The organism is uncultured Sphingomonas sp., assembly GCF_913774285.1.
Lineage (GTDB): Bacteria > Pseudomonadota > Alphaproteobacteria > Sphingomonadales > Sphingomonadaceae > Sphingomonas.
Map to the genome: position 1 here is coordinate 1 of NZ_CAJYHX010000003.1, position 102036 is coordinate 102036.

Genomic DNA, 102036 nt, shown 5'->3' on the forward strand with positions numbered 1-102036 from the left:
GATCTGGTGGGGCAGGTGTTCGCGATGTTCGTGCTGACGGTGGCCGCGGGCGAATCCGCGATCGGCCTGGCCATCATCGTCATCTTCTTCCGCGGCCGCGGCTCGATCTCGGTCGACGATCCCAGCCGGATGAAGGGGTAAATTCCGGTGCCTTCGATCCTCTTCATCGTCTTCGTGCCGCTCGTCGCGGCGATCGTCGCCGGCTTCGCCAACAAGTCGTTCGGCGCGACGCTGCCCAAGGTGGTGACCACCGGCGCGCTGTTCGTGTCGTGCGCGCTGTCGTGGCCGGTGTTCATCGGCTTCCTGGCGGGCAGCAGCGAAGCGACCGTCACGCCGGTGCTGCACTTCATGACCTCCGGCACGTTCGACGTGTCGTGGGCGCTGCGCGTCGATGCGCTGACCGCGGTCATGCTGGTGGTCATCACCAGCGTCTCCGCGCTGGTCCACCTCTATAGCTGGGGCTATATGAGCGAGGAGCCGGACCAGCCGCGCTTCTTCGCGTACCTGTCGTTGTTCACCTTCGCGATGCTGATGCTCGTGACCGCGAACAACCTGGTGCAGATGTTCTTCGGCTGGGAAGGCGTGGGTCTCGCGTCGTACCTGCTGATCGGCTTCTGGTTCCGCAAGCCCAGCGCCAATGCCGCCGCGATCAAGGCCTTCGTGGTCAACCGCGTCGGCGACCTCGGCTTCATGCTCGGCATCTTCGGGGTGTTCCTGGTGTTCGGCACCGTCGACATTCCGACGATCCTGGCGGCGGCGCCGAGCCATGCCGGCTCGACGATCGGCTTCCTCGGCCACCGCTTCGACACGATCACCGTGCTCTGCCTGCTGCTGTTCGTCGGCGCGATGGGCAAGTCGGCGCAGCTCGGCCTGCACACCTGGTTGCCGGACGCGATGGAAGGCCCGACCCCGGTGTCGGCGCTGATCCACGCGGCCACCATGGTGACCGCGGGCGTGTTCATGGTCTGCCGCATGTCGCCGCTGTTCGAACAGAGCGCAGTCGCGATGCATGTCGTGATGGTGATCGGCGCGGCGACCTGCTTCTTCGCCGCCACCGTCGGCACGACGCAGACCGACATCAAGCGCGTGATCGCCTATTCGACCTGTTCGCAGCTCGGCTACATGTTCTTCGCAGCGGGCGTCGGCGCGTACGGCGCGGCGATGTTCCACCTGTTCACGCATGCCTTCTTCAAGGCGCTGCTGTTCCTCGGCGCCGGCTCGGTGATCCATGCGATGCACCACGAGCAGGACATGCGTTACTATGGCGGCCTCTGGAAGAAGATCCCGCTGACCTACACGGCGATGATGGCGGGCACGCTTGCGATCACCGGCGTCGGCATCCCCGCGCTGTTCGGCAATCCCGTCGCGTTCGGCTTCGCCGGCTTCCACTCGAAGGACGCGATCATCGAGGCGGCCTTCGCTTCGGGCAACACCGGCGTGTTCTGGGTCGGCGTGGTCGTCGCGCTGCTGACGAGCTTCTACTCGTGGCGCGTGGTGTTCCTGACCTTCCACGGCAAGCCGCGGTGGGCCGCTTCCGAGCACATCCAGCACGCGGTGCACGACGCGCACGGCCATGGCCATCATGACGAGCATGCGCACGACACGCACGGCCATGGCAGCGAGCATGCCAATGCGCCGGCGCAGGAAGATGCGGGCCACACCCCGCACGGCACCCATGCGCTCCACGCGCACGAGGCCGAGGGCACGGCGGGCTATCACCCGCACGAGAGCCCGCTGGTCATGCTGATCCCGCTGATCCTGCTGTCGATCGGCGCAGTGCTGGCCGGCTTCGTCTTCCACGGCGCGTTCATCGAGCCGAGCGCGGGCGAGACCTATTGGCACGGCGCGCTCGCCTTCAACGAGCACCTGATGCACGCGATGCATGAAGTGCCGGTGTGGGTGAAGCTCTCGGCCACGGTGGCGATGCTGCTGGGCCTGGGCACCGCGGTGTTCGCGTATATCGTTTCGCCGGGCTTCCCGGCGGCCTTCGCCGAGCAGGTGCGTCCGCTGTATCTGTTCCTGCTCAACAAGTGGTATTTCGACGAGCTCTACAACCTGCTCTTCGTGCGTCCCGCATTCGCCATCGGGCGGCTGTTCTGGAAGCGCGGCGACGAGCAGACGATCGACCGTTTCGGCCCCAATGGCGCGGCGCGCCTGGTGCAGTTCGGAAGCTTCGGGGCCGTCAAGCTGCAATCGGGGTATCTCTACACCTATGCCTTCGTCATGCTGATCGGGCTCACGGCCGCGCTCACCTGGGTCATTGCGAGGTGATGGAATAATGACCGGCTTTCCGATCCTTTCCGTCCTGCTCGCGGTGCCTGCGGTTGCCGCAGTGCTCTGCCTGTTCGTGGGCGCCCAAGGCGCCCGCTGGACGGCGCTCCTCGCGACGCTCGTCAACCTGGCGCTCGGTGCCTGGCTCTGGACGCAGTTCCAGCATGGCGACGGTGCCCCGCAATGGCAGTTCGTCGAGCATGTCACGCTGTTCAAGATGGGCGGCGTCGAGTTCTCCTGGGCGCTCGGCATCGACGGCTTCGCCTTCCTGCTGATCGAGCTCTCGCTGTTCCTGATGCCGATCTGCATCGGCGCCAGCTGGCTCTCGGTCACCAAGCGCGTGCCCGAATATATGGCGGCGTTCCTCGCCACCGAAGTGCTGATGATCGGCACCTTCGCCGCGCAGGACCTGTTCCTGTTCTACGTCTTCTTCGAAGGCGGCCTGATCCCGATGTACCTGATCATCGGCATCTGGGGCGGCGTGAACCGCATCTACGCGTCGTACAAGTTCTTCCTGTACACGCTGCTCGGCTCGCTGCTGATGCTGATCGCGATGATCGCGATGGTGCTGAGCACCGGCACCACCTCGATCCCGGTACTGATGGCGCACGACTTCCCGGCAAGCTGGCAGACCTGGCTGTGGCTGGCCTTCTTCGCCTCGTTCGCGGTGAAGATGCCGATGTGGCCGGTCCACACCTGGCTTCCCGACGCGCACGTCCAGGCGCCGACCGCAGGCTCGGTCATCCTGGCGGGCGTGCTGCTGAAGCTCGGCGGCTATGGCTTCCTGCGCTTCTCGCTGCCGATGTTCCCGGTTGCGTCGGTGCAGTTCATGGGGCTGGTCTTCGCGCTGTCCTGCGTGGCGGTGGTCTACACCTCGCTCGTGGCACTGGTGCAGAGCGACATGAAGAAGCTGATCGCCTATTCGTCGGTCGCGCACATGGCGATCGTCACCATGGGTCTGTTCGCCTTCAACGCGAACGGCATCGACGGTGCGATGATGGTGATGCTGGGCCACGGCGTGGTCTCGGGCGCGCTCTTCCTGTGCGTCGGCATCATCTATGATCGCCTGCACACCCGCGAGATCGACCGCTACGGCGGCCTGGCGATCAACATGCCGCGCTACGCCGTGCTGTTCCTGCTGTTCACCATGGCCTCGATCGGCCTTCCGGGCACCAGCAACTTCGTCGGCGAATTCTTCAGCCTCGCCGGCGTGTACCAGGTCTCGACCGCAACCGCGCTGATTGGCACGACCGGCATCATCCTTGGCGCCGCCTATATGCTCTACCTGTTCCGTCGGGTGGTGTGGGGCGACCTGACCAAGGACGATGTGAAGGCGATGCCGGATCTCGACGGTCGCGAAGTCGCGATGCTCGTCGCGCTGGCTGCCGTGGTGCTGTGGATGGGTGTGTACCCGACCAGCTTCACCGCACCGATGCGCGCCGACGTCGCGCGGCTGACGCAGCGCCTCGACAGCGCCGCGCACACCGCCTCGATCAGCGACTCCAAGCCCACGCCGGGTTCGCCGCAGGCGGCACCCGCCCATGAAGCCTCCGCGCACGAGGGGGCGCACTGATGTCCTATTCCACGCAACTCCTCATGACGCTGCCCGAGCTGGTGCTCGCGGCTGGTTCGATCGTCCTGATGCTGGTCGCTGCCTTTGGCGGCCAGGCCTCGACCAAGCTGGTGAGCTGGGCCTCGGTGGCGCTGCTCGCCGGTGCCGGCATCGCGCTGGCCGGCCCCGCCTCGACCGGCGGCGTCGCATTCGGTGGCCTGTTCCGCGCGGATGCCTTCGCGACCTTCGCCAAGGTGGTGATCTATGTCGCCGCCGCGGTGTCGATCCTGATCGCGCCGAACTTCTTCCAGCGGACCTCGGGGGAGGATCTGCGTCCGGAATATCCGGTGCTGATCCTGCTCTCCACGGTGGGCATGGGCATGATGGTATCGGCGGGCGATCTGCTGACCCTCTATGTCGGCCTCGAGCTGCAGAGCCTCTCGGCCTATATCCTCGCCAGCTTCATGCGGCGGGACACGCGCTCGGCGGAAGCGGGCCTGAAGTATTTCGTGCTCGGCGCGCTGGCCTCGGGCATCCTGCTCTACGGCATCAGCCTGGTCTATGGCTTCGCCGGCACGACGCTGTTCGGCGGCATCGCCGACGCCTACAGCGCCGGCGCGACGGGCAGCCAGCATACCGGCCTGCTGTTTGGCCTGGTGTTCGTGTTCGCGGGTCTCGCCTTCAAGATCTCGGCAGTGCCGTTCCACATGTGGACGCCGGACGTGTACGAAGGCGCGCCGACCCCGGTCACCGCATACTTCGCCTCGGCGCCCAAGGTGGCGGCGGTGGCGATGGCGGTGCGGGTCGCGGTCGATGCGATGGGCCCGGCGATCCTCGAATGGCGCCAGATCGTGATCTTTGCCTCGCTCGCTTCGATCATCTTCGGTGCGGTGGCGGCGATCGGCCAGACCAACATCAAGCGCCTGCTTGCATATTCGTCGATCAACAATGTCGGCTTCGCGCTGATCGGCCTTGCTGCCGGCGGTGAGGAAGGCGTGGCGAGCGTGCTCGTCTACATGGCGATCTACGTCGTCATGACGATCGGCAGCTTCCTGGTGGTACTGCAGATGCGGGACGAGCAGGGCGAGCAGGTTGAGACCATCGCCAGCCTGTCCGGCATGTCGCGCACGCGGCCGGGCCTGGCGCTGGCGCTGGCGATCTTCATGTTCAGCCTTGCCGGTATCCCGCCGCTGCTCGGCTTCTTCGCCAAGCTGGGCGTGTTCATCGCCGCGATGCACTCGGGCCTGATCGCGTTCGCCACCGTGGGTGCCGCAGCCTCGACCATCGGTGCCTATTACTACCTCAAGATCGTCAAGACGATGTACTTCGACGAGCCGGCGCCGGCCTTTGCCGGTAAGACCAACCTGGTCGAGGGCGGCCTGATCGCGATCAGCGCGGTCGTGATCTCGCCGATCGGCTGGCTGGTGTTCGGTGCACTCGGCACCTGGTCGCTGGTTGCTGCGAAGGCGCTGTTCTGACACCGACGATCCGAACCGTCGCCGAGACGGGATCGACGAACGCCGACATCCTTTCCCTGGCGCTTACGGGCGCCGGGGAAGGGCTGTGGCTACGGGCCGAACGCCAGACCGCCGGCAAGGGCCGGCAGGGGCGCGCCTGGGTTTCGCCTGCGGGCAATCTCTACATTTCGACGTTGGTCCGGGTGCGCCCGACCGATCCCTCGCCGGCGACACTGGCGCTGCTGTCGGCCGTTGCGCTCGAAGAAGCGGTGCGGGCGTTCGGCGTTGCGCCGATGCTCAAATGGCCCAACGATCTGCTGGTGGACGGCGCCAAGCTCTCCGGCATCCTGCTCGAGCGGGCAGGGGATGCGATCGCGGTCGGCATCGGCGTCAACCTCGCCGCGGCGCCCGAGGGGCTCGATCGCGCGGCGACGAGCTTGGCAGCGCTCGGTGTGACCGTTGACCCCGAGATCTTCGCCGAAGTGCTCGCCGAGAGCTTCGGCCGCTGGCTGGAACGCTGGCGGGGCGAGGGTATGTGGCCGGTGCACGAGCGCTGGCTCGCCAAGGCGCATCCCGAGGGCACCGCGCTCACCGCACGGCTCGCCGACGGGTCGAGCTTCGACGGGCTGTTCGGCGGGCTGGATTCGAGCGGCGCGCTGATCCTGCGCTTGGCCGACGGCACGACCCGTGCCATTCACGCGGGCGACGTGTTCCTGCTGTAACGAGGAAGAGGGAAGGGCGATGCTGCTCGCGATCGACGCCGGCAATACCAATGTCGTGTTCGCGCTGGTGGACGGCGGCGAGATCCGCGCCCGCTGGCGCATCGCCACCGATCCGCGCCGCACCGCCGACGAATATGCCGTGTGGCTCAGCCAGTTACTGGCGCTGGAGGGGTTCGATCGTAGCGCGGTGAGCGGGGTGATCGTCGGCACCGTGGTCCCGCGTGCGCTCCACAACCTCCAAGTGCTCGCCAGCAAATATTTCAGGACCGAGGCGGTGATCGCCGGCAAGGGCAGCGCCGAATGGGGCTTCGCGCTCGATGTCGACGAGCCGCAGAATCTCGGCGCCGACCGTGCGCTCAACGTGCTCGCCGGCCATGCGCGGCACGCCGGCGACCTGATCATCATCGACTTCGGCACCGCGACCACCTTCGACGTGGTCGATTATCGCGGCGCCTATAAGGGCGGGATCATCGCGCCGGGCATCAACCTCTCGCTCGACGCGCTGGTGACCGCCGCCGCCAAGCTGCCGCGGATCGCCATCTCGGCGCCCGAGACCGCCAGCGTGGTCGGCCGCAACACGGTCGATCAGATGCATATCGGCATCTACTGGGGCTATGTCGCGATGATCGAGGGGCTGGTCGCGCGGCTGAAGGCCGAAGTGGGCAGGCCGCTCAAGGTTATTGCGACGGGTGGGCTGGCGATTCTCTTTGAAACGCATACATCTGTCTTCGATACGATCGAGCCCGATCTGACCATTCAGGGCTTGGCGATGCTGTGGGAACGCAGCCAGCAAGGAAATTAAGTGACCCCAAGAAACGAACTGCTCTTCCTCGCCCTCGGCGGCTCGGGCGAGATTGGCATGAACGTCAATCTCTATGGCTGCGACGGCAAATGGCTGATGGTCGATTGCGGCATCACCTTCGGCGACGCCAGCTATCCGGGCATCGACGTGATCCTGCCCGACCTCCAGTTCATCGAGGACCGGGTGGACGATCTGCTCGGCATCGTGCTGACCCACGGGCATGAGGACCATATCGGCGCGCTGCCCTATCTCGCCGCCGATCTCGGCGTGCCGCTCTATGCGACGCCGTTCACCGCGGGCCTGATCCACGGCAAGCTGGCCGAAGAAGGCATCGAGGACCGCGTCGAACTCAACGTGGTCAAGGAAGAGGGGCCGTTCGACATCGGCCCGTTCACGATCACCTATACGCCACTCGCCCACTCGATCCCCGAGGGCAATGCGGTGCTGATCGAGACGCCCTATGGCAAGGTGTTCCACACCGGCGACTGGAAGCTCGACGAAGCGCCCTCGCTGGGTGGTTCGGCGACGGCCGAGGAGCTGACCGCGATCGGCGACAAGGGCGTGCTAGCGCTGGTGTGCGACTCGACCAACGTGTTCAACCCCGAAGCCTCGGGCTCGGAAGCGGATGTGCGCAAGGGCCTGGATGAGGTGGTTGCCGGGGCCAAGGGCCGCGTGCTCGTCACCACCTTTGCGTCGAACGCGGCGCGGCTGCAGACGCTAGGCGAGGTCGCCCGCGACACCGGCCGAGAGCTATGCGTCGCCGGGCGCTCGCTCGACCGCATCATCCGCGTCGCCAAGGCGACCGGCTATCTGCGCGACTTCCCCGAGCTGATCGACTTCGAAAAGGCGATGACTCTGCCCGCCTCGCGCGTGCTGATCGTGGCGACCGGCGGCCAGGGCGAGCCGCGCGCCGCGCTCAATCGTATCGCCGAGGGCAGCCATGTGCTCAAGCTCCATCAGGGCGACCTGGTGGTGTTCTCCTCGCGCCAGATCCCGGGCAACGAGATCGCGATCGGCAAGATCATGAACACGCTCGCCGACAAGGGCGTCGACATCATCACCGACCGCCAGGCCTTTGTGCACGTGTCCGGCCATCCGGGCCGCCCCGAGCTGGCCGAGATGTACAAGTGGATCCGGCCGGAGATCATCGTGCCGGTGCACGGCGAGATCCGGCACATGCACGAACAGGCCCGCTTCGCGCTGGAGCAGGGCGTGCCCAAGGCGGTGAAGCAGCAGAATGGCGAGATCATCCGCCTCGCGCCGAACGGCCCGGCCAAGATCGGTCATGCGCATGTCGGCCGCCTGGTGCTCGACGGCGACGTGATCCTGCCCGCCGACGGCGCGACGATGGGCGAACGGCGGCGGATCGCGCTCTACGGCCAGATGTCGGTCGCGGTGGCGATCGATCGCAAGGGCAAGCTGCTCGGTGCGCCGCAGATCCGCGTCCAGGGCGTACCGGTGGAAGAGGACCGCGAGGACCTGATCGAAGCCGCCGCCGATGCCGCCGCCGAGGCGGTGAAGAAGGACTGGCGCGATCGCGAGAAGCTGCGCGAGTCGCTGCGGCTGGCGGTGCGGCGGGTCGCGGTGCGCTTCACCGGCAAGAAGCCGGTGGTGGACGTGCTGCTGATCGAGGCGTAACCTTGCACCCATGAAGTGGCAGTCGGCGCTCGCGATCTATACGCTCTTCTGGGCGATGTCGGTGTTCTTCGTGCTGCCCTTCGGGGTGCGGACCAGCGAGGAGGCGGGCGTGCCGCTCGTCCCCGGCCAGGCGCCGAGCGCGCCGCACAGCTTCAACCCGACGAAGATCGTGGTGCGCACCACGATCCTCTCGGCCGTGCTGTTCGGCGCCTTCTATCTCAACTATGTCTATGGCTGGGTGACCGCGGACATGCTCGACTGGACGCGGTAAGCATTAGCAAAACAAGCTTTTGTTGGCTTAATTGGCGATCCGGCCGCCTATAAGAACCGGATGGAAGACCTGCGCCGCCACCACGCCCAGATGCTCGCCGCGCTCGACGAACTCGAGCAGTTGACCCAAGCGCCTGATTGCGACGAGAAGGTCGTAACGGCGGTCCGCTATCGCCTGACCCGCGCCAGCAGCGCGCGGCGGCGTGAGGTGGTCGCGCTGTGCGAGCGGTTGATCGCGGCGGGGGCGGGCGATCCCGCGCTGAAGGCCCTGCGCGACGCGACCAATGCGTCGCGGGGCACCTCCAGCAGTCATATCGGTACCTGGACACTGCGCCAGGTGGTCGCCGATTGGCCCGGCTATGTCCGCGCGTCAAACGCGATGCGCGCGGCGCTCCGCCGGGAAGTCGAGCGCGAAGTTGCGGTGCTCGCTTCGCATTTTACGCCTGCTATGTGAACGTTCACATTTTTGTCATCTTCGCTTGCCATGCGCTGCGGATGAAGCTTGCATCTCCCCGCTGAGGCGGTGGCCGGGTGCCTGCCGCACCGCGCTAGGGAGACGAAGGATGCACACTACACGACGCGAGCTGTTGCTGGGCGCCGCTGGATCGCTGCTGGTGCTGGGTGCGCCGGGTATCGTCCGCGCACAGCAGGCGTTCCGCGCCTATCCCTTCACGCTCGGCATCGCGGCGGGTGACGCCTCTTCCGACGGCTTCGTGCTGTGGACGCGACTCGCCCCCGAACCGCTCGAGCCGCATGGCGGCATGCCGATGGTGCCGATCGCGGTGCAATGGGAAGTCGCCGCCGACCCGGCGTTCAAGACGATCGCCGCCAAGGGCGAGGCGCTGGCCCGGCCCGAGCTCGGCCATTCGGTGCATGTCGAGGTCGCCGGGCTGCAGCCCGATCGGCCCTATTGGTATCGCTTCACCTGCGGCCGCGAGCGCTCGATGCGGGGGCGGGTCAAGACGCTGCCCGCTGCGGGGGCTTCGGTGGAAAAGGCGCGCTTCCTGGTCGCCGGCTGCCAGCACTACGAGCAGGGGCTCTACACCGCCTATGCCCATGCCGCGCGGGAGGATGCGGACTTCCTCTTCCATTACGGCGATTACATCTACGAGGGCCGCGGCAATCCGGTGGCGTTCGACTATGGCGGCAACCCGAAGAAGTTCATTCGCGCGCACGCCGGCGAGGAGCCGTTCAGTCTCGACGACTATCGCCGCCGCTATGCCCAGTACAAGACCGACACCGATCTCCAGGCCGCGCACGCCGCGACAGGCTGGTACGCCACCTTCGACGATCATGAGATCCAGAACAACTGGGTTAGCGATCGCGACCAGAACGGCACCCCGCCCGAGGCCTTCCTGCTCCGCCGCGCCGCGGCCTTCCAGGCCTGGTACGAGCATATGCCGGTGCGCAGCACGTCGATCCCCAAGGGCGACAGCATCCAGGCCTATCGCCGCGCCCGCATCGGCGACTTGATCGACCTGCACCTGCTCGACACCCGCCAGTTCCGCACCGACCAGCCCTGCGACGACGGGTTCAAGCCGAAGTGCGCCGGCTGGGACGCGGCCGATGCGCAGGTACTCGGCACCGCCCAGGAGGCGTGGTTGGCCCGAAACCTCGCCGAGGGCAAGGCGCGGTGGAATGCCATCGCCCAGCAGGTGATGATGATGCCGCTCGATCGCCGCATGGGGGACGAGCCCGCGCCGATCCGCAACATGGACAGCTGGGGCGGCTATGACCTGCCGCGAGAGCGGCTGTTCTCGAAGTTCGCAGGGCACGGCAATGTCGTGGTGCTGACCGGGGACGAGCACCAGAATTACGCCGGCGAGCTGCGCACCCGCGCCGGCCAGGGCGAGGCGGTGGCGGTGGAGTTCGTCTCCACCTCGATCAGCTCGGGCGGCGACGGGGCGGATGTCCGCGCGGGGAGCGACAAGATCCTCGGCCGCAATCCGTATCTGAAGTACATGAACGATCGCCGCGGCTATCTGCTGTGCGACGTCACTCGCGACCAGTGGCAGGCGCAGTTCCGCACCGTCGACACGGTCAGCGAGCCCGGCGCGCCGGTGAAGACCGCGCGCACCGCGATCGTCTCCCATGGCCGGGCCCAGCTCGATTTCGCCTGACGGGGACAGCGATTGGACGAAGGCAAGGGGGGCTGCCTGCCCGATGCAGGCCGGCGCACGGCGATCCGTCGCGCTGGCGATGCCGGGCTGGCGGCGATGGCAGTGGTCGCGGGGGCGCCGCTGCCGGTTCGCGCGGGGGAAGCGATGGCGCCGGAAACCACGCCCGATTTCGGGCCGAACGTGCTGGTGGTCGATCCGGCAATGCCCGGCGGCGAAATCCAGGCGCGGATCGATGCGATCTTCGCGCAGCAGGAAGCGGCGCATTTCACCGATCGCCGCTTCGCCATTCTGTTCAAGCCGGGTCGCTACACCACCGACGTGCGGGTGGGCTTCTTCACCCAGGTGCTGGGGCTCGGCACGATGCCGGGCGCGGTGACGATCGACGGGCATGTCCGCGTCAATGCCGATTGGCTCAAGGGCGACGCGCTCGCCAATTTCTGGCGCGGGGCCGAGAACCTCACCGCCCGCCCGCCCGAGGGGTGGGACCGCTGGGCGGTCTCGCAGGCGGCGCCCTATCGGCGTATCCACATGTTCGGCGATCTGGTGCTCGACGACGGCGGCTCCTCGAGCGGCGGCTTCCTCGCCGATTGCCGGATCGAAGGCACGATCCGCGCGGGGAGCCAGCAGCAATGGTATAGCCGCAGCAGCCGCGTCGGCGGCTGGCAGGGCGTCAACTGGAACATGATGTTCCAGGGGGTCCAGGGCGCGCCCGCCACCAGCTTCCCGCAGCCGGCGGTGACGACGCTGCTCCGCGTGCCGCTGCTCCGCGAGAAGCCGTTCCTCCAGGTCGACGCCGCCGGCAGCTGGTCCGTGTTCGTGCCCGCGTTGCGACGGGACGCGGAGGGGACGAGCTGGGCCGACGGACCGACGCCGGGCAGCGCGCTGCCGCTCGCGCATTTCTTTCTCGCGCGGCCCGAAATGGACGCCGCCACGCTCAACGCCGCGCTCACCCGCGGCCAGCATCTGCTGTTCACCCCGGGCGTCTACCGGCTCGATGCGCCGCTGCGAGTGGCTGCGGCCAATCGCGTGCTGCTGGGCATCGGCCTTGCGACGCTGCAGGCGGTGCAGGGCAATGCGGTGCTGGAGATCGACGATGTCCCCGGCGTCACCATCGCCGGGCTGATGATCGATGCGGGTGTCGTCCGTTCGCCGGTGCTCGTGCAGGTGGGGCCACGGGGCTGCAGCGGCGACCATCGCCACAACCCGGTGCTGCTCGCCGACCTGTTCTTCCGCGTCGGCGGAGTGGAGGTCGGGAAGGTGGAGACCTGCCTCGAGATCAACAGCCACCATGTCCTTGCCGACCATCTGTGGATCTGGCGGGCCGACCACGGTGATGTCGACGGCACGCGCGTCCATGTCGGCTGGGAGGAGAGCACCGGCGACCAGGGGCTGGTCGTCAACGGCGACGACGTGACCGTGCATGCGCTGTTCGTCGAGCATTTCCAGCGCTACCAGACCTGGTGGCGCGGCGAGCGCGGGCGGACGTATTTCTACCAGAACGAGCTGCCCTATGATCCGCCGACCCAGACGGCCTGGATGGCGGGCCCCACCCGTGGCTGGGCAGCCTACAAGGTCGATGACCGGGTGCGCGCGCACGAGGCGGTGGCGCTGGGGGTCTATGTCTATTTCCGGACCAATCCGCAGGTCGTGCTCGAAAGCGCGATCGAGGCGCCGGGGCGGCCGGGCGTGCGCTTCCGCCATGTGACGACGATGTCGCTGGGGGGCGGGGTCGGCACCATTGCGCATCTGGTGAACGATACCGGCGCGGCGGCGCGCCCGGGCGCGGTGCTGCAGCGGCTGCTCGCTTACCCTTGAGCGGGCTCGCGCACCGCGAGCATCACCAGCCCGCCCGCCAGGGTGAGGCCGGAGAGCAGGAACAGCAGCGGCGCGAAGCTGCCCGGCGTCGCCGCCACCCAGGCGATCGCGGTGCCGACCAGTGCGGGCAGCGTGTTGGTGAGGTTGAGGATGCCCAGGTCGCGGCCGCGATGGCGCTCGCTCGGCAGCTCCTGCATCCAGAACGCGCCGTGGAGCGCCATGAACAGCTGTGCGCCGACGCCGTAGACGAGGAACCCCGCCACCGCGACGCTGCGCGTGCCCGCCAGGCCCATCACCAGCAGCCCGCCTGCCGTCACCGCGGCGGACGCGAGCAGGAAGGGCTTGCGGCGTCCGATCCGGTCCGAGAGGCGGCCGAGCAGCAGGGTGCAGGGCAGGGGCAGGAGCGTGGCGAGCACCAGCGTCCGCCCGACGAAGTCCGCAGCTTCGGCAGCGGTCTGGCGCGGGGGCAAGTCGGCGAAATAATAATAGAGGTAGAGCGTCAGCCCGTTGCCCGCCGACTGGAGCAGCAGCCGCGCGACCCATGCGGCGGCGAGGTTGCGGCGCGCCTGGACGCGGGGCAGGGGAGCAGGCTGCGGCGGCAGGCGACGCGCGGCGGAAAAGGCAAGCGGTGCTACCAGCAGCGCGATGCCGAGCGAGAGCAGCCCCAGCCGCAGGGTCTCGCTGGCGCCGGGCAGCTGGACCAGCCCCCAGGCCGTTGCTGCGCCGATCGGGTTGGCGAGCGCGAGCAAGCCGCCGGTGAAGCCCTTCTGCGCATCGGGAATCTCGTCTGCCATCAGCGCGAGCAGCGGCGCCAAGACCGCATTGGCGGCGCATTGCACCGCGACCACCGCGAAGGTCACGCCGACGGGCGACTCGGCGCGGGCGAACAGCGCATAGGCGAGCGCTAGGCCGAGCGTGCCGAGCAGCAGCCAGCCGCGACGTCCGCGCCCGCGCGCCAGCGAGCGATCGCTCAGCCAGCCGAAGCCGAGATTGGCGGCGATCGCGGCGACCGTGCCGATCGCGGCAACCAGCGTGAACAGGTTGAGCCGGTCGGCGCCGGCGATCGCCTCCACCTTGATCGGCAGGAACACCGTGAACAGCGGCAGATAGCCGATCGTCCCGCCCGCATTGGCCAGCGCGAACAGCAGCAGGAAGCGCCAGTGCCGCGCGGCGCCTTGGGCGGATACGGGGGGCGTCGGCGCGTGCATGCAGCGGTTCGAATAGAGGTTGGCGCCCCATGTGCCAACGTTGTTCCTGCCGCTTTTGGTGCGGCGGTCAGCGACTGCCGATGCTGCAACTTGACCGCGTGAAGATGACAGTCCTGAGAACGATCCCCCGCAAAAAACTACAAAAATGTGACTTGTTGACCGCGTAACGGATCTTTGTATGTGAACGTTCACATCATGGCGGACCATGATTCATCCAACATGCGGGGAGCCAATATGACAGGGGTACATGCAGGCAGGTCGATGCTGTGGCGCGCGGGCGTGTCCGCGCTCGCGCTGCTCGCGCTGCCGGGGATCGCAGCGGCGCAGGACGCGAATGGCGGAAGCGAAACCGAAGCCAATGGCGACATCGTCGTCACCGGCATCCGCGCTTCGCTGCGCGAATCGCTAGAACTGAAGCGCGACGCGCAGGGCGTGGTCGACGGCATCACCGCCGAGGACATGGGCAAGTTCCCGGACACCAACCTCGCCGAATCGCTCCAGCGCATCACCGGCGTGTCGATCGATCGCTCGATCGGCGAGGGCTCGACCGTCACCGTCCGCGGCTTCGGCCCGAACTACAATCTGGTAACGCTCAACGGCCGCCAGATGCCGACCTCGACGCTCGACGGCGGCGCCACCGCGCCGACCTCGCGCCTGTTCGACTTCGCCAACCTCTCCTCCGACGGTATCGCCGCGGTGGAAGTCTACAAGACCGGCCGGGCCGACATCGAATCGGGCGGCATCGGCTCGACGATCAACATCCGCACGCCGCGCCCGCTCGACAAGCCGGGCCTGCACGGCAGCCTGGCGGTCTCGGGCATGTACGACAGCTCGAGCAACGCCAAGAACACGCCGATCACCCCGGAAGCGTCGGGCATCGTCAGCGACAGCTTCCTCGACGATCGCATCGGCATCCTGATCGCCGGCACCTACCAGAAGCGCAAGGCGGGCAACAACGAAGCCTATGTCGGCTGGAAGAACGGCCGCACCGGTTCGGACAAGACCGGCGAGCTCGCCCAACCCGGCGATCCGCGCTACGCCAACATCACCAACCGCCCGACCGGCGACCAGATCTACACCGTGCCGCAGAATGCCGGCATTGGCATCAACGACATCGAGCGCGAGCGGATCAACGGCCAAGCGGTGCTGCAGTTCAAGCCGTCCGACACGCTGACCGGCACGATCGACTATACCTATTCGCGCAACCGCGTGACGATGCGCAGCAACAGCATCGGCGTCTATTTCAACAACAACGACACCGTCAGCAGCTGGACCGGCGGCGCGGTGGCGAGCCCGATCTTCTACACCGAGCGGTTCAAGGCGAGCGAAGGCAAAGACGTTTCCTACGTCAGCAACCTCAGCGCCAACCAGAGCGAGAACAACTCGATCGGCGCGAACCTGCAGTGGAAGCCCGAGGGGGCCTTTTCCTTCGAGCTCGACGGCCATCATTCGACCGCCAAGTCGGGCCCGACCAACAAATACGGCACCAGCACCTCGGTGAGCACCGCGATCTTCGGCGCGGCGAGCCAGACGATCGACTTCACCCACTACATGCCGGTGCTCTCGATCAAGATGCAGCCGGGCATCGACCTGACCGACGCCTCGCGCATCCAGGCGACCGGCAATTCCTTCCGCAACGGCCTGTTCCGCGACGAGATCAACCAGGTCCAGTTCAAGGGCCGCTACGATCATGGCGGGCTGCTCGACAGCGTCGACTTCGGCATCTCCTATGTCGATAACAAGGTCCGCTCGGCCTATGGCTATCTCCAGAACAACACCTGGGGCGGCGCCGGTCCTGCCTCGGACCTGCCCGACAGCCTGTTTACCCTGGCGACCATTCCGGACAAATATCCCGGCCTGAAGACCGACGGCAGCCTGCTGATCCAGCAGATCTACACCAAGAATTTCGAGACGCTGGTCGGCAATCTCGAGCGCCTCTACAAGATGTGCTCGAAGCCGCAGAGCGGCACGCCGCTGGGCCCGGACACCTGCCTGGCGCAGTACACCGTCGATCGTCACATCTCGGAAAAGACGCTCGCGCCGTTCCTCCAGGCGAACGTGAAGTTCGACGCCTTCGGCCGCCCGGCGCACCTCTATGCCGGCGTCCGCTACGAGAAGACCTGGATCGACAGCGCGGCGCTGGTGCCCGTCGCCACCGGCACCAAGTGGGTCTCGGCGAACGAACTCAACGTCGTCTATTCGGGCAAGAGCGACTTCACCACCCTCAGCGGCGCGTACCAGAACTGGCTGCCGTCGTTCGACTTCGACATCTCGCCGCTGAAGAACGTCAAGCTGCGTGCGTCCTATGGCCACACCATCGCGCGGGCGGACTATGGCAGCCTGCAAGGCGGCCAGACGATCGACTCGCTGTTCCGCGTCGACGGCGGCACCGGCAGCCAGGGCAATCCGGGGCTGCTGCCGTACAAGTCGAAGAACCTCGATTTCTCGGCCGAGTGGTATTACCGGCCGGACAGCTACATCTCGGTCGGCTATTTCCACAAGTCGGTGGTCAACTTCATCGGCACCGGCCAGGTGAAGAAGCCGGTGTTCGGCCTGACCAACCCCGCCGACGGCCCGCGCTACAAGGCGGCGCTGGCGGCCCTCGGCGCAGGCGCGACCTCGAACGACATTCGCCAGTATATCTTCGCCAACTATCCGGGTTCAGTGAAGATCACCGGCGGCACGCCGGGCGCCTATACCGGCGACATCCTGGGGCTGCCCGAGGACGCCCCGGTGGTGTTCACCGTCAACACGCCGGTCAACAACAACCAGACCGCCAACGTCCATGGCTGGGAATTTGCCGTCCAGCACAGCTTCTGGGAGACCGGGCTGGGGATGATCCTCAACTACACGATCGTCGACGGCGACGTGCACTATCGCAACGACCAGCCCGCCACGGTCAACCAGTTCGCGCTGGTCGGCCTGAGCGATACGGCCAATGTGATCGGCTATTACGACAAGAACGGCATCCAGGCGCGCGTCGCCTATAACTGGCGTGCCGAGTTCCTGTCGGGCGCGGGGTCGAACCCGAGCTATACCGAGCCCTATGGCCAGATCGATGCTAGCGCGAGCTGGGAGGCGCTGCCACGCACGACCCTGTTCTTCGAAGGTATCAACCTGACCGGCGAAGGCCGCCGCGCGCACCAGCGGACCGATCGGTACGTGACCGTCACCGCGCCGGGCTATGCTCGCTACACGGTGGGCGTCCGCTACCGCTTCTGACGATGGGGCCTTGGGGAGCCTATACCCCAAGGCCCCTCCGGCCCGCCGCGCGACGTGCCAACGCCGCGGGCGGGGAACGGGGATTGCCACACATGAACGACCAACAGCTCGTGACCATCGACGATCACCGTGCGGTCCGCATCGACCGGCGACGCGGCGCCGCGCTCGGCGATGCCCTCCAGCTCTGCCTCGTCGTGCCGGGCGAGTTCCGCCAGGTGCAGAACGCCTATCCGATCCTGTTCCAGCGCACCGCCGCGCGCGACGGGTTCCAGGCGGTCGCGTTGTTCGGCTTCGCGCCCGAGGAGAATCTCTATCTGGAGGGCGATTGCTGGGACGCGCCCTATCTGCCGCTGGCGATGGCGACGCGTCCGTTCCTGATCGGTCCGCCGCCGGCGGGTGGCGACGTGCCGCAGCTCCATCTCTCGGCGGCGAGCCCGCGCGTGCTAGCGCCGGGCGATCCCGGCTATGCCGAGGCGTCGCCGCTGTTCGAGGACGACGGTACGCCGAGCACCTATCTCTCCGCCGTACTCGATGGGCTCGCCCAGCTCGATCACGGCTACCGCGCCGCGCCCGATTTCTTCGACGCGCTGGAGCGGCATGACCTGCTGGAACCCGTCTCGATTCGCTTCGACGATGCCGAGGGCAATGCCCGGCAGATCGTCGACTTCCACGGCATCCATGAGGAGCGGTTCGCCGCGCTCGACGGCGAGGCGCTGGGCGAGCTGCACCGCGACGGCCATCTGCTGCCGATCACCATGGCGCTGGCCTCGCTCGCCAATCTGCCGCTGCTGATCGGGCGACTCCAGCGCCGGGGTGCCGATGCCTGATCCCGCCGACCTGTTTGACGGACTGCGACCCGTGCCCGAGATTCCGGCGGCCGATTGCTGGGCGCTCGACCATGCGCTCGCCGCCTCGGCCGAGCCGTTCGTCGTGCGCGGGCTGGTCGCCGACTGGCCGCTGGTCGCCGAGGGCGGGAAGGGTGCGGCGGCCACCCGCGCCTATCTCGCCGGCTTCGCGCGTGATACCGACCTCACCTATGCCGAGGGCACGCGCGGTGCCGGCGCGCGGATCTTCTACGACGACACGATGGCGATGAACCACCGCACCCGCCGCGCGCGGATCGGCCAGATCTTCGCCGCGATGGAAGCCGACGAGGGGCAGGCGGACGCGCCGCTCCGCTACATCGCTTCCACCGACGTGCCGCGCTTCTTCCCCGGCCTGGCCGAGGCCAATCCGATGCCGCTGGGCCCGCGCGACGGCCTCGCCGCGACGATCTGGATCGGCACCGCCACGCGCGTCGCCGCGCATTGCGACGAGCCCGACAATCTCGTCTGCACCGCGGTCGGCCATCGCCGCTTCACGCTGTTCCCGCCGGACCAGTTCGCCAACCTCTATCCCGGCCCGCTCGACAACACGCCGGGCGGCCGTGCGATCAGCATGGTAGAATTCCACGCACCCGATTTCGCGCGTTTCCCCAGGTTCCGCGAGGCGCTGCGCCATGCCCGCACCGTAGTGCTGGCACCTGGCGACGCGCTGCGCGTCCCCAGCCTCTGGTGGCACCATGTCGAGGCGCTCGACGGCTTCAACGTGATGATCAACTATTGGTGGCGGACGCGGCCGTCATGGCTCGCCGAGCCGGGCGACGCGCTGCTGGCGGCGCTGCTCGCGATCCGCGACCTGCCGGCGGCGGAGCGGGCGCATTGGCGGCAGGTGTTCGATCATTATGTCTTTGCCCCCGGCGCGGCGGTAACCGCGCATATCCCTGAGGGCGGCCGCGGCATTCTGGATCCGCTCACCCCCGAAACGGCGGGGCAGCTGCGCGCCTATCTGTTGCGCCAGCTCAGCCGCTAGGCAAAAACGATGCAGGAGAGGAAGTTGCATGTCTCGTAGGCGCCAGTCCGTGACGATCCGCCATGTCGCGGCCGATGCCGGCGTCTCGCTGCAGACGGTGAGCCGCGTCATCAACAAGGAGCCCGGCGTGCGGCCGGAGATGCTCCACCGTGTGCAGGCGTCGATCGCCAAGCTCGGCTATGTGCCCTCGCTCGCGGCGCAGCGGATGAGCGGGTCGCGCTCCTATCTGATCCTCGCGCTCAACGATCGCGAGCGGACCATCGCCGACTGGCGCGCGCGCGAGGGGCGCGACTGGGTCGACCAGATGCTGCTCGGCGGCATGCTCGCCTGCGCGGCGCACGGCTATCGGATGATCGTCGAGCTGGTCGACACCCAGAGCGACCAGATCGAGCGCGAAATCTCCGCCGCGATCGCCGCGCTCCAGCCCGACGGCGCCATCCTCACCCCGCCGCATTCGCAGAACCCGGTGATCCTCAAGCTACTTGCCGAAAAGGGGATCGAGATCGCCCGGATCGGCTCGGTCGCCGAGGGGCCGGGGCATATGCTGGTGCAGGACGATCGCGGCAGCGCGCGGCTGGCGACCGAGCATCTGCTGGCGCTGGGGCACCGGCGCGTCGGGTTCATCGCGGGGCCGGCGGAATATGAGCTGAGCGCGTGGCGCGTCGAGGGCTGGCGTGCGGCGATGGCGGCGGCGGGGCTGTCGTCGGACGGGCTGCTCGAGACCGGCGACTTCTCCTATGAGGCGGGGCTGATCGCGGCGCGCACGCTGCTCGACCGGGCGGACGTGACCGCGGTGATCGCCGCCAACGACCAGACCGCGCTGGCGACCATGGCGGCGGTGCGGGGGCGGGGGCTGAGAGTGCCCGAGGACGTGTCGCTGGTCAGCTTCGACGACACGCCGATCGTGCGGTTCGCCAGCCCGGCGCTGACCGCGGTGTCGCAGCCGATCGCCGATATCACCGCCAAGGCGGTCGAGCGGATCATCGATGCGTGCGCCGGCCGTGCGCCTGCCTCGGCCGAGCCGGTGGTGCTGCCGTCGACGCTAATCGTCCGCGACTCCACCCGCCGCCCGCCGGCGCGGTAGGGGCCACCACCAGTCCCGTCATTCCGGCGAAAGCCGGAATCCATTGGGGTCACCGTTGCGGCTCCTGCCGATAGCGAGAGGCGTCTGGATCCCGGCCTTCGCCGGGATGACGGCTCTTGGGGGGGCGTTGCAGCCCCCCGACCCTCAGTTGCGCAGCCGCTCGATCGCCTGGGCGAGCGCGACGTAGAGCTTGCCCGCGTCGGACGAGAGAAGGGTCACCGCCAGCGGATTTCCGTCGCGCAGGCTCAGCACTTGGCGCAGCATCGTCTCGAAATCATGGACATAGCGATGGACGTTCTCGCGGAACGTTCCGTCATGCTCGTACAGCCGGTGGATCTCGCGCGCCTCGTGGGGGGCGAGCAGGCGCACCGCGCGGCGGGTGAACACGCCGCGATCGCCCTTGAGATAGGCGCCCCAGGCACCGTCGGTCACTTCGGTCGAGAAGGTCTTGGCGATGTCGATCGAGGTCGAGTGGAGCGCGTCGATCAGCAGCGCCATGCGATGGGCGAAGCCGTCGCTGTCGGCGCGTTCCTGCGCGTCCTGCGCCTCGGTGATGCGCGTTTCGGCGAGCTGGTTGGCTTCTTCCAGCACGGACATCTGCGCGCGGAGATGCTCGGCGGCGCGGGCGGCGGCACCGATCGCGGCGTCGGCGGCCTTGGTCAGCGTCTCGACCTGACGGCGGACCGACAGCTCCACGGCATGCTCGATCACCTGGTCGGTGGCCTCCTGCAGCACGCGGTTGACCGCGGGCACGATGCCGTCGATCGCCTCGCGGGCATGGTCGGCGGCCTTGTTGGCGCTGTCGCGGACGCGGAGCAGCGTCTCGATCAGCTCGGGCGCGGCGTCGCTGGTGAAGCTCCTGGCGTGGAGGATCGCGCCGTCGACCGCACGGCTGAGCGTTTCGGCCTGGTCGGCGGCGGTCGCCAGCGTCTCGGCGAGCGCGGCGCGGCCGCGTTCGAGCGCAGTCTGCTGGTGGGTGACCGAGGCAGCGATCCCCGCCACCGCATCGTGCGTGGTCTCGGCGGCGGTGACGAGGCCGAGCAGCTCGGGCTTGGAGGCGGCGATGCGCTTGCGGGTGGCGTCGATCCGCTCATCGAGGCGACCGAGCGCGGCAGGCATGGTCTCGTCGAGTTCGCGCGCGGCGGCGTCAAGCGCGGTCAGCAAATTCTCGGCGGTGGCGATCACCTCGCGCGCGGTACCTTCGCCGGTGCGCATAGACTGGGTCATGCCGTCCATCGACTGGTGTAGCCCATGGATCGCGGCGGCCAGCGCCTCGGTGCGGCGGGTGCCGGCGGCGTGGAGGACCTCCAGCTCGGAGTCGAAATTGGCGGCGCCTTCGGAGAGGCGGGCGAACAGCGCGTCGCCGCGCCGCTGCTCCTCGCTGAGCCGCGACGAGATGCGGATGATCGCATCCTCGATCAGCGCCATGCGCTGCGCCATCGCGGCGCTGCTGTCCTCGGTGGCGCGTTCGAGCGCGGCCTGGTTGGCACCGAGCATCGCCAGCATCGCGTCGCCCTGCGCGGCGATGCCCTGGCGCGACTGGTCGATGGCGGCGGCGGCGCGATCGAGTACCGCATCGACCTGCGCCGACATCTGGTCGGTCACCTGTTCGAGCCGGCTGCTGGCGGCCTCGCTGGTCGCCTCCATCCGGGCGATATGCGCGGCGAGCCGCTCGGCGGCGCCCCCGGCGATGCGATCAGCCTCGCGGCCGCGCTCGGCGAGCACGGTGAGCTGGATGTCGAGTGCGGCGGCGGTCTGGCCCGCCTGGAGCCCGGCCTGGTCGACGCGGTCCGCCAATCCGCGCATCTCCTCGTGCGCCTTGGGCAACGAGGCGAGGATGACGGAGACGCTGTGTTCGGCGGCGCTGGTCACGGCGCTCAGCTGCTGGGTGCTCGCGGCGACCGTCTCCGCCTGGCGCTGCGCGCTGGCGGCGGCATGGGCGAGGCGCTCGGCAGCGGCTTCGCTCAGTATCGAGAGGTTGGTTTCCTGTTCGGCGAGGGCATTGTGCTGAGCGAGGAGGCGATCGGTGAGCGTGGCGGTGCGCGCTTCGAGTTCCTCGGCCGCCACGCGCATCGCCTGGGCAGTATAGGCATGGCGGCGCGCCTCGGCGGTGCTGGTGCGCACCGCGATCAGGTAGAGCAGCGCGACCACTGCGGCGGGCACGCAGAGCGAGGCGAGCAGCTGGACGCGCTGGAAGTTGCTCAGCGGCTCGTCCCAGGCGGGCAGCGCGAGGCTCGCCATGCCATAGGTCGCGCCGACCCCGGCCGCGACCGCGAGCAGGGTGAGGATCCAGCCGAGGCGCGGCGCCTCGATCGGCGCGTCGGGTGCAACGGGCGCGGGGTCGTCGATCACCAGGCTTTCCGCCAGCACGGGCGGCTCGGCGGCGTGGGTGTCGAACGATACGGCGGATTCAGCGGTGGAGCCCCCAGTCATCGGGCCACTGTACCAGCTTTGCCGCGCGGACCAAGACCGGGTTGGCAACGAACGGTTAACGATCGCGTACTAGGGTTCCTGCATGGCCTATGATCCCGGTGCAATCGATACGAGCCTTGCCGCCGCCGTGGGCGACGACCCCGCGCTGATCGCCGAACTGCGCGACGCATTTCTCGAAAGCGTCAACCGTTCGGTCGACATGATGAAGACCTCCAAGGGCGCCGAGCAATGGGCCGGCGCAGCACTGCGCCTACAGAGCCTGGCCGGCAGCTTCGGCGCGACCAGCCTCATGGGCCTGGCCGAAGAGGCGGTGCGCCGCAGCGCCCAGGACGGCGCGTTGCTGCGCCGGATCGATAAGGCGGTGGAGAAGCTTTGAGCCGCTGGGGTCTCAGGCGGTACGTTCCGGCGGATCGTCGAACGGTTCAAACTGGGTGGAAAGGGGGCTCTCCGCAGTTAGCGCAGCACTCCAACGAACGCGCTGAGCGAAAGAGCAATCAGAACCCCGTACAGAGCGGCTAGAATCCAGAACTCCCGAGGGTTGTCGACTCGATCAGTGCTCGAGCCCCCCAACACGGGGAACGGCATAGTGCCTGTCCCGAATCCAAAGCATAGCAATCCACCACAGATTGCGGCGATGACGAGAGCCGGCCAGTTCATCCGAGTAGGTTATCAGTGCAAGACTATGTCCGCTACTAGGTGTAGCGGACACCTTCCGATCACCGCGCCTCAATCCGCCGCGGCAGACTCCGGCTCGAACACATCCTTCTCCCAGTTCCGCACATAGGCCGAGCCGGTGGGCGCATCGATCAGGTGGACCCAGCTGTCGTCGATGTTGAGCACCCGGCCAAGCGCCACGCATTCGATCGCGCGGGCGCCGATCGCCTCGTCTTCCAGCCCGCGATAGTCGCCGCGAATGCGCCAGCCGCTGTCGGGCGCATCGCCGACGCTCGGGGGCAGCGGCAGCTCGCGGTAGAGATAATGGACCGCCGCGCCCTGTTCGAGCACGCAGCTGTCGACCAGGCAGCGCGCGTCATAGTGGCGCCGCGCCGGGGCCGAGGGCGGGCGGACCGGGCGGTCCTCGCCCCAGCGCAGGTCGATCACGTCGCCGCGGCGGAACGCCACCTCGCGGCCGGGGCGGAGCTGGGGGATGTCGAGCGGCACATTGTCGAGCCGGCCCCACAGCTTCTCGCCCTCGGCGCGGGTGATCTCCACCCACATCCGCTCGGCGGCATAGTCGCGCGAGGGCGGGGCGGACTGGAAGATCAGCTTGGCGAGGTCGCCCGGGCGCAGCGCCAGCACCTCGTTCTCGCTGGGCAGGAAGAAGGTATAGGGCGCGGCCTCGGCCATCGGCCGGGGATCGGCGATCGTGTAGCTGCCGAACAGGCGCCGGCGCCAACGGTGGAGCATGTCGCGGATCGTAGTCATCGCTTTTTACTCAACTCGCGCATCGCCGCATCGATCCCTGCGATCGTGAGGGGATACATGCGATCGCGCATCAGTTCGCGGATCATCGTTATCGAGTGCGAATAGCCCCATTGCGCCTCGGGCAGCACGTTGAGCCAGACGGTGGCCGGCCAGGTGTCGGTCACGCGCTGGAGCCAGGTGGCACCGGGCTCGTCGTTCAGATGCTCGACCGAGCCGCCGACCTGGGTGATCTCATAGGGGCTCATCGACGCGTCGCCGACGAAGATCACTTTGTAATCCTGGCCATATTTGTGGAGCAGGTCGGCGGTGCGGGTGCGCTCGGTGAAGCGGCGGCGATTGTCCTTCCACACGCCTTCGTAGAGGCAGTTGTGGAAGTAGAAGAATTCGAGGTTCTTGAACTCGCTGGTCGCCGCCGAGAAAAGCTCCTCGCAGAGCTTGACGAAGGGGTCCATCGACCCGCCGACGTCGAGGAAGAGCAGCAGCTTGACCGCATTGTGCCGCTCGGGCCGCATCTTCACGTCGAGCCAGCCCTGCCGCGCGGTGCCGGCAATGGTGCCGTCGATGTCAAGCTCTTCCGCCGCGCCTTCGCGGGCGAAGCGGCGGAGGCGGCGCAGCGCCACCTTGATGTTGCGGGTGCCGAGCTCGCGGGTGGAATCGAGGTTGCGATAGTCGCGCGCCTCCCACACCTTCACCGCGCGCTGATGCTTGCCTTCGCCGCCGATCCGCACGCCCTCGGGATTGTAGCCGCCATTGCCGAAGGGCGAGGTGCCGCCGGTGCCGATCCACTTGCTGCCGCCCTGGTGGCGCTCATGCTGCTCGTTCAGCCGCTGCTGGAGCGTCTCCATCAGCTTCTCCCACGAGCCGATCGCCTCGATCTGCGCCTTTTCCTCGTCGGTCAAATATTTCTCGGCGATCGCGCGGAGCCATTCCTCGGGGATCTCGGCTGGCGCGACGCCGTAATTGCTGGTGATCCCCTGAAAGACCTTGGCGAAGACCTGGTCGAAGCGGTCGAGCAGCCCCTCGTCCTTCACATAGGTGGCGCGGGCGAGGAAGTAGAAGGCTTCGGGGGTGGGCTCGATCACCTGCGCGTCGAGCGCTTCGAGCAGCAGCAGATGTTCCTTGAGGCTGGCAGGGATGCCCGCGGCGCGCAGTTCGTCGAGAAAGGCGAGGAACATGGCGCTAACCTACGCCCAGGGGGTGGAGCCCGTCCATTACGTTAGGCGCCGGAGGGCGTCGGCCGGGCGCATCGTCAGCGCTGCCGCCGCGCCATGAAGGCGAGCCGTTCGAACAGCATCACGTCCTGCTCGTTCTTGAGCAGCGCGCCGTGGAGCGGCGGGATCGCCTTGCTGGGATCGCGCGACTGGAGCACTTCCAGCGGCATTTCCTCATGGAGCAGCAGCTTGAGCCAGTCGAGCAGCTCGCTGGTCGAGGGCTTCTTCTTGAGGCCGGGCACTTCGCGGATCTCGTAGAACAGGTCCATCGCGCGGGAGACGAGCAGCTTCTGGATGCCGGGGAAATGGACGTCGACGATCGCCTGCATCGTGTCGCGATTGGGGAACTTGATGTAATGGAAGAAGCAGCGGCGCAGGAAGGCGTCGGGCAGCTCCTTCTCGTTGTTCGAGGTGATGACGACGATCGGGCGCTCGGCGGCGCGGACATTCTCGCCGGTCTCGTAGACATGGAATTCCATGCGATCGAGCTCCTGGAGCAGGTCGTTCGGGAACTCGATATCGGCCTTGTCGATCTCGTCGATCAGCAGCACGGGCAGGGTGGGGCTGGTGAACGCCTCCCACAGCTTGCCCTTGCGGATATAGTTGGCGATGTCGTGGACGCGGGGGTCGCCGAGCTGGCCGTCGCGCAGCCGCGCCACCGCGTCATATTCGTAGAGGCCCTGCTGCGCCTTGGTGGTCGACTTGACGTTCCACTCGATCAGCGGGGCGTTCACCGCCTTGGCGATCTCGGTGGCGAGCACGGTCTTGCCGGTGCCGGGCTCGCCCTTGACCAGCAGCGGGCGCCGCAGCGTGACGGCGGCATTGACCGCGACCTTCAGGTCCGCGGTGGCGACATAGCTCTGGGTACCTTCGAAGCGCATGGGCATGAAGGTGGGCCGAACGGTGGCGGGATGCAACCCATCCCGAGGGGCAGGGGGAGGGCATTGGTTCCCCCCTTTTTGCCGTCATTCCCGCGAAGGCGGGAATCCATTTGCCAGGGCGCTGGGGGAGAGAGCCGCGGCTTCAGCGCCAATGGATCCCCGCCTTCGCGGGGATGACGATGGTGATGTGGCGGGGGTCAGCCCCGGCTGCGGGCGCCGGCACGGGCTTCGAGCAGGTCCCACAGCCCGCGATGCTGGGCGAAGACCTGTTGTGCGCCGAACAGCATCGCGCGCTCATGCGCCGCCTCGCGGGCGAGGGCGTCGACCACGCTCACCGTTTCCTCGGGGATCGGCAGGCTTGCGGGCCTGGGGTCGACCCCGAAGCTGGTCGCGGCTCGGTCGAGCACCGCACGGATCGCCACCCATTCGATCGCCAGCGCGATCGCCGCGCCGGTCGCGCAGCCGGCGCGATCGGACTGGGCGAGCATGTCGAGCGCGTGGCGCTGCGCTGCGGCGGCGGCTTCGCTCTCGGCATGGCCCGGCGTACTGGGTAGGGGACCGACAGCGGCGACAAGGCGGACGAGATAGGCGCGCTCGGCGACGAAGGCATCGGCGGCGGCCTCGAGCCACTCGCATTCGATCGGGTGACGTCCATGGCCGGCGGCATAGTCGACCAGCCCCGGATGGCGGCCATGGAGGCGCGCAATGTGGTGGACCGCGTCCGCCAGATCGCGGCGGGGCAGGGCGTCGGCGCGCAGCGCACGCAGATGGAGGTGGCGGGCACTGCCGTCGGTCCCTGCCAGTGCGCCCATCGGGCCCCAAGCGCCCGACAAATGCTCCATCGGTGCGGTATCCACGAGCATGACCTTCCTCATCTGGACAGTGCCGCCCGCCATCGGCCGGTCCGGAGGGGATCGCACAGCGACCATACCGAAGCGCATAGAAAGATGGTTACGCCAAAATTAATCTTGAAAGACAGGATTTCGGCTCCCCACGCATCCTTGTCCCAAAAGAAAACGGCCCCGGGGGATGCCCGGAGCCGTTGTTCCTGTTCGTGGCCGATGCGCTTACTGGTCGAGGAAGCTGCGCATCTTGCGGCTGCGGCTCGGGTGCTTGAGCTTGCGGAGCGCCTTGGCCTCGATCTGGCGGATGCGCTCGCGCGTCACCGAGAATTGCTGGCCGACTTCTTCCAGCGTGTGATCGGTGTTCATGCCAATGCCGAAGCGCATACGCAGCACGCGCTCCTCGCGCGGGGTGAGGCTCGCCAGGACGCGGGTGACCGTTTCCTTGAGGTTCGCCTGGATCGCCGCGTCGACCGGGATGATCGCGTTCTTGTCCTCGATGAAATCGCCGAGATGGCTGTCTTCCTCGTCGCCGATCGGCGTTTCGAGGCTGATCGGCTCCTTGGCGATCTTCATCACCTTGCGCACCTTTTCGAGCGGCATGCTCAGGCGCTCCGCCATTTCCTCGGGCGTGGGCTCGCGGCCCTGCTCGTGGAGGAACTGGCGGCTGGTGCGGACCAGCTTGTTGATCGTCTCGATCATGTGCACCGGAATGCGGATGGTGCGCGCCTGATCGGCGATGCTGCGGGTGATCGCCTGGCGGATCCACCAGGTTGCATAGGTGCTGAACTTGTAGCCGCGCCGATATTCGAACTTATCCACCGCCTTCATCAGGCCGATATTGCCCTCCTGGATGAGGTCCAGGAACTGCAGGCCGCGATTGGTGTACTTCTTGGCGATCGAGATCACGAGGCGGAGATTGGCCTCGACCATCTCCTTCTTCGCGATGCGTGCCTCGCGCTCGCCCTTCTGCACCATGTTGACGATGCGGCGGAACTCGGTGAGCGTCATGCCCGTCTGCTGGGCGATCTCGCTCATCTCGGTGCGGATGCGATCGACCGAGCTGCCCTCGTTCTCGACGAACGCCTTCCACTTCTTGTCGAGACCGACCACCGTGGGCAGCCAGTTCTCGTCGAGCTCGTGGTCGACATAGCGATCGAGGAAGTCCTTGCGGCTGACCTTGTGGCGCTCGGCGAGACGCAGCATCTGGCCGCCCAGTGCCGTCAGGCGCCGGTTGAAGCTGTAGAGCTGGTCGACGAGATACTCGATCTTCGCCTGGTGGAACTGGACGCTCTCCACCTCGGCGGTCAGCTCCTCGCGGAGCTTGTTGTACTTCTTCTCTTCTGCCGCCGGGAAATCCTCGCCGGCCGACATGGTGTCGAGCCGCTGCTGCTGGACCTTGCCGAACTTCTTGTAGATCGCGGTGATGTTGGCGAACTTCTCGAGCGCCTGGGGCTTCAGCTGCTCTTCCATCTGGGCGAGCGAGAGGGTGTTGTCCTCCTCCTCGTCATCGGACGGACGGCGGGCGCGGCGCTCGGTCAGCTCGTCATCGTCGTCCGAGGCGACCTCCTCCGGCTCTTCCTCTTCCTTGAAGCTCGGGCCGGTGCTCGATTCGCTGATCTCGCCATTGTCGTCCTCGGCACCCTCGACCTGCTCGGCCGACGGACCCTTGGAGAGCATGGCGTCGAGATCGAGGATCTCGCGCAGCTGCATCGTGCCTTCGTTGAGGGCGGTCGACCAGCCGATGATCGCATTGAACGTGATCGGCGACTCGCAGAGCCCCAGGATCATCGTGTCGCGGCCGGCCTCGATGCGCTTGGCGATGGCGATTTCGCCCTCGCGGCTGAGCAACTCGACGGCGCCCATCTCGCGCAGGTACATGCGCACCGGATCGTCGGTGCGATCGACGGTTTCCTTCTTCTTCGCGATCTCGAAGGCGGGTGCGGAATCGTCGTTGCTGTCCGCGGTCTCGGCGTCGTCCGCCGAGTCGTCCTCGGTCTCGGCATCCTCGCCCGCGTCCTCGTTCTCGACGACGTTGATGCCCATGTCGTTGAGCGCGGCCATCACGTCCTCGATCTGCTCCGAGGACATCTGGTCCTGGGGCAGCATCTCGTTGAGCTGGTCGACGGTGATGTAGCCGCGCTTTTTCGCACGCGCGACCAGCTTCTTGATCGAACCTTCGTTCAGATCGATCAGCGGCGCGTCACTCGTGTCGGTCGTGTCGGTGACGTCTGCCATGTTCGCCTTCGCCATCAAATCCCTCGAAACTCAGATGGCGGCAATTTTACACCGCCTCTATTCCTCAAAAACGCCGTCTTCCGCAAGCATCAGATTGGCAAGCCGATCCTGAAGCTCCTGCCGTTGCCGTGAAAGCGCCACCTGGCGGGCGAACGCTTCCTCGGTGCCGTCGCGCATCAGGGCAGCGGTCGCCTCGGCGAGCGCCACGTCGACGGCGGGCTGCGCCGCCATCACCGCGATCGCCTCGCCCAGATCCTCGCGCGCCTTCGCCACGTCGGCCGCGGGCCGCGTGAAGGAGAAGGGGAGCGTGTCTGCGCGGAGCAACTCGCTTGCCACTGAATCGAAACCGGACGATGCTAATATGGTGAGGAAATCCTCGCTATCAAGCTGACGCGACGCCGGATTGGTGAGCGCCACCTCGACAACGGCTTCGAATAGCCGGCCGAGTGCCCCCGACGCACTACGCAGACTCCCCAGGATCTCCATGTGCCGGGCGATTTCGACCGGGTGGCGGATGAGCCCGGCGAGGACCGCGCGTGCCAAGATGGGATCGAGCCCGCTCGCCTGCACGCCCTTGATCAAGTGTGACGGCGGGGCCTCGGGCGGCTGCCAGCCGCCGCGGGCGTTGCGGCTGCCGCGCTGCTGCGGACGGGCAGGGGCGGGGCCGCGCTGGTCCTTGCGGAACTCGCGCGGGCCGCGGCCGAACTGCTGGTCGGCGCGGGTGCGGAATTCCGCGATATATTCGTGCTTTACGTTCGGGTCTTGAATTTGCTCAGCAAGTTCGGTGAGGCGGCGCTTGAGGCCGGCGCGCTGCTCGGGCGTATCGAGCGGACCGGCGGCGACTTCGCTTGCCCAGAGGCGATCGACCAGCGGCTCGGGGCGGGCAAGCAGCGCCTCGAACGCGGCGGGGCCCTGCGCGCGGACGAGGTCGTCCGGGTCCAGGCCCTGGGGCAGGGTGACGAAGGCGAGGCTGCGGCCCGGCGCGAGCATGGGCAGTGCGCGATGGGCGGCACGCAGCGCGGCCTTCTGCCCGGCGCTGTCGCCGTCGAAGCAGAGCAGGGGGACTTCGGACAGCCGCCAAAGCCGCTCGAGCTGGTGTTCGGTCAGCGCGGTGCCGAGCGGGGCGACCACCTCGCCGAACCCGGCCTGGGCGAGCGCGATCACGTCCATATAGCCCTCGACCGCGATCACCCGGTCGGCCTTGCGCGCGGCGGCCTGGGCGCGATCGAGATTGTAGAGCGTGCGGCCCTTGTCGAAGAGCGGGGTCTCGGGGGAGTTGAGGTATTTGGGTTCGCCGTCGCCGATGATGCGGCCGCCGAACGCGATCGTCCGGCCGCGCACGTCGCGGATCGGGATCATCAGCCGGCCGCGGAACCGGTCGTACGGCTCCTTGCCCTCGACGGCGATCAGCATGCCGGATTCGACCAGCATCGGATCGCCGTAGGATTTGAGCGCTTCCTTGAGCTTGCCGCGCGAATCGGGTGCGAAGCCCAGGCCGAAGCTGCGGGCGGTCTCCGGCGTGATGCCGCGGCGCTGGAGCACCGCGCGGGCCTCGGCGCCTTCGATGCCGTTGAGGCGCTCGGTGAACCAGGTGGCGGCCTCGCCCATGAGCTCGTGCAGGCCCTTGGCCCGCTCGGCCTTTTCGGCGGCGCGGCGGTCCTGTTCGGGCATGTCGAGCCCGGCGGCCTGCGCCAGCTCCTTCACCGCATCGATGAAGGGCAGGCCGCGCTGGTCGGTCATCCAGCGGATCGCATCGCCATGCGCCCCGCAGCCGAAGCAATGGTAGAAACCCTTGTCGTCGTTGACGTAGAAGCTGGGGGTCTTCTCGTTGTGGAACGGACAGCAGGCGCGAAACTCCTTGCCCGCGCGCTGCAGCTTCACCGACTTGGCGATGAGGGTGGAGAGCGTGGTGCGGGCGCGGAGCTCGTCGAGGAAGGCGGGGGTGAGGGACATTACCTGTTACCCCGGGGGCGCTTGCTCAGCCCCTCCCCCGACCCCTCCCGCAAGCGGAAGGGGTGCGCAGGCTGCGACGCTTCGGCTCCATCGCTCCCCTCCCGCTTGCGGGAGGGGTTGGGGGAGGGGACGGCGTCGCTTGGTACTGGCTGTCGCGATGGCCGCGCCTGCGCCATCGTCGCGATCACCCGCTCTATCTCGGCGACCACGCCGCCCAAATTGCCGAGCACGTCGTTGTTCCAGAACCGCACCACGCGATACCCCTTCGCTTCCAGATATCGCGTCCGTCGCGCGTCCTCTGCGGCGTTCACTGCATGCTGCCCGCCATCAACCTCGACGACCAGCTTCAAACTCCGCGCCACGAAATCACATACATAGGGCGGGACCTTCACCTGCCGGTTGAACCGCACTCCGCCAACTTTCCGCGCGCTCAACGCTTGCCACAGCGCCAGTTCGGCATCCGTGGGGTTGTTTCGCATGTGGCGGGCGTGGGTGCCTGGTTCCATTCCCTCCCCCGACCCAGTTTCAGGTAAACGATGCCCCGCATCGTTTAGATCATGCCGGGGGCATGATCGCACCTGAAACTCGCAAGCGGAAGGGGAGCGCAGGTTGTGATCGTCAGGAAAGCGCCGCCTTCACCAGCGCGCTCGCCTTGCTCATGTCGAGCTGCGCCGCATGCCGCGCCTTCAGCTCGGCCATCACCCGGCCCATGTCCTTCATGCCCGACGCGCCCAACTCGGCCTTGATCGCCTCGATCGCCGCGGTCGTCTCCGCCTCGCTCATCTGCGTGGGCAGGAAGCGTTCGATCACCACCACTTCGGCGGCCTCGGCGTCGGCGAGTTCCTGCCGTCCCCCCTTCTCATACATCTCGATCGATTCGCGGCGCTGCTTGACCATCTTCTGCAGCACCTCGACGACCAGCACGTCGTCGTCCTCGGGTGCCTTGCCGGTACGGGCCTCGATGTCGCGATTCTTGATCGCGCTCTGGATCAGGCGGATCGTGGCGGTCGACGCCTTGTCGCCGCCCTTCATGGCGGTCACCAGCGCAGCCTTGATGTCGTCGCGAATCATTCGTGGTCTCTCGATCTTGTCCGGGAAAGCGCGGAGACATAGCCGAATGCCACAAAACTTAACAGATTGACGCACCCGCCCATGGGGTCTAGCGGGCGGCCCTTAGCAACATCGCAAAACCCAAAGCAGGAGTGCCCGCCCCAAATGGCCGACGCCAAACCCTTGTCCATGCCCGTTGGAGCCACGGGCGTTCTGGTTCTGGCGAGCGGCGAGATATTGTGGGGTCGAGGATTCGGTGCCGAAGGCGATGCCGTCGGCGAGGTGTGCTTCCACACCGCGATGACCGGCTATCAGGAGATCATGACCGACCCGAGCTTCGCCGGTCAGATCATCAACTTCACCTTCCCGCACATCGGCAATGTCGGCGCCAACCCCGACGACATCGAGGCCGACGATCCCCATGCGCTGGGCATGATCGTCCGCCAGGACGTGACCGAGCCGTCGAACTTCCGCAGCACCGAGCATCTCGATGCCTGGATGGTGAAGCACAAGCGGATCGGCCTGTCGGGCATCGACACCCGCGCGCTCACCCGCCGCATCCGGCTGGGCGGCGCGCCGAACGGCGTGATCGCGCACTCGAAGGAGGGCAAGTTCGACCTCGACGCGCTGCTGGAGAAGGCGCGCGGCTGGCCGGGGCTGGAGGGCATGGACCTCGCCATCACCGTGTCGTGCGAGACGCATTTCGGCTGGGAAGGCGGCGTGTGGAAGCTCGGCGCCGGCTATGACACCAGCCGCCCGCAGACCAAGCGCCCGCAGGTCGTCGCGATCGACTATGGTTCCAAGCGCAACATCTTCCGCAATCTGGTGCAGGCCGGCGCGGACGTGACCGTGCTGCCCGCCACCGCGACCTTCGAGCAGGTGATGGCGTTCAACCCGGACGGCTTCTTCCTCTCCAACGGCCCGGGCGATCCGGCGGCGACCGGCGAATATGCCGTGCCGGTGATCCGCCAGCTGCTCGAGACCGGCAAGCCGCTGTTCGGCATCTGCCTCGGCCACCAGCTGCTCGGCCTCGCGGTGGGGGCGCAGACCACCAAGATGTTCCAGGGCCATCGCGGCGCCAACCATCCGGTCAAGCGGCTGGAAGACGGCGCGGTGGAGATCACCAGCATGAACCACGGCTTCGCCGTCGAGCGCGAGAGCCTGCCCGCCAATGCCCGCGAGACGCATGTGTCGCTGTTCGACGGCTCCAACGCCGGCATCGAGCTCACCGACCGTCCGGCGTTCAGCGTGCAATACCACCCGGAGGCCAGCCCGGGCCCGCAGGACAGCCTCTATCTGTTCGAGCGGTTCGTGTGGATGATGGCGTGAACCTGCCGCCGTTCGATCCCGCCCGCTTCGAGGAAGAATGGGCGCAGGATCAGGACGTGCTGCAGAGTCTCGCTGCCAACGGCGACAACCCGGCGATTTCCCGCCCCGTGGACGTCAGCTTCCACGGCTCGGGCAAGGCGCTTGCCGCGCTCGAAGAGGCTGCGGAAGAGCTGGGTTTCACCGTGCTGGGTGACGAGCGAAGCGAAGACGGAGGCCTCTGGCTCTTCCTTGAACGAGAACAACGCACCGACGAAGCATCGATACGCGCTCTAACCGAGCTTTGCCTGCGGATAGAGGCGTATTTCGGCCTGGAATATGACGGCTGGGGCTGCGTCGCAGAAACTGGAATGAAACACTGATGCCCAAGCGCACCGACATCTCCTCCATCCTCGTCATCGGCGCCGGCCCGATCGTCATCGGTCAGGCGTGCGAGTTCGATTATTCGGGCACGCAGGCGATCAAGGCCCTGAAGGAAGAGGGTTATCGCATCGTCCTGGTCAATTCGAACCCGGCGACGATCATGACCGATCCCGAGCTGGCCGACGCGACCTATATCGAGCCGATCACCCCCGCGGTCGTCGCCAAGATCATCGAGAAGGAGCGGCCCGACGCCGTCCTGCCGACGATGGGCGGCCAGACCGCGCTCAACACAGCGCTCGCCCTGTTCCGCGACGGCACGCTGGAGAAGTTCGGCGTGACGATGATCGGCGCCGATGCCGATGCGATCGACAAGGCCGAGGACCGGCTGAAGTTCAAGGACGCGATGACCAAGATCGGGCTCGAAAGCGCCCGCTCGGCGATCGCGCATACCGAGGCCGAGGCGCTGACCGCACTCGACTATGTCGGGCTGCCGGCGATCATCCGCCCCAGCTTCACCATGGGCGGCTCGGGCGGCGGCATCGCCTATAATCGCGAGGAATTCATCGCGATCGTGCGCTCAGGCCTCGACCTGTCGCCGACCACCGAGGTGCTGATCGAGGAATCGCTGCTCGGCTGGAAGGAATATGAGATGGAGGTCGTCCGGGATCGGAACGACAATGCCATCATCGTCTGCTCGATCGAGAATATCGATCCGATGGGGACGCACACCGGCGATTCGATCACCGTCGCGCCGGCGCTGACGCTGACCGACAAGGAATACCAGATCATGCGCAACGCATCGATCGCGTGTCTCCGGGAGATCGGCGTCGAGACCGGCGGTTCCAACGTGCAGTTCGCGGTCAATCCGAAGGACGGCCGCCTGATCGTGATCGAGATGAACCCGCGCGTCAGCCGCTCCTCGGCGCTCGCCTCCAAGGCGACCGGCTTCCCGATCGCCAAGGTCGCCGCCAAGCTGGCGGTGGGCTATACGCTCGATGAGATCGACAACGATATCACCGGCGCCACGCCGGCGAGCTTCGAGCCGACGATCGATTACGTCGTCACCAAGATCCCGCGCTTCGCCTTCGAGAAGTTCAAGGGCGCCGAGGCGGTGCTGGGCACGGCGATGAAGTCGGTCGGCGAAGTGATGGCGATCGGCCGCTCGATTCACGAATCGCTCCAGAAGGCGCTGCGCGGTCTCGAGACCGGCCTCAGCGGCTTCAACGATGTCGACCGGCTGGTCGGCGCGCCGCGCGACGTGATCGAGGCGGCGCTGACCGTCCGCTCGCCCGACCGGCTGCTGATCGCCGCCCAGGCGATGCGCGAGGGCTTCAGCCTGAAGGACGTCCAGCGCTTCACCAGCTACGACCCCTGGTTCCTCGAGCGGATCGCCGAGATCCTCGACGCCGAGAAGGACGTCGCCACCAACGGCCTGCCGCAGGACGCGGCCGGCATGCGCCGCCTCAAGGCGATGGGCTTCAGCGACAAGCGGCTGGCCTATCTGGCGCTCAAGTCGGTCAACCTCCGCGCGGGCAGCGAAGTCATGGCGCGCAGCTCGGGGCTGATCGGCGAGGTGGCCAACGCCATCTCCGGCGGGGTGACCGAGGCCGAGGTGCGCAAGCTGCGCCACCGGCTGGGCGTGCGGCCCGTGTTCAAGCGGATCGACACCTGCGCGGCCGAGTTCGAGGCGAAGACGCCCTATATGTACTCGACCTATGAGGCGCCGAGCTTCGGCGAGCCCGAGAACGAGGCCGAGCCGAGCTCCGCCCGCAAGGTGGTGATCCTCGGCGGCGGTCCGAACCGGATCGGGCAGGGGATCGAGTTCGACTATTGTTGCTGCCACGCTTGCTTCGCGCTGGCCGATGCGGGCTATGAGACGATCATGGTCAACTGCAACCCGGAGACGGTGAGCACCGACTATGACACCTCGGACCGGCTCTATTTCGAGCCGCTGACCGCCGAGGACGTGCTCGAGATCCTCGAGGTCGAGAAGTCGAAGGGCGAGCTGGTCGGCGTGATCGTCCAGTTCGGCGGCCAGACCCCGCTCAACCTCGCCAAGGCGCTGGAGGATGCGGGCATCCCGATCCTCGGCACCAGCCCCGACGCGATCGACCTGGCCGAGGACCGCGAGCGCTTCGCCGATCTCGTCGCCAAGCTGGGTCTCAAGCAGCCTGCGAACGGCATTGCGCGCAGCCGCGACGAGGCGGTGCGGGTGGCCGAGCGGATCGGCTATCCGGTGCTGATGCGGCCGAGCTATGTGCTGGGCGGCCGGGCGATGGAGATCGTCGACAGCCTCCAGCAGCTCGACGACTATATCCAGACCGCGGTGCAGGTCTCGGGCGACTCGCCGGTGCTGATCGACCAGTATCTGCGCGACGCGATCGAGGTGGACGTGGACGCGATCGCCGACGGCACCGATGTGGTCGTGGCGGGCGTGCTCCAGCATATCGAGGAAGCCGGCGTCCATTCGGGCGACAGCGCCTGCTCGATCCCGCCTTACAGCCTGCCTGCCGAGATCATCGCCGAGATCGAGCGCCAGACCGTGGCACTGGCGCGCGCGCTCAAGGTCAAGGGGCTGATGAACATCCAGTTCGCGGTCAAGGACGGCGAGGTCTATCTGATCGAGGTTAACCCGCGCGCCAGCCGCACGGTGCCGTTCGTCGCCAAGGCGATCGGCGCGCCGATCGCCAAGATCGCCAGCCGCGTGATGGCGGGCGAGAAGCTGGCGAACCTGCCGGTCATCGACCGCGACATCGATTATATCGCGGTCAAGGAAGCGGTGTTCCCCTGGGCGCGCTTCCCGGGGGTCGACCCGGTGCTCTCGCCCGAGATGAAGTCGACCGGCGAGGTGATGGGCATCGATCGCGACTTCGCGACGGCGTTCGCCAAGTCGCAGCTCGGCGCGGGCACGGTGCTGCCCGACGGCGGCACGGTATTCGTCAGCGTCAAGCAGGGCGACAAGGCGGTGGTGCTGCCGGGGGTGAAGATCCTCGCCGATCTCGGCTTCAAGATCATCGCGACCAGCGGCACGGCAGAGTTCCTGGCGGCCGAGGGCATCGCGGTGGAGACGGTGAACAAGGTGGCGCAGGGCCGCCCGCACATCGTCGACCGTATCCAGGACGGCGACGTCGCGCTGATCTTCAACACTACCGAAGGCTGGCAGTCGCTCAAGGACTCGATGAGCATCCGCGCCTCGGCGCTGGCGCAGAAGGTGCCGTACTTTACCACGGCCCCGGGCAGCGTCGCGGCGGCGCGGGCGATCGCGGCGATGCGGAGCAACCCGATCGAGGTGCAGCCGATCCAGGCGTATTTCGCCTCGCGGGGGTGAGTTTGCCGCGTGGGGGAGGGGGCTGCGTTCCCCTCCCGCTTGCGGGAGGGGCTAGGGGAGGGGCTGAGACGGTTCAGCGTTTCTTCCACGTCGATCCCTCCCCCCACCCCTCCCGCAAGCGGGAGGGGGGCGAAAGCTTTGGGTGTACGGCAATTTATTGCATTTCTGCCCCCCGCCTTGATGTTTTTCGTGCCGCGACTTACTATTCGCGTTCGCACAATGGATTTCCCCAACCGATGTAAGTGTGCGGACGTCGTTTTCGGGCGACGGTCGGTACCGGGGGCGTATTGAAGGACAAGGGCGTTATGGCGACCGTCGAGAAGATGCCGATGCTGGCGGAAGGCTATCAGAAGCTCAGCGAGGAGCTGAAGCGGCTGAAGGCCGAGCGGCCGTTGATCGTGGACGCGATCGAGGAAGCGCGCGCCCATGGCGATCTCTCCGAAAACGCCGAATACCACGCCGCCAAGGAGCGCCAGGGCCAGGTGGAGGCGACCATCGCCGACATCGAGGACAAGCTGAGCCGCGCCCAAATCATCGATCCCAAGGAGCTTTCGGGCGACAAGATCGTGTTCGGCGCGACCGTGACGCTGCTCGACGAGGACGACAAGCCGGTGAAGTATCAGATCGTCGGCCAGACCGAGGCGGATGCCAGCAAGGGCCGCATTTCGTACAACTCGCCGATCGGCCGGGCGCTGATCGGGCGCAAGGTCGACGAAGAGGTCGAGGTGTCGGTGCCGGCGGGCGACCGCTATTATCTGGTTTCGAAGGTCGAATTCATCTGAGGCCTGCGATGCGGACGTTCAGCGCCACGACGGTGATCGTCGCCGTCACGGTGGCGGTGAGCCTGATCGCCAATTTCGCGCCCAATGCGGCGCAGATCCAGTATGCGGCGGGGTTCATCCCGGCGCGGCTTTCCGGCGGGCTGATCCTGCCGGGGCCGGTGGTGCCGGTATGGGTGACCCCGCTCAGCTCGGCGCTGATCCATGGCGGCCTCGCCCATCTCGGCATGAACATGCTGATGCTCGGCTTCACCGGGCGTGAGGCCGAGCGGGCGATCGGCGCCAAGGGGCTGGTGACGCTCTACCTGATCGGCGCCTATGCCGCGTGCGGCGCGCAGTGGCTGGCAGGACCGATGTCGACCGCGCCGATGATCGGGGCGAGCGGGGCGAGTTCGGCGGTGGTCGGTGCCTATTCGCTGCTCTACGGCCGCCAGCGCGCCAAGGCGATCGGGCCGATCCCGGCGCAGGTGGTGCACATCGCCTGGCTCGCTGCGGCCTGGGTGGGCGTCAACCTGCTGATGGGCTTTGCCTTCCTCCAGGGCGGCGTGACCGTCGCGATCTGGGCGCATATCGGCGGCTTCCTGCTAGGCCTGGCGCTCGCCCGGCCGATGCTGCTCTGGCGCTGGCGCCACGCGTAGGCGCGTCGAGCGCCAGCCTTTTCAGCCGTCATCCCGGCGAAAGCCGGGATCTAGTCGCCCTCTTCCTATCAGCAAGAGCCGCAGCGGTGACCCCAATGGGTCCCGGCTTTCGCCGGGATGACCAATGGAGGGGAGGGCTTTACGCTTTCCGTTGCGCGATGTGCCGGTCGATCACATGGCCGAGCACCGTCATCGGCACGTTGCCGCCGAGCAGCAGCGCGTCGTTGAAGGCGCGGAAGTCGAACCTGTCGCCGAGCGCGGTCTTGGCGTGCGTGCGCAGCCGGTTGATCGCGGTGTGGCCCACCTTGTAGCCGCAGGCCTGGCCCGGCCAGGAGCAGTAGCGATCGACCTCGCCCTGCACCTCGTCCTCGGACGAGCCGTTGGCCTCGACGAACCAGCGGATCGCCTGTTCGCGCGTCCAGCGCTTGGCATGGAGCCCGCTGTCGACCACCAGCCGGCAAGCGCGGAAGCCCAGCGACTGGAGGTAGCCCAGCTTCGCCGCCGGGTTCGCGGCATAGACGCCCAGCTCGTCCGCCAGCTGCTCGGCATAGAGCGCCCAGCCTTCGGAATAGGCGTTGAACTGCAGCAGCGAGCGGATCAGCGGCATCTTGAACGTGTATTCGCCCTGCCAGGCATGGCCGGGGATCGCCTCGTGATAGGCGAGGTCGGGCAGGCTGAACCGCGTCCAGATGCCGGTCGAGCGCAGATTGACCCAGAGGCGGCCGGGCACCTTGCCGTCGATCGTGCCGGGGCCGCCATAGGCACCCGCCGCGCCTTCCTCCTCGACGATGGGAATGCGCTTCACCTCGACATTGCCGGGGACCAGCGTGTGGAAGGCCTGCGGCATGCGGGTGCGCATGTCGTCGATGCTCTTCTGCAGGATCTGAATGATCTCGGCGCGGCCCGCGTCGTTCTCGGGGAAGGCGAAGCGCTTGTCGGTGGCCAGCCCGCGCATCCGCGCACCGACCGAACCCTGGGTGTAGCCAAGCGTCTTGAGGATCGTGTCCATCTCGGCCTGCAGCTCGGCGAGCTGCGCCTTGCCCATCGCATGGACCTCGTCCGGCGACATGGTCGTGGTGGTGCCGGCGCTCAGTGCCCAGGCATAATAGGCGTCGCCGTCCTTGAACTTCCACACGCCCGCGTCGGAGGTCGCTCGGGCGCGCTGCTTCTCCAGCTCGGCGATCTGGCGGTCGAGCGCGGGGGCGATCTGCTCGGCGGCGATCCTGGTCGCACGGGCCTCGTACCCGCCCGGCATCTTGGTGGTGCGCTTGGCGAGCGAGGTCACCACGTCCCATTTGGCCGGATCGCCGCTGCGGGCAAGCCGGATCTGCTTGAGGCATTTGTCGAGCAGGAAATCCGGCGCGATCACGCCGACGCTTGCGGCTTGCTGCAGCCGCACGGTCTCGCCGTCGAGCGCACCGGCATAGGCCTGGAGCCGGTCGCAATAGGCATCGGCATCGTCGCGCGTGGCGATCTGATGATCGCTGTCGAGCATCTTCGGCACGTCGATATAGGCGCCGACATTCTGGATCACGACGTACGGCGTGTTGCGCCAGCTCCCCACCGCGACATCGCCATAGGGGAAGGCCATGCCCTTGAGGCCGTTTTCGTAAGCCGTCTGGATTACGTCGAGATGGACGCGCATCTCGGGGCTGACCGCGTTCACGTCGATCCGTTCGATTTCGGCGAGCGTTGCCTTGAGGTGTGCCGCCATCTTGGCGACGCCGGCCGGGGTGCGGTCGCCGAGCTTGTGCTTGAGCGCGGCCCGCGCACCCTTGTCGATGCCGAGACCGGTCGCGCCTTCCGGGTTGAGCACGAGCAGCGCCTCGGCGGTGCGGTCGATCAGCGCCTGGGCCTGCGCTTCGGCGGCGGGCGCGGCGGCAAGCGCGGGGCGCGCCGCCGCGGAGGTGGCGAGCAGGGCGCTCGATCCGAGCAGCACGTCGCGACGGGTAGGTTGCATCAATTCGACCTCGATCTTTTTCATTTCTGGGGAAGGGTGGGAAGCGGCTCGACCCGCAGCGTCGCGCCGGTGGCGCCGGTGATCCGAACGCGGGCGCCGATGGGGGCATCGGGTCCGCGCGCCGGCCACTCGCCGTCGCCGACCCGCACCCGGCCGCCATGGTCGCTCACCGGCTCGACGACGGTGACGACCTCGCCGACCAGCCGCGCGATCCGATCGTTGAGCAGCGGATCGGCGCTCTGCACGGGAAAGTCGTGATACCAGCGTTTGCCGATCAGCACCGCAACGGCCGACCAGCCGGCAAAGCCGAGTAGCTGCCCGGCAAGCGGTAGGTCCGGGAACAGCAGGGCCAGCGCGCCCATGATCGCGGCTGCCACCGCGAGGAACACCAGGAACACGCCCGGCACCACCAGTTCGGCAATCCCCAGCGTCACCGCGGCGATCAACCAGAGCAGGGGCGGGTGCTGCAGCCAGTCCAACGCTGCGATCAATCCTGCTGGTCGAACGGGCCCGGACGGCGGGCCGGGGGCGCTGGCGGAGCAGGGGGCTTGGGTGCGCCGCCGGACAGCGCGTCCCTGGCGAGTTCGCCGATACCGCCCAGCGTGCCGATCAGCTGGGTCGCCTCGACCGGGAACAGGATCGTCTTGGCATTGGGCGAGGTGGCGAACTTGCCGACCGCCTCGACATATTTCTGCGCGATGAAATAGTTGAGCGACTGGGCGCTGCCGGACTCGATCGCGTCGGAGACCAGCCGGGTCGCCTCCGCCTCGGCCTGGGCGGCGCGCTCGCGAGCCTCGGCGTCGCGGAAGGCGGATTCGCGGCGCCCCTCGGCCTCCAGGATCCGCGCCTGCTTCTGCCCCTCGGCGCGCAGGATCTCCGACTGGCGGCTGCCCTCGGCCTCGAGGATGTTGGCGCGCTTCTCGCGCTCGGCCTTCATCTGGCGGCCCATCGCGTTGACGATGTCGGCGGGCGGGCGGATGTCCTTGATCTCGACGCGGGTGATCTTCACCCCCCAGGGCGTCGTTGCATGGTCGACCACCGAGAGCAGCCGCGCGTTGATCTCGTCGCGCTTGGACAGCGTCTCGTCCAGGTCCATCGACCCCATCACGGTGCGCAGGTTCGTCGTGGTCAGCTGGAGCAGCGCGACATAGAGGTCCGACACCTCATAGGCGGCCTTGGCGGCATCCAGCACCTGGAAGAACACCACCCCGTCGGTGGAGATCATCGCATTGTCCTTGGTGATGATCTCCTGTCCCGGAATGTCGATCACCTGTTCCATCATGTTCACCTTGCGGCCGACACGGTAGAAAAAGGCGGGGTAGAAGTTGAAGCCGGGCGCGGCGACGGTGGTGAAGCGGCCGAAATGCTCGATCGTGTACTGATAGCCCTGGGTCACGATCTTCACGCTGACCAGCAGGTAGAACAGCACCAGTGCCACCAGACCGGCCAGAAACACGAAAAGCACGTCCATACGCCCCGACTCCCCTCGCAATGGGGCCTAGTGCTAGCATAGAGAGGCGCGATGACCAGCATGGCTCTCGCTCCCCGTACCGCCCTGTTCCTGCCCGCATCGAATGCGCGTGCGATCGCCAAGGCGCGGACGCTCGATTGCGACATGGTGATCCTCGACCTGGAGGATGCCGTGAAGCCCGAGGACAAGGATGCCGCGCGTCAGGCCGCGGTCGCGGCAATGGCGGAGGGCTTTGGCGAGCGGATCGCTGCCATCCGCATCAACGGGGTCGACACGCCAGAACACGAGGCCGATCTTGCCGCTGCCGCCCGTTCGGCGGCGGATCTGATCGTCGTACCCAAGGTGGAGGATGCCGCTTGCGCCGTGAGGGTCGCCGAGGCAGTCGGCAAGCCGATCCTGGCAATGATCGAGACGCCGGCCGGGGTCCTCGCCGCCGTGGCCATCGCCGCCCAGCCGGGCGTCACCGGGCTGATCGCCGGCACGAACGACCTGAAGTCCAGCCTCGGCATCCCTTCCGCGGCAGGGCGGGGCGGGCTATCGCTGGCGCTGCAGACGGTAGTGCTGGCTGCGCGTGCCGGAAACGCCTGGGCGCTTGACGGCGTGTTCAACGCGCTTGCCGATGCAGAGGGGCTTGCCGCCGAATGCCGCGAAGGCCGCGCGCTTGGCTTTGACGGCAAGACGCTGATCCACCCAGGGCAGATCGCGATCGCTGCCAAAGCCTTTGGCGCGACCGCCGACGAGATCGCCGACGCGCGCGCCTTGCTTGCCGCGGCCCAGGGTGGTGCGGAGCGGTTCCGCGACCGGATGATCGAGGCGATGCACGTGGCGCAAGCCCGCGTTCTTCTGCAACGTGCTGGGGACGCCGAATAAATCCTACTTCCCGCAACCGCCGCGTCTGCGGTTCTTCTATGTCTATTGTATGGGGAATCTGCACGAGCTCGACAGCACGCTGCTCCAGGCCATCGGCGCGATCGAGGCGCTGCTCGCCTTGCCCTGCTGCGACGTCGCCGCGCTTTCCCGCATCCGCTACCAGACAGCCCGTGCCGTGGCGGCCCGCCGCCGCGCGATGGATCTGCTGTTCAATGGCGCAATGGCGGAAGGCGGTGCCCGTGCGGTGGCAGTGCAGTCGATCCGCGCCGGCAACCTCGAGATGCGGATGTTCTACACCGATCACACCATCGCCTGGCCCACGGCGCGTGCCGTCGCGGAGTGGCCGGCCTATGTCGCGGCGTCGCGCAGGCTCGCCGCGGTGATCCGGCGGCAGGTGGAGGTGGAGCGCGCGCTCCTCTACCCGGCACTGCCGCGCATCGACGCCTGACGCTCCCCCCTAGCGCATCCGCACCCTTGCGGTTACATGGGCCGCCAACATTCGACTCAAGGATTTGGCGCACCCCCATGGAAATCCCTCTCGGCCTCACGTTCGACGACGTCCTCCTCTATCCGGGCGAATCCGAAATCGTGCCGAGCATGGCGGATACGCGCACCCAGGTGACCAAGGGCCTCGCGCTCAACATCCCGATCCTGTCCTCGGCGATGGACACCGTCACTGAAACCGACATGGCGATCGTGATGGCGCAGCTCGGCGGCATCGGGGTGCTCCACCGCAACATGGAAGTGGAAGAGCAGGTCGAGGCGGTCCGCCTGGTCAAGCGGTTCGAGAGCGGCATGGTCGTCAACCCGATCACCATGGCGCCGACCGGCACGCTCGCCGAGGCGCAGGCGCTGATGGCGCGGCACCGGATCAGCGGCATCCCGATCGTGGAAGCCGATGGCAAGCTGGTCGGCATCCTGACCAACCGTGACGTCCGCTTCGCCGAGAACCCCAACCAGCTCGTCTCCGAGCTGATGACGCACCAGAACCTCGCCACGGTGAAGCAGGGTGTCGCGCAGGAAGAAGCGCGTCGGCTGCTCCACCAGCGCCGGATCGAAAAGCTGCTGGTTGTTGACGACGCCTATCGCTGCGTCGGCCTGATCACGGTGAAGGACATCGAGAAGGCCGTCACCTATCCGCACGCCACCAAGGACGCCGGCGGCCGCCTCTGCGTCGCCGCGGCGACGACCGTGGGCGACAAGGGCTTCGCGCGTACCGAGGCGCTGGTCGATGCCGAGGTCGACCTCATCGTGATCGACACCGCGCACGGCCATAACAAGGACGTCAGCCGCGCGGTCGAGCGGGTGAAGAAGCTCTCCAACCGCGTCCAGGTGATCGCCGGCAACATCGCGACCGCCGAGGCCGCGCGCGCGCTGATCGGCGCGGGCGCGGACGGCCTCAAGGTCGGCATCGGCCCAGGCTCGATCTGCACCACCCGCGTCGTCGCCGGCGTCGGCGTGCCGCAGCTTACCGCGGTGATGGATGCGGCCAACGAAGCCGCCAAGTCGGGCATTCCGGTGATCGCCGATGGCGGCATCCGCACCTCGGGGGACATCGCCAAGGCGCTCGCCGCCGGCGCGAGCGCCGCGATGATCGGCTCGCTGCTCGCAGGCACCGAGGAAGCGCCGGGCGAGACCTTCCTGTACCAGGGCCGCGCCTACAAGTCTTACCGCGGCATGGGCTCGGTCGGCGCGATGGCGAAGGGCTCGGCCGACCGCTACTTCCAGCAGGACATCAAGGACCAGCTCAAGCTGGTGCCCGAAGGCATAGAGGGCCAGGTGCCGTACAAGGGCCCGGCGCGCGACGTGATCCACCAGCTGGTCGGCGGCGTGAAGGCGTCGATGGGCTATGTCGGCGCGGCGACGCTGCCGGAATTCCAGAAGAAGGCGCGCTTCGTGCGCATCACCAATGCGGGCCTCAAGGAAAGCCACGTCCATGACGTGACGATCACCCGCGAGGCGCCCAACTACCCGACGCGCTGAGCGCGTTAGCCGGTCGCGGCGGGCCTTTGCTCGCTCGCGACCGGCGCCGGCACCTTGTCGGCATGACGAACCTGGTTGCGACCGCCGCGCTTGGCCGCATACAGCGCACGGTCCGCGTTGCGATACAGCTCCGCGAGGTCGACCCGGGGGCGTCCTTCGGCAACGCCGATGCTAATCGTCACCCGCTGGTCGCCGATGGTCGCGCGATGATCGCAGGCGGCGATCTCCGCGCGCACCTGCTCCGCGAAATCGAGAGCGGGCAGGTCGGGGGAAATGGTCAACAGCGCGAACTCCTCGCCACCCAGCCGGGCGACGGTGCAGTGCGCACTTTCCCACCGCGCCAGCCGCGCGGCGATCGTGCACAGCACGATATCCCCCGCGTCATGACCATGGTCGTCGTTGATCGCCTTAAAACGGTCTATGTCCAACAGCAGCAACGCCACGGACGCCTGAGTCCGCGCCGCCGTCGCGATCAGCGCGTCGGCAGCATCCAGGAAGCCACGGCGGTTGCGGATCGCCGTCAGCGGATCGTGCTCCGCGAGCCGGCTGGCACGCGCCTCGGCCGCGCGCGCGAGGTCACGCTCGGTGCGCAGACGGGCAAGCCGGCGGCTGGCGGCGAAGGACAGCCACAGCGTCTGCCAGGCCGAGGCGAACAGCACCAGGATCTGTGGCCCTCCGCCCCAGAACAGCGTGCCGAGATCGACCAGCTGCGTGAGCCCGAGCGCGGCCATCGGTACCGACCAGGCCGCGATCAGGTCGCGTGCCTCCTCGCTGCCGCGGCGGGCGCCCACGATCAGACATGCCAGCACCGCCAGCAGATTGCCCAGCACCGCAGCGGCAAGCGGGGGCCCGATGGTTTCGATCAAGGCGCCCCGCGCCAGCGTCGCGGGGACCCCGAGCACTGCAACGGCGACGCCTAGCGCGAGCGCCGTGGCTCGTAGCGACCCGGGGATTCTTCCTTTCTCCAGCGCGCTCGTCGCGCTCAGCGCGGCAAGCAGAACGGAGAGGGCGGACAGACCGGTGCTGGTCTGCGCGGCCAGCGTTCCGGCCATGCCGGGCGCGACCAGAAGGCCGAACTGCGACCAGATCGCGCCCCACAGGAACACGGTGGCGGCCCAGGCGCCTTGCCAGCCGAGATAGGCGCGGCGCGTACCGATGGCGAGCGAAAGGTTGTATGCCGCACCGGCCAGCAACAGCGTGAGCGCAGCGCCGATTAGCGCGCCGAGCACCGCCGTTTCGATGCCGGCTTCGCCTGCGGGCACCAGGCGCAGCCGCAGCAACGGGTAGCTGGCGAGGCGATCGACGCGCAGCGTGACCGATCGCAGGCGGGTCTTCTGGTCGCTCGGCGTGAAGGTGATCTGGGCGCCGGGGCGCCAATGGTCCCCGAAGGCACCGGCGCGGACCTCCTGCCACTCGGTGCTGCCATCGGTATAGTGGAACGCAACCGCGAGCCGGTCGAACCGTGTCTGGTGGACGAGCAGCGTTGGGGCCACGCCACGGATGCCGTAGCGCTGCGGCTCCAATTGCAGCCACAACCGGGCAGCTTGATAGCCGGCGGGCTTGTCCCCGCAGCGGGAGCGCATCGCGGGTGGCTCGGCACTTGGCCCATCGATCGGCGTTACGGCGTGACATACACGCGAATCGAGCGGGATCGGAACCGCATGGGCCGCAACCGGCCCAAGCATCCACGCGAGCAGCAGCACGTGCCACCCGCGAAGAAACACCCACGCCGCCACGCCACGCACCGAACGCTTCCCCACAATCCCCACATCGCACCCCATGCGAAACTCCGCATGTACAAAGGATTGCCCTTTCTGGCTATCCGCCGCGAAACGCAGCTGCTTTGCATTCCGCAGGCGTTGGGCCTAGCGCTGCTGCCATGACTCCTGCCGCACGTGTTCAAATGGCGATTGACCTGCTCGATCAGGTGATCGCGGCCGCCCGCAATCGCGGCGCTGCCGCCGATGTAGTACTCTCACGCTGGTTTGCCGAGCGGCGCTTCGCCGGGTCGATGGATCGCCGGGCGATCCGCGCACTCGTCTACGAGGCGATCCGGCGCTGCGGCGAGGTGCCGGTTTCCGGCCGCGCCGCGATGCTGGCGCTCGTACAGACGCAGCCGGCGCTGGCCGACCTGTTCGACGGCTCGCGCTACGGCCCTGCTGTGATCGCCGAGGGCGAACCGGTGGCAGGACAGGGAGTTGCTCCCGCCTGGCTGGAAGCAGCCTTCGAGGCCTCGGGGCTCGATGGCGCAGAGCGGGCGGCGCTGCTCGATCGTGCCCCGCTCGACTTGCGGGTCAACCGGCTCAAGTCGGACCCCGACGCCGTCGCCGCCCTGTTCGACGGCGCCGAGCGGCTCCCCCTCGCGCCCGACGCGCTGCGACTGCTCGAGGACACGCCGGTGGATCGCAGCGAGGCCTATGCCGAGGGCGGCTTTGAGGTGCAGGACGCCGGCAGTCAGCTGGTCAGCGCGCTGGCGGGGGCGGCGCCGGGGATGACCGTGATCGATCTCTGCGCGGGCGGCGGCGGCAAGACGCTGGCGCTGGCGGCCGCGATGGCCAACCAGGGCAGGATCCTCGCCTGCGACGTCGACCGGCCGCGTCTGTCGAAGCTGATGCCGCGGGCCGCGCGCGCGGGCGTCACTATTGCCGAGACGCTGCTGCTCAATCCTGGTCGCGAAGCCGAAGCACTTGCGGATTGGCGCGAGCAGGCGGATCTTGTGGTGGTCGACGCGCCCTGCTCGGGCACCGGCACGTGGCGGCGCAACCCGGAGGCGCGCTGGCGGCTGACACCGGCGCAGCTCGATCGCTATGTCGATACCCAAGCGCATCTGCTCGACGTCGCCGCGCGGCTGGTGCGGCCGGGCGGGGCACTGGTGCACATCGTCTGCTCGCTGCTCGATGCCGAGGGGGCGGGGCAGGTCGAGCGGTTCGTGGCGGCGCAACCCGGCTGGGCTGCGGTGCCGCTCGATGCCCCCGCAGGGCGTCCGCGCGGCGACGGGCTGCGGCTCACGCCGCTGCACGACACCACCGACGGGTTTTTTGTCGCGAAGCTGGTGCGGCAATGCTAGCCCGTGGCCATGGAGTTTCGGAGATGTTGATGCGGTTCACGACGATCTCGGTGGCGGCGGCGCTGCTGGTGCTGACGGTTTCGACCAGCCTGAGCGCGCAGCGGCCCGACAGCCAGCTCGAACCCCGCTCGGTCGAGCTGGTGCGCCAGGCGCGCAGTGCCCAGGCGGCGGGCAATCTCGGCGGGGCCAATGATCTGCTCGAAAGCGCGCTGGCGGTCGATCCGCGCAACCGCGAGGCGTTCGTGCTGATCGCCGACATCGCGCGGACGCAGAACCTCCCCGGCAAGGCGATCCGCTTCTATGGCGAGGCGCTCAAGCTCGATCCCAACGACGTGACCGCGCTGCGCGGCCAGGGCGAGGCGATGGTCGCCAAGGGGGCGATGACGCGCGCCAAGGACAATCTCGCCAAGATCAAGACGATCTGCAAGACGGGCTGCGCCGATGCGACCACGCTCGCCGCGACGATCGCCAAGGGTCCGCCGCCGACGCCCACGCCGGTGGCAGCGAACGACAACGCCGCCAAGGACGCGGCCAAGCCCTGACCGGGCTCAGCTGGGGGCGATCGCCGCCTCCAGCGCCCGCGCGCGGCTTTCCTGCGCGGCGACGATGTCGCCGGCGCGGTCCATGGCAGCCTGGAGCGCCGGGTAGTCGGGCTGGCCGGTCTGGGCGCGCTCGATCCGCAGCTGGTCCATGTCGGCGAGCGTCACCGCGGTGCGCGAGCGGATGCCGTCGAGCACGCTGAGCGCGGTCTGCGCATCGAGCCACGGGCTGGTACCCGCCGCCTGCCCGCGAGCACGCGCGACCTTCGCCTCGGCATCCTTCACCGCCGTCTGGAACTCGCTATCTGCCGAATCGATCTTCGCCGTGAGCGCCGCGATCCGCGCGTCGAGCGCCGCATCGGGCGTAGCTTGCGGAGCGGGGCGCTCCGGCTCGGTGAAGTTCAACCCTTCGTTCGCGCGCGGCAGCAGCGAGGGATAGCGCGTGGCGGGCTGGGCACAGCCGGCGAGCAGCGCGGTGCCAGCGGCGAGAAGGGGGAGCGATCGCATGGGCTTGCCATATGCTTGTGGAAAACTTGGCGCAACGGGGTTGCGCTCTCCGATTTCCGCCGATAAACGCTCGCCTCCACCAAGCGCCCGTAGCTCAGCTGGATAGAGCATCAGACTACGAATCTGAGGGTCGGACGTTCGAATCGTTCCGGGCGCGCCATACCCCCCGCCAGAGCCTAGCTCGGCGGGGGTTTGTGTTTCCGGGGTTAGGCGCGGGCCTCGAGGCTGTCGAGGATCTTGCCGCCGGCCATGAACACCGCGATCGGGCACACCGCGAACAGCAGCTTGCCGCCTACACCCGGATACAGGGTCATATAATGGAAGCCGCGCTCGACCGCGCCATTGGCGAGCCCGAAGATCACCAGGAACGCTTCGAACTTCGACTTGATCACGAAGAGGCGGCCGATGCGGTACAGCATGGCCGCCACGCAGCAAGCCGCGTGCCAGTCCCGGAAAAGCGTCGGTTCTCAGCCGGCGGTCATGGTAAGCTGTCAATTAACCCGACAAGGTCGAGCGCTTCGAGCAGCGCCGCGCGGGCGGCTTCGATGCGGGCGATCAGCGCCGGGTCGGCAATGGCGCTCGGGTCGATCGCCTCGGGCCAGTGTGCTTCGATGACCGCGGCGATGCGGTCGAGCTTGGCAGCATCGACCAGGAACCGCGGATCGACGGTCGCCGGATCGGCGACGACACGCAGGCGGAGACAGGCGGGTCCGCCGCCATTGGCCATCGACTCGCGGACGTCGACCACTTCGACGCGGCGGATCGGTCCGTTGCCGGCGACATGGGCTTCCAGCCAGTGCCACACGCTCGGCGTGTCGCGGGCCTCGCTCGGCACGATCAGCACGGTGTCGCCGCCGGGCACGGTGACGAGCTGGGCGTTGAATAGATAGGAGGCGATCGCGTCGGCGAGGCTCACCCGGTCGGCGGGCACTTCGACGATCTCGACCTCGGGCATCGCCGTGCGCAGTCGGTCGTAGAAGCGCTCCTTGTCGGCAAAGGCCTGTTCGTGGGCGAACAGTACCCGGCCGTTCGCCACCGCGACGACATCATTATGGAACGCGCCGGCGGCAATCGCTTCCTCCGATTGCTGGACGAACAGCGTGCGATCCGGATCGAGCAGGTGCCGCCGCGCGACCGCGGCGCTGGCGTCGGGATGCTGGCGCGCCGGGAAGGGGCCGCCGGCGATGCCATAGACAAACACTTCCACGCCCGGCGCGTCGTGTGCGGGCGCGAGCCGCATATGGTTGGCCGCGCCCTCGTCGCCGAAGGGGGCGGGTACCGGGCCGTGGACGGCGAAGGCGGGATCGGCAAAGGCGAGACGGAGCTGTGCCAGCGTCTCCGGCCACTCATGGCTGCGGTGGGGCATCGTGACCAGATTGGCGACGCTGAGGTGGCAGCGGCCGTCGGCAGTATCGGGCGCGGGTGAGACGGTGGCGGCGTTGGCGGCCCACATCGGCGAGGCGGAGAGCGCCTGTGCCTGGCTGTGCGGCGGCGCCTGCTCGTAGCGGAGCCTGAGCTGGGCGAGCCAGCGATGATCGGGGCGGGCATGCGGCAGGAGGATGCCCTGGTGCAGCCCGAGCGCGAGATTGGCGCGCATCTTCGCGATGCCCTGCAAGGCGGCGGCACGCGGGTGGGAAACGGCGCCGCGGTTGCGCGTCGCAGCGAGGTTGCCGGGGCTGAGCCCAGCGTAATTGTGGCTGGGCCCGACGATGCCGTCGAAATTGATTTCCACCAGCATCAGCGCGCCACCCACAATACGCTGTCGCCCACCGACAGGCCCAGCGCCTCGGCCGAGACGGGGTCCAGCACGATTCCGCCGTCGGACGGGGTGATCTGCGCGAGCGCCGACTGGAAATCGGACAGCGTGCCCGCGGCAACCAGCGCCGGCTCGCCGCCGCCGGCGATCGCCGTAATGGTCGCGCGCTGTGCCTCGCGCACTGTCTTCACCTGGTCGGTGCGAGCGGTCATGGTCGGGCCGCCATCGAAGATGTCGATATAGCTTTCGAACGCAAACCCCTCATTTTCCAGCATTCGCATCGCCGCGCGACCGGAGGGGTGGGGCAGGCCGATCACCGCGCGTGCGGTTTCCGAGAGCATGGCGGTATAGACCGGATGCTTGGGCATCAGGTCGGCGATGAACTGGTTGCCGTGGGTGGCGTTGAACTCGTCCGCCTGCTGGAAATTCATCCCGAAGAAGCGTCCGGCAACGCCGTCCCAGAAGGGTGAGCCGCCGGCCTCGTCGATCACCCCGCGCAGTTCGGCGAGGATTCGGTCGGCGAAGCGCGTACGGTGCTGGGCGATGAACAGGTAGCGCGAGCGTGCGAGCAGCAGCCCCAGCCCGCCCGCGCGTTCGCCCGGGTGGAGGAACAGGCCGCCGACTTCGCTGCAGCCCTCGAGGTCGTTGACCAGACTTAAGATTTCAGCGCGGAAGGTGCGCTTAAGTTCCTGACTATGCTTGGTGACCGTCCCGATGCGGTAGCTGTAGAACGGCCATTTGTCGCCGACACGCGTGAAGATCTGGCAGGTCCCGCGCACTTCGCCGGTCTCGACATTTTCGAGGATCAGCACGAACAGGTCGTCGGCTACCTCGGCATCCTCGCCGCGCGCAAAGGCGGCGTGGCTGCGATCGAGCTTGGCGCGCAGGGCGGGCTTGTCCGGTGGCAGATTGGTGAAACCGCCGCCGGTTAGCTTGGCCATTTCATACAGATGCTGAAGATCCTCGTCGCGCGCAGCGCGGATGCGGAAGCTGCTCATGGCCGGCCCCGTTCGGCGAGGCGGAGGATGGTGAGGACCGAGAGCGCGGCGCGCTCGGGCAGGCTTTCGGGGATCAGAAATTCCTCCGTGGAATGGATGGCGCCGCCGCGGGCGCCCATGGTGTCGACCACCGGCACCCCGCAGGCGGCGATGTTGTTGCCGTCGCACACGCCCCCGGTCGCCTTCCAGGCGATCGGGATGCCGAGAGCGGCGCCGGCCTCGCGGACGAGGTCGAACAGGCGGGCGGCGCCGGGGTCGATCGGCTTGGGCGGGCGATTGAAGCTGCCGTGCAGGTCAATGCGGACGTCATGCGCGTCTGAGACCTGCGCGATTGCCGCGTCGAGTGCGGCTTGGGCTCGGGCGGTGGCGGCCGCGTTACCGGGGCGGAAGTTCACCCGCAGAATGGCAAGATCGGGCACGACATTGTTCGGGCCGCCGCCGTCAATCCGGGCGGGATTCACCGACAGGCCGGGCGCTTTGGCATCCGCCAGCATCACCGCTAGCGCTGCTGCAGCGACGAGCGCGTTGCGGCCGTCCTCGGGATTGCGACCCGCATGAGCACTACGGCCATGGACGACGAGCGAGAAATTGCCCGTCCCGCCGCGGGCCCCGGCCAGTGTCCCGTCGGGCAATGCGGGCTCATAGGTGAGCGCCGCCGTCTTGCCTTGAGCGACTTTGGCGATCAGCGCGCGGGAGGAGAGCGACCCCGTCTCCTCGTCCGAATTGATCAGCACCGTGTACCCTAAGCGCTCGGCCAGCGGGCTCGTCTCGGCCGCTTCGAGAGCTGCGAGCATCAGGGACAGGCCGCCCTTCATGTCGGCGGCACCCGGCGCGTTGAGGCGCCCATCTTGCAGCCACTGCGCCTGCTGGAAGGGGTGATCGGCGGCGAACACCGTGTCCATATGGCCGGTGAGCAGTAATTGCACCGTCGCCTCGGGCCGCACCGTCAGCAGCAGGTGTCGGCCATGGGCCAGCGGCTCGGCGGCGCCCCCCGGGGTCACCGTCTCCACCGGCTCGGGTTCGACGAGGTCCAGCGCGCCCGGCAGCACCGAAAAGGCGTCCGCCAGCGTCCCCGCCATGGCGGACAGCCCCGCCAGGTTGCGGGTGCCGCTGTTGATCGCCGCCCACTCCAAGGTCCTCTCCAGCATCGGCGCGGCTTGTGCGCGCTCGATCGCCGTCCGTTCGATCGCGGATAGCATGGTCATGGGGGCGTGGTAGCGCGGAACCGGGGCGGTTGAACACCCCCGGCGACCTGCCGATCAGAAATCGACGACAAGCGCCGCGCGGCTGGTGGTGTCGGTGGTCAGGCGGCCGAGCGGCGGCGAGCTTTCATACTGCACCGTATAGCTGAACTGCGCCGAGAGCGGCCCGATCAGCCTGGCCAGCAGCGCCGACTTGGTCGCGACGGTGCTGTTGTCCTTCTCGACATAGGCCGAGGCCTGCTGGGTGATCGTCATGCCGCGCGACAAACGCCACGAGAAATCGAGCGAGCCGCGTGCTGCGATATTATTCTCGGTCGGCGCGCCGATGAAGCGGGTGTAGCGATAGGCCGGGCCGAGTTCGACATCGAGCTTGATCGCCGAGGTCTTGATCGCGCTGTAGCCGGCACCGGCCGAGATCGAGACACGGTCGCCGAAGCCCGAGAAGCGATCGCTTTCATATTGCGCCGCGCCGTACATATAGGCGCGATTGTCGAACTTCCAGTTGGGCTCGTAAGCCGCGAGGTAGCGCTCGCGCGTGGTGAGGCCCAGGCTCTCCTGATAATCGGCCTGGACGCGGACCTTGTGGCGCCACTCGATGCCTTCGCGCTTCACCTCGGCGGCGGCGGTGACGCCGATATTCTCCGAATTGCCGGTCTGCACATAGCCGCCCAGCTCGACATGGCCCTTCACCAGCTGGAGGAACCGCGCCTCGCGCAGCGCCTGCTGCGCCACTTCGCGGCGGCTCGACCGCCACTCGCCGGCGATCTTGGCAACCAGCGGCGCGCTCGCCGGATCCGCGGTCTTGGCATATTTGACGATGACGGCGACATCGGCCTCGTTGCCCGAGCTCATCGCCGCATCGAGCATCGCCTTGATCGTCGGCGGGATCGGCGGATCCTCGGCGTTCGCGAGCAGGAGCGGAAAGGCGAGGAGTAGGGCACGCATCACACGTTCGTCCTAGCCATGATTTCGCGGCGCAAAAAGGGCAGGCGGTCGCATCTCTACCACGCATGGGCTCAGCGGCGGCCGTGCGGACAGGTTGCGGCGCGGTGGGGAGGCGCAGACGATGGTGCCCATGGAAAAGCAGGCAGTGGTGTTCGGGGCCTCGGGCGGGATCGGCGGCGCACTCGTGGCGCGGCTTGCCGCGGACCCCGCGATCGGACGGATTTTCGCCGGCAGCCGCAGCCCCTGTGCTGCGGCGGACCCGAAGCTGGTGCCGTTCGCCTTCGACCTGACCGACGAGGCGAGCATCGCCGCCGCGGCAGCCGGGATCGATGGGCAGGTGGACCTGGTCTTCGTCGCGACGGGTATGTTGCACCGCCCCGGCGGCCCTTCGCCGGAAAAGGCGTTGCGGGCGCTGGACGGCGCCGCGATGGCGGAGCTGTTCGCGGTCAACGCGATCGGCCCGGCGCTGATCGCCAAGCATTTCGCGCCGCTACTGCCGCGGGATCGTCGCGGCGTGTTTGCGGCGTTGTCGGCGCGGGTGGGGTCGATCGCGGACAACCGGCTCGGCGGCTGGCACAGCTATCGCGCGTCCAAGGCGGCGCTCAACATGCTGATGGTCAACCTCGCCATCGAGCTGCGGCGGACCCACCAGCAGGCGATCGTCGCGGCGCTGCATCCAGGCACGGTCGATACCGGACTCTCAGCGCCGTTCCAGCGCGGTGTCGCGCCGGAAAAGCTTTTTGGACCAGATAGAAGCGCTGGTCATCTTCTTGAGGTTCTCAGCAAGCTGACGCCCGAGGACTCCGGCGGCCTGTTCGCTTGGGACGGTGCCCGCATCCCCTATTGAGCGAGGCGCGTCTCGACCAGCCCGCGGAGCGCCACGCGCGCCTTAAGCCGGGCGGCGAGCAGCGCCATGCCGCTGATCTTGCGTTGGACGAACAGCGTGTCGGCGGGGGGCACATGCCACACCGCGCGATCCTCGACCATCTGCATGCCCTCGCCGCGCACGGCCTGGAGGAAACTGCGGTCGCCGAAGTCGAAATCGTTGGCGCGGTCGGTCTGTTCGAGGATCAGCCCGATCATCCGGTCGATCACCGCAGGGTGTCGCTCCAGCGCGGCTGCACTGAAAAAGCCGAGCTCCAGCGCGGCATCGCGTACGGCAGCACGATCACTGTTCAGTCCAGCCTTCAGAAGATTGCGATATCCATCGGTAATGACATCCGAAACCGGCATGGCGGCGCCGAAATCGAGCAGCACCAGCCGACCGCTTTCGGGCTGATAGCGGTAATTGGCGAAATTGGGGTCCGTCTGGATGAAGGCGAAGGCGAACAGCTCCTGCAGCACCAGGTCGATCAGCGCGGTGGTGACGCGGTTGCGCTCGTCCTGGCTCGCCGCTTCCAGCGTCTCAATCGGCTTGGCGGCGATATAGTCCATCGCCAGCACATTGGTGGTCGACAGCTCGGGCACCGGGCGCGGCACCAGATAGCGATTGTCGCCGGCGAGATGATCGGCATAGCGCGTCATCATCGCCGCCTCGCGGACATAATCCGCCTCGTCGTGAAGCTGGCGCTTGGCCTCGCCGAGCAGCGGCGCGACGTCGAGGCCCTTGGGGAGCAGGCCGGAGAGGCGGAGCAGGGTCGCGACATTGTCGACATCAGCGTCGATGCTCTCGCGCACCCCGGGATATTGCACCTTGATCGCCAGCATCCGTCCGTCGGGCAGCCGTGCGCGGTGGACCTGGCCGATCGAGGCGGCGGCCATCGGGTGCGCCTCGAATAGCGCGAAGCGGCGGCGCCAGTCGGCACCCCATTCCTTCGCCAGCACCTGCTGGAGCTGGGCGGGGGGCATGTGATGCGCGCGGTCGCGCAGGCGGGCGAGGATCTGGGTGAGCTCGTCGGGCAGCACGTCGCCGGCGTCGAGCGAGATCATCTGCCCCAGCTTCATCGCCGCCCCGCGCAGCTGGGCGAGCTGCTCGGTCGCGCGGGCGACGTTGCCGGGGGTCAGGACGAGGTCGCGCAACTGCGGCCGCTCGCCGGCGACAAGGCGCTTGGCGCCCTCCGCCAATACGTTGCCCGCAACTCCGCTGGCCAGCCGGCCCATCACTCCGAACCGGGCGATCCGTCCTCTGGGTACCGCGCGCGAGCGGCCGTCATATCCACTTTCATCCGCCATGCCGTTCCCTTTCGCGCATCCAGCGCTGGAGTGTGGGTCGAACGCGCAGAAAGGCGCGATAGAGCCGTTCGAGTGCCCAAGTCATCCCCGGCAGCAGCGCCAGCATCCCCAGCGGCCGCAGCAGCGGGATCGCGCGCCACATCGCCGCGAAGGCCGCTGCGCCGCTGTAGAAGCGGCCTTGCGCGTCACTCACATGAAAGCGCGCGAGCAGGTCGCCGCGATCGAGCGGACAACTGCTCGTGTCGTCGCTGACATCGACGAAGCGCAGCCGTTCGCGTCGGTCGAGGCGGCGCATCAGCGCGATCTCTCGGACGCACAAGGGGCAGCCGCCATCATACCAGACGGTGAGCGGCTCAGCCATTCCAGCGGCTCCCGGCGGGCACCAGCGCATCGAGGAAGCGCGCGGAATCCGCGCGGATCTCGGCCTTGCGGTCGTCGGTCATCCGATCGAGGTTGCGGACGATCGGACCCATCCTCTGGTTGCGCGCGAAGCGCTCGCGGTGGCGGGCGACGAAGTCCCAGTAGAGATAGTTGAACGGGCAGGCGTCCGGCCCGGCCTTCAGCTTCACCTTGTAGCGGCAGCTGGCGCAGTAGTCGGACATGCGGTCGATATAGGCGCCGCTGGCCGCGTAGGGCTTGGAGCCCATGATCCCGCCATCGGCGAACAAGGCCATGCCGATGGTGTTGGGCATCTCCACCCATTCATAGGCATCGGCATAGACCGCCATGTACCAGATATGGACCAGATAGGGGTCGATGCCCGCGAGCAAGGCGAAGTTGCCGGTTACCATCAGCCGCTGGATATGGTGCGCATAGGCATGGGCGCGGGTCTGCTCCACCGCGTCGCGGACGCAGGCCATGTCGGTCTCGGCCGTCCAGTAGAACTCCGGGAGTGGGCGCCGAGCCTCCAGCGCGTTGGCATCGGCATAGCGCGGCATGTGCAGCCAGTAGATGCCGCGGACATATTCGCGCCAGCCGAGGATCTGGCGGATGAACCCCTCGGCCGAGTTGATCGGCACCCGGCCCGCGCGCCATTCCGCCTCGGCGCGGCGGCAGAGGTCGAGCGGATCGAGCAGGCCGATGTTCATGTAGAGCGCCAGGTGCGCGTGGAACAGCACCGGCTCGCCGCGCCGCATCGCATCCTGATAGTCGCCGAAGCGGGGCAGGGCATGGGCGAGGAAATGGTCGCGGGCCTTCTCGGCATCGGCGCGGGTGACGGCGAGCGCGAAAGGCTGCAGATCACCGAAATTATCGGGGAAGCGCCGCTCTACCAGCTTCAGGACTTCTTGGGTGATCGCATCTGGCTCGAATGCCGGGAGCCCCGGCGGCTCGGTGCCCGGGGGCGGGGTCCCGCGATTGTCGTGATCGTAGTTCCATTCGCCGCCAGCGGGTTTTTCGCCGTCCATCAGCAGCCGGGTGCGGCGGCGCATGTCGCGGTAGAAATACTCCATCCGCAATTGCTTGCGGCCCTGCGCCCAGGCGCGGAACCCTGCGGGATCGATCAGGAAGCGGGTGTCGGGGAGCAGTGTGAGGCCTGGCACCGCCGCCAGTGCATTGCGGAGGCGCCATTCGCCAGGCTCGGTGCAGAGCAGCTCGTCCACCTCGATCTCGGCCCGCGCGCGCTCGACCTCGCCGACAAGGCTGCCGCTATTTTCCGGATCCTCGAGCCGGGTGTAGCGGACCTGCCAGCCCTCGGCGCGGAGTTCCTCGGCGAAGTGCCGCATCGCCGAGAAGACGAAGGCGAGCTTCTTCTTGTGATGCGGCACATAGCCCGCCTCTTCGGCGACTTCGGCCATCAGCACCATATCCTCGGCCGGATCGGCCTCCGCGAGCGAGGAAAGGCCAGCGCTGAGCTGGTCGCCGAGGATGAGGATCAGGCGGGGCATGCAAGGTCATGTGGGGCAGGGGCCGTCTGGGCACCCGATGTCTTTTCGGACAGGTTGAGCGCTGGCGAGGTGCAGGCGATCCCGATCGAATGGAAGAGCCTGCCTCGCTAGCCCCCGCCGCGCGCCTCCTCGGTTATGCCGGACTGCTGCCGTTGATTGGTTGTGCGGCAGGCCTCGTGCTGCTGCCGATGCACCATGCGTTGCTGCTCGACGCCGGGTTCGGCTATGCCGCGCTGATCTTTAGCTTTCTCGGCGGGCTCTGGTGGGGGCAGGGCGTCGCGCGTGGCAAGGCGTCCCCCACGCTGTTCATCGTCGCCGTAATGCCGTCGCTGGTCGCCTGGGGGCTGATGCTCCTTCGCCTGCTCGGCTGGACCACGGCGGATGCACTTCTGGCGCTTGGCATCGCGATCCTCGTCTCCCCGGTGGTCGATCTGATCCTTGCGCGGGGCCAGTCGGTACCGAAAGGCTGGATCGCGCTGCGTCTCCAGCTTTCTACCGGCCTCGGCGCGCTGACGTTGGCGCTCGCATTGCTCTAATCAGGCGGCTGCCGCCGCGCTGCCGATCATCGTGCCGAGATGGTGCCCGGATAGCCAGGCAAGTTCCACCCGCGGCCCCTGCAGCCAGTCCCCGCAGGCGCCGAGGCGGAGACTGCCGTTCCACAGCGCGCCCTTGTCCACCCCCGGCGTCATCGCGAAGCGCCAGCGATGCGCGGCAAGATAGCGAACCGGCGGCACCGGCCCGTTCGCATGGGCGAGCAGCGCGTCGAGCAGCGCCTGCGCCACCGTCTCGGGAGCGTCTTCGAGATGCGCGGTCGACCAGGAGCCATGGCCCTGCACCACCCACGTCTCCCCGGCGTGGCGCCCGGGCTTGGCGCCGTCGCGCGCCGCCCAGCCGATGATGCCGTGCTGGCGGATGCTGTCGGCGGCGATCGGCACCCGGCCCTCGAACGCCATCATCGCCGTCCAGCAGGGCTGCGAGCGGGCTGCCATGGCGTCGGCCGCCATCATCAGGTCGTGCGTGCCGAGAATGGCCGCTGCCTGCTCGGCCGGCAGCGCGATGATCGCCGCGTCGAACGGGCCGTGCTGTTGCTCCTGCAGCCGCACATGCCAGCCCTGCGCGTTGCGGGTAAGGCCGACGACGTGGTGGCCGAAATGCACCTGATGCGCCGACGCCATGTGGCGGACCGGCGCATTCATCGTCGGCGTGCCGACCCAGGCATCCGGACCGGCCTCGTCCCACGGGCTGGCTACGCCCTGCGACTGCCAATGCTGCACGAGGCGCCGGAAGCGCTCGTCGCGGACGGTGAAATACTGCGCACCATGGTCGAACTGGAGAGTCTCGCCGTCTAGTTCCACCCGCCGCGTTGACATCCGCCCGCCGGGCCCGCGCCCCTTGTCGAACAGCGTCACCTGGTGCCCGGCGGCACGCAACTGATCGGCACAGGCCAGGCCGGCAATGCCGGCACCGAGGATCACCACGTCCATCGTCGCGCGCCCGCTCAATAGCCCATCAGCGACATCAGCTCTGCCCGGCTGCTGCGATCCTCGAGGAAGCAGCCCAGCATCCGGCTGGTCACCATGCCCACGCCGTGGGTCTTCACCCCGCGCCCGGTCATGCAGCCATGCTGCGCCTCGATCACCACCGCGACGCCGGCGGGTTTAAGGTGCGTCCAGATCGCCTGGGCGATCTCCGCGGTCAGCCGCTCCTGGATCTGCAGGCGGCGGGCATAGCCGTGGAGCACGCGGGCGAGCTTGGAGATTCCGACCACCCGATCCTTGGGCAGATAGGCGATCGAGGCCTTGCCGGTGATCGGCGCAAGATGGTGTTCGCAGTGCGACTGGAAGGGGATGTCCTTCAGGAGCACGATCTCGTCATAGCCTGCCACCTCCTCGAAGGTGCGGGCGAGGTGCATGCCGGGATCTTCCTCGTAGCCGGCGCAATATTCGCGCCATGCCTTGGCATGCCGCATCGGCGTATCGCGCAGACCCTCGCGTTCGGGGTCCTCGCCAACCCAGCGCAGCAGCGTCCGCACCGCCTCCTGCACCTCGTCGGGGACCAAATCGGCGCCTGTTTCGTTGTCGGCCCGTTCTATATCGTTGCAGAAGAAGTTCATCGGGCCTACCTTTCGTTTCACCGGCAGCAATTAGCGTGGCGCGCCGGCATCGAGTGTCCTCCACATGAGGAATCCGGGGGAAACCGGGAACATGGACAAAAGGGTATGCAGATTTGCGGCCCCAAAAGGATGCGGAAAGCCGACCAATGCCACTGACCGACATGATCGCCGGAAGCGCCGTCGCCGCGGTGCTGAGCAACCCCCGACTACCCGACAACCCCATCATCGACTGCAACGACGCCTTCGTTGCGCTGACCGGCTACCAACGCGACGAGATCCTCGGCCGCAACTGCCGCTTCCTCGCCGGCGACAAGACCGAGCCGTGGCTCAGCGAAGCGCTGAGCGCCGGGGTGCGCGAGAAGCGGCCGGTGATGGTCGAGATCCTCAACTACAAGAAGGACGGCACGCCGTTTCGCAACGCGCTGCTGGTCGCGCCGATCTTCGGCGAGGACGGCGAGCTCGAATATTTCCTCGGCTCGCAGATGGAAGTCGAAGGGCCGAAGGACGGCACCGCGCACCGCGCCACGATCGCGCGCGACAAGATCGGCGCGCTCTCGCCGCGCCAGCGCGCGGTGCTGATCGCAATGGCGGCGGGCAAGCTCAACAAGCAGATCGCCTACGATCTCGGCCTGACCGAGCGGACGATCAAGATGCACCGCGCGGCGATGTTCCGCGCGCTGGGCGTGCGGACCGCGGCGGATGCGGTGCGGATGGCGATCGAAGCCGGCTATTGAGCCACGAAAAAGGGGCGCCCCCCTAGGGACGCCCCTGGTGGGTTCGGCCGGTACGGCTTACTGCGCGTTGGCGGCCGGCATATCGGCGCCGTTGTCGGGCGCGGCGTTGCCGATCATCGCCTCGGCCTCGGCATTGGCGCGATCCTCGGCGTCGTTCTGGTAGATCATCGCATTGGCCTCGGGCGCGACGTTCGCGCCGTCGGACAGATTGCCTTCGCCGCCGCCGCATGCCGCAAGCGGCGTCAGCAGGGCTGCCGCGGCCATCAGGCGAAGCTTGGTCATCCGGTTGCTCCTACGTCCAAATCCGTTGCGCAGCCGAAAGAAGCTGCGCGTCAGCCCGCTGCATGGGGCACGGCGAGCAACGCGTCAAACGCAAATATGTCGCATCGCCGTGACTTTGCCATGTTTCCGCCCGAATTCGGGACGCGCTGTCACTCGCCCTTTTCGGCGGGAACGGCAGCAATGTCTTCCGGTGCGTTGGCCGCGATCGCCAGCATCGATGCCCAAGCCGCGACGTTCTGGCGCAGCTGCGCCGGATCGATCTTGTCGAGCGTGTCGTCGGGCGTGTGGTGCAGGTCGAAATAGCGCAAGCCATCCTGGTTGAGCCCGATCGTGCCGACGCCGAGCGCCAGGATGGGCTCGACATCGGTGCCGCCATGCGCCGTGCCGCGACCGCGCTCGATGCCGAGCGGGTAGAGCGCGGTTTCCAGCCGGTCGCCGATCGCCTTGGCGCCTTCGGGCAGGTTGGTCTCGAACTTCCAGACGCGGTCGGCACCGAAATCGGATTCCATCGCGAGCACATGGCGCTCCTTGGCATGCGCCTTGGCATAGGCCGCGCCGCCGAAGCCGCCGACTTCCTCCGCGCCGAACCAGACGACGCGGATCGTGCGGCGCGGCTGGCCGAGCTTGGCGGCGTGCAGCGCGGCGGCGGTGGTGATCGCCACGCCCGAGGCGTCGTCGATCGCGCCGGTGCCGAGGTCCCAGCTGTCGAGATGGCCGCCGACGACAATGATGCCCGCGCTCGGATCGCTGCCCGGGATGTCGGCGATCACGTTGCCGGACTCGGCCTCGCCCTTGAACTGCGGCGTCACGCTCAGCCGCAGCTTGACCGGGCCGCGCTTGACGAGGCGCACCAGCTGCTCGGCATCGGGCACCGACAGCGCGGCGGCGGCGATCGGCGACACGCCCTTTGCCCAGGTGGTGACGCCGGTATGCGGATTGCGATGATGGTCGGTGCCGATCGAGCGGATCAGCACCGCGGCGGCACCCTTTGTGGCGGCAATGCTCGGCCCGGCGCGGCGGACGGCGCCGTAATAGCCGTACTGCGAACCGTCCTGGGTCGGCACCATCGCATGGTCGATAAAGGCGATCTTGCCCTTGAGGCTGCCGGCGGGGACGGCCTGGAGATCGGCCAGCGAGGCGAAATAGACGACCTCGGCCTCAAGCGGCTGCGCGCCGGTGGAGCCCGAATAGCCGAGCGCGGCGATGGTCAGCTTCTGCGCCGAGCCGCCGAGCACCTCGGCGGTCTCCGCGCCGCGGATCCAGACGGGCATGCGATAGGTCTCGATGTGCACGTTCTGGAAACCGAGCGCGGTCAGCTTCTTGACGCCCCAGGCGCGGGCGCGAGCCTCGGCCTCGGTGGCGGCGAGGCGCTGGCCAACCTCGGTGGTGAGGCCTTCCGTCACGTCCCAGGCAACAGTGTCCTGCAGCGCAACGTCGCGCACCTTGGCCACCTGCGCGGCGGTCTGGGCAAGGGCGGGGAGGGGAAGGGCGAGCGCGGCAGCGGCCGCGAGCAGGAGGCGCTTGGTCATGCTGCGGATGCTAACCAGCGGTGGACCGATTGCAATGGGGGGTGAGCGGTTTGTGAAGCATGTTTAAGCCCCTCCTTCTCGGAGGAGGGCTTGGGGTGGAGGGATGCCAGAACGCTGGTCAGTCTCTGCGAGACACACCCCCTCCGCCAACCCCCGCGTTGCCAACCCGCGCCCGCATCGCTACATGCCACGCGTCTTTCCAGCATCCAGAATTCTCGCAACGGAGATCCGCCACCGTGGCTGCGCAGTACGCCTTCGTCATGAAGGACATGACCAAAACCTTCCCCGGCGCCCCCAAGCCGGTGCTCAACAACATCAACCTGCAATTCTACCAGGGCGCCAAGATCGGCATCGTTGGCCCCAACGGTGCGGGTAAGTCGACGCTCATGAAGATCATGGCGGGCATCGACAAGGATTTCGCCGGCGAGGCATGGCCGGGCGAGAACATCACCGTCGGCTATCTGCCGCAGGAGCCGCAGCTCGACCCCACCAAGAACGTGCTCGAGAACGTCAAGGACGGCGCGCGCGAAGTGGCGGACATGGTCGATCGCTTCAACGCCATTTCGGCCGAGATGGGCGATCCCAAGGACGACACCGATTTCGACGCGCTGATGGAGGAGATGGGCGAGCTCCAGGCCAAGATCGACGCGGTCGATGGCTGGACGCTCGACAACCAGCTCGAAGTCGCGATGGAAGCGCTGCGCTGCCCACCGTCCGACTGGCCGGTCGAGAACCTGTCGGGCGGTGAAAAGCGCCGCATCGCGCTGACCCGCCTGCTGATCCAGAAGCCGTCAATCCTGCTGCTCGACGAACCGACCAACCATCTCGACGCCGAAAGCGTCAACTGGCTGGAAAACCACCTCAAGGAATATGCCGGCGCGGTGCTGATGATCACCCACGACCGCTACTTCCTCGACAATGTCGTCGACTGGATTCTCGAGATCGACCGCGGCAAGTACTTCCCGTACGAGGGCAACTACTCGACCTATCTCGAGAAGAAGGCCAAGCGCCTCGAGCAGGAAGACCGCGAAGCCACCGGCCGCCAGAAGGCGATCAAGGACGAGCTCGAGTGGATCCGGCAGGGCGCCAAGGCCCGCCAGACCAAGTCGAAGGCGCGTATCGCCAAGTTCGAGCAGCTGGTCGCCAGCCAGGAAAACCGCACGCCGGGCAAGGCCCAGATCGTCATCCAGGTGCCCGAGCGCCTGGGCGGCAAGGTGATCGAGGCCAAGAACATCTCCAAGGCCTATGGCGACAAGCTGCTGTTCGAGAACCTCTCGTTCATGCTGCCGCCGGGCGGCATCGTCGGCGTGATCGGGCCGAACGGCGCGGGCAAGTCGACGCTGTTTAAGATCATCACCGGCCAGGAAACCCCGGACTCGGGCGATATCGAGATCGGCTCGACCGTGCGCCTCGGCTATGTCGACCAGAGCCGCGATCACCTCGACGACAGCAAGAACGTCTGGGAGGAAATCTCGGACGGGCTCGATTACATGAAGATCAACGGCCACGACCAGTCGACCCGCGCCTATGTCGGTGCGTTCAACTTCAAGGGCCAGGACCAGCAGAAGAACGTCGGCAAGCTGTCGGGCGGTGAGCGCAACCGCGTCAACATCGCCAAGATGCTGAAGCGCGGCGGCAACGTGCTGCTGCTCGACGAACCGACCAACGACCTCGACGTGGAAACGCTGGGCGCGCTGGAAGAGGCGATCGAGAATTTCGCGGGCTGCGCCGTGGTGATCAGCCACGATCGCTTCTTCCTCGATCGTCTCGCGACGCACATCCTCGCCTTCGAGGGCAACAGCCATGTCGAATGGTTCGAGGGCAATTTCGAAGCCTATGAGGAAGACAAGCGTCGTCGCCTGGGCGATGCCGCCGATCGTCCGACCGCGCTGGCCTACAAGAAGCTGACGCGCTGAGCCTGAATGCGCCGGGTCGAGCCGAAGGGCTTGATCCGGCGCTTGCTTTTTCACGGTGTATTGCTGCTATAGTACGCCTCTCGACTAGAGGGGAGCCCTAGAATGCTTGCACTGATGCTGATCGCCGCCACGACGATGCCGGACGTGTCGGTGCCCGACGGGTCAAGGCTCCGCGAAGGCAGCGCCTGCTATGCGCTGACCCGTGAGGGCAAGCCGATCGGCCAGACCTGGCAGCGGGTCCGCGCCGCGATCGAGGGTTCGACCCCCGTCTGGGACATCATCGTCCACCAGCGCGTGGGCGACGGCAGGTTCGACATGCGCGACCATTTCGTGCTGCGCCGCACCGACCTGACCCCCATCCGCATGGACAGCCGCCGCAACGGCGTGGAGCATGTGGCCGTTCGCTATGACGGCGCTGATATCGAAGTCGCGCGTCCGGGGCAGGAGGTCACCCGCTTCCGCGCCTCGGGGAAGGTGTGGGACGGGAACCTGTGGGGCCTCACCTTCGCCGCGCTTCCGCTCCGCCAAGGGGGCAGCTATACGGTGCCCTTCTTCCAGTACGACAAGGGCCTCGGCCGCTTCGCGCTGGAGGTCACGGGAAGCGAACAGGTGGACGGGCGCTCCGCCTGGCGCGTGGACGTCGAAACCGGCGGCGGCGGCCAGACGGTACGCTACCTGATCGGCAAGAACCCGCCAGAGGAACTCGGCACGGAAAGCCCGATGTTCGGCCAGCGTCTCGGCGGTGACTGCAGCGCGCTGGCCGAACCATGATCCCCGGGATCAGGCGGTGAACCGCTTGGTAAAGCCCTTGTGCGGCTTGTCCTCGGGCACGGCGACGCTCTCGACATGCTCGACCCGCGCCATGGGCGGGCCTTCGCGGCAGGCCTCGACGAAGAGGCCGAGGGCGGTGTCTTCCCCGGCGGCGAGCACTTCCACGCGGCCGTCCCGCAGGTTGCGCACCCAACCCGTCAGCCCGCCGCGCTGCGCGGTACGCACCACCCAGTCGCGATAGCCGACCCCCTGTACCCGTCCCGAAACCAGGATTCGCTGCTGCGCCATACGCTCCCTTTGTACACGCCCGTGCTGTCGGGCCGCGATTACCTGTAGCAGTCTGGCACAGATGGGAAGCGGGGCAGGGGAACGGTCCGCCGCAACTGGGGCAGACCCCGGCGCGTCAGGGATAGGTGATCGCCATCACTTCATATTCGCGCTCGCCCGCGGGCAGCGTCACCCGGCGGAGATCGCCGACGCGCGCGCCGCGCAGCGCACGCGCAAGCGGCGCGTTCCAGCCGACCAGCCCCTTGGCGGCATCGGCCTCGTCGTCGCCGACCAGGGTGAGCGTGCGGTGGTTGTCGTCCTCGTCGGCGATGGTCACACAGGCGCCGAAGAACACGCCGCTGCGATCCTCCTGCCGGCTGGGATCGACGACCTTCGCCGCCTTCATCCGCCGGGCGAGAAAGCCCAGCCGGCGATCGATCTCGCGCAGGCGCTTGCGGCCGTAAATGTAATCGCCGTTCTCCGAGCGATCGCCATTGCCCGCCGCCCAGGAGATCGTCTCGACCAGCTTGGGGCGTTCCTGTGCAAACAGCTGGTCGTACTCGGCCTTGAGCGCGGCATAGCCGGCGGGGGTGATATAGTTGGGGCGATCGTTCATGATCGACCCGCGCTATCAGCCCGGCCGGCTCTTGCCCAGATACCAGCTGAGGTTCGCCGTCCCCTTGCTGCGCGCGTAGGAGGGGTTCATCAGATCATAGACCACGGCATTTTCCAGCACGCGCTGGACATAGTTCTTGGTCTCGAAGATCGGGATCTGCTCGATCCAGCGGACCATGTCGCCGCCGGGCAGGCGCGGGTCGCCATAGGCATTGAGCCATTTGTTCACATTGCCCGGCCCGGCGTTGTACGCCGCGACCGCCAGCGGGTAACAGCCGCCATAATAGTTCAGCATCCGCTGGAAATAGCTCGAGCCGAGCTCGATATTGTAATCGGTGTCGGCGTTGAGCGCGCCGGGGTCGTAGCTCCTGCCGATCTTGAGCGAGGTTTCGCGCGCGGTGCCGGGCATCAGCTGCATCAGGCCACGAGCACCGGCGCGGCTGACTGCGTCGCGGTTGAATTGGCTTTCCTGGCGGGCGATGGCGTGGATGATCGTCCAGTAATCGCGCTGGCCCTCGGGCACCTTCACCGAGGGATAACCGGCAGCGCTATAGTCGGACAGGCCGTTCTGGAGCGCGCTCCGGCCGACCATCACCCCCAGGTCCGGCCGCCCCAGCGTGCGGCTGAGATCGGCGGCCAGGAGATGGTCGTCCTCGGTCGTCGCGTCCTCGGCGATCTTGCGGAGGAACAGGCTCTGATCGCTGCGGTTGCCCATCTGGCCGAGCAGCTGCGCGGCGCGGACGAGCTCGCTGCGGTAGAAGGCCTCGCGCGCGCCGGGCGATGCCGTCTTGCCGGTGAGATCGCGCGGACCCCGCAGCGGCTGGCCAAGCCGTTCGACCGCGAGCTGGCCGTAGAACAGGTCCGGAAAGCCGCTGGCGCTCGCGAAATAGGTGCGCGCGCTGGTCGTATTGCCTGCGGCTTCGGCGGCACGCCCGGCCCAGTAGAGGCCCTTGGACTGCGTGCCCGGCGTCTTCGACCCATGGCCGTAGCGCGCGAACATGCCGACCGCGTCGTTCGGTCGTCCGAGATTGTAGAGCGCCACCGTCCCGGCGAGCCAGGTGAGGCTCGTATAATCGTCGCGCACGCCGAGCGACAGCTCGCTCACGTCGGTGCCGGAGGGGAAGGCATCGTCGACCTGCGAGGCGATCCGATAGGCGAGGTCGTACTGCCCGTCCGCCAGCGCGCCGCGCGCGGCAGAGAGCAGCACCTCGTACCATTTCTCCGGATCGCCCGGGAAACCCGCCATGCGGCGCGGCTGGGCGAGATAGGAGCGCATGAGCTGCGTCTGGCCAGTCTGCCCCAGCCAGCGCGCGCGATCGGCAATATAGCCGTGGTCGGAGCCGCCGCGCGCCTCTGCGAGGCTTGCTTTGGTCGCCGCGTCATAGGCATTGGTGCGATAGGCGATCCGCGCGTCGAACACCGGGCGCAGCTCGGGCGACGTGTACACCAGCTGCCGCGTCGCGATGCTGGTCGCGCCCTGCCAGAGTAGCATGTCTTCGCGCGCGTCATGGTCCGCGGGGCGGAGCGTGGTGCCGAACGAGGCGAGCAGCTTGCTTTCGTCGACGGTGCGCAGGATGCCCGCGCGCCAGGCCCGGCGGGCTTGGTCCTCTGCCTCGGCGCGGCGGCCGGTAGCGGCGAGCGCCTCGGCATAGCGGAGGCGGCCCGCAGGGGTGATCGGCGGGAAGCGGGTAAAGAAGCGAACGGCGAGGTCCGGCATGGTCGCGCCGCTGTCGAGGATCGTCTCGGCGGCCGCGCGCCGGCTCTTCTCGCCGGGCCAACCCGGGTGGGCGAGCAGGAAATTGGCGTAGTCGGAAAAGGCGTAATTGTCCGACTGCTGCAGCCGCTTCCATTCGACCAGCGCGCTACTCACCGGATCGAACTGGGCCTGTGCCTGCGGCACGAAGCCGCCTGCCAGGGCCGCCAGCATCGCAGGGGTCACCTGCGAGGAGGCTGCCAGTCCCGAAACACCGGCGAACACCAACGCGCCTTTGAGTACCGTACCGACCATCTGGACATGATAGGAGATCCGCCCGTATCTGCCACCCCGTTTCTACCGAAAAAGAGGATGATTCCGCGCGATGTTTTCTGGATCGATCCCTGCGCTCGTGACGCCGTTCCGTAGCGGCGCGTTCGCGGAGGAGGATTTCCGCGCGCTCGTCGAATGGCAGATTGGGGAAGGCTCGTCGGCGCTGGTTCCCTGCGGCACCACCGGCGAGGCCGCAACCATGCCCAAGGACGAGCATTTCCACATCGTGCGGGTCTGTGCCGATCAGGCGAAAGGCCGGGTGAAGATCCTCGCCGGCGCCGGATCCAACGACACCAAGGTGGCGATCGACAATGTCCATGCCGCCAAGGATGCAGGGGCCGACGCCGCGCTGATGGTGCCGCCCTATTATAACCGCCCGAGCCAGGAAGGCATTTTCCGCCACTTTGCCGCGGTGGCCGAGGCGACCGACCTGCCGATCGTCCTCTACAACGTGCCCGGTCGCACCGTGACCGACATCCAGCCCGCGACCATGGCGCGGATCGTCAAGGCGTTTCCCGAGACGTTCGTCGGCGTGAAGGACGCGACCGGCAGCCTCAGCCGCGTTTCCGAGCAGCGCGCGGGTTGCGGCACGGGCTTCGTCCAGCTTTCGGGCAATGACGAGACGGCGCTGGCGTTCAACGCGATGGGCGGGGTGGGGTGCGTCTCGGTGACCGCCAACGTCGCGCCGAAGCTGTGCGCCGATTTCCAGGCGGCCTGGGCGGCGGGCGACAATGTCAAGGCGCTGGCGCTCCACGACAAGCTCTACCCGCTCCACATCGCGATGTTCACCGATGCCTCGCCGGGCCCGGTCAAGTATGCGATGGGCCGGGTGCGCGAGGGCTTCCCGCAGGAGCTCCGTCTGCCGATGACCGAGGCGGGCGAGGCGAGCCGCAAGGCGGTCGACGCCGCCCTGGAATTCGCAGGGCTTCTCTAAGCTTCGAACCGGGGCGCCAACAAACGTCTGGCGCTCCGGGCCGAGCATCCCTACATCGCGCGGTCTTATGGCCCGTCCGCGTCCCGCTACCTTCGACAAAGTCAAGACCGTCGCCGAGAACCGGCGCGCCCGCTTCGACTATTTCATCGAGCAGACCTACGAAGCCGGCCTGGTGCTGACCGGCACCGAGGTGAAGTCGCTGCGCTTCGGCGAGGGCTCGATCGCCGAGGCCTATGCCGAGGTGAAGGACGAGGCGGTGTGGCTGGTCAACGCCAACATTCCCGAATTCAGCCATGGCAATCGCTTCAACCATGAGGCGAAGCGCCCGCGTAAATTGCTCCTTCACGAGCGCGAGATTAACAAGCTCCATGGTGCCGTCGCCCGCGAGGGCATGACGCTGGTCCCGCTGTCGGTCTATTTCAACGGCAAGGGGCGTGCGAAGGTCGAGCTGGCGCTGGCGAAGGGCAAGAAGACGCATGACAAGCGCGAGACGATCAAGGAACGCGACTGGAAGCGCGAGCAGTCGCGCATCCTCCGCGACCGCGGCTGAGATGGCTGCGCCGGGCCGCCTGCGTCGCCTGGCGGACAGGGCGATCCCCAGCCGGGAATCGATCGAGACCAATCGCTGGCTGAAGCCGGTGGCGAGCCGGGTGATGCACAGCTCGCTGTGGCGTTTCACCCGCCGATCGGTGCCGCGCGGGGTCGCGCTGGGGATGCTCACCGGAATCCTGGTGCCGATGGGCCAGATTCCTGCCTCGGCCTTTCTCGCCCTGCCCCTGCGCGCCAATATCCCGGCCGCCGCCGCGACGACCTTCCTGACCAATCCGTTCACCACGCCCCCGCTCTGGGTCGCCGCCTATTGGCTGGGCAGCTGGATGCTTGGCCCGCGTGCTGCGCAAAAGGTACTGGCGAACGACGCGCCGGGGTGGCTCGACTGGTTGCTGCACCAGGCGGGCCCCGCAACGCTGACCGGACTGGTCACCCTCGCGGTGGTGCTTGCCGTGATCGGCTATTTCGGCAGCGGATTGCTGTGGCGCTGGTGGATCCTCCGCAAGCGCAAGCGTCGGCTGCAGCTCCGCCGCGCCGGCGCTTGATCTCGCGCAAGGCCGCATCCGAAGTGACGCGATCGGCGCTTGACGCTGAGGCGGCGACGGAACATCGGTGAACCATGGCTAGTCTGCCCGACGCCGAACTGCCCAAGCCGTCGCTGCTGCTGCCGATTGTGGCGGTGGTGTTTACCGGCGTCGCGGCCGCCGGCGTGATCCTCGCCAGCCTCAACGATCGCGCGATCGCGATGGGCTTTCTTGCCGCGGCGCTGCTTGCGGCGGGGGTGATGCTGGCGATGGGCCGCCTTTTCCGGTCGCCGACGACCAGCATCGAACGCTATACGGACTGGGCGATCGCCCATGCGCTTGCCTCGGCCAGCGACGACGCGCTGGCGGTGACCGACCGTAGCGGCCGCCTGGTCTGCGCCAATCCGCGCTACGAAGCGCTGTTCGGCGGCTGGCCGACCCCGCCCAACCTGCCGATCGGCGACGAGGGCGAGCGCGCGCTCGGCACCTGTGCTCGTGCCGCCTGGCGTGACGGCGAGAGCCGCTGCAGCGACGTTCAGGTGTTCGGCGCGCAGGTGGCGGTCCGCGTCGTCCGCGTCGGCGACGAGTCGCTGGTGTGGCGGTTCATCGGCATTCACGCGCTCGACCTCGCCGTCCAGGTACAGGGGCTGCTCGCCGGCCCGACCGGCGACCGGCTGGGCGGGGCAGGGGTGATGGTGGTGCTGGTCGCACCCGATGGCCGCATCCGCTCGGCCAATCGCGTTTTCCGCCACCGCGCGCTGGGTAGTGCCGATGCGATCGCCGACGGCCGCGACTTTGCCGGGCTGCTGATCACGGACTCGATCGGCCAAGTGCGGTTCGAGCGCGAAGGCATGGAAGGCACGCCGCTCCGCGTGCTGCAGATTCCCTTCCTCGAAGGCGACGAGGCGCCGCTGCTGGTGGCGCTGCTCGACGAGGAGCCGACGGCGATCGCGAGCCCGGCACTGGCAGGCAGTGCTTCGGCGCACGTCCATTCGCTGATCTCGCTGCTGCCCACCGGCCTCGCGCTGATCGACCGCGACGGTCGCTTCCTGACGATGAACGAGGCGTTCGTCCGCACCGCCCGGGTGAATCCCGCGGCGCCGCCGCTTTATCCGGGCGACCTGGTGGTGCGCGAGGACAAGGCGACGCTGGCCGACGCCGTCCGCCGCTTCGCTGGCGGCGCGCCGCAATCGCTCGAGATCACGGTCCGCCTGAAGGACGCGTCGGAAGAGCCGGTGGCGATCACCATCGCCGGCGCGCGCGGCCTGGGCGATGCGGCGGTGCTGCTGAGTCTGCGGGATTCGGGCGAGGAGGGCAAGCTCAAGCGCCAGATCGCCCAGGCGACCAAAATGCAGGCGGTGGGCCAGCTCGCCGGCGGCGTCGCGCATGATTTCAACAACATCCTCACGGCGATCATCGGCCATTGCGACCTGATGCTGATGCGCCATTCGCCCGGCGACAGCGACTATGACGACATCCAGCAGATCCGCGCCAATTCGAACCGCGCCGCCAGCCTGACCCGCCAGCTGCTCGCCTTCTCGCGCCAGCAGACGCTGCGGCCGCAGGTGCTGCAGCTGCCCGACATCATCTCCGAAGTCTCCAACCTTCTTAAGCGGCTGCTCGGCGAGACGGTGTCGCTCGACGTCAAGCATGGCCGCAACCTGGGGCCGGTGCGCGCCGATCCGGGACAGCTCGAGCAGGTGGTGGTCAACCTCGCGGTCAATGCCCGCGATTCGATGCTCAGCAGGAACCCCAGCGGCGGCGGTTCGCTGACGATCGAGACGCTGGCGGTCTCCTCCGCAGACGTTCGCCGGATGGACGACGACGTCCTGCCGGTGGGGGACTATACGGCACTGCGCATTTCCGACACCGGTACCGGCATCCCGCCGGAGATCCTGTCCAAGATCTGGGAGCCCTTCTTCACCACCAAGGAGGTGGGCAAGGGGACCGGGCTGGGCCTCTCGACCGTCTACGGCATCATCAAGCAGTCGGGCGGCTATATCTTCGCCGAGAACAATCCTGGCGGCGGCGCTGCGTTCACCATCTACCTGCCGGTCCATGCCGCACCCGAGGCGGCGGTGGCCAAGCTGCCGGTGGTGAAGGAAAAGCCCGCCGATCTATGGGGTACCGGCACGATCCTCGTCGTCGAAGATGAGGATATGGTCCGCGCCATCGCCGAACGCGCGCTGACCCGTCAGGGCTATTCGGTGGTTACCGCCGAAAATGGCGAGGTCGCGCTCGAAACGATCGAGACGATGGACAAGCCGGACCTGCTCGTCTCCGACGTCGTGATGCCGGTGATGGATGGGCCCAGCATGGCGCGCAAGGTCCGTGAGCGCTGGCCCGACCTGCCGATCCTGTTCATGTCCGGCTATGCCGAGGAACAATTGCGCCGTTCAATCGATCTGGACAATGTCGCCTTTCTCCCTAAACCCTTTTCCGTGCAACAACTTGCAGAAGCGGTTCAGGAGATCTTGGTGGCCAAATAAGTGCTTGGCACGAAACAACTTTTCCTGCAAAGGGGGCAGCATGCAGGGTCCGCGTAACATTCTCATCGTCGAAGACGAGCCGTTGATTGCCATGATGCTCGAGGATTTCCTCGACGCTTTGGACCGCGTGCCGGCGGGCACCGCCGACAATGTCGCCGAGGCGCTCGACCGGATCGGGGCGGGCGGCATCGATGCTGCGATCCTCGACGTCAACCTGCGCGGGGGCGAGCAGAGCTGGCCGATCGCCGACAAGCTCGCCGAGCTGGGCATCCCCTTCGTGCTCGCGACCGGCGGCGCCGACGACAGCATCGCGCCGCTGCACCGTGATCGGCCGGTCCTGTCCAAGCCGTTCACGTTGGATCGCGTCGACAAGGTGCTCAGCACGCTCAGCTGACGGCCAAGGGTTGTGTGCAGGGCGGGGGCGACGCTAAAGCCCCTGTCATCATGACCGAACTCCCCAAGACCTTCGACCCCGCCGAAATCGAATCCCGCTGGTATGCCCATTGGGAAGACGAAGGCCTGTTCCGCCCCGAGCGCGAGGGCGCCGAGCCCTGGACGATCGTCAACCCTCCGCCCAACGTGACGGGCAGCCTCCATATCGGCCACGCGCTCGACAACACCCTGCAGGACATCCTCGTCCGCCATGCGCGGCTGAAGGGCAAGGACGCGCGCTGGGTGGTCGGCACCGATCATGCCGGCATCGCCACGCAGATGGTGGTCGAGCGCCAGCTCAATGCCGCCGGCAGCAAGCGCACCGACTTCACCCGCGAGGCGTTCGTCGACAAGGTCTGGGAATGGAAGGCGGAGAGCGGCGGGCAGATCACCCGCCAGCTGCGCCGGCTCGGCTGCTCGATGGACTGGGCGAACGAGCGTTTCACCATGGACGAAGGCTTCTCCAAGGCCGTCCTCAAGGTGTTTGTCGAGCTCTATCGCCAGGGCCTGCTCTACCGTGACAAGCGCTTGGTGAATTGGGATCCGGGCCTCGGAACCGCGATTTCGGACCTCGAGGTCGAGACCAAGGAAGTCCGCGGCAGTTTCTGGCACCTGCGCTATCCGCTGGCGGATGGCTCGGGCTTCATCCAGGTCGCGACGACGCGGCCCGAGACGATGCTCGCCGACATGGCGGTCGCCGTGCACCCTGAGGACGAGCGCTACAAGGCGCTGATCGGCAAGCAGGTTAGGCTCCCGATCACCGACCGGCTGATCCCGATCGTCGGCGACGAGCATGCCGATCCGGCGCTCGGCTCGGGGGCGGTGAAGATTACGCCGGGCCATGATTTCAACGACTTCGAGGTCGGTGTTCGCGCTGGGATCAAAGCCGGCGAGATGCTCAACATGCTCGATGCCAAGGCCGCGATCTGCCAGACGCAGGACGGGCTTGTGCCCGCCGAGCTGATCGGGCTCGACCGTTTCGAGGCGCGCAAGGCAATCGTCGCGCGGCTGAAGGACGAGGGCTTCCTCGTGCCCTTCGTCGACAAGGAAGGCGCCGAGCACGACGCCGAGCCGCGCACGATCCAGACCCCCTATGGCGATCGTTCGGGCCAGGTGATCGAGCCGTGGCTGACCGACCAATGGTATGTCGACGCAGCCACCCTCGCCAAGCCGGCGATCGAGGCGGTCCGCTCGGGCGCGACCAAGATCGTGCCGAAGAGCTGGGAAAAGACGTACTTCAACTGGATGGAGAACATCCAGCCCTGGTGCGTCAGCCGCCAGCTCTGGTGGGGCCACCGCATCCCGGCGTGGTTCGATGCCGAGGGCAAGGCCTATGTCGCCGAGACCGAGGAAGAGGCACAGGCGCAGGCGGGCGAGGGCGTCGCGCTCACCCGCGATCCCGACGTGCTCGACACCTGGTTCTCTTCGGCGCTGTGGCCGTTCGCGACGCTCGGCTGGCCGGAGAATGGCGACCCGACGCTGGGCGGGCGCTATTCGAACGACGTGCTGATCTCCGGCTTCGACATCCTGTTCTTCTGGGACGCGCGGATGATGATGCAGGGTTTGCACTTCATGAAGGAAGTGCCGTTCAAGACCCTGTATCTGCACGGTCTTGTCCGCGCCGCGGACGGCCAGAAGATGTCCAAGTCCAAGGGCAACACGGTCGATCCGCTCGGCATGATCGACAAGTATGGCGCCGATGCGCTGCGCTTTTTCATGGCGGCGATGGAGAGCCAGGGCCGCGACATCAAGATGGATGAGAAGCGGCTCGAGGGCTATCGCAACTTCGCGACGAAGCTGTGGAACGCCGCGCGCTTCTGCCAGGCGAACGGCATCGCGGCCAGCAAGCAGCTTGAGGCGCCGGCTGCGGAACTGGCGGTAAACCGCTGGATCATCGCGGAAACCATCGCGACGGTGCAGGCGCTGGATCTGGCGCTGGCCGATCTGCGCTTCGACGAGGCGGCGAACAGCATTTACCAGTTCGTCTGGAGCCGCTTCTGCGACTGGTATCTCGAGCTGATCAAGCCGGTGCTGCAGGGTGAGGGCGTTGCCGCGGCGGATGCCGACGAAACGCGCGCGGTTGCAGGCTGGGTGCTCGACCAGATCCTCGTCATGCTCCATCCGTTCATGCCCTTCATCACCGAAGAGCTGTGGTCGAAGATGGGCCCGCGCGACCATGCCCTGATCGTCGCGAAGTGGCCGATGGCCGATGCGCGGGCGCTCGATCCGTCAGCGGCGCAGGAGATCGACTGGCTGATCCGGCTGGTGAGCGAGATCCGCGCGGCGCGGACCGAGCTCAACGTGCCGCCGGGCGCGCGGCTGGCGCTGCACGTGCGGGACGCCTCGCCGGACACGGTCGCACGTCTGGCGCGGCAGGAGGCTGCGCTGGCGCGGCTCGGTCGGGTCGATCAGGCGCAGGGGGATGCGGCGGCGGGCGGCGCGCTGCAGTTGGTGGTGGACGAGGCGACGTTCGTGATGCCGCTGGGCGATGTGGTCGATCTGGAGGCCGAGCGTGCCCGCCTCACCAAGGCGATCGCTGCGGCCGAGAAGGAGCGCGACGGGCTTGCCGGGCGGCTCGGCAATCCGAGCTTCGTCGAGCGGGCCAAGCCCGAGGCGGTCGAGAAGGCGCGGGCGGACCATGCCGAGAAGGCGGCCGAGGCCGAGCGGCTTTCGGCGGCGCTGGCGCGGTTGGGGTAATCTCTAGCCGGACTCACTCTCACCCTCCCATCGCTAGCGCGATGGGCCCCTCCCTCTCCCGTAGGCGGGAGAGGGGTTTTGGTCCCTCTCTCGCCTGCGGGAGGGGGAGGGAGCCGCGAAGCGGCGGAAGGGTGAGGGTGAGTCTACCAAGCTACTCCGCCGCCACCGGCACCATCACCTCAATCACCGCCGGCGCCACTTTCGCTGTCACCGGCGTCTTGGCCAGCACCTCGCCGTCGATCGAGATCGGCAGCGACGGCTCGGTCGCCACCCGCAGCGATTGGCCGCGGAAGGTCACCGTATCCTCCTTGCGCGCCTCCAGCCGCAGCACCGAGGCCGCCCAGTTGCGGACCAGCCGGGACTTGGTCGGGCCCTTCACCACCTGGACGACGATCTCGCCCGAGGCGACCTCGGCCTCGTCGACCAGCTCGGTGCCGCCATGGAACGGCCCGTTCGAGATCCGTACCTCCACCGCGCGCAGGCGCTTGGCGTCCTTGCCCTCGCCGACGATCACCGTGAACGGCTTGAACTTGACGAACTGCAGCGCCGCCCAGCTGAGATAGCCCATCCGCCCGAACCAGCGCTTGGCGTTGTGCGGCACGGTCTCGGCGATCTGCGGCGACAGGCCGATCGCGGCGGTGCTCGCGTAATAGTCGTCGTCGATCATGCCGAGGTCGATCCGCTTCGGCTGCCCCCTCAGGATCGCATCCACCGCGCCGTCCACGTCGAGCGGAATGCCGAGCGAGCGGGCGAAGCTATTGGCGGTGCCGAGCGGCAGTACGCCCAGCGTCACGCCTTTGCCCACCAGCTTGTCGACCAGCCCGCTGATCGTCCCGTCTCCGCCGCCGAGGATCACCAGCTCGGGCTGCTTCGCCAGCACTTCGTCGAGCACCGCTTCCAGCCGATCGGGATCGTCGACGGCATGCGCGTCGACGGGCATGTCCTGCTCGCCGAACCGGGCGCAGGCGCGGTCGAACCAGTCCTGGCCGTGGCGGGACTTGGTGTTGACGACCATCGCCGCCGATTTAAATGCCATGGGAGCCCCTTGATTGATGACGGAAGCGTAACGCCTGTTGTCGTCGATCGGGTCCACGCTACCTGATCCAGCGGACAGGTGGCCTTGGTGTGCACTTGCGCGTTTGTGCGCCTATGACTGCACCCGTCCTGCTCTGGTTCCGCCGCGACCTTCGCCTTGCCGATCAACCCGCGCTCGTCGCCGCGGTGGAGGCGGGGGCTGTGATACCAGTCTATGTGCTCGACGACGAGACGGCGAAGCATCGCGCGATGGGCGGTGCTTCGCGCTGGTGGCTGCACCACAGCCTCGAAGCGCTCGACGCGGCACTGCGCGAGAAGGGATCGCGGCTGATCCTGCGTCGGGGCAAGAGCGACGAGGAACTGGCGCGGCTCGCCGAGGAGACCGGGGCGAGCACGGTCCACTGCATCTGCCATTACGAGCCCTGGTGGCGCAATGCCGAGCGCGCGGTGGCGAAGCGGCTGACGCTCTGCTGCCACGACGGCAATTACCTGCTGCCGCCGGGTGCGGTGACAACCGGGGCGGGCAAGCCTTACAAGATCTTCACGCCCTTCTACCGGGCGCTGCGCGAACGCCTGCCCCCGGCACCGCCGCTGCGGGTGCCGCAGAAGATTGGCGCTCCGTCCAAATGGCCGAAGAGCGACACGTTGGCAGACTGGCACCTGCTCCCCACCAAGCCCGACTGGGCCGCGGGCTTCCGCGAGGAATGGACCCCCGGCGAGGCCGGCGCGCACCAGCGGCTCCGGCGGTTCCAGGACCATGCCGCGCGCTATGACGACACGCGGAACCTGCCCTCGATCGAAGGCAGCTCGCGCCTCTCGCCGCACCTTCATTTCGGCGAGCTCTCGCCGGCGCAGGTCTGGCACGCGGTCGAGGATGCCGGCGGGCAGGTGGAGGAGTATCTGCGCGAGCTGGGCTGGCGCGACTTCACCCAGAATCTGATCTGCCAGTTTCCCGACTATGCCGCGAAGAACGGCCGCCCTGCCTTCGACAAGCTGGAGTGGCGGACCGGCAAGGCCGCCAAGGCTGATCTACGCGCCTGGCAGCGTGGGCAGACCGGCTATCCGATCGTCGATGCCGGCATGCGCCAGCTCTGGACGAGCGGCTGGATGCACAATCGCGTGCGGATGATCGCCGCCAGCTTTCTGATCAAGCACCTGCTGATCGACTGGCGCGAGGGCGAGCGCTGGTTCTGGGACACGCTGGTCGATGCCGATTACGGCAACAACGCGGTCAACTGGCAATGGGTCTCGGGCTCGGGCGTCGATTCGAGCCAGTGGAGCCGGGTGATGGCGCCGCTCACCCAATCCGAGAAGTTCGATGCGGCGGGCTATATCCGGCAATGGGTGCCGGAGCTCGCCAAGCTATCCGACGCCGCGATCCACGATCCGGACGCGGCGGGCTGCCGCCCTGCCGCCTATCCGCCCAAGCGCATCGACCACCGCGAGGCACGGGAGCGCGCGCTCGCGGCGGGCAGGGCGGTCCGCTGAGGCGGCTCAGCCGCAGCGGGCGTCGGTGATCGTGCCGGCGGCGTCGATATGGAGGTTCAGCCGGTCGACGCGGAGGTCCATCGTCACCGCCGAGCCCGGCTCTATCCAGCGCACGCGCTTGGCGCCCGAGCGGGCCAGTGCATCCGCCTCGACCGTGGGTGAGCGCTGCTTGCCCTTGAGGTCCTGGATGCGGTTGGCGTCGCATTCGACCATCGCGGGCAACGGCTCGGCCTTTTTCTGCGGGGCGCAACCGGCGGCGGTGCCCGCCAGCGCGAGAAGCATGAGGGTGCGGATCATGCGGGCTCCTCGGTGCGGCTCATCTTGAGCTTGCCGTTGCGCACGGCGAAGGCGAGCTGGCCCTCGACCAGCGCCAGCGCGTCGCGGCCGAACTGCTCGTAGCGCCAGCCCTCCAGGATCGGCAGGTCCTTGCGGACCCCGGCGGCGAGCGCCTCGAGGTCCTCCGATCGGGCGAGCAGGCGCGGCGCGACGTTGACTTCCTTGGCGCGGATCTTGAGCAGCAGCTTGAGCAGATCGGCGACCAGCGCGCCGTCCTTGCCGAGCGAGGGCTTGCGCTCCTCGCGGCCCGGCATCTCGTCCGCCGGCATGGGCTTCGACTCGGCAATTGCGGCCATCATCCGCCCGCCAATGTCATTGCCCGCCCAGGCGGCGGAGAGGCCGCGCACCTTGGCGAGATCGCTCTGCTTGCGCGGCGGGTTGGCGGCGAGATCGGCCAGCGTCTCGTCCTTGACGATGCGGCCGCGCGGCAGGTCCTTGCCCTGCGCCTCCAGCTCACGCCAGCGGGCCAGCGCCTTGAGTCGGCCGAGCACCTCGGGCTTGCGGCTGTTGATGCGGACGCGCTGCCACACCTGGTCGGGATCGTTGCGGTAATTCTCGGGGTCGGAGATGCGCTCCATCTCCTGGTCCAGCCACACGCCGCGACCGGATTTGCGCAGTTTCTCCAGCATCTTGGGGAAAATCTTGGAGAGGTGGGTCACGTCGGCGATCGCATAATCGATCTGGCGCTTGTCGAGCGGGCGGCGTGCCCAGTCGGTGAAGCGTGCGCCCTTGTCGACGACGATGCCGAGATAGGTGTCGACGAGGTTGGAATAGCCGATCTGCTCGCCCTGGCCGAGCGCCATCGCCGCGACCTGGGTGTCAAACATCGGGTGCGGGGTCTTGCCGGTGAGGTTGTAGACGATCTCGATGTCCTGGCCGCCGGCGTGGAACACCTTGAGCACGTCCTCATTCTCGACCAGCAGGTCGAGCAGGGGCCCCATGTCGAGATCCGGGGCCATCGGATCGATCGCCGCGGCCTCCTTGTCGTTCGCCACCTGGATCAGGCAGAGCTCGGGCCAGTAGCTGTTTTCGCGCATGAACTCGGTGTCGACCGTGATGAAGTCGGACTTCGCGAGACGTTTGCAGAGATCGGCGAGGGTGACGCTGTCTTCGATCAGACCATGAATGTGCATCCAACGCCCATATACCGGTCTTCGGGTTGACAAAAGTGGGGTGTGACCGGAATGCGCGCGGTCATAGTGTTTCAATATCGTCGCGCCGGCCCGGACCGGCACCGCCAAGCGTGGCGGGAAGACGCCAAGGTGAGAAGAACCGCATCATGCACGCCTATCGCACGCACACCTGCGCCCAGCTCCGTTCTACGGATGTCGGGCAGACCGTCCGCCTGTCGGGCTGGGTGCACCGCAAGCGCGACCATGGCGACCTGGTGTTCGTCGACCTGCGCGATCATTACGGCATCACCCAGATCGTCACCGACGCGAGCGGCCCGGCCTTCGACGCGATCGAGTCGCTGCGTTCCGAATCGGTGATTACCGTCACCGGCACGGTCGTCGCCCGCGATGCCAGCGTGGTGAACGCGAACCTGCCGACCGGCGAGATCGAGGTCCGCGCGGCGGAAGTGACGGTCCAGTCGGCCGCCGCCGACCTGCCGATGCCGGTGTTCGGCGAGCAGGAATATCCGGAAGAGATCCGCCTGCGGAACCGCTATCTCGATCTGCGCCGCGAGAAGGTCCACAAGAACATCCTGCTGCGCTCGAACGTGATCGCGTCGCTGCGCCGCCGGATGATCGACCAGGGCTTCACCGAGTTCCAGACGCCGATCCTCACCGCGTCGAGCCCTGAGGGCGCGCGCGACTATCTCGTCCCCAGCCGCGTCCATCCGGGCAAGTTCTACGCGCTGCCGCAGGCGCCGCAGATGTTCAAGCAACTGCTGATGGTCGCCGGGTTCGACCGCTATTTCCAGATCGCGCCGTGCTTCCGCGACGAGGACGCCCGCGCCGACCGCTCGCCGGGTGAATTCTACCAGCTCGACTTCGAGATGAGCTTCGTCACCCAGGACGACGTGTTCGCCGCGATCGAGCCGGTGCTGCACGGCGTGTTCGAGGAGTTCGCCGACTGGGAGGGCATGGGCCGCACCGTCAGCGCGCTGCCGTTCAAGCGCATCCCGTACCGCGAGTCGATGCTCAAATACGGCAACGACAAGCCGGACCTGCGCAACCCGCTGGTGATCACCGACGTGTCGGACTTCTTCAAGGGCTCGGGCTTCGGCCGCTTCGCCTCGATCGTCGAGGGCGGCGACGTCGTCCGCGCGATTCCGGCGCCGGGCACGCACGAGAAGAGCCGCAAGTTCTTCGACGACATGAACAGCTGGGCGCAGAGCGAAGGCTTCCCCGGCCTCGGCTATGCGACGCAGAAGGACGGCGTGTTCGGCGGCCCGATCGCCAACAACCATGGCCAGGACGGCATGAAGGCGATTGCCGAAGCCATGGGCCTCGGCCCGAACGACGGCATCTTCTTCGCCGCGGGCAAGGAAGCGCAGGCGGCCAAGCTCGCCGGCCTGGCGCGCACCCGCGTCGCCGAGCAGCTGGAGCTGATCGACAAGAAGCGCTTCGAGTTCTGCTGGATCGTCGACTTCCCGATGTTCGAGTATGACGAGGACGCGAAGAAGGTCGACTTCAGCCACAACCCCTTCTCGATGCCGCAGGGCGAGCTGGAGGCGCTGGAGACCAAGGACCCGCTCGACATCCTCGCCTATCAGTACGACATCGTCTGCAACGGCATCGAGCTGTCCTCGGGCGCGATCCGGAACCACAAGCCGGAGATCATGTACAAGGCGTTCGAGATCGCCGGGTATACCCAGCAGGACGTCGATACGAACTTCTCGGGCATGATCAACGCCTTCAAGTTCGGTGCGCCGCCGCACGGCGGTTCGGCCCCGGGCGTCGACCGCATCGTGATGCTGCTCGCCGACGAGCCGAACATCCGCGAGGTGATCGCCTTCCCGATGACGCAGAAGGCCGAGGACCTGATGATGCACGCGCCGTCGGCGGTGAGCGACAAGCAGCTCAAGGAACTGCACATCCGCCTGGCACCGGGCGTCGACGGCCCCAAGGCGGGCTGAGGGGCGACGGTCGGTCATGCGCGTCGCGGTGTTCAACACCAAGGCCTATGACCGCCGCTTCCTTTCCGAGGCCAATGCGCGCTTCGGCCATGACCTGACCTTTCTCGAACCCCGCCTCGATGCGCTGACCGCCACGCTGGCGGCGGGGCACGAGGCGATTAGCGTTTTCGTGAACGACGGCGTGGACGGGGCGGTGCTAGAGGCGCTGTCTGGGGTCGGCGTGCGGCTGTTGGCGCTCCGCTGCGCCGGCTTCAACAATGTCGATCTCTTCGCGGCCGAGCGGCTGGGCATCGCGGTCGTGCGGGTGCCCGCCTATTCGCCGCATGCGGTGGCGGAGTTCACCGTCGGACTGCTGCTGGCGGTCGACCGTCAGATCCCGCGTGCCTGGTCGCGGGTGCGAGAAAACAACTTCGCGCTCGATGGGCTGATCGGCCGCAATCTCCACGGCCGCACGGTCGGCGTCGTCGGCACGGGCAAAATCGGAGCGCTGGTCGCCCGCGCGCTGCGGGCCGGGTTCGGCTGCACCGTGCTGGCGAGCGACCTCCATGCCGATCCCGAGCTGGAGGCAATCGGTGTCCGCTATGTGCCGCGCGACGAGTTGCTGCGCACTGCCGAGATCGTAACCCTGCATTGCCCGCTCACGCCCGAGACGCACCGGCTGATCAATGCGGAGGTGATTGCCGAAGCGCGCGAAGGGCTGGTGATCGTCAACACCAGCCGCGGCGCGCTGATCGACACGGCGGCGCTGATCGACGGGCTCAAGGCACGCAAGGTCCGCGCGGTGGCGCTCGACGTCTACGAGCAGGAGGCGGACCTGTTCTTCGAGGACCTCTCCAACGAGATCATCGCCGACGACCAGTTCCAGCGGCTGCTCACTTTCCCCAACGTACTCGTGACCGGCCACCAGGCCTTCCTCACCGAGGAGGCGCTATCCGCCATCGCGGAGACGACGCTGGCCAGCATCGCCAATTTTGAAGCCGGGCGCCCGCTTGCCAATCGCGTCGATGCAGCCTTGATCGCCGCGCCGCGTTGAGCAGCCCCATGACCATCGATCTTTCCGATTACGAGACCGGCGACCATTTCGACGGCGATTACGAAACCGAACTCGCCAAGCTCCAGAAGCGGCTGAGCCATATCCAGACCGCGCACATCATCCACAAACGCCGCGCCATCGTGGCGTTCGAGGGCTGGGATGCGGCGGGGAAGGGCGGCGTGATCAAGCGCCTCACCGCCGAATGGGACCCACGCTATTACGAGGTCTGGCCGATCTCCGCGCCGACCCAGGAAGAGCTGTCCCATCATTTCCTCTGGCGCTTCTGGCAGCGGCTTCCGGCCCAGCACAACATCGCGGTGTTCGATCGTACCTGGTATGGCCGGGTGCTGGTCGAGCGGGTCGAGGGCTATGCAAGCGAAACCGACTGGCGCCGCGGCTATGCCGAGATCAACGATTTCGAGGCGCAGCAGGTCAACAACGGCGCGACGCTGATCAAGCTCTTCCTGCACGTCACGCAGAAGACCCAGGACAAGCGGCTGCGCGACCGGCTGACCCATCCGTGGAAGCGCTGGAAGACCGGCATGGACGATTTCCGCAACCGCGCGCGCCGCGCCGACTATCTCGATGCCATGCACGAGATGTTCCACGAGACCGACACGCCGCACGCGCGCTGGACGGTGATCGACGGCAACAACAAGAAGGCGGCACGGATCGCGGCGCTGACCGCGATCGCCGAGCAGCTGGAAAAGCATGTCCCGATGGTGCCGCCCGAGCTCGATCCGCAGGTCGTGAAGGTCGCCACCGAAGCGCTGGGGAAGTTCTAGCCCTAATCCCTCCCCGGAACGGGGAGGGGGACCACGCGGCGCAGCCGCGTGGTGGAGGGGGATCTCCGCAGGCGTTGCCCCTCGTGGAAGCCCCCTCCACCATGCTGCGCATGGTCCCCCTCCCCGTGCCGGGGAGGATCTAGGAAGTTACGCCGCCGCGAAGGTGCCGTCGTCGCCCATCACGTGAAGCACGCCATCGGCGATCGCAAAATATGCCCCGTGGATCTTCAGCTTACCGGCTGCCTCGCGCTCGGCGACGAAAGGAAAGGTCCGCAGGTTTCGGATCGAGACGCGGACGGTCTCCTGCTCCATCGCGCGCACCGCCTCGGGCCCCTCGCCATGCTCGGCGACGATTTTCTCGCGCGCGCCGTCCAGCATGTCGACCCAGTGCGCGATGAACCCGCCTTCGCCTTGCTCGGCATCGGCGAAGCGCTGGGTGAGTGCCGCATGCGCGCCGCCGCACGCGCCGTGGCCCATCACCACGATCTCCGGCACTTCGAGCTGCGTCACCGCGAACTCCAGCGCCGCCGACACGCCGTGGCGACCGCCACCCATCTCGAAGGGCGGCACGAGATTGGCGACATTGCGCACCACGAAGATCTCGCCCGGCGAGGTATCGAAGATCTGCGCCGGATCGACTCGGCTGTCGGAGCAGGCGATCACCATCACCTTGGGGCTCTGACCTTCGGACAGCTCGGCCCAGCGGGCGCGCTGCTGGCTCCAGCCTTCGGTGCGGAAGCGGTGATAGCCGCCGATGAGTTCTCGAAATCCTGCCATGTGCGTCGCCTAGTCGTCCTTGTTGGGCTTGTCGACGGGGCGAACGCGCTTGCGCCGCTTACGCTCCTTGCAACGCCATGCGCAATTTCCGGGACTGGCGAAACGCGTCCGGGCGCTCTATCTGCCCCCCATGAACGAGCAGACTCCGCTGCCGCGCCCCGAGCGCGTCCGCAAGCCCGACTGGATCCGCGTCAAGGCCCCGACCTCGGAAGGGTTCGCCAAGACCCGCGCCCTGATGCGCTCCAAGAACCTCGTCACCGTGTGCGAGGAAGCCGCCTGTCCGAACATCGGCGAGTGCTGGACCAAGAAACACGCAACGGTGATGATCCTGGGCGACGTCTGCACGCGTGCCTGCCGCTTCTGCAACGTCAAGACCGGCATGCCGCGCAAGGTCGATCCGCTGGAGCCCCAGCACGTCGCCGAGGCGGCGCTGCAGATGGGCCTGGAGCATATCGTCATCACCTCGGTGGACCGCGACGACCTGCCCGACGGCGGTGCCAGCCAGTTCGTCAAGGTGATCGAGGCGATCCGCAAGGCGAGCCCGACCACCACGATCGAGATCCTCACCCCGGATTTCCGCAACAAGCACGAGGCCGCCGTCGAGGCGATCGTCGCCGCGCGGCCGGACGTGTACAACCATAATCTCGAGACCGTCCCCAGGCTCTATCCGATGATCCGCCCGGGCGCGCGCTATTATGCTTCGCTGCGCCTGCTGGAGACGGTGAAGCGGCTCGATCCGTCGATCTTCACCAAGTCGGGCATCATGCTCGGCCTGGGCGAGCAGCGCCTGGAAGTGCACCAGGTGATGGACGACATGCGCTCGGCCGACATCGATTTCCTGACCATGGGCCAGTATCTTCAGCCGACGCCGAAACATGCGAAGGTCGAGGAGTTCGTGACCCCGCAGAACTTCCAGGCCTATGGCGCGATCGCGCGGGCCAAGGGCTTCCTGCAGGTCGCATCGAGCCCCCTCACGCGCTCCAGCTACCACGCCGGCGAGGACTTCGCCGAAATGCGCGCGGCCCGCGAGGCCAAGCTGGCGAAGGCGAGCGCCAAGGCCTGATGCCCAAGCACAGCGAAACCCGGCAGCTTCCTTACTCGCCGGAACAGATGTTCGATCTGGTGGCCGATGTCGCGCGCTACCCCGAGTTCCTGCCCTGGGTGAGCGCGATGCGCGTCCGCTCGTCGAGCGACACCCAGGTCGTCGCGGACATGATCGTCGGCTTCAAGGGGCTGCGCGAGACCTTCACCTCGCGCGTTACCAAGGTGCGCCCCGAGACCGTCCATGTCGAATATGTCGATGGGCCGCTCAAGCACCTGTCGAACGACTGGAAGTTCCGGCCGGACGGGCAGGGCGGCTGCTATGTCGATTTCTGCGTCGACTTCGCGTTCAAGAACCGGGTGTTCGAGATGCTGGCCGGCCAGGTGTTCGACCGCGCGCTCCGCAAGATGATCGGTGCGTTCGAGGAGCGCGCGGCGAAGCTTTACGCCGCTTCGGGTTCCTCGACCGGCACCTCGGGCGACGGCATCAACAGGTCGAGCGCGCACAACGCCGCCTGAAGGCGGATGCCGCCGCGGCCATTGTTCTCGAAATGGCGCGCGTCGGCGACGACGTGCTTGGGATCGGCGCCGCGGATCGCCTGGGCGAAGACGACGGTGCCGACCGGCTTGTTCTCGGTCGCCCCGCCGGGGCCGGCGATCCCGGTGATCGCCACGGCGACATCGGCCTTGGTGCGCTCCAGCACGCCCTGCGCCATGCTCCAGGCGACCGCGATCGAGACCGCGCCGAAGGTTTCGAGCACGTCGAGGCTCACCTTCAGCACGTCCATCTTGGCATCGTTGGAATAGGTGACGAAGCCGGCGTCGAAGACGTCGGACGAACCCGGCAATTCGGTCAGCGCGGCGGAGACCAGACCGCCGGTGCAGCTCTCGGCGACGGCGACGCGGCGGCCGGCAGCGCGGTTTGCGTCGATGACCTTACGCGCGGCTTCTACGAGCTCGGTGGGAAGAATCGTGTCCATAACGGCGCCCCCTTGCCATTGGATGAAGGGTGTTACGAGTCAGTTCCTTGCAGGTACGCGTACGGTTGCGACAGCCTGCGCCGCCATGCCCTCGCCGCGGCCGGTAAAGCCCAGGCGTTCGGTGGTGGTGGCCTTGACGCTCACCTGTCCCGGATCGAGACCGAGGATCGCTGCGATCGAGGCGCGGATCGCCTCGCGGTGCGGGCCGATCTTGGGCGCCTCGCAGATCAGCGTCACGTCGATGAAGTCGAGGATGCCACCCTCGGCTGCGACGAGCGACGCGGCATGTTCGAGGAACCGCGCCGAGGCCGCCCCGCGCCATTGCGGGTCGCTGGGCGGGAAGTGCATGCCGATATCGCCCGCACCGATCGTGCCGAGCAGTGCGTCGGTGATCGCGTGCAGCGCGACGTCCGCGTCGCTATGGCCGGACAGGCCCTTGCTGTGGGGGATGCGCACGCCGCCCAGCCACAGCGCCTCGCCCTCGGCGAAGCGGTGGACATCGTAACCGGTGGCAGTGCGGACGCGCATCGCGGCTGCGAGCCGCGTCTCGGCGGCAGCAAAATCGGCGGGGTGGGTGATCTTTTCGAGCATCGGGTCTCCGGGAACGAGCGCGACCTGGCCGCCGATCGCGCGCAGCATCTGGGCGTCGTCGGTCGCCTCCACCTCGGCGGGCCAGCGGCGGTGCGCATCGAGAATGGCATCGAACGCGAAGGCCTGCGGGGTCTGCACGCGGTAGAGTTGGTCGCGGGGAACGGTATCGCCGATCAGCGCGCCTGCGCCGCGTACCAGGGTGTCGGCGACGGAGAGCGCGGGGATCGCCCCGCCGGTGGTGCCCAGGCTGGTCAGCAAATCGTCGATCACCCGCGCCGGCAGAAAGGGGCGGGCAGCGTCGTGGATCAGGACATGGCTGAACCCGCCGGCAAGCAGCGCCTCCAGCCCGTTCAGCACCGACTCGCGGCGCGTGGTGCCGCCGGTGACGAAGGGGGTGGTCCCCAGCGCACCTTCGAGCAGCGCCTCCTGGCCTTCGCCGATCACGGTCAGCACCGCGTCGATCTTCGGATGGCTGCTCAGCGCGCGATGCGCATAGGCGAGCAGCGGCTTCCCGCCGAGCAGCGCATATTGCTTGGGCACACTGCCCCCGGCGCGGGTGCCGCTGCCGGCGGCGACGAGGATGGCGGCGGTCCTGAACGCGGTCATGGCGGAGCGCCTAGCGAAGTTTGCGGGGCAGCGGTAGGGCCGCCGGGCCTGGGCAATGCTATGTCACGGCAACGCGGATTTCTGCGACCTTGCCCTTCCGGCCCCGGATCGCTACATGCGCTGCCTGATTTTCAGGCAGAATTGATGCGCGAACTCGCCCCCATTCAGATCGGCCCCGTGACGGTCGAAGCCCCGGTGCTGCTTGCGCCGATGACCGGCGTTACCGACCTGCCGTTCCGGCGGGCGGTGCGGCGCTTCGGCTCGGGCCTCAACGTCACCGAGATGATCGCCAGCGCCGCTGCGATCCGCGAGACGCGGCAATCGGTGCAGAAGGCCGCCTGGGACCCGATCGAGGAGCCCGTCTCGATGCAGCTCGTCGGTTGCACCCCGCACGAGATGGCCGAGGCGGCCAAGCTCAACGAGGATCGCGGTGCGTCGATCATCGACATCAACATGGGCTGCCCGGTCCGCAAGGTAACCAACGGCGATGCCGGTTCGGCGCTGATGCGCGACCTCGACCATGCCGGCGCGATCATCCGCGCCTGCGTCGACGCCGTGAAGGCGCCGGTGACGGTCAAGATGCGGATGGGCTGGGATATGGACAGCCTCAACGCCCCCGAACTCGCCAAGATCGCGCAGGACCTCGGTGCCAAGCTGGTGACGGTCCATGGCCGCACCCGCAACCAGATGTACCGCGGCAGCGCCGACTGGAGCTTCGTGCGCCGGGTGAAGGATGCCGTGTCGATCCCGGTGATCGTCAATGGCGACATCTGCTCGGTGGCCGACGCCCGCGAGGCGCTGGCCCAGTCGGGCGCGGACGGCGTGATGATCGGCCGCGGCGCCTATGGCAAGCCTTGGATCCTCCGCCAGGTGATGGACGCGCTCACGGGCAAGGGCGACAAGCCCGAGCCCTCGATCGAAGAACAATATCGCGTCATCACCGAGCATTATGTCGAGACGCTCGGCCATTACGGCAACGAGGTCGGCGTCAACATGATGCGCAAGCATCTCGGCTGGTACACCAAGGGGCTGCACGGCTCGGCCGAGTTCCGCAACAAGGTGAACCAGGTCGTCGATCCGGTGAAGGTGCTCGACATGCTGGCGGAGTTCTACGAGCCGTGGCTTTCCCGCGCGGCGGCCTGAGGCGGTTTCGCCCCCAGACCGTCGAGGGACCGAGCTTCGCCGAGCTGTTCGGCGCGCTGCCGGTGGCGGTGCTCGTGCTCGATCCCGACGGGCGCATCGCGCACGCCAACCCGGCCTGCGAGGTGCTGCTCAACCATAGCGAGACCAGCATGGTCGGACAGCCCTATGACGCGGTGCTGCTGCCGCCCGAGGATTATGCCGATCGCCGCGACGGGCGCGGCTTCGCGGCGTTTGACGCGGAGATCGAAGCCGTTCGCGGATCGCGGCTGCGGGTCGACTTTCTCGAGAGCCAGGTGCCCGATCACCCCGGCTGGCGGATCGTGACGCTTCATCATGCCCCCCAGGCCCGCAAGATGAACCACGGGCTCGATCGCACCGCCGGCGCGCGGGCGGCGATCGGCGCGGCGGCGATGCTGGGGCACGAGATCAAGAACCCGCTCTCCGGCATCCGCGGCGCGGCGCAGCTGCTCCAGAGTGGCGGCGACCCGGAGACCAATGGCGAGCTCACCCGCCTCATCACCACCGAAGTCGATCGCATCGCCGCGCTGATCGACCGGATGCAGGATTTCACCGACACCCGCCCGCTTGATCTCTCCCCGACCAACATCTACCCGCTGCTCGACCATGGCCGTCGCGTCGCACTGGCCGGCTTCGCGCGCGGCATCGTGATCGAGGAGTGGTTTGATCCCTCTTTGCCACCCGTGCTGGTCGACCGCGACGCCTTCCTGCAGGTGCTGATCAACCTGCTCAAGAACGCGGCCGAGGCGCTCAAGGGCCTCGCCCAGCCGCGGATCATCCTGTCGACCGCCTTCCGCCACGGCATGTCGGTCAATGCCGGTCCCGGCCAGCCGCGCCGGCCGCTGCCGATCGAGATCTGCGTGATGGACAATGGCCCCGGCGCCCCCGCCGACATCGCCGAGCATCTGTTCGAGCCGTTCGTTTCGGGCAAGCCGGAGGGCAAGGGGCTGGGGCTGCCGCTCGTCGAGAAACTGGTGCGGGACATGGGCGGGATCGTCCAATATGCCCGCGAACGCGAACCGGAGGTTACGGTGTTCCGCATTCTGTTGCCGCGAGCCACGGCATGACGCCGGGCTCGGTTCTGGTCGTCGATGACGACGCCGCGATCCGCACCGTCGTCGCCGCCGCGCTCAAGCGCGAGGGGCACCGGGTCGCCACCGCCGCGAGCGTCGCCGAGCTGCGTCGTGCGCTCACCACCGGCGTGCCCGACGTGCTGGTGACCGATGTGGTGCTGCCCGACGGAAACGGGCTCGACGTCGTCTCCGGGCTGATGGCCGAGCATCCGGCGCTGCCGGTGATCGTATTTTCCGCCCAGAACACGCTGGCGACGGCGGTGCGCGCCACCGAAGTCGGGGCCTTCGACTATCTCCCAAAGCCCTTCGACCTCGATGCGCTCACCCACGCGGTGCAGAGCGCGATGGCGCGCGGCCGCCGACGCCCCGCCGATCAATCCGATGCGGAACAGACCGGCGGCCCCTCGCTGATTGGCCGCTCCCCGGCGATGCAGGAAGTGTACCGGGTGATCGCCCGCGTCGTCTCCAACGATCTCACCGTGCTGATCAGCGGCGAGTCCGGGACGGGCAAGGAGCTGGTTGCCAAGGCGATCCATGATCTGGGCCCCCGCCGCCGTGCGCCCTTCGTTGCGCTCAACATGGCCGCGATCCCGCGCGAGCTGATCGAGGCCGAGCTGTTCGGGCATGAACGCGGCGCCTTCACCGGCGCCCAGGCGCGGGTGGCCGGCAAGTTCGAGCAGGCGGCCGGCGGCACGCTGTTCCTCGACGAAATCGGCGACATGCCGATGGACGCGCAGACGCGGCTGCTCCGCGTGCTCCAGTCGGGCGAGTTCACCACCGTCGGCGGCGCGCGGACGATCCGTGCGGATGTCCGCATCGTCGCGGCGACCAACAAGGATCTCGCCCAGCTGGTCCAGCTCGGCCAGTTCCGCGAGGACCTGTTCTACCGACTCAACGTCGTGCCGATCAGCCTGCCGGCCCTGCGCGAGCGGCGCCAGGACATCCCGCTGCTCGCCCGCCATTTCCTCGACCGCGCCGCCGAGGACGGGCTGCCGCGCAAGCAGCTCGACAAGGACGCAGTCGCGCTGCTCGAAACGCTCGACTGGCCGGGCAATGTCCGCGAGCTCGAGAATCTGATGCGCCGCATCGCCGCACTGTCGCGCGACGAATGGATCGACGCCGCCGCACTGCGCCGCGCGCTGGGCGATGGCGGCGGCGTGCTGCCCGTCGCCCGCGATGCCGGGATCGAGGCGGCGATCCGCGCCCGGCTGGAACGGATCGCGCTGGAGGAGCCGCACGCGCTCGACGACGGCACGCTCTACGACCGGATCATCAGCGAAGTGGAGCGCCCGCTGATTGAGATGATGCTCGCGCGCCACCAGCAGAACCAGTTGCGCGCCGCGCGGGCGCTGGGGATCAATCGGAACACGCTGCGCAAGCGTCTGGATACGCTGGGGATTGCGACGCGCGGGGACGATCCGACAAGCTGAAGACACGCAATCTGCGGCAGGCCGATGCTTGTGGGTGACAAATCCGCAATATTATGTGTTCTTTTGGCCACAATCCCTGTGTACACAGGGGGCAATGGTCGCCGTAGCTCCAACGAGTCTCGATAGCCCTGAGGATTGGTCGCGCCCCGGACGGGCGTTTCGGCTGGTCGAGATGCTGGTGGTCGCGCTGGCCGTCGCTACTCCCGTCATCACCTACTGGTTCGTTCGCCAGCATTCCAACCAGCAGCTGTTCAGCCCGGGCGTCGCCGCGGCGCTGCTGCTCGTCAATCTGCTCCCCTATGTCGCGCTGATTGTGCTGATCGGCCGGCGGATCGCACTCAAGCGGACCGCCCGCTCGGCGCTGGCGGGGGGCGGGCGTCTGCACGTGCGGCTGGTCGCGGTGTTCTCGCTGATGGCCAGCGTGCCGATCGTGCTCGCGGTAATCGCCGCCTCGATCATGTTCCAGTCAGGCATCCAGCTCTGGGGTTCGGAGCGGGCGCGTGCGGCACTGACCTCGACCCAGGCGCTTGCCAACGAGGGCAAGGCGCTGGTGATCCAGCGGTGGAAGGGCGAGGCGCGGCAGATGGTAAGCGACATGCTCGAAACCTCGCCCAAGGTGCCCGAGCGGTCGGCCGTCTTCGAGGACTGGTTCCTCCGCCAGACCTATTTCCGCCAGTTCTTCCAGTCGGTGCTGTTCCGCGTGATCGACGGCAAGCGGGTCGAGGCGCTCTACGCCTATGAGGCGCCGTCGGGCCCGACCTTCAAGCGTCGTGTCTCGGGCAAGGTACTCAATGTGCTGCGCAACGAAGACAGCTACATCAATTACGATTCCGAGGTGGTGTGGGTGGTGACGCCGGTCGACCGCTCGGCGAACCTGTTCCTCTACGTCGCCACGCCGAACAACGTCGATTTTCTCAACCGCCAGAACCTTGCCTCGGATCGAATCGGGCACGAATATTCGGCGCTGATCGCCCGATCGCGCTCGCTCCAGCTGCAGTTCAACGCGGTGCTGTTCGGCGTCGCGCTCCTGATCGTGAGCATCGCCACCTGGATCGCGCTGGCGGTGGCAGACCGGCTGGTGCGCCCGGTCGACCAGCTCGTCCAGGCGGCGGGGCAGGTGGCGGACGGCGACCTCAGCGCGCGGGTGCCGACGCCGGAGCGGATCGACGAGATCGCCACGCTCGGCATCGCCTTCAACAGCATGACCGAGCGGCTGCAGGACCAGACCAACGCGCTGGTCACCGCCAACGCCCAGCTCGACAGCCGCCGCGCGCTGATCGAAGCGGTGATGTCGGGCGTGTCGGCGGGCGTGATCGCGATCGGCGGCGACCACCGGGTGCGGCTCATCAACGCCTCGGCGATCGCGCTGCTGCGCAACGCCGCCGAGCAACCGGTCGGCCAGCCACTGGAGGCGCTTGCCCCCGAGCTTGAGACGATGCTGGCGAGCGGCGAGCGCGAGGGGATCGTCCAGATCGCCAGCGGTGGCGAGGCGCGGACGCTGGCGGTGAAGGTCACCACCGACGAGGGTGGTCAGGTGCTCACCTTCGACGACATCACCCAGCAGCTCAACGACCAGCGCCGCGCCGCCTGGGCGGACGTCGCGCGCCGCATCGCACACGAGATCAAGAACCCGCTGACCCCGATCCAACTCGCCGCCGAACGGCTCCAGCGTCGCTATGGCAAGCAGGTCGACCAGAGCGACGGCGTGTTCGCGCGGCTGACCGAGACGATCGTCCGCCAGGTCGGCGACCTGCGGCGGATGGTCGACGAATTTTCGTCTTTCGCGCGGATGCCCAAGCCGATGTTCCGCCGCGAGTCGCTGCTCGACATCGCCCGCCAGGCGATGTTCCTTCACGAAGTCGCGCATCCCGCGCTGCGCTTCACGCTCGACGCGCCCGATCCCGCGCCCTCGCTGGTATGCGACCGCCGCCAGATCGGCCAGGCGCTGACCAATGTCGTCAAGAACGCGGTCGAGGCGATTGAGGCGCGCAACGAGGCGGCCGGGGAGGGGGCGGACCTGCCGCAGGGCGAGATCCACCTTACCATTCAGTCCGAAGCGGACAGCAAGCTGATCCTCACCCTCGCCGACAACGGCGTGGGTCTGCCGGTGGAGCGCGACCGGATCGTTGAACCCTATATGACGACGCGCAGCCGGGGCACCGGGCTGGGCCTCGCCATCGTCAAGAAGATCGTCGAAGAACATTGCGGCACGATCGGCTTTGCCGACCGCCCCGGCGGCGGCACGCTCGTGACGCTGTGCTTCGATACCGCGATGCTGGCTAGCGTCGCACTCACGGAGACGCCGGACGACGCGAAGGACGCGCGCCCGGCCATGCTCACCCGGATCGGAAGCAGAACATGAGCCTGGACATTCTCGTCGTCGACGACGAGCGCGACATCCGCGAACTGGTAGCCGGCGTGCTGGAGGACGAGGGGTACGCCACCCGCAATGCCGCCGACAGCGACTCGGCGCTGGAGGCGATTGCCGAGCGGCGGCCGAGCCTGGTGCTGCTGGACGTGTGGCTGCAGGGCTCGCGGCTCGACGGGCTGGAGCTGCTCGACGAGATCAAGCGGCGCGATCCCTCGATCCCGGTGCTGGTGATTTCGGGCCATGGCAATCTGGACACCGCGGTGGCGGCGATCCGCCGCGGCGCTTCCGACTTCATTGAGAAGCCGTTCGAGGCCGAGCGGCTGCTGTTGATGGTGGCGCGTGCGACCGAGACCGAGCGGCTACGGCGCGAAGTCGCCTCGCTGCGCGCGGTGACGGGGCGGGGGACCGACCTGCAGGGCACTTCGACCGCGATCAACACGGTGCGCGCAACTCTTAAGCGGGTGGCCTCCACCGGCAGCCGGGTGCTGATCACCGGCGGCGCGGGTGTCGGCAAGGAAGTCGCCGCGCGGCTGCTCCATGGCTGGAGCCAGCGCGCGGACGCGCCCTTCGTGATCGTCAGCGCCGCGCGGATGACGCCCGATCGTGTCGACGAGGAACTGTTCGGCGTCGAGGAGAGCGGCGACCTTGTTCGCCCCGGCCTGCTCGAACAGGCGCATGGCGGCACGCTGTTCCTCGACGAGATCGCCGACATGCCAGTCGCCACCCAGGCGCGGATCCTGCGGGTGCTGACCGACCAGAGCTTCAGCCGCGTCGGCGGCACGCGTGTGGTGAAGGTGGACGTCCGTGTCGTCTCCGCCACCGCCCGCGACCTGATGGCGGAGATCGCCGCCGGCCGCTTCCGCGAGGACCTCTACTACCGCCTCAACGTGGTGCCGGTGCCGATCCCGGCGCTGACCGACCGCCGCGAGGACATCCCCGCGCTGGTCGAGCATTATGTGGCGCATTACGCCTCCGAGCGCCGCGTGCCGACGCCCGAGATCGCCGCCGACGCGATGGTGGCGCTGCAGAGCTATGACTGGCCGGGCAATGTCCGCCAGCTGCGCAACGTCGTCGAGCGCACCGTGATCCTGGCCCCCGGCGACCGGATCGGCCGGATCGACGTCGATCTGCTCCCGCCGGAGGTGCTCGGTCGCCAGAATGACGGCGGCAGCGGTATGGCCTCCAACGCGATTATGGGCGCGCCGCTCAAGGAAGCGCGCGAGAGCTTCGAGCGCGAATATCTGCGGGTGCAGATCCGCCGTTTCTCGGGCAACATCTCGCGTACCGCCAGCTTCATCGGGATGGAGCGCTCGGCGCTGCACCGCAAGCTCAAGCTGCTGGGCATCACCGACGCGCGGGAAGACTGAGCCGCTATGGACGGAAGCCTCGCGACGCCCTAGATTGGATCCCGGCGCCGGGGTGGCGCCGACCCTGACGCCGGGAACGGCGCACCGCGGGACAAATCCCGCCAAGAATAAATGGAGCCACCATATGGCAGAGAAGCAGACTTCGCTTCAGGACCTGTTCCTCAACTCACTGCGCCGGTCGAAGACGCCGGTGACGATGTTCCTCGTCAAGGGCGTCAAGCTTCAGGGCATCGTCACCTGGTTCGATAATTTTTCGGTGCTGCTCCGCCGCGACGGCCAGTCGCAGCTGATCTACAAGCATGCCATTTCCACCATCATGCCCTCGGGCCCGATGGACCTTGCCGCGCTGCTCACAGCGGCTGGCGAATATCAGCACAAGAACCCGGTGCTGCAGGAAATCTTCCTGAACGCGGTCCGCAAGCAGCAGGAAAACGTCACCATGTTCCTGGTGAACGGCGTGATGCTGCAGGGCCAGATCGCGGCGTTCGACCTGTTCTGCATGCTGCTCCAGCGCGAGGGCATGGCCCAGCTGGTCTACAAGCATGCGGTTTCCACCGTGCAGCCCGCGCACCCGCTGAACCTCGCCGAGGAAACCAACGGCGGCGACGAGGATTGATCCTCGCATGAGCACTGGTTTCGAGCGCGACCCCGACGAATTCGCGCGGGGCGCACGCGCGCTCGTCGTCTATCCGGACATGGGCGGAAGCTCGCGCGACGCCGAGGCGCGGCTGGAGGAAACGGCCGGCCTCGCCGCGGCGATCGGCGTCGATGTGGTCGAGCGGATCGCCGTCCGACTACGTCAGCCCAAGCCCGGCACGCTGATCGGCTCCGGCCAGGTGGAAGCCCTGGCCGAGACGGTCCGCGACGGCGAGCTCCAGCTTGCGGTCTTCGATGCGTCGCTGACGCCGGTGCAGCAGCGCAACCTGGAGACCGCGCTCGGCTGCAAAGTGATCGATCGTACCGGGCTGATCCTCGAGATCTTCGGTGAGCGGGCGCGCACGGCGGAAGGTCGGTTGCAGGTCGAACTCGCGCACCTCGATTATCAGGCGGGCCGGCTGGTCCGCAGCTGGACCCACCTTGAGCGCCAGCGGGGCGGCTTCGGCTTCCTCGGCGGCCCCGGTGAGACCCAGATCGAAGCCGACCGCCGCTTGATCCGCGATCGCATGGCGCGGCTGCGGCGCGAGCTCGACCAGGTTAGCCGCACCCGCACGCTCCACCGCGACCGGCGCCAGCGCGCGCCCTGGCCGGTGGTGGCGCTGGTCGGCTATACCAATGCCGGCAAGTCGACGCTGTTCAACCGGCTGACCGGCGCCGGCGTGATGGCGGAGAATCTGCTTTTCGCCACGCTCGACCCGACGCTGCGCCAGATCGCGCTGCCGGGGATCGACAAGGCGATCCTGTCGGACACGGTGGGTTTCGTCTCCGAACTGCCGACCCAGCTGGTCGCCGCGTTCAAGGCGACGCTGGAAGAGGTGGTATCGGCCGACCTGCTGATCCATGTCCGCGACATCGCGCATCCCGACACGGAGGCGCAGCGCGTCGACGTGGAGAAGGTGCTCCAGGAAATCGGCGTGTCCGAGCAGACGCCGCGCTTCGAGGCGTGGAACAAGCTCGACCTGCTCGACGACGAGCAGCGCGAGGAGGCGCTGGCGATGGCTGCGCGCCGCACCGACGAGGTACGGGTGATCTCGGCACTGACCGGGGAGGGCGTCGATGCGCTCGTCGAGGCGGTTGCCGGACGACTGACCGAGGGGCATCGTCGCTACACGCTGCGGCTCGATCCCGCCGATGGCGCGGCCGCCGCGTGGCTGCACCAGCATGGCGACGTGATCGAGCAGCATATCGAGGACGAGCAGGCGGTGTACGAAGTCCGCATGGCGCCGCGCGACTACGAGCGGTTCTTCACGCGGGGATAACCGGAGCGCAAGCGCTCTCGACTTTGTTTCCACCCTAACTCCGTCATTCCGGCGAAAGCCGGAATCCATCGGCGCTACGTTGCGGCTCTTGCTGCAAGCGAGAGGCGAATGGATCCCGGCTTTTGCCGGGATGACCATGTGGAGACGGGGTGAGGGCTCAGCGCCCTCAGCCGCGTTTCACTGCCTGCCAGAGCGCTTCCTTACCCTCCAGATCCAGCCCCACGAACGCCTCGCCCGCGCGCTCTTCCATCGCCTTGAAGCGCCGCTCGAACTTGCCGTTGGCCGCGCGCAGCGCAGCCTCGGGCTCCACGCCCAGCTTGCGGGCATAATTCACCACGGCGAAGAGCAGGTCGCCCACCTCCTCGGCACGGTGCGCGTCGTTCTCGGCGGTCTCGACCTCTTCCAGTTCCTCCAGGATCTTCGCCCGCGCGCCCGTGGCATCGGGCCAGTCGAACCCGGTACGCGCCGCGCGCTTCTGGAGCTTCTCGGCGCGGAGCAGCGCTGGCAGGCCGATCGCCACGCCGTCGAGCGCGCTCGACGCCCCCTTGGCGCCGCGCTCCTCGGCCTTGATGACTTCCCAGAGATGGTGCCCGCCCTCCGGCACGTCGCCGAAGATGTGCGGGTGGCGGCGCTCCATCTTGTCGCTGATCGAAGTGACCACGTCGGCCAGCGCGAACTGCCCCGCCTCTTCGGCAATCCGGCTGTGGAACACCACCTGAAGCAGAAGGTCGCCCAACTCGTCCTTCAGCTCGGCGATGTCGCCGCGTTCGATCGCGTCGGCGACTTCATAGGCTTCCTCGATCGTATAGGGCGCGATGGTCTCGAAGGTCTGCGCAACATCCCATTCGCAGCCACGCTCGGGATCGCGCAACCGCTCCATGATGGCGACCAGGCGGTCGATGCCGGTGGGGGACGTCATACAAAAGGCCTCCTGAACGCGGGTGCGGACAGGAGGCCTTTGAAGGTCGCGTGCGGCTTAGGCAAGCCGCGCCGGGGTCAGTCGAGACGGCGCCCCAGCTCCTTGTTGAAGTAGAGCGCGATCAGCGTGCCGGCAGCGCCCGAGAGCAGGTACAGGCCCGAGGCGATCACGCCCCAGTTGGCGGCCAGCAGCAGCGCGCCGAGCGGCGCGAAGCCGGCACCGAAAAGCCAGGCGAGGTCCGAGGTAAGCGCCGCGCCGGTGTAGCGGGCCCGCTTCGGGAAGTTGCTGGCGACCGCACCCGAGGACTGGCCGAACGCCAGGCCGAGCAGGATGAAGCCGAGCACCATGAACACGGTCTCGCCGGCATTGCCCTTTTCGAGCAGCTGCGGCGCGAAGCCAGAATAGGCGGCGATCGCGGCAGCGGTATAGCCGAGCAGTGAGCGGCGGCCGATCCGGTCCGCAAGGATGCCCGAGATCACGATCGCCACGACGCCGCAGGCTGCCGCACCGACCTCGATCAGCAGGAAGCGGGTGAGGTCCTCATTGGTGTACAGCGCGATCCACGACAGCGGGAACACGGTGACCATGTGGAACAGCGCGAAGCTCGCCAGCGGTGCGAAGGCGCCGATGATGATGTTGCGCCACTGCGCCTTGATCGTCGCGGTGACGCGTGACGGCGTCAGTTCGCGGCTCTCGAACAGCTTCACATATTCGGGCGCCACGACCATCCGCAGACGGGCGAACAGCGCCACCACGTTGAGCGCGAAGGCGACGAAGAACGGGTAGCGCCAGCCCCAACTCATGAAGTCGGCCGAGTCGAGCGCGCTGACGAAATAGGCGAACAGCCCGCTAGCTACCATTAGACCAAGCGGGGCGCCAAGCTGCGGCACCATCGCGTACCAGCCACGGCGCGAGGGCGGGGCATTCAGCGCCAGCAGCGAGGCGAGGCCGTCCCAGGCGCCGCCAAGGGCGAGGCCCTGCAGCACGCGGAGCGCCGCCAGCAGGATTGCGGACCAGATGCCGACCTGCTCGTAGCCGGGCAGGAACGCCATGGTCACGGTCGCCGTGCCGAGCAGAAACAGCGCAAGGGTGAGCTTCGCACCGCGTCCATGACGGCGGTCAATGCGCATGAAAATCTGGGTGCCGATAGGACGGGCGATGAAAGCAAGCGGGAAGAGGGCGAAGGACCAGAGCGTGCCGGTCACGCGATCCATGTAGGGAAACACCAGTGCCGGGAAGACCAGCACCGACGCGATCGCGTAGACGAAGAAGTCGAAGAACTCGGATGTTCGTCCGATGATCACCCCGATGGCGATATCGCCGGGGCGGAGGTGATCCTCACCGTGCGAGGTGTTGATCAGGCGGGCGTCATGTTCGATCTGCGTCGAACCAAGCTGAGCATTGGCCATAGGGATATGTCTACCGCAAAGCTTTGGGGAAAGCACCTAGGGAAACTCGCGGGTTGCAGCCATGGGACAAATTGTCCTATTTCGCACCCGCACAACCCCTCCTAACTCGCGGCCGCTATGTTTCGATCCATGACCCCGTTTCGTCGTGCCCTCAGGCCGACGGCCCTGATCGCTACCCTTGCTGCCCCGCTGATCCTCGGCGGGTGCGACCTTGTCGTGATGAATCCGTCCGGCGATGTTGCACGGCAGCAGGCCGACCTGATCCTCTGGTCGGTATTTTTGATGCTGCTCATCATCGTGCCGGTGATGATCCTGACGGTGGTTTTCGCGATCAAGTATCGCGCGAGCAACACCGAGTCGGAATATGCTCCGGACTGGGATCACTCGACCCGGATCGAGCTGGTGATCTGGTCGGCCCCGCTGCTGATCATCATCGCGCTCGGCGCGCTGACCTGGCTCACCACGCACCAGCTGGACCCGTATCGGCCGCTGGACCGCATCGCGCCGGGCAAGCCGATCCCGGCGGACCAGAAGCCGCTGGAGATCCAGGTCGTGTCGCTCGACTGGAAGTGGCTGTTCATCTATCCCGAACAGGGCGTCGCCACGGTCAACGAGCTGGTTCTGCCGGCCGATCGCCAGGTGCGGTTCCGCCTGACCTCGTCGAGCGTGATGAACACCTTCTACGTGCCGGCGCTGGCGGGCATGATCTACACGATGCCGGGCATGGAAACGAAACTCCACGCGGTGATGAACCGCGTCGGCACCTTCGAGGGCCAGAGCGCCAACTATAGCGGCGCCGGATTCTCCTACATGCACTTCCCGACCCAGTCGGTGGATGCCGCGGGCTTCGACCAGTGGGTCGCCAAGACCAAGGCTTCCGCGAGCGCGCTCGACACCGCCCAGTATCTCACGCTCGAAAAGCCGAGCGAGAAGGTGCCGGCGATGCACTTCGGCACGGTCGAGGGCGGCCTGTTCGATCGCATCGTCCAGATGTGCGTGAAGCCCGGCACCGCCTGCGGCCACGGCATGATGCACCATGGTGCGGGTGCCCAGGAAGTCGCGCCTGCGGTAAACAACCGGCCGGGCGAAGGCGCCGATGGCGCGCTGATGAAGTCGCCGGACGAGATGAAGACCAGTCCGCACCTGACCCATCCGCACGGCGCTCCCGCCGGCCACTCCGAACCCGGCGCGGATTCGAACCGTAACATGACCCGCATGGACGCGCCGGCCTATCCCGGTCGCGCGGCGGCGGGCGAGGCTTGAGCACTGCCATGTCTGACACTTTGAAGATGATCTTCGGCCGGCTCTCGATCGAGAGTCTGCCGATCCACGAGCCGATCGTCGTCGCCACCTTCTTCGGCGTCGCGCTCGGCGGCATCGCGCTCCTCGGCGCGCTGACCTATTTCCGCCTGTGGGGCTATCTCTGGAAGGAGTGGTTTACCACCGTCGACCACAAGCGCATCGGCATCATGTACATGGTGCTGGGCCTGGTGATGCTGCTGCGCGGCTTTGCCGACGCGATCATGATGCGCGGCCAGCAGGCGATGGCGTTCGGCGCCAACGAGGGCTATCTCAACGCGCACCATTATGATCAGGTGTTCACCGCCCACGGCGTGATCATGATCTTCTTCGTGGCGATGCCCTTCGTCACCGGCCTGATGAACTTCGTGGTGCCGCTGCAGATCGGCGCGCGCGACGTCAGCTTCCCGTTCCTGAACAATTTCAGCTTCTGGATGACGGCGGCAGGTGCGGCGCTGGTGATGGCCAGCCTGTTCATCGGCGAGTTCGCGCGGACCGGCTGGCTGGCGATGGCGCCGCTGTCGGGCCTCGACTATTCGCCGGACGTGGGCGTGGACTATTATGTCTGGGCGCTGCAGATCGCGGGCGTCGGTACGCTGCTCTCGGGCGTCAACCTGGTCGCCACCATCGTCAAGATGCGCGCGCCGGGCATGGGCCTGATGAAGATGCCGATCTTCACCTGGACCGCGCTTGCCACCAACATCCTGATCGTCGCCGCCTTCCCGGTGCTGACCGCGGTGCTCGCGATGCTCAGCCTCGACCGTTATGTCGGCACCCACTTCTTCACGAACACCGCGGGCGGCAACCCGATGATGTACGTGAACATGATCTGGATCTGGGGTCACCCGGAGGTCTACATCCTGATCCTGCCGGCCTTCGGCATCTTCTCGGAAGTCACCTCGACCTTCTCGGGCAAGCGCCTGTTCGGCTACACCTCGATGGTCTACGCCGTGCTGGTCATCACCATCCTGTCGTACCTCGTCTGGCTCCATCACTTCTTCACGATGGGCTCGGGCGCGAGCGTGAACAGCTTCTTCGGCATCACCACGATGATCATCTCGATCCCGACGGGTGCCAAGATCTTCAACTGGCTGTTCACCATGTACAAGGGCCGCATCCGCTTCGAACTGCCGATGATGTGGACGGTCGCGTTCATGCTGACCTTCGTGATCGGCGGCATGACCGGCGTGATGCTGGCGGTGCCCCCGGCCGACTTCGTGCTGCACAACTCGCTGTTCCTGGTCGCGCATTTCCATAACGTCATCATCGGCGGCGTGCTGTTCGGGGCCTTTGCGGGTTTCACCTTCTGGTTTCCCAAGATGTTCGGCTTCACGCTGGACGAGACCTGGGGCAAGCGCGCTTTCTGGCTGTGGATCAGCGGCTTCTATGTCGCCTTCATGCCGCTCTATGTGCTCGGCCTGATGGGCATGACGCGGCGGATGCAGCATTATGACGTGCCCGGCTGGCATCCGTGGCTGCTGGTCGCAGGTGTCGGCGCGCTGCTGATCGCCGCCGGCATCGCGTGCCAGGTCATGATGCTCTACGTCTCGATCAAGACGCGGAAAGACCGGATCGACGAAAGCGGCGACCCCTGGGACGGGCGTACGCTGGAATGGATCACCAC

Annotated in this window: 90 protein-coding genes and 1 tRNA gene; 53 read left to right on the top strand and 38 right to left on the bottom strand. The window is 67.5% G+C overall.

From position 1 onward, the window contains the following. The 11 genes from QZ670_RS00765 to QZ670_RS00815 all read left to right on the top strand — a co-directional run. A partial coding sequence (locus QZ670_RS00765; RefSeq protein WP_294250868.1) for an NADH-quinone oxidoreductase subunit K occupies positions 1-141 on the top strand: 141 nt, incomplete at its 5' end. Between the two features lie 6 nt (positions 142-147). Further along, positions 148-2271 carry an NADH-quinone oxidoreductase subunit L gene (gene nuoL / locus QZ670_RS00770; protein ID WP_294250582.1) on the top strand — a complete coding sequence of 708 codons (2124 nt, stop codon included), beginning with the start codon at positions 148-150 and terminating at the stop codon, positions 2269-2271. Positions 2272-2278: 7 nt separating this feature from the next. Further along, entirely contained in the window at positions 2279-3844 is a 1566-nt protein-coding gene (locus QZ670_RS00775) for an NADH-quinone oxidoreductase subunit M (protein ID WP_294250585.1), read from the top strand. Then, positions 3844-5301 carry an NADH-quinone oxidoreductase subunit NuoN gene (gene nuoN / locus QZ670_RS00780; RefSeq protein WP_294250587.1) on the top strand — a complete coding sequence of 486 codons (1458 nt, stop codon included), beginning with the start codon at positions 3844-3846 and terminating at the stop codon, positions 5299-5301. Before QZ670_RS00775 ends, nuoN begins: the two co-directional genes overlap by 1 nt. A 47-nt stretch (positions 5302-5348) precedes the next feature. Beyond that, positions 5349-6002: a biotin--[acetyl-CoA-carboxylase] ligase gene (locus tag QZ670_RS00785; RefSeq protein ID WP_294250870.1), complete on the top strand. Its 654-nt coding sequence runs from the start codon at positions 5349-5351 to the stop codon at positions 6000-6002. Positions 6003-6021: 19 nt separating this feature from the next. Beyond that, complete coding sequence (locus QZ670_RS00790; protein ID WP_294250590.1) at positions 6022-6804, top strand: type III pantothenate kinase; 783 nt, start codon at positions 6022-6024, stop codon at positions 6802-6804. Further along, complete coding sequence (locus QZ670_RS00795) at positions 6805-8442, top strand: ribonuclease J (protein WP_294250592.1); 1638 nt, start codon at positions 6805-6807, stop codon at positions 8440-8442. A 10-nt stretch (positions 8443-8452) separates the two neighbouring features. Next, positions 8453-8713, top strand: a complete 261-nt coding sequence (locus QZ670_RS00800; protein ID WP_294250595.1) for a DUF1467 family protein — start codon at positions 8453-8455, stop codon at positions 8711-8713. Between the two features lie 60 nt (positions 8714-8773). Continuing rightward, positions 8774-9166, top strand: a complete 393-nt coding sequence (locus QZ670_RS00805) for a hypothetical protein (RefSeq protein WP_294250598.1) — start codon at positions 8774-8776, stop codon at positions 9164-9166. A 109-nt stretch (positions 9167-9275) separates the two neighbouring features. Continuing rightward, positions 9276-10832: an alkaline phosphatase D family protein gene (locus QZ670_RS00810; RefSeq protein WP_294250601.1), complete on the top strand. Its 1557-nt coding sequence runs from the start codon at positions 9276-9278 to the stop codon at positions 10830-10832. A 12-nt stretch (positions 10833-10844) separates the two neighbouring features. Next, positions 10845-12647, top strand: a complete 1803-nt coding sequence (locus QZ670_RS00815) for an adenylyl cyclase (protein WP_294250604.1) — start codon at positions 10845-10847, stop codon at positions 12645-12647. On the opposite strand, the gene QZ670_RS00820 is transcribed toward QZ670_RS00815, so the two are convergent. Further along, complete coding sequence (locus QZ670_RS00820; RefSeq protein WP_294250607.1) at positions 12638-13855, bottom strand: MFS transporter; 1218 nt, start codon at positions 13853-13855, stop codon at positions 12638-12640. The two genes, QZ670_RS00815 and QZ670_RS00820, sit on opposite strands and share 10 nt — an antisense overlap. 234 nt (positions 13856-14089) lie before the next feature. On the opposite strand from QZ670_RS00820, the gene QZ670_RS00825 reads away from it, so the two are divergent. The 4 genes from QZ670_RS00825 (at position 14090) to QZ670_RS00840 (ending at position 20012) form a co-directional block, all read left to right on the top strand. Then, entirely contained in the window at positions 14090-17077 is a 2988-nt protein-coding gene (locus QZ670_RS00825; RefSeq protein ID WP_294250610.1) for a TonB-dependent receptor, read from the top strand. A gap of 92 nt (positions 17078-17169) precedes the next feature. Then, on the top strand, positions 17170-17904 hold the full coding sequence (locus QZ670_RS00830; RefSeq protein ID WP_294250613.1) for a SapC family protein: 735 nt from the start codon (positions 17170-17172) through the stop codon (positions 17902-17904). Further along, positions 17897-18928, top strand: a complete 1032-nt coding sequence (locus tag QZ670_RS00835; protein WP_294250616.1) for a cupin-like domain-containing protein — start codon at positions 17897-17899, stop codon at positions 18926-18928. The genes QZ670_RS00830 and QZ670_RS00835 overlap by 8 nt, the downstream gene beginning before the upstream one ends. A 28-nt stretch (positions 18929-18956) precedes the next feature. Then, a complete protein-coding gene (locus QZ670_RS00840) occupies positions 18957-20012 on the top strand; it encodes a LacI family DNA-binding transcriptional regulator (protein ID WP_294250619.1) in 1056 nt (351 codons plus the stop codon). 144 nt (positions 20013-20156) lie between these two features. Here QZ670_RS00840 and QZ670_RS00845 read toward each other — a convergent pair whose 3' ends face one another. Further along, entirely contained in the window at positions 20157-22445 is a 2289-nt protein-coding gene (locus tag QZ670_RS00845) for a hypothetical protein (protein ID WP_294250621.1), read from the bottom strand. Positions 22446-22527: 82 nt separating this feature from the next. Between QZ670_RS00845 and QZ670_RS00850 the strand changes: the two genes are divergently transcribed. Continuing rightward, on the top strand, positions 22528-22821 hold the full coding sequence (locus QZ670_RS00850; protein ID WP_093292741.1) for an Hpt domain-containing protein: 294 nt from the start codon (positions 22528-22530) through the stop codon (positions 22819-22821). A 350-nt stretch (positions 22822-23171) separates the two neighbouring features. On the opposite strand, the gene QZ670_RS00855 is transcribed toward QZ670_RS00850, so the two are convergent. The 8 genes from QZ670_RS00855 to QZ670_RS00890 form a co-directional block, all read right to left on the bottom strand. Further along, entirely contained in the window at positions 23172-23870 is a 699-nt protein-coding gene (locus QZ670_RS00855) for a DUF2185 domain-containing protein (protein WP_294250633.1), read from the bottom strand. Next, positions 23867-25045 (bottom strand): VWA domain-containing protein, encoded by a 1179-nt coding sequence (locus QZ670_RS00860; protein WP_294250635.1) that lies wholly within the window; start codon positions 25043-25045, stop codon positions 23867-23869. The genes QZ670_RS00855 and QZ670_RS00860 overlap by 4 nt, the downstream gene beginning before the upstream one ends. A gap of 74 nt (positions 25046-25119) precedes the next feature. Next, the gene (locus tag QZ670_RS00865) at positions 25120-25962 is read right to left on the bottom strand and encodes a MoxR family ATPase (protein ID WP_294250638.1); all 843 of its coding nucleotides are present in this window, start codon (positions 25960-25962) and stop codon (positions 25120-25122) included. A gap of 197 nt (positions 25963-26159) precedes the next feature. Then, the gene (locus tag QZ670_RS00870; RefSeq protein WP_294250641.1) at positions 26160-26825 is read right to left on the bottom strand and encodes a hypothetical protein; all 666 of its coding nucleotides are present in this window, start codon (positions 26823-26825) and stop codon (positions 26160-26162) included. A 204-nt stretch (positions 26826-27029) separates the two neighbouring features. After that, the gene (gene rpoD, locus QZ670_RS00875; RefSeq protein WP_294250644.1) at positions 27030-29057 is read right to left on the bottom strand and encodes an RNA polymerase sigma factor RpoD; all 2028 of its coding nucleotides are present in this window, start codon (positions 29055-29057) and stop codon (positions 27030-27032) included. A gap of 42 nt (positions 29058-29099) precedes the next feature. Beyond that, positions 29100-30995, bottom strand: a complete 1896-nt coding sequence (dnaG, locus tag QZ670_RS00880) for a DNA primase (protein WP_294250647.1) — start codon at positions 30993-30995, stop codon at positions 29100-29102. Continuing rightward, positions 30995-31501 carry an endonuclease domain-containing protein gene (locus QZ670_RS00885; RefSeq protein WP_294250650.1) on the bottom strand — a complete coding sequence of 169 codons (507 nt, stop codon included), beginning with the start codon at positions 31499-31501 and terminating at the stop codon, positions 30995-30997. The genes dnaG and QZ670_RS00885 overlap by 1 nt, the downstream gene beginning before the upstream one ends. 112 nt (positions 31502-31613) lie before the next feature. After that, a complete protein-coding gene (locus QZ670_RS00890) occupies positions 31614-32066 on the bottom strand; it encodes a GatB/YqeY domain-containing protein (protein ID WP_294250653.1) in 453 nt (150 codons plus the stop codon). Between the two features lie 144 nt (positions 32067-32210). On the opposite strand from QZ670_RS00890, the gene carA reads away from it, so the two are divergent. From carA to QZ670_RS00915, 5 genes are all read left to right on the top strand, one after another. After that, a complete protein-coding gene (gene carA, locus QZ670_RS00895) occupies positions 32211-33374 on the top strand; it encodes a glutamine-hydrolyzing carbamoyl-phosphate synthase small subunit (RefSeq protein WP_294250656.1) in 1164 nt (387 codons plus the stop codon). Next, positions 33371-33733: a ribonuclease E inhibitor RraB gene (locus tag QZ670_RS00900; RefSeq protein ID WP_294250658.1), complete on the top strand. Its 363-nt coding sequence runs from the start codon at positions 33371-33373 to the stop codon at positions 33731-33733. Before carA ends, QZ670_RS00900 begins: the two co-directional genes overlap by 4 nt. Next, positions 33733-37062, top strand: coding sequence for a carbamoyl-phosphate synthase large subunit (gene carB / locus QZ670_RS00905; protein WP_294250661.1), 3330 nt, complete (start codon positions 33733-33735; stop codon positions 37060-37062). Before QZ670_RS00900 ends, carB begins: the two co-directional genes overlap by 1 nt. Before the next feature lie 305 nt (positions 37063-37367). Beyond that, entirely contained in the window at positions 37368-37844 is a 477-nt protein-coding gene (greA, locus tag QZ670_RS00910) for a transcription elongation factor GreA (RefSeq protein WP_294250663.1), read from the top strand. An 8-nt stretch (positions 37845-37852) separates the two neighbouring features. Continuing rightward, the gene (locus tag QZ670_RS00915; protein ID WP_294250665.1) at positions 37853-38479 is read left to right on the top strand and encodes a rhomboid family intramembrane serine protease; all 627 of its coding nucleotides are present in this window, start codon (positions 37853-37855) and stop codon (positions 38477-38479) included. A 139-nt stretch (positions 38480-38618) separates the two neighbouring features. Here the strand turns inward: QZ670_RS00915 and QZ670_RS00920 are convergent, their stop codons facing one another. The 3 genes from QZ670_RS00920 to QZ670_RS00930 are packed head-to-tail and all read right to left on the bottom strand — an operon-like array spanning position 38619 to position 41910. Continuing rightward, positions 38619-40439 carry a DUF885 family protein gene (locus QZ670_RS00920; RefSeq protein ID WP_294250668.1) on the bottom strand — a complete coding sequence of 607 codons (1821 nt, stop codon included), beginning with the start codon at positions 40437-40439 and terminating at the stop codon, positions 38619-38621. Between the two features lie 20 nt (positions 40440-40459). After that, the gene (locus QZ670_RS00925; RefSeq protein WP_294250671.1) at positions 40460-40930 is read right to left on the bottom strand and encodes an NfeD family protein; all 471 of its coding nucleotides are present in this window, start codon (positions 40928-40930) and stop codon (positions 40460-40462) included. Beyond that, the gene (locus QZ670_RS00930; protein WP_294250674.1) at positions 40927-41910 is read right to left on the bottom strand and encodes an SPFH domain-containing protein; all 984 of its coding nucleotides are present in this window, start codon (positions 41908-41910) and stop codon (positions 40927-40929) included. Before QZ670_RS00930 ends, QZ670_RS00925 begins: the two co-directional genes overlap by 4 nt. A gap of 51 nt (positions 41911-41961) precedes the next feature. Here QZ670_RS00930 and QZ670_RS00935 point away from each other — a divergent pair, with 51 nt between their 5' ends. The 3 genes from QZ670_RS00935 (at position 41962) to guaB (ending at position 44763) form a co-directional block, all read left to right on the top strand. Then, positions 41962-42780: a CoA ester lyase gene (locus QZ670_RS00935; RefSeq protein ID WP_294250677.1), complete on the top strand. Its 819-nt coding sequence runs from the start codon at positions 41962-41964 to the stop codon at positions 42778-42780. 49 nt (positions 42781-42829) lie between these two features. After that, positions 42830-43228: a hypothetical protein gene (locus QZ670_RS00940; protein WP_294250680.1), complete on the top strand. Its 399-nt coding sequence runs from the start codon at positions 42830-42832 to the stop codon at positions 43226-43228. 77 nt (positions 43229-43305) lie between these two features. After that, on the top strand, positions 43306-44763 hold the full coding sequence (gene guaB, locus QZ670_RS00945; RefSeq protein ID WP_294250683.1) for an IMP dehydrogenase: 1458 nt from the start codon (positions 43306-43308) through the stop codon (positions 44761-44763). Positions 44764-44768: 5 nt separating this feature from the next. On the opposite strand, the gene QZ670_RS00950 is transcribed toward guaB, so the two are convergent. Beyond that, entirely contained in the window at positions 44769-46346 is a 1578-nt protein-coding gene (locus QZ670_RS00950) for a GGDEF domain-containing protein (RefSeq protein WP_294250686.1), read from the bottom strand. 296 nt (positions 46347-46642) lie between these two features. Here QZ670_RS00950 and QZ670_RS00955 point away from each other — a divergent pair, with 296 nt between their 5' ends. Then, positions 46643-47830: an RsmB/NOP family class I SAM-dependent RNA methyltransferase gene (locus QZ670_RS00955; protein WP_294250689.1), complete on the top strand. Its 1188-nt coding sequence runs from the start codon at positions 46643-46645 to the stop codon at positions 47828-47830. Between the two features lie 29 nt (positions 47831-47859). Next, entirely contained in the window at positions 47860-48372 is a 513-nt protein-coding gene (locus QZ670_RS00960; protein ID WP_294250872.1) for a tetratricopeptide repeat protein, read from the top strand. Positions 48373-48378: 6 nt separating this feature from the next. On the opposite strand, the gene QZ670_RS00965 is transcribed toward QZ670_RS00960, so the two are convergent. Then, positions 48379-48876 carry a hypothetical protein gene (locus QZ670_RS00965; RefSeq protein WP_294250694.1) on the bottom strand — a complete coding sequence of 166 codons (498 nt, stop codon included), beginning with the start codon at positions 48874-48876 and terminating at the stop codon, positions 48379-48381. A gap of 83 nt (positions 48877-48959) precedes the next feature. On the opposite strand from QZ670_RS00965, the gene QZ670_RS00970 reads away from it, so the two are divergent. After that, positions 48960-49036, top strand: a tRNA-Arg gene (locus tag QZ670_RS00970). 46 nt (positions 49037-49082) lie between these two features. Here QZ670_RS00970 and QZ670_RS00975 read toward each other — a convergent pair. Genes QZ670_RS00975 through QZ670_RS00995 form a run of 5 tightly spaced genes read right to left on the bottom strand, consistent with a single transcriptional unit; the run spans position 49083 to position 53777 of the window. Further along, entirely contained in the window at positions 49083-49295 is a 213-nt protein-coding gene (locus QZ670_RS00975) for a hypothetical protein (RefSeq protein WP_294250697.1), read from the bottom strand. 59 nt (positions 49296-49354) lie between these two features. Continuing rightward, positions 49355-50614 carry an N-succinylarginine dihydrolase gene (locus tag QZ670_RS00980; protein WP_294250701.1) on the bottom strand — a complete coding sequence of 420 codons (1260 nt, stop codon included), beginning with the start codon at positions 50612-50614 and terminating at the stop codon, positions 49355-49357. After that, on the bottom strand, positions 50614-51630 hold the full coding sequence (locus QZ670_RS00985; protein ID WP_294250704.1) for an arginine N-succinyltransferase: 1017 nt from the start codon (positions 51628-51630) through the stop codon (positions 50614-50616). Before QZ670_RS00985 ends, QZ670_RS00980 begins: the two co-directional genes overlap by 1 nt. Beyond that, a complete protein-coding gene (locus tag QZ670_RS00990) occupies positions 51627-52835 on the bottom strand; it encodes a hydrolase (RefSeq protein ID WP_294250707.1) in 1209 nt (402 codons plus the stop codon). The genes QZ670_RS00985 and QZ670_RS00990 overlap by 4 nt, the downstream gene beginning before the upstream one ends. A 54-nt stretch (positions 52836-52889) precedes the next feature. Further along, a complete protein-coding gene (locus tag QZ670_RS00995) occupies positions 52890-53777 on the bottom strand; it encodes a DUF481 domain-containing protein (protein ID WP_294250710.1) in 888 nt (295 codons plus the stop codon). 130 nt (positions 53778-53907) lie between these two features. On the opposite strand from QZ670_RS00995, the gene QZ670_RS01000 reads away from it, so the two are divergent. Further along, positions 53908-54624, top strand: a complete 717-nt coding sequence (locus tag QZ670_RS01000) for an SDR family NAD(P)-dependent oxidoreductase (RefSeq protein WP_294250713.1) — start codon at positions 53908-53910, stop codon at positions 54622-54624. Here the strand turns inward: QZ670_RS01000 and QZ670_RS01005 are convergent. The 3 genes from QZ670_RS01005 to QZ670_RS01015 are packed head-to-tail and all read right to left on the bottom strand — an operon-like array spanning position 54618 to position 57835. Then, a complete protein-coding gene (locus QZ670_RS01005) occupies positions 54618-55949 on the bottom strand; it encodes an AarF/ABC1/UbiB kinase family protein (RefSeq protein WP_294250716.1) in 1332 nt (443 codons plus the stop codon). The two genes, QZ670_RS01000 and QZ670_RS01005, sit on opposite strands and share 7 nt — an antisense overlap. Next, a complete protein-coding gene (locus QZ670_RS01010) occupies positions 55939-56310 on the bottom strand; it encodes a DUF393 domain-containing protein (protein ID WP_294250720.1) in 372 nt (123 codons plus the stop codon). The genes QZ670_RS01005 and QZ670_RS01010 overlap by 11 nt, the downstream gene beginning before the upstream one ends. Then, a complete protein-coding gene (locus tag QZ670_RS01015; protein ID WP_294250722.1) occupies positions 56303-57835 on the bottom strand; it encodes a cryptochrome/photolyase family protein in 1533 nt (510 codons plus the stop codon). The genes QZ670_RS01010 and QZ670_RS01015 overlap by 8 nt, the downstream gene beginning before the upstream one ends. Before the next feature lie 89 nt (positions 57836-57924). Between QZ670_RS01015 and QZ670_RS01020 the strand changes: the two genes are divergently transcribed. Beyond that, positions 57925-58371, top strand: a complete 447-nt coding sequence (locus QZ670_RS01020; RefSeq protein WP_294250727.1) for a DUF3429 domain-containing protein — start codon at positions 57925-57927, stop codon at positions 58369-58371. Here the strand turns inward: QZ670_RS01020 and QZ670_RS01025 are convergent, their stop codons facing one another. Further along, positions 58372-59319 (bottom strand): FAD-dependent oxidoreductase, encoded by a 948-nt coding sequence (locus QZ670_RS01025; RefSeq protein WP_294250731.1) that lies wholly within the window; start codon positions 59317-59319, stop codon positions 58372-58374. It lies immediately after the preceding gene. Positions 59320-59333: 14 nt separating this feature from the next. Then, on the bottom strand, positions 59334-59948 hold the full coding sequence (gene folE, locus QZ670_RS01030; protein ID WP_294250737.1) for a GTP cyclohydrolase I FolE: 615 nt from the start codon (positions 59946-59948) through the stop codon (positions 59334-59336). Between the two features lie 146 nt (positions 59949-60094). On the opposite strand from folE, the gene QZ670_RS01035 reads away from it, so the two are divergent. Beyond that, positions 60095-60682 carry a PAS domain-containing protein gene (locus tag QZ670_RS01035; RefSeq protein WP_294250739.1) on the top strand — a complete coding sequence of 196 codons (588 nt, stop codon included), beginning with the start codon at positions 60095-60097 and terminating at the stop codon, positions 60680-60682. Between the two features lie 57 nt (positions 60683-60739). Here the strand turns inward: QZ670_RS01035 and QZ670_RS01040 are convergent, their stop codons facing one another. Next, the gene (locus QZ670_RS01040) at positions 60740-60964 is read right to left on the bottom strand and encodes a hypothetical protein (protein WP_141985581.1); all 225 of its coding nucleotides are present in this window, start codon (positions 60962-60964) and stop codon (positions 60740-60742) included. A 149-nt stretch (positions 60965-61113) separates the two neighbouring features. Then, on the bottom strand, positions 61114-62493 hold the full coding sequence (locus QZ670_RS01045; protein ID WP_294250750.1) for a M28 family peptidase: 1380 nt from the start codon (positions 62491-62493) through the stop codon (positions 61114-61116). 236 nt (positions 62494-62729) lie between these two features. Here QZ670_RS01045 and ettA point away from each other — a divergent pair, with 236 nt between their 5' ends. Together ettA and QZ670_RS01055 are read left to right on the top strand one after the other, a co-directional pair. Further along, positions 62730-64409: an energy-dependent translational throttle protein EttA gene (ettA, locus tag QZ670_RS01050; protein ID WP_294250753.1), complete on the top strand. Its 1680-nt coding sequence runs from the start codon at positions 62730-62732 to the stop codon at positions 64407-64409. A 102-nt stretch (positions 64410-64511) separates the two neighbouring features. Further along, complete coding sequence (locus QZ670_RS01055; protein WP_294250757.1) at positions 64512-65180, top strand: hypothetical protein; 669 nt, start codon at positions 64512-64514, stop codon at positions 65178-65180. Positions 65181-65189: 9 nt separating this feature from the next. Here QZ670_RS01055 and QZ670_RS01060 read toward each other — a convergent pair whose 3' ends face one another. From QZ670_RS01060 to QZ670_RS01070, 3 genes are all read right to left on the bottom strand, one after another. Further along, positions 65190-65468, bottom strand: coding sequence for an acylphosphatase (locus QZ670_RS01060; RefSeq protein WP_294250760.1), 279 nt, complete (start codon positions 65466-65468; stop codon positions 65190-65192). A 115-nt stretch (positions 65469-65583) separates the two neighbouring features. Continuing rightward, positions 65584-66063 carry a transcription elongation factor GreB gene (gene greB, locus QZ670_RS01065; protein WP_294250763.1) on the bottom strand — a complete coding sequence of 160 codons (480 nt, stop codon included), beginning with the start codon at positions 66061-66063 and terminating at the stop codon, positions 65584-65586. Between the two features lie 15 nt (positions 66064-66078). Further along, complete coding sequence (locus QZ670_RS01070) at positions 66079-68070, bottom strand: lytic transglycosylase domain-containing protein (RefSeq protein WP_294250766.1); 1992 nt, start codon at positions 68068-68070, stop codon at positions 66079-66081. A 70-nt stretch (positions 68071-68140) separates the two neighbouring features. Here QZ670_RS01070 and dapA point away from each other — a divergent pair, with 70 nt between their 5' ends. From dapA to QZ670_RS01100, 6 genes are all read left to right on the top strand, one after another. Further along, complete coding sequence (gene dapA, locus QZ670_RS01075) at positions 68141-69022, top strand: 4-hydroxy-tetrahydrodipicolinate synthase (protein ID WP_294250769.1); 882 nt, start codon at positions 68141-68143, stop codon at positions 69020-69022. Positions 69023-69089: 67 nt separating this feature from the next. Next, positions 69090-69572 carry an SsrA-binding protein SmpB gene (gene smpB / locus QZ670_RS01080; protein ID WP_010545579.1) on the top strand — a complete coding sequence of 161 codons (483 nt, stop codon included), beginning with the start codon at positions 69090-69092 and terminating at the stop codon, positions 69570-69572. Between the two features lies 1 nt (position 69573). After that, positions 69574-70116, top strand: a complete 543-nt coding sequence (locus tag QZ670_RS01085) for a DUF2062 domain-containing protein (RefSeq protein WP_294250779.1) — start codon at positions 69574-69576, stop codon at positions 70114-70116. Positions 70117-70190: 74 nt separating this feature from the next. Further along, on the top strand, positions 70191-72584 hold the full coding sequence (locus QZ670_RS01090; RefSeq protein ID WP_294250781.1) for a response regulator: 2394 nt from the start codon (positions 70191-70193) through the stop codon (positions 72582-72584). 40 nt (positions 72585-72624) lie between these two features. Beyond that, on the top strand, positions 72625-72978 hold the full coding sequence (locus tag QZ670_RS01095) for a response regulator (RefSeq protein WP_294250784.1): 354 nt from the start codon (positions 72625-72627) through the stop codon (positions 72976-72978). Between the two features lie 50 nt (positions 72979-73028). Continuing rightward, positions 73029-75713, top strand: coding sequence for a valine--tRNA ligase (locus QZ670_RS01100; protein WP_294250787.1), 2685 nt, complete (start codon positions 73029-73031; stop codon positions 75711-75713). 151 nt (positions 75714-75864) lie between these two features. Here the strand turns inward: QZ670_RS01100 and QZ670_RS01105 are convergent, their stop codons facing one another. Further along, positions 75865-76749: a diacylglycerol kinase family protein gene (locus QZ670_RS01105; protein ID WP_294250790.1), complete on the bottom strand. Its 885-nt coding sequence runs from the start codon at positions 76747-76749 to the stop codon at positions 75865-75867. A 113-nt stretch (positions 76750-76862) separates the two neighbouring features. Between QZ670_RS01105 and QZ670_RS01110 the strand changes: the two genes are divergently transcribed. Then, positions 76863-78236 (top strand): deoxyribodipyrimidine photo-lyase, encoded by a 1374-nt coding sequence (locus tag QZ670_RS01110; RefSeq protein WP_294250793.1) that lies wholly within the window; start codon positions 76863-76865, stop codon positions 78234-78236. Positions 78237-78242: 6 nt separating this feature from the next. On the opposite strand, the gene QZ670_RS01115 is transcribed toward QZ670_RS01110, so the two are convergent. Together QZ670_RS01115 and rnd are read right to left on the bottom strand one after the other, a co-directional pair. Next, positions 78243-78533 carry an I78 family peptidase inhibitor gene (locus QZ670_RS01115; RefSeq protein WP_294250796.1) on the bottom strand — a complete coding sequence of 97 codons (291 nt, stop codon included), beginning with the start codon at positions 78531-78533 and terminating at the stop codon, positions 78243-78245. After that, on the bottom strand, positions 78530-79705 hold the full coding sequence (gene rnd / locus QZ670_RS01120) for a ribonuclease D (RefSeq protein WP_294250800.1): 1176 nt from the start codon (positions 79703-79705) through the stop codon (positions 78530-78532). Before rnd ends, QZ670_RS01115 begins: the two co-directional genes overlap by 4 nt. 146 nt (positions 79706-79851) lie before the next feature. Here rnd and aspS point away from each other — a divergent pair, with 146 nt between their 5' ends. The 3 genes from aspS to QZ670_RS01135 are packed head-to-tail and all read left to right on the top strand — an operon-like array spanning position 79852 to position 83472. Continuing rightward, positions 79852-81654 (top strand): aspartate--tRNA ligase, encoded by a 1803-nt coding sequence (aspS, locus tag QZ670_RS01125; RefSeq protein WP_294250803.1) that lies wholly within the window; start codon positions 79852-79854, stop codon positions 81652-81654. 16 nt (positions 81655-81670) lie between these two features. Further along, positions 81671-82687 carry a 2-hydroxyacid dehydrogenase gene (locus QZ670_RS01130; protein WP_294250806.1) on the top strand — a complete coding sequence of 339 codons (1017 nt, stop codon included), beginning with the start codon at positions 81671-81673 and terminating at the stop codon, positions 82685-82687. An 8-nt stretch (positions 82688-82695) separates the two neighbouring features. Beyond that, entirely contained in the window at positions 82696-83472 is a 777-nt protein-coding gene (locus tag QZ670_RS01135; protein WP_294250810.1) for a polyphosphate kinase, read from the top strand. A gap of 147 nt (positions 83473-83619) precedes the next feature. Here the strand turns inward: QZ670_RS01135 and QZ670_RS01140 are convergent, their stop codons facing one another. Beyond that, positions 83620-84249 carry a carbonic anhydrase gene (locus QZ670_RS01140; protein WP_294250813.1) on the bottom strand — a complete coding sequence of 210 codons (630 nt, stop codon included), beginning with the start codon at positions 84247-84249 and terminating at the stop codon, positions 83620-83622. Between the two features lie 130 nt (positions 84250-84379). Here QZ670_RS01140 and lipA point away from each other — a divergent pair, with 130 nt between their 5' ends. Beyond that, entirely contained in the window at positions 84380-85312 is a 933-nt protein-coding gene (lipA, locus tag QZ670_RS01145) for a lipoyl synthase (RefSeq protein WP_294250817.1), read from the top strand. Then, positions 85312-85809: a type II toxin-antitoxin system RatA family toxin gene (locus QZ670_RS01150; RefSeq protein WP_294250821.1), complete on the top strand. Its 498-nt coding sequence runs from the start codon at positions 85312-85314 to the stop codon at positions 85807-85809. The genes lipA and QZ670_RS01150 overlap by 1 nt, the downstream gene beginning before the upstream one ends. On the opposite strand, the gene QZ670_RS01155 is transcribed toward QZ670_RS01150, so the two are convergent. Together QZ670_RS01155 and QZ670_RS01160 are read right to left on the bottom strand one after the other, a co-directional pair. Then, positions 85734-86270, bottom strand: coding sequence for a CinA family protein (locus tag QZ670_RS01155; RefSeq protein WP_121076935.1), 537 nt, complete (start codon positions 86268-86270; stop codon positions 85734-85736). The genes QZ670_RS01150 and QZ670_RS01155 overlap by 76 nt on opposite strands. A gap of 39 nt (positions 86271-86309) precedes the next feature. Beyond that, complete coding sequence (locus QZ670_RS01160) at positions 86310-87467, bottom strand: bifunctional 2-C-methyl-D-erythritol 4-phosphate cytidylyltransferase/2-C-methyl-D-erythritol 2,4-cyclodiphosphate synthase (RefSeq protein WP_294250834.1); 1158 nt, start codon at positions 87465-87467, stop codon at positions 86310-86312. Positions 87468-87611: 144 nt separating this feature from the next. Here QZ670_RS01160 and dusB point away from each other — a divergent pair, with 144 nt between their 5' ends. The 7 genes from dusB to hflX all read left to right on the top strand — a co-directional run bounded on the left by dusB (position 87612) and on the right by hflX (position 96785). Continuing rightward, a complete protein-coding gene (dusB, locus tag QZ670_RS01165) occupies positions 87612-88610 on the top strand; it encodes a tRNA dihydrouridine synthase DusB (protein ID WP_294250837.1) in 999 nt (332 codons plus the stop codon). Further along, complete coding sequence (locus QZ670_RS01170; RefSeq protein WP_294250841.1) at positions 88586-89695, top strand: ATP-binding protein; 1110 nt, start codon at positions 88586-88588, stop codon at positions 89693-89695. The genes dusB and QZ670_RS01170 overlap by 25 nt, the downstream gene beginning before the upstream one ends. Continuing rightward, on the top strand, positions 89692-91131 hold the full coding sequence (ntrC, locus tag QZ670_RS01175) for a nitrogen regulation protein NR(I) (protein WP_294250843.1): 1440 nt from the start codon (positions 89692-89694) through the stop codon (positions 91129-91131). The genes QZ670_RS01170 and ntrC overlap by 4 nt, the downstream gene beginning before the upstream one ends. 94 nt (positions 91132-91225) lie before the next feature. Then, positions 91226-93493 carry an ATP-binding protein gene (locus QZ670_RS01180; RefSeq protein ID WP_294250846.1) on the top strand — a complete coding sequence of 756 codons (2268 nt, stop codon included), beginning with the start codon at positions 91226-91228 and terminating at the stop codon, positions 93491-93493. Next, the gene (locus QZ670_RS01185; RefSeq protein WP_294250850.1) at positions 93490-94869 is read left to right on the top strand and encodes a sigma-54 dependent transcriptional regulator; all 1380 of its coding nucleotides are present in this window, start codon (positions 93490-93492) and stop codon (positions 94867-94869) included. The genes QZ670_RS01180 and QZ670_RS01185 overlap by 4 nt, the downstream gene beginning before the upstream one ends. 52 nt (positions 94870-94921) lie before the next feature. Continuing rightward, positions 94922-95485, top strand: a complete 564-nt coding sequence (gene hfq / locus QZ670_RS01190) for an RNA chaperone Hfq (RefSeq protein ID WP_294250853.1) — start codon at positions 94922-94924, stop codon at positions 95483-95485. 7 nt (positions 95486-95492) lie between these two features. Continuing rightward, positions 95493-96785: a GTPase HflX gene (gene hflX, locus QZ670_RS01195; protein WP_294250856.1), complete on the top strand. Its 1293-nt coding sequence runs from the start codon at positions 95493-95495 to the stop codon at positions 96783-96785. A gap of 166 nt (positions 96786-96951) precedes the next feature. Here the strand turns inward: hflX and mazG are convergent, their stop codons facing one another. Continuing rightward, positions 96952-97704 carry a nucleoside triphosphate pyrophosphohydrolase gene (gene mazG, locus QZ670_RS01200; protein WP_294250858.1) on the bottom strand — a complete coding sequence of 251 codons (753 nt, stop codon included), beginning with the start codon at positions 97702-97704 and terminating at the stop codon, positions 96952-96954. A gap of 77 nt (positions 97705-97781) precedes the next feature. Next, the gene (locus QZ670_RS01205) at positions 97782-99113 is read right to left on the bottom strand and encodes an MFS transporter (protein ID WP_294250861.1); all 1332 of its coding nucleotides are present in this window, start codon (positions 99111-99113) and stop codon (positions 97782-97784) included. Positions 99114-99242: 129 nt separating this feature from the next. Between QZ670_RS01205 and cyoA the strand changes: the two genes are divergently transcribed. Next, positions 99243-100376 carry a ubiquinol oxidase subunit II gene (gene cyoA, locus QZ670_RS01210; RefSeq protein WP_294250864.1) on the top strand — a complete coding sequence of 378 codons (1134 nt, stop codon included), beginning with the start codon at positions 99243-99245 and terminating at the stop codon, positions 100374-100376. Between the two features lie 8 nt (positions 100377-100384). Continuing rightward, positions 100385-102036: cbb3-type cytochrome c oxidase subunit I (locus QZ670_RS01215; protein WP_294250866.1), on the top strand; the 1652-nt coding region annotated here is incomplete at its 3' end.

Bases quoted from the DNA above. Each gene is read 5' to 3' on its own strand.
- QZ670_RS00775 (WP_294250585.1), top strand. From the start codon at position 2,279: ATGACCGGCTTTCCGATCCTTTCCGTCCTGCTCGCGGTGCCTGCGGTT.
- nuoN (WP_294250587.1), top strand. From the start codon at position 3,844: ATGTCCTATTCCACGCAACTCCTCATGACGCTGCCCGAGCTGGTGCTC.
- QZ670_RS00790 (WP_294250590.1), top strand. From the start codon at position 6,022: ATGCTGCTCGCGATCGACGCCGGCAATACCAATGTCGTGTTCGCGCTG.
- QZ670_RS00800 (WP_294250595.1), top strand. From the start codon at position 8,453: ATGAAGTGGCAGTCGGCGCTCGCGATCTATACGCTCTTCTGGGCGATG.
- QZ670_RS00805 (WP_294250598.1), top strand. From the start codon at position 8,774: ATGGAAGACCTGCGCCGCCACCACGCCCAGATGCTCGCCGCGCTCGAC.
- QZ670_RS00810 (WP_294250601.1), top strand. From the start codon at position 9,276: ATGCACACTACACGACGCGAGCTGTTGCTGGGCGCCGCTGGATCGCTG.
- QZ670_RS00820 (WP_294250607.1), bottom strand. From the start codon at position 13,855: ATGCACGCGCCGACGCCCCCCGTATCCGCCCAAGGCGCCGCGCGGCAC.
- QZ670_RS00825 (WP_294250610.1), top strand. From the start codon at position 14,090: ATGACAGGGGTACATGCAGGCAGGTCGATGCTGTGGCGCGCGGGCGTG.
- QZ670_RS00830 (WP_294250613.1), top strand. From the start codon at position 17,170: ATGAACGACCAACAGCTCGTGACCATCGACGATCACCGTGCGGTCCGC.
- QZ670_RS00835 (WP_294250616.1), top strand. From the start codon at position 17,897: ATGCCTGATCCCGCCGACCTGTTTGACGGACTGCGACCCGTGCCCGAG.
- QZ670_RS00840 (WP_294250619.1), top strand. From the start codon at position 18,957: ATGTCTCGTAGGCGCCAGTCCGTGACGATCCGCCATGTCGCGGCCGAT.
- QZ670_RS00845 (WP_294250621.1), bottom strand. From the start codon at position 22,445: ATGACTGGGGGCTCCACCGCTGAATCCGCCGTATCGTTCGACACCCAC.
- QZ670_RS00850 (WP_093292741.1), top strand. From the start codon at position 22,528: ATGGCCTATGATCCCGGTGCAATCGATACGAGCCTTGCCGCCGCCGTG.
- QZ670_RS00855 (WP_294250633.1), bottom strand. From the start codon at position 23,870: ATGACTACGATCCGCGACATGCTCCACCGTTGGCGCCGGCGCCTGTTC.
- QZ670_RS00860 (WP_294250635.1), bottom strand. From the start codon at position 25,045: ATGTTCCTCGCCTTTCTCGACGAACTGCGCGCCGCGGGCATCCCTGCC.
- QZ670_RS00865 (WP_294250638.1), bottom strand. From the start codon at position 25,962: ATGCGCTTCGAAGGTACCCAGAGCTATGTCGCCACCGCGGACCTGAAG.
- QZ670_RS00870 (WP_294250641.1), bottom strand. From the start codon at position 26,825: ATGCTCGTGGATACCGCACCGATGGAGCATTTGTCGGGCGCTTGGGGC.
- rpoD (WP_294250644.1), bottom strand. From the start codon at position 29,057: ATGGCGAAGGCGAACATGGCAGACGTCACCGACACGACCGACACGAGT.
- dnaG (WP_294250647.1), bottom strand. From the start codon at position 30,995: ATGTCCCTCACCCCCGCCTTCCTCGACGAGCTCCGCGCCCGCACCACG.
- QZ670_RS00885 (WP_294250650.1), bottom strand. From the start codon at position 31,501: ATGGAACCAGGCACCCACGCCCGCCACATGCGAAACAACCCCACGGAT.
- QZ670_RS00890 (WP_294250653.1), bottom strand. From the start codon at position 32,066: ATGATTCGCGACGACATCAAGGCTGCGCTGGTGACCGCCATGAAGGGC.
- carA (WP_294250656.1), top strand. From the start codon at position 32,211: ATGGCCGACGCCAAACCCTTGTCCATGCCCGTTGGAGCCACGGGCGTT.
- carB (WP_294250661.1), top strand. From the start codon at position 33,733: ATGCCCAAGCGCACCGACATCTCCTCCATCCTCGTCATCGGCGCCGGC.
- greA (WP_294250663.1), top strand. From the start codon at position 37,368: ATGGCGACCGTCGAGAAGATGCCGATGCTGGCGGAAGGCTATCAGAAG.
- QZ670_RS00915 (WP_294250665.1), top strand. From the start codon at position 37,853: ATGCGGACGTTCAGCGCCACGACGGTGATCGTCGCCGTCACGGTGGCG.
- QZ670_RS00920 (WP_294250668.1), bottom strand. From the start codon at position 40,439: ATGCAACCTACCCGTCGCGACGTGCTGCTCGGATCGAGCGCCCTGCTC.
- QZ670_RS00930 (WP_294250674.1), bottom strand. From the start codon at position 41,910: ATGGACGTGCTTTTCGTGTTTCTGGCCGGTCTGGTGGCACTGGTGCTG.
- QZ670_RS00935 (WP_294250677.1), top strand. From the start codon at position 41,962: ATGACCAGCATGGCTCTCGCTCCCCGTACCGCCCTGTTCCTGCCCGCA.
- QZ670_RS00940 (WP_294250680.1), top strand. From the start codon at position 42,830: ATGGGGAATCTGCACGAGCTCGACAGCACGCTGCTCCAGGCCATCGGC.
- guaB (WP_294250683.1), top strand. From the start codon at position 43,306: ATGGAAATCCCTCTCGGCCTCACGTTCGACGACGTCCTCCTCTATCCG.
- QZ670_RS00950 (WP_294250686.1), bottom strand. From the start codon at position 46,346: ATGCGCTCCCGCTGCGGGGACAAGCCCGCCGGCTATCAAGCTGCCCGG.
- QZ670_RS00955 (WP_294250689.1), top strand. From the start codon at position 46,643: ATGACTCCTGCCGCACGTGTTCAAATGGCGATTGACCTGCTCGATCAG.
- QZ670_RS00960 (WP_294250872.1), top strand. From the start codon at position 47,860: ATGCGGTTCACGACGATCTCGGTGGCGGCGGCGCTGCTGGTGCTGACG.
- QZ670_RS00965 (WP_294250694.1), bottom strand. From the start codon at position 48,876: ATGCGATCGCTCCCCCTTCTCGCCGCTGGCACCGCGCTGCTCGCCGGC.
- QZ670_RS00975 (WP_294250697.1), bottom strand. From the start codon at position 49,295: ATGCTGTACCGCATCGGCCGCCTCTTCGTGATCAAGTCGAAGTTCGAA.
- QZ670_RS00980 (WP_294250701.1), bottom strand. From the start codon at position 50,614: ATGCTGGTGGAAATCAATTTCGACGGCATCGTCGGGCCCAGCCACAAT.
- QZ670_RS00985 (WP_294250704.1), bottom strand. From the start codon at position 51,630: ATGAGCAGCTTCCGCATCCGCGCTGCGCGCGACGAGGATCTTCAGCAT.
- QZ670_RS00990 (WP_294250707.1), bottom strand. From the start codon at position 52,835: ATGACCATGCTATCCGCGATCGAACGGACGGCGATCGAGCGCGCACAA.
- QZ670_RS00995 (WP_294250710.1), bottom strand. From the start codon at position 53,777: ATGCGTGCCCTACTCCTCGCCTTTCCGCTCCTGCTCGCGAACGCCGAG.
- QZ670_RS01000 (WP_294250713.1), top strand. From the start codon at position 53,908: ATGGAAAAGCAGGCAGTGGTGTTCGGGGCCTCGGGCGGGATCGGCGGC.
- QZ670_RS01005 (WP_294250716.1), bottom strand. From the start codon at position 55,949: ATGGCGGATGAAAGTGGATATGACGGCCGCTCGCGCGCGGTACCCAGA.
- QZ670_RS01010 (WP_294250720.1), bottom strand. From the start codon at position 56,310: ATGGCTGAGCCGCTCACCGTCTGGTATGATGGCGGCTGCCCCTTGTGC.
- QZ670_RS01015 (WP_294250722.1), bottom strand. From the start codon at position 57,835: ATGCCCCGCCTGATCCTCATCCTCGGCGACCAGCTCAGCGCTGGCCTT.
- QZ670_RS01020 (WP_294250727.1), top strand. From the start codon at position 57,925: ATGGAAGAGCCTGCCTCGCTAGCCCCCGCCGCGCGCCTCCTCGGTTAT.
- QZ670_RS01025 (WP_294250731.1), bottom strand. From the start codon at position 59,319: ATGGACGTGGTGATCCTCGGTGCCGGCATTGCCGGCCTGGCCTGTGCC.
- folE (WP_294250737.1), bottom strand. From the start codon at position 59,948: ATGAACTTCTTCTGCAACGATATAGAACGGGCCGACAACGAAACAGGC.
- QZ670_RS01035 (WP_294250739.1), top strand. From the start codon at position 60,095: ATGCCACTGACCGACATGATCGCCGGAAGCGCCGTCGCCGCGGTGCTG.
- QZ670_RS01040 (WP_141985581.1), bottom strand. From the start codon at position 60,964: ATGACCAAGCTTCGCCTGATGGCCGCGGCAGCCCTGCTGACGCCGCTT.
- QZ670_RS01045 (WP_294250750.1), bottom strand. From the start codon at position 62,493: ATGACCAAGCGCCTCCTGCTCGCGGCCGCTGCCGCGCTCGCCCTTCCC.
- QZ670_RS01055 (WP_294250757.1), top strand. From the start codon at position 64,512: ATGCTTGCACTGATGCTGATCGCCGCCACGACGATGCCGGACGTGTCG.
- QZ670_RS01060 (WP_294250760.1), bottom strand. From the start codon at position 65,468: ATGGCGCAGCAGCGAATCCTGGTTTCGGGACGGGTACAGGGGGTCGGC.
- greB (WP_294250763.1), bottom strand. From the start codon at position 66,063: ATGAACGATCGCCCCAACTATATCACCCCCGCCGGCTATGCCGCGCTC.
- QZ670_RS01070 (WP_294250766.1), bottom strand. From the start codon at position 68,070: ATGGTCGGTACGGTACTCAAAGGCGCGTTGGTGTTCGCCGGTGTTTCG.
- dapA (WP_294250769.1), top strand. From the start codon at position 68,141: ATGTTTTCTGGATCGATCCCTGCGCTCGTGACGCCGTTCCGTAGCGGC.
- smpB (WP_010545579.1), top strand. From the start codon at position 69,090: ATGGCCCGTCCGCGTCCCGCTACCTTCGACAAAGTCAAGACCGTCGCC.
- QZ670_RS01085 (WP_294250779.1), top strand. From the start codon at position 69,574: ATGGCTGCGCCGGGCCGCCTGCGTCGCCTGGCGGACAGGGCGATCCCC.
- QZ670_RS01090 (WP_294250781.1), top strand. From the start codon at position 70,191: ATGGCTAGTCTGCCCGACGCCGAACTGCCCAAGCCGTCGCTGCTGCTG.
- QZ670_RS01095 (WP_294250784.1), top strand. From the start codon at position 72,625: ATGCAGGGTCCGCGTAACATTCTCATCGTCGAAGACGAGCCGTTGATT.
- QZ670_RS01100 (WP_294250787.1), top strand. From the start codon at position 73,029: ATGACCGAACTCCCCAAGACCTTCGACCCCGCCGAAATCGAATCCCGC.
- QZ670_RS01105 (WP_294250790.1), bottom strand. From the start codon at position 76,749: ATGGCATTTAAATCGGCGGCGATGGTCGTCAACACCAAGTCCCGCCAC.
- QZ670_RS01110 (WP_294250793.1), top strand. From the start codon at position 76,863: ATGACTGCACCCGTCCTGCTCTGGTTCCGCCGCGACCTTCGCCTTGCC.
- QZ670_RS01115 (WP_294250796.1), bottom strand. From the start codon at position 78,533: ATGATCCGCACCCTCATGCTTCTCGCGCTGGCGGGCACCGCCGCCGGT.
- rnd (WP_294250800.1), bottom strand. From the start codon at position 79,705: ATGCACATTCATGGTCTGATCGAAGACAGCGTCACCCTCGCCGATCTC.
- aspS (WP_294250803.1), top strand. From the start codon at position 79,852: ATGCACGCCTATCGCACGCACACCTGCGCCCAGCTCCGTTCTACGGAT.
- QZ670_RS01130 (WP_294250806.1), top strand. From the start codon at position 81,671: ATGCGCGTCGCGGTGTTCAACACCAAGGCCTATGACCGCCGCTTCCTT.
- QZ670_RS01135 (WP_294250810.1), top strand. From the start codon at position 82,696: ATGACCATCGATCTTTCCGATTACGAGACCGGCGACCATTTCGACGGC.
- QZ670_RS01140 (WP_294250813.1), bottom strand. From the start codon at position 84,249: ATGGCAGGATTTCGAGAACTCATCGGCGGCTATCACCGCTTCCGCACC.
- lipA (WP_294250817.1), top strand. From the start codon at position 84,380: ATGAACGAGCAGACTCCGCTGCCGCGCCCCGAGCGCGTCCGCAAGCCC.
- QZ670_RS01150 (WP_294250821.1), top strand. From the start codon at position 85,312: ATGCCCAAGCACAGCGAAACCCGGCAGCTTCCTTACTCGCCGGAACAG.
- QZ670_RS01155 (WP_121076935.1), bottom strand. From the start codon at position 86,270: ATGGACACGATTCTTCCCACCGAGCTCGTAGAAGCCGCGCGTAAGGTC.
- QZ670_RS01160 (WP_294250834.1), bottom strand. From the start codon at position 87,467: ATGACCGCGTTCAGGACCGCCGCCATCCTCGTCGCCGCCGGCAGCGGC.
- dusB (WP_294250837.1), top strand. From the start codon at position 87,612: ATGCGCGAACTCGCCCCCATTCAGATCGGCCCCGTGACGGTCGAAGCC.
- ntrC (WP_294250843.1), top strand. From the start codon at position 89,692: ATGACGCCGGGCTCGGTTCTGGTCGTCGATGACGACGCCGCGATCCGC.
- QZ670_RS01180 (WP_294250846.1), top strand. From the start codon at position 91,226: ATGGTCGCCGTAGCTCCAACGAGTCTCGATAGCCCTGAGGATTGGTCG.
- QZ670_RS01185 (WP_294250850.1), top strand. From the start codon at position 93,490: ATGAGCCTGGACATTCTCGTCGTCGACGACGAGCGCGACATCCGCGAA.
- hflX (WP_294250856.1), top strand. From the start codon at position 95,493: ATGAGCACTGGTTTCGAGCGCGACCCCGACGAATTCGCGCGGGGCGCA.
- mazG (WP_294250858.1), bottom strand. From the start codon at position 97,704: ATGACGTCCCCCACCGGCATCGACCGCCTGGTCGCCATCATGGAGCGG.
- QZ670_RS01205 (WP_294250861.1), bottom strand. From the start codon at position 99,113: ATGGCCAATGCTCAGCTTGGTTCGACGCAGATCGAACATGACGCCCGC.
- cyoA (WP_294250864.1), top strand. From the start codon at position 99,243: ATGACCCCGTTTCGTCGTGCCCTCAGGCCGACGGCCCTGATCGCTACC.